The organism is Buttiauxella sp. AC142 (genome assembly GCF_979253435.1).
Map to the genome: position 1 here is coordinate 4,656,884 of NZ_CEEDCH010000001.1, position 115,343 is coordinate 4,772,226.

The 115,343-nt window shown below is 51.0% G+C and carries 97 protein-coding genes, 8 tRNA genes, 3 rRNA genes and 1 riboswitch (2 of these 109 running past the window's edge); of the genes, 70 read left to right on the forward strand and 38 right to left on the reverse strand.

Translation table 11 applies throughout. From position 1 onward, the window contains the following. Window positions 1-330 carry the 5' portion of an MIP/aquaporin family protein gene (locus AC0IWZ_RS21740; protein ID WP_034500050.1) on the reverse strand. 522 nt of this gene lie to the left of the window's left edge, so 330 of the gene's 852 nt are visible here — the first part of the coding sequence; its start codon is at window positions 328-330; its stop codon lies beyond the left edge, outside the window. A gap of 569 nt (window positions 331-899) precedes the next feature. On the opposite strand from AC0IWZ_RS21740, the gene zapB reads away from it, so the two are divergent. Beyond that, entirely contained in the window at window positions 900-1,139 is a 240-nt protein-coding gene (gene zapB / locus AC0IWZ_RS21745) for a septal ring assembly protein ZapB (protein WP_034461423.1), read from the forward strand. 58 nt (window positions 1,140-1,197) lie between these two features. On the opposite strand, the gene rraA is transcribed toward zapB, so the two are convergent. From rraA to priA, 7 genes are all read right to left on the reverse strand, one after another. After that, complete coding sequence (gene rraA, locus AC0IWZ_RS21750) at window positions 1,198-1,683, reverse strand: ribonuclease E activity regulator RraA (protein ID WP_034500052.1); 486 nt, start codon at window positions 1,681-1,683, stop codon at window positions 1,198-1,200. Window positions 1,684-1,775: 92 nt separating this feature from the next. After that, a complete protein-coding gene (gene menA / locus AC0IWZ_RS21755) occupies window positions 1,776-2,705 on the reverse strand; it encodes a 1,4-dihydroxy-2-naphthoate polyprenyltransferase (RefSeq protein WP_471678493.1) in 930 nt (309 codons plus the stop codon). A 76-nt stretch (window positions 2,706-2,781) separates the two neighbouring features. After that, window positions 2,782-4,116 carry an HslU--HslV peptidase ATPase subunit gene (hslU, locus tag AC0IWZ_RS21760; RefSeq protein WP_034461420.1) on the reverse strand — a complete coding sequence of 445 codons (1,335 nt, stop codon included), beginning with the start codon at window positions 4,114-4,116 and terminating at the stop codon, window positions 2,782-2,784. 9 nt (window positions 4,117-4,125) lie between these two features. After that, a complete protein-coding gene (gene hslV, locus AC0IWZ_RS21765) occupies window positions 4,126-4,656 on the reverse strand; it encodes an ATP-dependent protease subunit HslV (RefSeq protein ID WP_034461419.1) in 531 nt (176 codons plus the stop codon). 90 nt (window positions 4,657-4,746) lie between these two features. Then, a complete protein-coding gene (ftsN, locus tag AC0IWZ_RS21770; RefSeq protein ID WP_072011230.1) occupies window positions 4,747-5,742 on the reverse strand; it encodes a cell division protein FtsN in 996 nt (331 codons plus the stop codon). Window positions 5,743-5,831: 89 nt separating this feature from the next. Beyond that, window positions 5,832-6,866: a DNA-binding transcriptional regulator CytR gene (gene cytR, locus AC0IWZ_RS21775; protein ID WP_115631648.1), complete on the reverse strand. Its 1,035-nt coding sequence runs from the start codon at window positions 6,864-6,866 to the stop codon at window positions 5,832-5,834. 165 nt (window positions 6,867-7,031) lie between these two features. Next, window positions 7,032-9,227 carry a primosomal protein N' gene (gene priA / locus AC0IWZ_RS21780; RefSeq protein WP_471680523.1) on the reverse strand — a complete coding sequence of 732 codons (2,196 nt, stop codon included), beginning with the start codon at window positions 9,225-9,227 and terminating at the stop codon, window positions 7,032-7,034. 208 nt (window positions 9,228-9,435) lie between these two features. Between priA and rpmE the strand changes: the two genes are divergently transcribed. Next, window positions 9,436-9,651, forward strand: coding sequence for a 50S ribosomal protein L31 (gene rpmE, locus AC0IWZ_RS21785; RefSeq protein WP_034500060.1), 216 nt, complete (start codon window positions 9,436-9,438; stop codon window positions 9,649-9,651). Between the two features lie 72 nt (window positions 9,652-9,723). On the opposite strand, the gene metJ is transcribed toward rpmE, so the two are convergent. Beyond that, window positions 9,724-10,041: a met regulon transcriptional regulator MetJ gene (metJ, locus tag AC0IWZ_RS21790; protein ID WP_034461414.1), complete on the reverse strand. Its 318-nt coding sequence runs from the start codon at window positions 10,039-10,041 to the stop codon at window positions 9,724-9,726. Between the two features lie 262 nt (window positions 10,042-10,303). Here metJ and metB point away from each other — a divergent pair, with 262 nt between their 5' ends. The 4 genes from metB to katG all read left to right on the forward strand — a co-directional run bounded on the left by metB (window position 10,304) and on the right by katG (window position 17,442). Then, window positions 10,304-11,464, forward strand: coding sequence for a cystathionine gamma-synthase (gene metB, locus AC0IWZ_RS21795; protein WP_034500061.1), 1,161 nt, complete (start codon window positions 10,304-10,306; stop codon window positions 11,462-11,464). A 2-nt stretch (window positions 11,465-11,466) separates the two neighbouring features. Beyond that, window positions 11,467-13,899, forward strand: a complete 2,433-nt coding sequence (locus tag AC0IWZ_RS21800) for a bifunctional aspartate kinase/homoserine dehydrogenase II (RefSeq protein WP_259268529.1) — start codon at window positions 11,467-11,469, stop codon at window positions 13,897-13,899. Window positions 13,900-14,120: 221 nt separating this feature from the next. Further along, a complete protein-coding gene (gene metF, locus AC0IWZ_RS21805) occupies window positions 14,121-15,011 on the forward strand; it encodes a methylenetetrahydrofolate reductase (protein WP_034500064.1) in 891 nt (296 codons plus the stop codon). 244 nt (window positions 15,012-15,255) lie between these two features. Beyond that, complete coding sequence (gene katG / locus AC0IWZ_RS21810; RefSeq protein WP_471678491.1) at window positions 15,256-17,442, forward strand: catalase/peroxidase HPI; 2,187 nt, start codon at window positions 15,256-15,258, stop codon at window positions 17,440-17,442. A 53-nt stretch (window positions 17,443-17,495) separates the two neighbouring features. Here katG and gldA read toward each other — a convergent pair whose 3' ends face one another. From gldA to ptsP, 3 genes are read right to left on the reverse strand one after another with little or no spacing between them, the layout of a single operon-like run. Beyond that, window positions 17,496-18,599, reverse strand: coding sequence for a bifunctional L-1,2-propanediol dehydrogenase/glycerol dehydrogenase (gene gldA / locus AC0IWZ_RS21815; protein ID WP_172895967.1), 1,104 nt, complete (start codon window positions 18,597-18,599; stop codon window positions 17,496-17,498). Window positions 18,600-18,611: 12 nt separating this feature from the next. Then, window positions 18,612-19,274, reverse strand: coding sequence for a fructose-6-phosphate aldolase (gene fsa / locus AC0IWZ_RS21820; protein ID WP_034500071.1), 663 nt, complete (start codon window positions 19,272-19,274; stop codon window positions 18,612-18,614). 11 nt (window positions 19,275-19,285) lie between these two features. Next, complete coding sequence (ptsP, locus tag AC0IWZ_RS21825; RefSeq protein WP_471678490.1) at window positions 19,286-21,787, reverse strand: phosphoenolpyruvate--protein phosphotransferase; 2,502 nt, start codon at window positions 21,785-21,787, stop codon at window positions 19,286-19,288. Between the two features lie 308 nt (window positions 21,788-22,095). On the opposite strand from ptsP, the gene AC0IWZ_RS21830 reads away from it, so the two are divergent. From AC0IWZ_RS21830 to AC0IWZ_RS21850, 5 genes are read left to right on the forward strand one after another with little or no spacing between them, the layout of a single operon-like run. Further along, a complete protein-coding gene (locus tag AC0IWZ_RS21830) occupies window positions 22,096-23,178 on the forward strand; it encodes a PTS fructose transporter subunit EIIC (RefSeq protein ID WP_471678489.1) in 1,083 nt (360 codons plus the stop codon). Window positions 23,179-23,198: 20 nt separating this feature from the next. Next, the gene (locus AC0IWZ_RS21835; protein WP_034500074.1) at window positions 23,199-23,519 is read left to right on the forward strand and encodes a PTS fructose-like transporter subunit IIB; all 321 of its coding nucleotides are present in this window, start codon (window positions 23,199-23,201) and stop codon (window positions 23,517-23,519) included. Between the two features lie 29 nt (window positions 23,520-23,548). Next, a complete protein-coding gene (locus tag AC0IWZ_RS21840; RefSeq protein WP_410374147.1) occupies window positions 23,549-25,846 on the forward strand; it encodes a formate C-acetyltransferase in 2,298 nt (765 codons plus the stop codon). Then, window positions 25,812-26,687, forward strand: coding sequence for a [formate-C-acetyltransferase]-activating enzyme (locus AC0IWZ_RS21845; RefSeq protein ID WP_471678488.1), 876 nt, complete (start codon window positions 25,812-25,814; stop codon window positions 26,685-26,687). The genes AC0IWZ_RS21840 and AC0IWZ_RS21845 overlap by 35 nt, the downstream gene beginning before the upstream one ends. A gap of 21 nt (window positions 26,688-26,708) precedes the next feature. Further along, the gene (locus tag AC0IWZ_RS21850) at window positions 26,709-27,053 is read left to right on the forward strand and encodes a PTS fructose-like transporter subunit IIB (RefSeq protein ID WP_034500077.1); all 345 of its coding nucleotides are present in this window, start codon (window positions 26,709-26,711) and stop codon (window positions 27,051-27,053) included. Here the strand turns inward: AC0IWZ_RS21850 and AC0IWZ_RS21855 are convergent. The 4 genes from AC0IWZ_RS21855 to argE form a co-directional block, all read right to left on the reverse strand. Continuing rightward, window positions 27,040-27,900: a helix-turn-helix transcriptional regulator gene (locus tag AC0IWZ_RS21855; protein ID WP_172895960.1), complete on the reverse strand. Its 861-nt coding sequence runs from the start codon at window positions 27,898-27,900 to the stop codon at window positions 27,040-27,042. The genes AC0IWZ_RS21850 and AC0IWZ_RS21855 overlap by 14 nt on opposite strands. Window positions 27,901-27,977: 77 nt before the next feature. Beyond that, window positions 27,978-29,708, reverse strand: a complete 1,731-nt coding sequence (locus AC0IWZ_RS21860) for a phosphoethanolamine transferase CptA (protein ID WP_471678487.1) — start codon at window positions 29,706-29,708, stop codon at window positions 27,978-27,980. 211 nt (window positions 29,709-29,919) lie between these two features. Beyond that, the gene (gene ppc / locus AC0IWZ_RS21865) at window positions 29,920-32,571 is read right to left on the reverse strand and encodes a phosphoenolpyruvate carboxylase (protein ID WP_034500080.1); all 2,652 of its coding nucleotides are present in this window, start codon (window positions 32,569-32,571) and stop codon (window positions 29,920-29,922) included. A 241-nt stretch (window positions 32,572-32,812) separates the two neighbouring features. Beyond that, window positions 32,813-33,964, reverse strand: a complete 1,152-nt coding sequence (gene argE / locus AC0IWZ_RS21870) for an acetylornithine deacetylase (RefSeq protein ID WP_471678486.1) — start codon at window positions 33,962-33,964, stop codon at window positions 32,813-32,815. Between the two features lie 184 nt (window positions 33,965-34,148). Here argE and argC point away from each other — a divergent pair, with 184 nt between their 5' ends. From argC to oxyR, 5 genes are all read left to right on the forward strand, one after another. Continuing rightward, the gene (gene argC / locus AC0IWZ_RS21875; protein ID WP_471678485.1) at window positions 34,149-35,153 is read left to right on the forward strand and encodes an N-acetyl-gamma-glutamyl-phosphate reductase; all 1,005 of its coding nucleotides are present in this window, start codon (window positions 34,149-34,151) and stop codon (window positions 35,151-35,153) included. A gap of 15 nt (window positions 35,154-35,168) precedes the next feature. Continuing rightward, complete coding sequence (gene argB / locus AC0IWZ_RS21880) at window positions 35,169-35,945, forward strand: acetylglutamate kinase (protein ID WP_115631631.1); 777 nt, start codon at window positions 35,169-35,171, stop codon at window positions 35,943-35,945. A 30-nt stretch (window positions 35,946-35,975) separates the two neighbouring features. After that, window positions 35,976-37,193 carry an argininosuccinate synthase gene (locus AC0IWZ_RS21885; protein WP_034500087.1) on the forward strand — a complete coding sequence of 406 codons (1,218 nt, stop codon included), beginning with the start codon at window positions 35,976-35,978 and terminating at the stop codon, window positions 37,191-37,193. 127 nt (window positions 37,194-37,320) lie between these two features. Beyond that, the gene (gene argH / locus AC0IWZ_RS21890) at window positions 37,321-38,694 is read left to right on the forward strand and encodes an argininosuccinate lyase (RefSeq protein ID WP_471678484.1); all 1,374 of its coding nucleotides are present in this window, start codon (window positions 37,321-37,323) and stop codon (window positions 38,692-38,694) included. Between the two features lie 167 nt (window positions 38,695-38,861). Next, window positions 38,862-39,788 carry a DNA-binding transcriptional regulator OxyR gene (oxyR, locus tag AC0IWZ_RS21895; protein ID WP_034500089.1) on the forward strand — a complete coding sequence of 309 codons (927 nt, stop codon included), beginning with the start codon at window positions 38,862-38,864 and terminating at the stop codon, window positions 39,786-39,788. Here oxyR and sthA read toward each other — a convergent pair. Continuing rightward, window positions 39,762-41,162, reverse strand: a complete 1,401-nt coding sequence (gene sthA, locus AC0IWZ_RS21900; RefSeq protein WP_034500091.1) for a Si-specific NAD(P)(+) transhydrogenase — start codon at window positions 41,160-41,162, stop codon at window positions 39,762-39,764. The two genes, oxyR and sthA, sit on opposite strands and share 27 nt — an antisense overlap. A 193-nt stretch (window positions 41,163-41,355) precedes the next feature. Between sthA and fabR the strand changes: the two genes are divergently transcribed. Together fabR and AC0IWZ_RS21910 are read left to right on the forward strand one after the other, a co-directional pair. Next, window positions 41,356-42,000, forward strand: coding sequence for an HTH-type transcriptional repressor FabR (gene fabR, locus AC0IWZ_RS21905; protein WP_115631628.1), 645 nt, complete (start codon window positions 41,356-41,358; stop codon window positions 41,998-42,000). A 15-nt stretch (window positions 42,001-42,015) separates the two neighbouring features. Further along, window positions 42,016-42,372: a YijD family membrane protein gene (locus AC0IWZ_RS21910; RefSeq protein ID WP_034500093.1), complete on the forward strand. Its 357-nt coding sequence runs from the start codon at window positions 42,016-42,018 to the stop codon at window positions 42,370-42,372. A 45-nt stretch (window positions 42,373-42,417) separates the two neighbouring features. Here the strand turns inward: AC0IWZ_RS21910 and trmA are convergent, their stop codons facing one another. After that, window positions 42,418-43,518 carry a tRNA (uridine(54)-C5)-methyltransferase TrmA gene (trmA, locus tag AC0IWZ_RS21915; protein WP_410374142.1) on the reverse strand — a complete coding sequence of 367 codons (1,101 nt, stop codon included), beginning with the start codon at window positions 43,516-43,518 and terminating at the stop codon, window positions 42,418-42,420. Between the two features lie 110 nt (window positions 43,519-43,628). Continuing rightward, window positions 43,629-43,816, forward strand: a riboswitch (cobalamin riboswitch). A gap of 67 nt (window positions 43,817-43,883) precedes the next feature. Between trmA and btuB the strand changes: the two genes are divergently transcribed. The 9 genes from btuB to AC0IWZ_RS21960 all read left to right on the forward strand — a co-directional run bounded on the left by btuB (window position 43,884) and on the right by AC0IWZ_RS21960 (window position 52,437). Beyond that, window positions 43,884-45,752 (forward strand): TonB-dependent vitamin B12 receptor BtuB, encoded by a 1,869-nt coding sequence (gene btuB / locus AC0IWZ_RS21920; protein WP_471678483.1) that lies wholly within the window; start codon window positions 43,884-43,886, stop codon window positions 45,750-45,752. Beyond that, window positions 45,697-46,563, forward strand: a complete 867-nt coding sequence (murI, locus tag AC0IWZ_RS21925; protein WP_172895950.1) for a glutamate racemase — start codon at window positions 45,697-45,699, stop codon at window positions 46,561-46,563. The genes btuB and murI overlap by 56 nt, the downstream gene beginning before the upstream one ends. A gap of 384 nt (window positions 46,564-46,947) precedes the next feature. Then, window positions 46,948-48,487 (forward strand): 16S ribosomal RNA (locus AC0IWZ_RS21930). A 69-nt stretch (window positions 48,488-48,556) separates the two neighbouring features. Next, window positions 48,557-48,633 (forward strand) — tRNA-Ile (locus AC0IWZ_RS21935). Window positions 48,634-48,746: 113 nt separating this feature from the next. Further along, a tRNA-Ala gene (locus AC0IWZ_RS21940) sits at window positions 48,747-48,822 on the forward strand. Window positions 48,823-49,028: 206 nt separating this feature from the next. Continuing rightward, a 23S ribosomal RNA gene (locus tag AC0IWZ_RS21945) occupies window positions 49,029-51,937 on the forward strand. Between the two features lie 113 nt (window positions 51,938-52,050). Then, a 5S ribosomal RNA gene (gene rrf, locus AC0IWZ_RS21950) occupies window positions 52,051-52,166 on the forward strand. The 16S, 23S and 5S rRNA genes sit together here with 4 tRNA genes alongside, the layout of an rRNA operon. 63 nt (window positions 52,167-52,229) lie before the next feature. Beyond that, window positions 52,230-52,306, forward strand: a tRNA-Asp gene (locus tag AC0IWZ_RS21955). Between the two features lie 55 nt (window positions 52,307-52,361). Beyond that, a tRNA-Trp gene (locus AC0IWZ_RS21960) sits at window positions 52,362-52,437 on the forward strand. A gap of 79 nt (window positions 52,438-52,516) precedes the next feature. Here the strand turns inward: AC0IWZ_RS21960 and hdfR are convergent. Then, entirely contained in the window at window positions 52,517-53,341 is an 825-nt protein-coding gene (gene hdfR / locus AC0IWZ_RS21965; protein WP_471678482.1) for an HTH-type transcriptional regulator HdfR, read from the reverse strand. Window positions 53,342-53,460: 119 nt separating this feature from the next. On the opposite strand from hdfR, the gene AC0IWZ_RS21970 reads away from it, so the two are divergent. Continuing rightward, window positions 53,461-53,799, forward strand: a complete 339-nt coding sequence (locus AC0IWZ_RS21970) for a MaoP family protein (RefSeq protein WP_034492261.1) — start codon at window positions 53,461-53,463, stop codon at window positions 53,797-53,799. A 27-nt stretch (window positions 53,800-53,826) separates the two neighbouring features. Here AC0IWZ_RS21970 and AC0IWZ_RS21975 read toward each other — a convergent pair whose 3' ends face one another. Beyond that, window positions 53,827-55,347 (reverse strand): YifB family Mg chelatase-like AAA ATPase, encoded by a 1,521-nt coding sequence (locus AC0IWZ_RS21975; protein ID WP_034492258.1) that lies wholly within the window; start codon window positions 55,345-55,347, stop codon window positions 53,827-53,829. Window positions 55,348-55,702: 355 nt separating this feature from the next. Between AC0IWZ_RS21975 and ilvL the strand changes: the two genes are divergently transcribed. The 6 genes from ilvL (at window position 55,703) to ilvA (ending at window position 62,251) form a co-directional block, all read left to right on the forward strand. Next, entirely contained in the window at window positions 55,703-55,801 is a 99-nt protein-coding gene (ilvL, locus tag AC0IWZ_RS21980; protein ID WP_072009493.1) for an ilv operon leader peptide, read from the forward strand. Window positions 55,802-55,939: 138 nt separating this feature from the next. Next, window positions 55,940-57,586 carry an acetolactate synthase 2 catalytic subunit gene (gene ilvG, locus AC0IWZ_RS21985; protein ID WP_471678480.1) on the forward strand — a complete coding sequence of 549 codons (1,647 nt, stop codon included), beginning with the start codon at window positions 55,940-55,942 and terminating at the stop codon, window positions 57,584-57,586. Then, the gene (ilvM, locus tag AC0IWZ_RS21990; RefSeq protein WP_034492255.1) at window positions 57,583-57,840 is read left to right on the forward strand and encodes an acetolactate synthase 2 small subunit; all 258 of its coding nucleotides are present in this window, start codon (window positions 57,583-57,585) and stop codon (window positions 57,838-57,840) included. The genes ilvG and ilvM overlap by 4 nt, the downstream gene beginning before the upstream one ends. A gap of 19 nt (window positions 57,841-57,859) precedes the next feature. Continuing rightward, window positions 57,860-58,792 (forward strand): branched-chain amino acid transaminase, encoded by a 933-nt coding sequence (locus AC0IWZ_RS21995; protein ID WP_034461730.1) that lies wholly within the window; start codon window positions 57,860-57,862, stop codon window positions 58,790-58,792. 61 nt (window positions 58,793-58,853) lie between these two features. After that, complete coding sequence (gene ilvD, locus AC0IWZ_RS22000; RefSeq protein WP_471678479.1) at window positions 58,854-60,704, forward strand: dihydroxy-acid dehydratase; 1,851 nt, start codon at window positions 58,854-58,856, stop codon at window positions 60,702-60,704. Window positions 60,705-60,706: 2 nt separating this feature from the next. Next, entirely contained in the window at window positions 60,707-62,251 is a 1,545-nt protein-coding gene (gene ilvA, locus AC0IWZ_RS22005; protein WP_156104836.1) for a threonine ammonia-lyase, biosynthetic, read from the forward strand. Here the strand turns inward: ilvA and ilvY are convergent. Further along, entirely contained in the window at window positions 62,248-63,141 is an 894-nt protein-coding gene (gene ilvY, locus AC0IWZ_RS22010) for an HTH-type transcriptional activator IlvY (protein WP_471680529.1), read from the reverse strand. The two genes, ilvA and ilvY, sit on opposite strands and share 4 nt — an antisense overlap. A 166-nt stretch (window positions 63,142-63,307) precedes the next feature. On the opposite strand from ilvY, the gene ilvC reads away from it, so the two are divergent. Next, a complete protein-coding gene (gene ilvC, locus AC0IWZ_RS22015; protein WP_034492245.1) occupies window positions 63,308-64,783 on the forward strand; it encodes a ketol-acid reductoisomerase in 1,476 nt (491 codons plus the stop codon). A 48-nt stretch (window positions 64,784-64,831) separates the two neighbouring features. Here ilvC and ppiC read toward each other — a convergent pair whose 3' ends face one another. After that, entirely contained in the window at window positions 64,832-65,113 is a 282-nt protein-coding gene (gene ppiC, locus AC0IWZ_RS22020) for a peptidylprolyl isomerase PpiC (RefSeq protein WP_034492243.1), read from the reverse strand. A gap of 82 nt (window positions 65,114-65,195) precedes the next feature. Here ppiC and rep point away from each other — a divergent pair, with 82 nt between their 5' ends. Beyond that, window positions 65,196-67,217, forward strand: coding sequence for a DNA helicase Rep (gene rep, locus AC0IWZ_RS22025; protein WP_471678478.1), 2,022 nt, complete (start codon window positions 65,196-65,198; stop codon window positions 67,215-67,217). A gap of 1 nt (window position 67,218) precedes the next feature. On the opposite strand, the gene gppA is transcribed toward rep, so the two are convergent. Together gppA and rhlB are read right to left on the reverse strand one after the other, a co-directional pair. Beyond that, complete coding sequence (gppA, locus tag AC0IWZ_RS22030; RefSeq protein ID WP_471680524.1) at window positions 67,219-68,703, reverse strand: guanosine-5'-triphosphate,3'-diphosphate diphosphatase; 1,485 nt, start codon at window positions 68,701-68,703, stop codon at window positions 67,219-67,221. Window positions 68,704-68,708: 5 nt separating this feature from the next. Continuing rightward, entirely contained in the window at window positions 68,709-69,980 is a 1,272-nt protein-coding gene (gene rhlB / locus AC0IWZ_RS22035; protein ID WP_115631616.1) for an ATP-dependent RNA helicase RhlB, read from the reverse strand. A gap of 131 nt (window positions 69,981-70,111) precedes the next feature. Between rhlB and trxA the strand changes: the two genes are divergently transcribed. The 16 genes from trxA (at window position 70,112) to AC0IWZ_RS22115 (ending at window position 83,817) form a co-directional block, all read left to right on the forward strand. Continuing rightward, the gene (trxA, locus tag AC0IWZ_RS22040) at window positions 70,112-70,441 is read left to right on the forward strand and encodes a thioredoxin TrxA (protein WP_034461718.1); all 330 of its coding nucleotides are present in this window, start codon (window positions 70,112-70,114) and stop codon (window positions 70,439-70,441) included. Window positions 70,442-70,799: 358 nt separating this feature from the next. Beyond that, window positions 70,800-72,059: a transcription termination factor Rho gene (gene rho / locus AC0IWZ_RS22045; protein WP_034492237.1), complete on the forward strand. Its 1,260-nt coding sequence runs from the start codon at window positions 70,800-70,802 to the stop codon at window positions 72,057-72,059. Between the two features lie 252 nt (window positions 72,060-72,311). Next, entirely contained in the window at window positions 72,312-73,403 is a 1,092-nt protein-coding gene (gene wecA / locus AC0IWZ_RS22050) for a UDP-N-acetylglucosamine--undecaprenyl-phosphate N-acetylglucosaminephosphotransferase (RefSeq protein WP_034492234.1), read from the forward strand. Window positions 73,404-73,426: 23 nt separating this feature from the next. Then, complete coding sequence (gene wzzE, locus AC0IWZ_RS22055; RefSeq protein WP_034492231.1) at window positions 73,427-74,476, forward strand: ECA polysaccharide chain length modulation protein; 1,050 nt, start codon at window positions 73,427-73,429, stop codon at window positions 74,474-74,476. A 62-nt stretch (window positions 74,477-74,538) separates the two neighbouring features. Next, entirely contained in the window at window positions 74,539-75,672 is a 1,134-nt protein-coding gene (wecB, locus tag AC0IWZ_RS22060; RefSeq protein ID WP_034492228.1) for a non-hydrolyzing UDP-N-acetylglucosamine 2-epimerase, read from the forward strand. Next, window positions 75,669-76,931 carry a UDP-N-acetyl-D-mannosamine dehydrogenase gene (gene wecC / locus AC0IWZ_RS22065; RefSeq protein WP_471678476.1) on the forward strand — a complete coding sequence of 421 codons (1,263 nt, stop codon included), beginning with the start codon at window positions 75,669-75,671 and terminating at the stop codon, window positions 76,929-76,931. Before wecB ends, wecC begins: the two co-directional genes overlap by 4 nt. Before the next feature lie 25 nt (window positions 76,932-76,956). Next, the gene (rffC, locus tag AC0IWZ_RS22070) at window positions 76,957-77,646 is read left to right on the forward strand and encodes a dTDP-4-amino-4,6-dideoxy-D-galactose acyltransferase (protein ID WP_471678475.1); all 690 of its coding nucleotides are present in this window, start codon (window positions 76,957-76,959) and stop codon (window positions 77,644-77,646) included. Window positions 77,647-77,650: 4 nt separating this feature from the next. Continuing rightward, window positions 77,651-78,781, forward strand: a complete 1,131-nt coding sequence (rffA, locus tag AC0IWZ_RS22075) for a dTDP-4-amino-4,6-dideoxygalactose transaminase (protein ID WP_471678474.1) — start codon at window positions 77,651-77,653, stop codon at window positions 78,779-78,781. A 1-nt stretch (window position 78,782) separates the two neighbouring features. Beyond that, on the forward strand, window positions 78,783-80,033 hold the full coding sequence (gene wzxE / locus AC0IWZ_RS22080; RefSeq protein ID WP_115631610.1) for a lipid III flippase WzxE: 1,251 nt from the start codon (window positions 78,783-78,785) through the stop codon (window positions 80,031-80,033). Then, window positions 80,030-81,109: a TDP-N-acetylfucosamine:lipid II N-acetylfucosaminyltransferase gene (locus AC0IWZ_RS22085; protein WP_471678473.1), complete on the forward strand. Its 1,080-nt coding sequence runs from the start codon at window positions 80,030-80,032 to the stop codon at window positions 81,107-81,109. The genes wzxE and AC0IWZ_RS22085 overlap by 4 nt, the downstream gene beginning before the upstream one ends. Then, entirely contained in the window at window positions 81,106-82,482 is a 1,377-nt protein-coding gene (gene wzyE / locus AC0IWZ_RS22090; protein WP_034492214.1) for an ECA oligosaccharide polymerase, read from the forward strand. Before AC0IWZ_RS22085 ends, wzyE begins: the two co-directional genes overlap by 4 nt. Beyond that, window positions 82,479-83,219, forward strand: a complete 741-nt coding sequence (wecG, locus tag AC0IWZ_RS22095; protein WP_115631607.1) for a lipopolysaccharide N-acetylmannosaminouronosyltransferase — start codon at window positions 82,479-82,481, stop codon at window positions 83,217-83,219. Before wzyE ends, wecG begins: the two co-directional genes overlap by 4 nt. A 156-nt stretch (window positions 83,220-83,375) precedes the next feature. Continuing rightward, window positions 83,376-83,452: transfer RNA gene (locus AC0IWZ_RS22100), tRNA-Arg, on the forward strand. A 73-nt stretch (window positions 83,453-83,525) separates the two neighbouring features. Then, window positions 83,526-83,601 (forward strand) — tRNA-His (locus AC0IWZ_RS22105). Window positions 83,602-83,617: 16 nt separating this feature from the next. Then, window positions 83,618-83,704 (forward strand) — tRNA-Leu (locus tag AC0IWZ_RS22110). 36 nt (window positions 83,705-83,740) lie between these two features. After that, window positions 83,741-83,817 (forward strand) — tRNA-Pro (locus AC0IWZ_RS22115). A 628-nt stretch (window positions 83,818-84,445) separates the two neighbouring features. Here AC0IWZ_RS22115 and hemY read toward each other — a convergent pair. From hemY to hemC, 4 genes are all read right to left on the reverse strand, one after another. Continuing rightward, window positions 84,446-85,642, reverse strand: a complete 1,197-nt coding sequence (gene hemY, locus AC0IWZ_RS22120; protein WP_471678472.1) for a protoheme IX biogenesis protein HemY — start codon at window positions 85,640-85,642, stop codon at window positions 84,446-84,448. Between the two features lie 2 nt (window positions 85,643-85,644). Continuing rightward, window positions 85,645-86,820 (reverse strand): uroporphyrinogen-III C-methyltransferase, encoded by a 1,176-nt coding sequence (gene hemX / locus AC0IWZ_RS22125; protein WP_410374319.1) that lies wholly within the window; start codon window positions 86,818-86,820, stop codon window positions 85,645-85,647. A gap of 74 nt (window positions 86,821-86,894) precedes the next feature. Continuing rightward, a complete protein-coding gene (hemD, locus tag AC0IWZ_RS22130; RefSeq protein ID WP_471678471.1) occupies window positions 86,895-87,635 on the reverse strand; it encodes a uroporphyrinogen-III synthase in 741 nt (246 codons plus the stop codon). Then, window positions 87,632-88,573 (reverse strand): hydroxymethylbilane synthase, encoded by a 942-nt coding sequence (gene hemC, locus AC0IWZ_RS22135; RefSeq protein ID WP_471678470.1) that lies wholly within the window; start codon window positions 88,571-88,573, stop codon window positions 87,632-87,634. Before hemC ends, hemD begins: the two co-directional genes overlap by 4 nt. 281 nt (window positions 88,574-88,854) lie before the next feature. On the opposite strand from hemC, the gene cyaA reads away from it, so the two are divergent. Then, window positions 88,855-91,410, forward strand: a complete 2,556-nt coding sequence (cyaA, locus tag AC0IWZ_RS22140) for a class I adenylate cyclase (RefSeq protein ID WP_471678469.1) — start codon at window positions 88,855-88,857, stop codon at window positions 91,408-91,410. On the opposite strand, the gene cyaY is transcribed toward cyaA, so the two are convergent. After that, entirely contained in the window at window positions 91,407-91,727 is a 321-nt protein-coding gene (cyaY, locus tag AC0IWZ_RS22145) for an iron donor protein CyaY (protein WP_034492197.1), read from the reverse strand. The two genes, cyaA and cyaY, sit on opposite strands and share 4 nt — an antisense overlap. A gap of 128 nt (window positions 91,728-91,855) precedes the next feature. Between cyaY and lptM the strand changes: the two genes are divergently transcribed. From lptM to corA, 8 genes are all read left to right on the forward strand, one after another. Next, complete coding sequence (lptM, locus tag AC0IWZ_RS22150) at window positions 91,856-92,062, forward strand: LPS translocon maturation chaperone LptM (protein ID WP_034492195.1); 207 nt, start codon at window positions 91,856-91,858, stop codon at window positions 92,060-92,062. A gap of 38 nt (window positions 92,063-92,100) precedes the next feature. Next, window positions 92,101-92,925 carry a diaminopimelate epimerase gene (gene dapF, locus AC0IWZ_RS22155; RefSeq protein ID WP_115631600.1) on the forward strand — a complete coding sequence of 275 codons (825 nt, stop codon included), beginning with the start codon at window positions 92,101-92,103 and terminating at the stop codon, window positions 92,923-92,925. After that, window positions 92,922-93,626 (forward strand): DUF484 domain-containing protein, encoded by a 705-nt coding sequence (locus AC0IWZ_RS22160; protein ID WP_034492189.1) that lies wholly within the window; start codon window positions 92,922-92,924, stop codon window positions 93,624-93,626. The genes dapF and AC0IWZ_RS22160 overlap by 4 nt, the downstream gene beginning before the upstream one ends. Further along, entirely contained in the window at window positions 93,623-94,528 is a 906-nt protein-coding gene (gene xerC / locus AC0IWZ_RS22165) for a tyrosine recombinase XerC (protein ID WP_471678468.1), read from the forward strand. Before AC0IWZ_RS22160 ends, xerC begins: the two co-directional genes overlap by 4 nt. Beyond that, complete coding sequence (gene yigB, locus AC0IWZ_RS22170; RefSeq protein ID WP_034492184.1) at window positions 94,528-95,244, forward strand: 5-amino-6-(5-phospho-D-ribitylamino)uracil phosphatase YigB; 717 nt, start codon at window positions 94,528-94,530, stop codon at window positions 95,242-95,244. Before xerC ends, yigB begins: the two co-directional genes overlap by 1 nt. Window positions 95,245-95,301: 57 nt before the next feature. Next, on the forward strand, window positions 95,302-97,464 hold the full coding sequence (gene uvrD, locus AC0IWZ_RS22175) for a DNA helicase II (RefSeq protein ID WP_410374315.1): 2,163 nt from the start codon (window positions 95,302-95,304) through the stop codon (window positions 97,462-97,464). 148 nt (window positions 97,465-97,612) lie between these two features. After that, window positions 97,613-97,669 (forward strand): YsgD/CorL family protein, encoded by a 57-nt coding sequence (gene ysgD, locus AC0IWZ_RS22180; protein WP_370451543.1) that lies wholly within the window; start codon window positions 97,613-97,615, stop codon window positions 97,667-97,669. A 163-nt stretch (window positions 97,670-97,832) separates the two neighbouring features. Then, on the forward strand, window positions 97,833-98,783 hold the full coding sequence (gene corA / locus AC0IWZ_RS22185) for a magnesium/cobalt transporter CorA (RefSeq protein ID WP_034492179.1): 951 nt from the start codon (window positions 97,833-97,835) through the stop codon (window positions 98,781-98,783). Window positions 98,784-98,819: 36 nt separating this feature from the next. Here corA and rarD read toward each other — a convergent pair whose 3' ends face one another. Continuing rightward, on the reverse strand, window positions 98,820-99,725 hold the full coding sequence (gene rarD / locus AC0IWZ_RS22190) for an EamA family transporter RarD (RefSeq protein WP_471678467.1): 906 nt from the start codon (window positions 99,723-99,725) through the stop codon (window positions 98,820-98,822). Window positions 99,726-99,776: 51 nt separating this feature from the next. After that, window positions 99,777-100,247 carry an acyl-CoA thioesterase YigI gene (gene yigI / locus AC0IWZ_RS22195; RefSeq protein ID WP_034492175.1) on the reverse strand — a complete coding sequence of 157 codons (471 nt, stop codon included), beginning with the start codon at window positions 100,245-100,247 and terminating at the stop codon, window positions 99,777-99,779. A 173-nt stretch (window positions 100,248-100,420) separates the two neighbouring features. Here yigI and pldA point away from each other — a divergent pair, with 173 nt between their 5' ends. From pldA to rhtC, 3 genes are all read left to right on the forward strand, one after another. Next, window positions 100,421-101,290: a phospholipase A gene (gene pldA, locus AC0IWZ_RS22200; RefSeq protein WP_034492172.1), complete on the forward strand. Its 870-nt coding sequence runs from the start codon at window positions 100,421-100,423 to the stop codon at window positions 101,288-101,290. Window positions 101,291-101,320: 30 nt separating this feature from the next. After that, window positions 101,321-103,147: an ATP-dependent DNA helicase RecQ gene (gene recQ, locus AC0IWZ_RS22205; protein WP_471678466.1), complete on the forward strand. Its 1,827-nt coding sequence runs from the start codon at window positions 101,321-101,323 to the stop codon at window positions 103,145-103,147. A gap of 67 nt (window positions 103,148-103,214) precedes the next feature. Continuing rightward, a complete protein-coding gene (gene rhtC / locus AC0IWZ_RS22210) occupies window positions 103,215-103,838 on the forward strand; it encodes a threonine export protein RhtC (RefSeq protein WP_034492268.1) in 624 nt (207 codons plus the stop codon). Here the strand turns inward: rhtC and rhtB are convergent, their stop codons facing one another. Further along, a complete protein-coding gene (rhtB, locus tag AC0IWZ_RS22215; RefSeq protein WP_034492168.1) occupies window positions 103,839-104,459 on the reverse strand; it encodes a homoserine/homoserine lactone efflux protein in 621 nt (206 codons plus the stop codon). 79 nt (window positions 104,460-104,538) lie between these two features. Here rhtB and pldB point away from each other — a divergent pair, with 79 nt between their 5' ends. The 3 genes from pldB (at window position 104,539) to AC0IWZ_RS22230 (ending at window position 107,382) form a co-directional block, all read left to right on the forward strand. After that, the gene (gene pldB / locus AC0IWZ_RS22220; RefSeq protein ID WP_034492167.1) at window positions 104,539-105,531 is read left to right on the forward strand and encodes a lysophospholipase L2; all 993 of its coding nucleotides are present in this window, start codon (window positions 104,539-104,541) and stop codon (window positions 105,529-105,531) included. Between the two features lie 33 nt (window positions 105,532-105,564). Beyond that, entirely contained in the window at window positions 105,565-106,371 is an 807-nt protein-coding gene (gene yigL, locus AC0IWZ_RS22225) for a sugar/pyridoxal phosphate phosphatase YigL (RefSeq protein ID WP_034492166.1), read from the forward strand. 111 nt (window positions 106,372-106,482) lie between these two features. Next, window positions 106,483-107,382 (forward strand): carboxylate/amino acid/amine transporter, encoded by a 900-nt coding sequence (locus AC0IWZ_RS22230; RefSeq protein ID WP_410374311.1) that lies wholly within the window; start codon window positions 106,483-106,485, stop codon window positions 107,380-107,382. Here the strand turns inward: AC0IWZ_RS22230 and metR are convergent. Further along, window positions 107,270-108,223, reverse strand: coding sequence for an HTH-type transcriptional regulator MetR (gene metR / locus AC0IWZ_RS22235; protein ID WP_034492162.1), 954 nt, complete (start codon window positions 108,221-108,223; stop codon window positions 107,270-107,272). The two genes, AC0IWZ_RS22230 and metR, sit on opposite strands and share 113 nt — an antisense overlap. 116 nt (window positions 108,224-108,339) lie before the next feature. On the opposite strand from metR, the gene metE reads away from it, so the two are divergent. Then, window positions 108,340-110,601 (forward strand): 5-methyltetrahydropteroyltriglutamate--homocysteine S-methyltransferase, encoded by a 2,262-nt coding sequence (metE, locus tag AC0IWZ_RS22240; protein WP_471678465.1) that lies wholly within the window; start codon window positions 108,340-108,342, stop codon window positions 110,599-110,601. An 82-nt stretch (window positions 110,602-110,683) separates the two neighbouring features. On the opposite strand, the gene AC0IWZ_RS22245 is transcribed toward metE, so the two are convergent. The 5 genes from AC0IWZ_RS22245 to AC0IWZ_RS22265 form a co-directional block, all read right to left on the reverse strand. Further along, window positions 110,684-111,148 carry a hypothetical protein gene (locus AC0IWZ_RS22245; protein WP_471678464.1) on the reverse strand — a complete coding sequence of 155 codons (465 nt, stop codon included), beginning with the start codon at window positions 111,146-111,148 and terminating at the stop codon, window positions 110,684-110,686. Next, window positions 111,141-111,605: a DUF1240 domain-containing protein gene (locus AC0IWZ_RS22250; protein ID WP_471678463.1), complete on the reverse strand. Its 465-nt coding sequence runs from the start codon at window positions 111,603-111,605 to the stop codon at window positions 111,141-111,143. The genes AC0IWZ_RS22245 and AC0IWZ_RS22250 overlap by 8 nt, the downstream gene beginning before the upstream one ends. Then, window positions 111,598-112,062, reverse strand: coding sequence for a DUF1240 domain-containing protein (locus AC0IWZ_RS22255; RefSeq protein ID WP_471679461.1), 465 nt, complete (start codon window positions 112,060-112,062; stop codon window positions 111,598-111,600). The genes AC0IWZ_RS22250 and AC0IWZ_RS22255 overlap by 8 nt, the downstream gene beginning before the upstream one ends. A 2-nt stretch (window positions 112,063-112,064) precedes the next feature. Next, window positions 112,065-112,931 carry a hypothetical protein gene (locus AC0IWZ_RS22260; RefSeq protein ID WP_471678462.1) on the reverse strand — a complete coding sequence of 289 codons (867 nt, stop codon included), beginning with the start codon at window positions 112,929-112,931 and terminating at the stop codon, window positions 112,065-112,067. A gap of 362 nt (window positions 112,932-113,293) precedes the next feature. Beyond that, on the reverse strand, window positions 113,294-114,121 hold the full coding sequence (locus AC0IWZ_RS22265) for a dienelactone hydrolase family protein (RefSeq protein ID WP_471678461.1): 828 nt from the start codon (window positions 114,119-114,121) through the stop codon (window positions 113,294-113,296). Window positions 114,122-114,388: 267 nt separating this feature from the next. Between AC0IWZ_RS22265 and udp the strand changes: the two genes are divergently transcribed. Together udp and rmuC are read left to right on the forward strand one after the other, a co-directional pair. Then, the gene (gene udp, locus AC0IWZ_RS22270; RefSeq protein WP_034492150.1) at window positions 114,389-115,150 is read left to right on the forward strand and encodes a uridine phosphorylase; all 762 of its coding nucleotides are present in this window, start codon (window positions 114,389-114,391) and stop codon (window positions 115,148-115,150) included. A 134-nt stretch (window positions 115,151-115,284) separates the two neighbouring features. Further along, window positions 115,285-115,343, forward strand: partial view of a DNA recombination protein RmuC gene (gene rmuC / locus AC0IWZ_RS22275; RefSeq protein ID WP_471678460.1) — the beginning only. It continues 1,375 nt past the right edge of the window; only the first 59 of its 1,434 coding nucleotides appear in the window; its start codon is at window positions 115,285-115,287; the stop codon falls past the right edge of the window.

The window sequence follows — 115,343 nt, forward strand, 5'->3', positions numbered from 1 at the left end:
ATACAGGCCATACACCAAAGCTGCGGCGCAGAACGCACCTGCGACTTGTGAAACAATAAACGGAACCACTTTGCGTTTATCGAAGCAGGCGAACAGGCACAATGCGATGGTGACTGCCGGGTTGAGGTGCGCACCGGATACCCCTGCGGTCAGGTAGATAGCCATCGCTACCCCCAGCCCCCAGATGATACTAATTTCCCATTGCCCGAAGCTTGCGCCTGCCACTTTTAAGGCGGCAACGCATCCGACACCAAAGAAAATCAACAATGCTGTACCCATGAACTCGGCGATGCACTGACCTTTCAAGGTTGATGGAGCTGTCTGACTCATAATAGGGTCCTGAAGGCAAAATTAATGATTATTGTTTGTTCGGGCACTCCCTGCCGCGCAGGTGCCATGTAGGCGTAGTGTTAATTTATCGTTAACGAACATAAACGAGAAATATCGAACCTTAAAATTGTGTGGCTCGTCATAAAAATGAGCGATTTCGCGTCATTATGTGCGCATTATCACCCAAAAAAGACAACGCAAACGCGCACGTTAATCTTCAGCGCATTAACAAATAGTGATTTTAAGTCGCCCTGTCGTTCGGTATATGCCGAAAAACGTTATGTTACGCAAAGAGCGCTTGAACTCGCTGGACACGGGTACTCACGCTACTTACAATCGAGACACGCTGCGTGGTGCGCATATATTCATAAGGTGTCTTCGGGGAATATCCGGAACGGGGATTTATACCCATCATCCTTCAAGCTGCAGGGACGTTGGCTGCGCTCACTTACCCGAATCACTTACTGAAGTAAGTGATTCGGGATAAGCTCCCTGGCCGCCTACCTGCAACTCGAATGCTAACGGGTATAGACATCCATCAACGCCTTGCAATTCAGGAGAGGTTCGAAATGTCATTTGAAGTGTTTGAGAAACTGGAAGCAAAAGTACAGCAGGCGATTGATACCATTACCCTGCTGCAAATGGAAATCGAAGAACTGAAAGAGACGAACAACAATCTGTCTCAGCAAGTTCAGCAATCTCAGAGCAATCATGAAGAATTAGTACGCGAAAACAATTCTCTGAAAGAGCAACAGCACGTCTGGCAGGATCGTCTGCACGCCCTGCTGGGTAAAATGGAAGAAGTGTAAGACCACAGCTTCAATAAAAACGGGCGCCCCAGGGCGCCCGTTTTGTTATTCGATTTTGTTACTCAATATCGAGGGGATCTTCGGAAAGGATAATGCCGGTGTTATCCGCATACAGATGGTCGCCGGAGAAGAATGTCACGCCGCCAAAGTTAACGCGCACGTCACTTTCGCCAACGCCAACACCCGCAGAGCCAACAGGAATGGCGGCAATTGCCTGAATACCAATATCCAGTTCTTCCAGGTCATCGACCTGGCGCACGGCACCGTATACCACAATGCCTTCCCACTCGTTTTGAGTCGCCAGACGGGCAAGTTCTGCGTCAATCAACGCGCGGCGAACTGAGCCACCGCCATCAATCACCAGCACTCGGCCACGGCCATTTTGTTCGAGCAGATCATACAACAATCCGTTGTCCTCGAAACATTTCACCGTGATGATTTGCCCGCCAAAGGACGACCGCCCACCGAAATTGGAAAACAGCGGTTCAACGACGTTGACATCTTCCTGGTAGATGTCGCAAAGCTCGGAAGTATCATATTTCATAGGATTAAGATTCTGTTGCTGCACGAGTTGTCAGTATATCGCTTAATGTTAACTGTTGGCAAAATCATCAATTGTTAATTGATATTTGTCAGCTAAAACGACACCGTACTGAGCACAACTCCTATCGCAAACAATAGGTTAGTCAGTAACGCGGCTTTTACCGTGCGCTCGAGCATGGGACGCATCGCGAGCGGATCCCTTTCGCGCAGCACAAACAGGGTTTGCTTAATCAGAAGCGGTGCTGCCAGCACAAACAGCCAACCCCACAGACTTTGTAGCCACACCAGATTAAACACGGCCAGGCAGACCAGAGCGCCCATCAGCAGGCAGGCGTGATAACGACGAGCCTGCACTGGCCCCAGACGCACCGCCAGCGTGTTTTTACCGTTTTCCCGGTCGCTGTCGATATCGCGCAAATTATTAATATTAAGCACTGCAGTCGCTAATAACCCGCACGCGGTTGCAGGTAAAATGACTAAAGGCGCGAGAGAGTGCGCTTGTAGATACCAGGTTCCTGCCACGCTCAGCCAGCCGAAAAACACCAGCACCGAAATATCACCAAGCCCCATGTAACCATACGGACGCGTGCCGACGGTGTAGGTGATGGCCGCGATGATTGCCAGTAAACCTAAAGCCAGGAAGCCGAGGAAATCTGCCAGCGTACGGCAGGCAACGGCCACCAGCGCCAGGCCAGAAAGACAAATCAGTACCACGGTGATCATCAGCGCCTTTTTCATTTGCGCTTGAGTAATCACCCCTTTTTGCATCCCGCGCAGCGGCCCGATACGGTCTTCTTTGTCGCTACCTTTTACCGCATCGCCGTAATCATTCGCCAGATTTGAGAGGATTTGCAGTAACCCCGCAGTCAACAATGCCAACAATGCGATTGCAGGGTTAAACACACCTTGCCAGAAAGCCAACGCCGAACCACAAACAATTGAGGCAAATGCCAGAGGTAACGTGCGTGGGCGCAGGCTTTCAAGCCAGGCCTGAGTGGTGCTTACAGAGTGCGATTCGCTCATAGTTCTCTCTGTTAGATATAAAAAAATGGAGGGCATAAGCCCTCCATTTCAAATGAAGAAAATACGTTGAGCGGGATTATAGGATAAAACGGCTCAAGTCTTCATCTGCTACTAACTCATCCAGATGTTTACTGACATATTCGCCATCGATCAGGATGGATTGGCCGTTCATCTCGCTGGCATCATAAGAGATATCTTCAACCAGACGTTCCAGCACAGTGTGCAGACGACGCGCACCGATGTTTTCAGTCGATTCGTTCACTTGCCATGCGGCTTGAGCAATACGACGAATACCATCTTCGGTGAAGTCGATATTTACGCCTTCGGTGCCCAACAGCGCCTTGTACTGCACAGTGATCGACGCATTTGGCTCAGTCAGAATACGCTCGAAATCTTCTACGGTCAGCGCCTGTAATTCCACACGAATTGGCAGACGACCCTGCAATTCAGGAATCAAATCAGACGGGCTTGCCACCTGGAATGCGCCGGATGCGATAAACAGAATGTGGTCAGTTTTGACCATACCGTGTTTAGTCGAAACGGTGCAGCCTTCAACCAGCGGCAGCAAATCACGCTGCACACCTTCACGAGACACATCCGGGCCGGAGCTGTTGCCACCGCGCTTACAGATTTTATCGATCTCATCGATAAACACGATGCCATGTTGCTCAACGGCATCAATCGCGTCTTGCTTAAGCTCTTCCGGGTTCACCAGTTTCGCGGCTTCTTCTTCAATCAGAAGTTTCATCGCGTCTTTGATTTTCAGCTTGCGAGGTTTTTGCTTCTGACCGCCGAGATTCTGGAACATGGACTGCAACTGGCTGGTCATTTCTTCCATGCCAGGAGGAGCCATGATTTCAACACCCATCGGTGCCGCAGCCAGATCGATTTCAATTTCTTTATCGTCCAGTTGGCCTTCACGCAATTTCTTACGGAAAGACTGGCGAGCCGCAGATGGCTCAGGTGCAGTTTCGTTTTGACCCCAGTTGTTTTTAGCTGGCGGGATCAGCACATCAAGAATGCGCTCTTCTGCCATTTCTTCAGCACGATAGCGGTTTTTCTCGATGGATTGCAGACGCACCATTTTCATCGCGGAATCAGTCAGATCGCGGATGATAGAATCCACTTCTTTACCCACATAGCCGACTTCGGTGAATTTGGTTGCTTCAACTTTAATGAACGGCGCGTTAGCCAGTTTTGCCAGACGGCGGGCAATTTCGGTTTTACCTACGCCAGTTGGGCCGATCATCAGAATGTTTTTTGGCGTAACTTCATGACGCAGCTCTTCATCAAGCTGCATACGGCGCCAGCGGTTACGCAGCGCAATCGCCACGGAACGCTTGGCATTGTCCTGGCCAATGATGTGTTTGTTCAGTTCGCTGACAATTTCGCGTGGAGTCATTTCAGACATGGGGATTCCTTACGCCTTAGACGCTAATTCTTCAATAGTATGGAAATGGTTGGTGTAGATGCAGATATCACCGGCGATCCCCAGCGATTTCTCTACGATGTCACGAGCACCTAGTTCAGTATTTTCAAGAAGCGCACGTGCCGCAGCTTGGGCATAAGGGCCGCCTGAACCAATGGCAATCAGGTCATCTTCTGGTTGGATAACATCACCATTACCGGTGATGATAAGAGAGGCGTTTTCGTCAGCGACTGCAAGCAGAGCTTCTAGTTTGCGCAGCATACGGTCAGTACGCCAGTCTTTTGCCAGTTCAACCGCAGCTTTCACCAGGTGGCCCTGGTGCATTTCAAGCTTGCGTTCAAACAATTCGAATAGGGTGAAGGCATCCGCAGTGCCGCCAGCAAAGCCAGCAATCACTTTGTCGTTATACAAACGACGCACTTTTTTGACGTTGCCTTTCATTACAGTATTGCCGAGCGTGGCCTGACCATCACCACCGATTACGACATGGCCATTGCGGCGCACACTTACTATTGTTGTCACGAGCAGACCCCTTATTGCATCAGCTAAATAAGTACCCCGACATTTTATCGGGGCTGAATGCAATTATAGATGGGGGGGATTTTGGGGGTTTCAACCCCCAGTGCCAAGACGAATACAGTTAGAGTGACCCGCCATCTTCAGACGGTTGATCGTTCCATCAGCATTGTCTTTGCCTTTGATTGGGCCAATGACGACGCGGTTCCAACCATTGTTGGTGGTAATCCGGGAATCAAAGCCTTCAAACGCAAGCTGCGCACGAACGGTTTCCGCCTGCTCGCTGCCTTTAAACGAGCCGCACTGAACCATCCAGCGTTTCTCGTCCTTTGGCTTCTCCTGAGCTGCCGGAGCTTGTTTCGCTACTTCCTCACGGGTAATCGGAGCCGCCTTCGGCTGCGCGGATTCACGCGGTTGTGTCACCGGCTGTGCGGCACGCTGCTGAGTGTTATGTGGCGGCGTTTGCAACAAATCCTGGTACGGCTGTTGTGCCGTTGTTGTGGTGCGCGGCTGTTGCTGAACAGTACGTGGCTGTTGCGCGGCAGGTTGAGACTGTGGCTGTACCGTACGCGTCTGCGGCGCAACTTGTTGAGCAGTGAATTGCTGTTGCTGCTGAATCACTTTCTGGCGCTGAAGTGTGTTCTGACGCTGCTCTGGCGTCTGTTCATTCCAGGGGACTTCATTGAGCTGCGTCGGTTGCTGGCGCATATCTGCCTGCATTTGCTCCAGCAACTGGCGCTGTTCACTGGTGAGCTGATCTTTATTTTGCACTTCACCACCGGCAGAAGGCTCGGTAGGGGCGCGCACACCCGTCTGACGGTTTTCCAGTTCTTTGATATAACGCCAGCGTTCTTCGGGTTTAGGCGGCAGGCCGTTACCTGTGACTTTATGCCCAGGCAGGGCTTCGCTTTCATCTTTTTTGTGATGAGTAATGAAGTACAGGGCACCAATAAAGGTCACCAGAACGGCTGCCGCGATAGCGACCATCGTCGGCGAAACGGATGGCATGCTGCGTTGCTTGCTACGGGTGTTACTTTTCTTACGCCGCGTACCTGCCGATTGCCCGCGGCGTACATAATCTCGTTGTGCCACTATTGATTCGCTATATTTTTTTCGTTTATCAGCCCGCCATGTTACTTAATGGGCATCCCTTTGACCAGAATCCAGTGTCCTAAAGCGGGTCATTTTCTATTGCCAGGTGCGCTGGTAGAGCCTCGTTCAATCAGCTCGCAATCCAGTAAACGCGAGCCACTACTTACGGCGTGACCGTTTAGCTGATCCAAAAGCAGTAGCATAGCCTCCCGCCCGATATCGAAACGGGGTTGGGCGACGGTAGTCAGCGGTGGGTCACAGAACTGTGAAAGTGCAATGTCATCAAAGCCCATAATTGATAAATCTTCTGGCACGCGCAAGCCGCTACGTTTGGCTTGAGACAACGCGCCAAGCGCCATGACGTCGCTATGGCAGAATACTGCAGTCGGCGGATTAGGCAGCGCCAGGAGTTGCGCCAAAGCTGCCGCACCGGCTTCGTAAGTAAAGTTACCGCGCGCAATATAATGCGGATCGACCACCGCTCCCGTACGGCGCAATGCCTGCACGTATCCTTGTAAGCGATAATGGCAAAGTGGCATTTCTTCCGGGCCAGCGATACAGGCTATTTTCTGATGTCCGAGCTGCTGCAAATAATAAACAGCATTGAACGCAGCGGTCAGGTTATCAATATGAACCGTTGGTAGCTCGAGTTCGGGAGCAAATTCGTTCGCCATGACCATTGGCGGTAAATTGCGTTGTTCTTCAATGCTGGCATCAAAGGGCAACCGTGAACCGAGCAGCAACATGCCATCAATCTGCTTCGTGATGATCAGGTTGATGAAGGTTTTTTCCTGCTGATTTTGATGAGCGCAATCGCCAATCAACACCAGGTAGCCTTGCTCGGCTGCGGTCACTTCAATTCCGCGAATAATTTCGCTAAAGAAGGGATCACAAATATCCGGGACAATAACCAGAATGGTGCGAGACTCATTACGCTTTAAATTTCGCCCCAGGGAATGGGGTAAATAGCCAACGGCAATTGCCGCTTGTTCCACACGATTTCGAGTGCTTTGCGATACTTTGTCCGGGTTCATTAACGCTCTGGACACGGTTGCCGTTGAGACTTTCGCCTGCACAGCAACATCTTTCATGGTTGCATTGGCAACCTGATTCTTCGGCTTCAACTTCTTCTCCTCGCGTGCACTTTACAGGTGCTGACAACGTCCCTGGTGTCTGACCATGTCCACATTCTTAGCAGAAATTGATGCCGGTTAGTTACAGTTATTTCATTAAAAGTGTGATGGTTGTTGAATTTTTCGATCTGCTTCGCATATCCACAGGGCTTTGTGCTAGCCGTCTGTCGGATCAACATCCAGCATCCACTTCACTTTACGTGATTCCGGTAACGTATTGACCAGTTTCAATGAATGGCTAACGAGGCGCTGTAGGCGAGCACGGGAAGGATGTTGCAGGAGTATTTGCCAGCGAAAACGGCCGCCGCGTTTAGGTTGCAAACACGGCACCGGCCCCATTATCCACAACTGATCATCTCTTAACGGGCTGGATTCCAGCAGGTTCCGTAACTGCTGCAAAAAGAGCGGAGCCTGATGGTTATTCTGATCTTCTGCACGGAACATGATGTGGCTGGTAAATGGCGGCAAGAAGACTGTTTTGCGTTCCGTGAGCGCCTGGCTTGCGAAATTGTCGTAGCCTTTTGCGAGCAACGTTTGTAATAAAGGATGCTCAGGGTGGTGAGTTTGCAGCAGAACTTCACCTTGTTTACCGGCTCGCCCGGCACGGCCTGATACCTGAATATAAAGCTGCGCAAAACGTTCCGCTGCCCGGAAGTCAGCTGAAAATAGCGCACCGTCGACATCCAACAACGCAACCAGTGTCACATCCGGGAAGTGATGGCCTTTCGCCAGCATTTGCGTACCAATCAAAATGCGTGCGCCGCCACGATGGACTTCTGCCAACTGTTGCTCAAGTGCGCCTTTGCGGCTGGTGGTGTCGCGGTCGATGCGTGAAATTGGTACGCCCGGAAACTCAGGCTCAAGACTGTGCTCAAGCTGCTCCGTTCCCATACCAACCGGAACCAGGTTGGTAGAACCACAATGCGGGCATTGCTGGGGAATTGCTCTTTGGCTATCACAATGGTGGCAGCGTAAATGGCGCTGGCCCTGATGGTAAGTGTAATAGTGATCGCAGCGTGGACATTCTGCTATCCAGCCGCATTCATGGCACAGCAAAGCTGGGGCAAATCCTCGGCGGTTCAGGAACAGAATTACCTGATTATCGGCTTTCAGGTGCTGGCCAATTTTTTTGATGAGTGCTGGCGCAAGCCCTGATTTTAGCGGCTGACCTTTTAAATCCACCACTTGCTGCGTGGCCGGGCGTGCATTCCCGGCGCGTTTTGTCAGCCGTAACTGGCGATATTTTCCGACCTGAACGTTATGCAGGGTTTCCAGCGCGGGTGTTGCCGAGCCAAGAATAATCGGAATATCTTCTGCGTGAGCGCGATACACGGCTAAATCACGTGCGTGATAGCGCCAGCCTTCTTGCTGCTTATAAGAGCTATCATGTTCTTCATCAATCACGATCACACCGAGACGGCAAAACGGGGTGAAAAGTGATGAACGCGTGCCAATCACAATCGCCGCTTCGCCGCTACGTGCTTTCAGCCATACCGCGAGGCGTTCGCTATCGTTAAGCCCGGAGTGCAAAACTTCGACCGGCGCGTTAAAACGCTCGCGAAAACGGGCGATAGTTTGCGGTGTTAAACCAATTTCTGGCACCAGAACCAGGGCTTGCTTACCCTGCGCCAGCACGTTTTCCAGCACACTGAGATAAACTTCGGTTTTGCCTGATCCGGTGATGCCTGCCAGCAACCAGACGGCAAAATGGTCGGCGGAGCTATGAATGGCGCCGATGGCGGTGGCCTGCTCGGTGTTGAGCCGTAAACGCTCACCTTCTACCGAATAGCTATCGCGCCAGTCTGCGGCCGACGGCGCAGCACTTTTCAGGTCGCATAAACCTTTGGCTCGCAGAGCTTGTAGCCCGGCCTCGCTGATTTCCAGCTCGCTAACCTGATGACGCCAGATGATTTTTTGCCGTACCGCTGCCAGAGCTTGCTGCTGTTTAGGCGCACGTTTCAGGCTATTAAGGTCTACGGCTTTGCCTTCTTCAGTGGCGAACCAGTACCACAACGGCGCGTGGTGGGCGGGTTTCCCCTGGCGCAGCAAACCCGGTAGTGCGTGGAAGAGCACGTCGCCTAGCGGATGGTGGTAATACTCGGCCGCCCACAGCAGTACGCGCCAGAGCGAATCCGGAAACAACGAAGCGCCATCCAGAACTTCAGCAACAGGTTTTAGCTCATTGAGAGGCAATTCACTGTGCTCGCTAACAGAAACAACGATCCCGACAGCCTGGCGTTTACCAAACGGCACCATGACGCGACAGCCTGACGCCACCTGCATTCCAGCAGGAATGAAGTAGTCAAAAGTACGGGCGAGAGGAACCGGTAAAGCGACGTGGGCGACAGGCATTAATACATCCAGGCTGATAAAAATGACGAGATAGTGTACACTGTGTGTTCCAGAAAATGCGGATCAGTTTGCATCCACTCGCGGGGTTCTGTATGATTCGCCGCCTTTGATGCGCAGTTTTTGGTGTCAAAAAACCTAATTTATCAACTTCGCGCGGTGTCTGGCGTTAGGGCTGGAAGAGCGGCGCGGCCTTATACAGAGGTTTTCCATGAAAAAGAATATTCACCCGAACTACGCAGAAATTACTGCAAACTGTTCTTGCGGTAATTCTATCAAGATTCGCTCTACCGTGGGTCATGATCTGAACCTGGACGTATGTGGCGAATGCCACCCGTTCTACACTGGCAAGCAGCGTGATGTTGCTACCGGTGGCCGCGTTGACCGCTTCAACAAGCGTTTCAGCGTTCCAGGCGCGAAGAAGTAATTCTTTGCTCTACGGTAGTAAGAAAAAGGCGCCTAACGGCGCCTTTTTTGTTTCTGTCGATCCCGTAAAACCTTAATATTCCCAGGTCTCTGGATCAATCCCCAGCTCGCGCATAATCACTTTTGCCGCTTCAGGAATTTCATCGCTACGCTCTTTGCGCAGGTCTGCATCGTTTGGCAACGGTTGGCCGGTAAACGCGTGCAGGAATGCTTCGCACAGCAACTCACTGTTTGTTGCGTGACGCAGGTTATTCACCTGGCGACGGGTACGCTCATCGGTGAGGATTTTTAACACCTTCAGAGGAATGGAAACCGTAATTTTCTTTACTTGCTCACTCTTCTTCCCGTGCTCAGCGTAAGGGCTGATATATTCGCCGCTCCATTCAGCCATGAGATACTTAATCCTCTTATCAATGTATTTAGGCCTCCACCGGTCACATGCGCGGCAAAAGCGATTATCTGGTCGTAGTGTAAGCGTTTATTGATCCGCGGTCTGCGGCGCTATCACCCTAAAGCATATAATTTTAACGGCTATTTCGCGTTTGCTCAATCTATACGCAAAGAAGTTTAGATGTCCAGATGTATTGACGTCTAACTCGGCAGTGTTTACTCTGGTGCCTGACCTTTATTCGACCAGCAAGGATTCGAGAGCCATGACGCGCAAACAGGCAACTATCGCAGTACGTAGCGGTTTGAACGATGACGAGCAATACGGCTGCGTTGTCCCACCTATCCACCTTTCCAGCACTTATAATTTCACCGGATTTAACGAACCTCGTGCGCATGACTATTCGCGCCGTGGGAATCCTACGCGTGATGTCGTACAGCGCGCGCTGGCAGAACTGGAAGGCGGAGCTGGCGCGGTGCTGACGAATACCGGCATGTCAGCCATCCATCTGGTCACGACCGTTTTTCTGAAACCTGGCGACCTGCTGGTGGCTCCTCATGACTGCTACGGTGGCAGCTATCGCCTGTTTGATAGTCTGGCAAAACGCGGCGCATATCGCGTTTTGTTTGTTGATCAAGGTGATGAAGCTGCATTAAATGCAGCACTGGCCGAAAAACCGAAGCTGGTGCTGGTCGAAAGCCCAAGTAATCCCTTGTTACGCGTGGTAGATATTGCGAAAATCTGCGCCGCAGCGCGTGAAGCTGGGGCAATCAGCGTGGTGGATAACACTTTCCTGAGCCCGGCTCTGCAAAATCCGCTGGCCCTGGGTGCGGATTTAGTTCTGCATTCTTGTACTAAATACCTGAATGGCCACTCAGACGTGGTCGCAGGTGTTGTAATTGCGAAAGACGCTGAAACCGTGACTGAGCTTGCCTGGTGGGCAAACAACATTGGTGTAACCGGCAGCGCTTTCGATAGCTACTTGCTGCTGCGTGGCCTGCGTACACTCTCACCTCGTATGGAAGTGGCACAACGCAACGCCCAGGCGATTGTTGATTTCCTGCAAACGCAACCGCTGGTGAAAAAGCTGTATCATCCTTCGCTGCCTGAAAACCAGGGCCATGAAATTGCGGCTCGTCAGCAAAAAGGTTTTGGCGCGATGCTGAGTTTTGAATTTAATGGCGACGAGCAAACATTGCGTCGTTTCCTGAGTAGCCTGACTCTCTTCACGTTAGCGGAATCGCTGGGTGGAGTAGAAAGTTTGATTTCACACGCGGCGACGATGACCCATGCGGGCATGGCTCCAGAAGCGCGTGCGGCAGCGGGGATTTCAGAAACCTTGTTGCGTATTTCTACTGGCATTGAAGATAGCGAAGATTTAATTGCTGACCTGGAAAATGCCTTCCGGGTTGCAGCCGAGGGGTAAGCATGAGTGTTTCAGCACCAACAGGGGCGTCGGGTCGTCAACTGCATAAATTTGGCGGCAGTAGTCTGGCAGATGTGAAGTGTTACCTGCGCGTTGCAGGGATCATGGCCGAGTATTCTAAACCTGGCGACATGATGGTGGTTTCTGCCGCCGGTAGCACAACTAACCAGTTGATTAACTGGCTAAAATTGAGCCAAAGCGATCGTCTTTCTGCTCATCAGGTTCAGCAGGCGCTACGTCGTTATCAAAGCGACCTGATTAGCGGCCTGGTGGCAGCTGATGTTGCTGATACTTTGATTGGCCAGTTTATTCACGATCTTGAGCGTCTGGCGGGTTTACTTGACGGCAAAATGACTGACGCTGTGTATGCCGAAGTCGTGGGTCATGGTGAAATTTGGTCTGCACGCCTGATGTCTGCGGTGTTGAATCAATTAGGTCATCCAGCAGCCTGGCTTGATGCGCGTGAATTTATGCGCGCTGAACGCTCGGCGCAACCTCAAGTTAATGAAGGTTTATCCTGGCCGCTGCTGCAAGAATTAATGGCGCAGCATCCACACAAACGCCTCGTGGTTACCGGCTTTATCTGCCGTAACGATGCGGGTGAAACCGTCCTGCTGGGTCGTAACGGTTCTGACTATTCTGCAACGCAGATTGGTGCTCTGGCAGGGGTTTCCCGCGTGACCATCTGGAGTGACGTTGCCGGGGTTTATAGTGCCGACCCACGTAAAGTCAAAGATGCGTGTTTGCTCCCATTGCTACGCCTGGACGAAGCCAGTGAACTGGCGCGTCTTGCCGCTCCTGTGCTGCACGCCCGTACCTTGCAGCCCGTTTCAGGTAGCGACATCGATCTGCAATTACGTTGTAGCTATTCACCAGAGCAAGGCTCCACACGTATCGAGCGCGTGCTGGCTTCCGGCACTGGCGCACGCATTGTTACCAGCCACGATGATGTGTGCCTGATTGAACTGGAAGTTGCTCCGCAGCAAGATTTTAAACTGGCGCACAAAGAACTGGATACGCTGTTAAAGCGCGCTCAGATTCGCCCGTTGTCGATTGGTGTTCATCCTGACCGCAATCTGCTCCAGCTTTGCTATACCTCAGAAGTGGCTGGCAGCGTGCTGCAAACCCTTCAGGATGCTAATCTTCCTGGCGAATTACGCCTGCGAGAAGGTCTGGCGCTGGTCGCAATGGTAGGCGCGGGCGTTTGCCGTAATCCACTGCACAGCCACCGCTTCTGGCAGCAACTGAAAGATCAGCCTGTTGAGTTTATCTGGCAGTCAGAAGATGGCATCAGCCTGGTGGCGGTGTTGCGTGTTGGCCCAACCGAAAACCTCATCAAAGGCCTGCATAAATCTCTGTTCCGTGCTGAAAAACGTATTGGTCTGGTCCTGTTTGGGAAGGGCAATATCGGCTCGCGCTGGTTAGAACTTTTCTCTCGCGAACAAGAAACCCTTTCAGCTCGCACCGGCTTTGAATTTGTTCTGTCGGGTGTGGTTGATAGCCGCCGCAGCTTGCTGAATTACGAAGGTCTGGACGCCAGCCGTGCGCTCGCTTTCTTCAATGATGAAGCCGTAGAGCAAGATGAAGAGTCATTATTCCAGTGGATGCGTGCGCACCCATATGATGATTTAGTGGTGTTGGATGTGACGGCGAGCGAACAGCTGGCCGACCAATACCTTGATTTCGCCAGCCACGGTTTCCATGTTATCAGCGCCAATAAAGTCGCGGGTGCAAGTACCGGTCAGAAATACCGTGAAATTCGCAACGCGTTTACCAAAACGGGCCGCCACTGGTTGTACAACGCAACCGTAGGCGCGGGCCTGCCGGTGAACCATACCGTGCGTGACTTACGTGAAAGCGGCGATTCCATTCTGGCTATCAGCGGTATTTTCTCGGGTACGCTTTCCTGGCTGTTCCTGCAGTTCGACGGCACTGTTCCATTTACCGATTTAGTTGACCAGGCCTGGCAGCAAGGGCTGACTGAACCCGATCCGCGCGTCGATCTCTCCGGGAAAGATGTGATGCGCAAGCTGGTGATTCTGGCTCGTGAAGCGGGTTATGACATCGAGCCCGATCAGGTGCGTGTTGAGTCGCTGGTCACAAGCGGAAGTGAAACGGGTTCCATCGACCATTTCTTCGAAAATGGTGATGAGATCAATGAGCAAATGCTTCAGCGCTTTGAAGCCGCTCAGGAAATGGGGCTGCTTCTGCGCTATGTGGCGCGTTTCGACGCTAACGGTAAAGCGCGTGTTGGTGTGGAAGCGGTACGCCCTGAGCATCCTCTGGCTTCACTGCTGCCGTGCGATAACGTATTTGCCATCGAAAGTCGCTGGTATCGCGATAACCCACTGGTGATTCGCGGGCCGGGTGCCGGGCGCGATGTGACAGCGGGTGCTATCCAGTCGGATCTCAACCGTCTGGCACAGTTGCTGTAACGATTGCGAAAAAAACCGAGGCCAGCTTTTGCTGGCCTTTTTTAATTATTCACGGCCATCGTGAATAAATTTCAACTTGATTGAGAATTCCTCATTTCTTGTGTTGAATTATCAGTTGACGGCGCCATGCTTTTCCTTCATCTTGCTATCTGGACGTCTAAACGTCTGGATGTAGTAAAACACAACACCACATAATAAAATGCGATTGATGAGGTAAGGGTATGAGCTTTTTTCACGCCAACCAGCGGGAAGCACTGAATCAGAGTCTGGCCGAAGTTGCCGGGCAAATTAACGTTTCCTTTGAGTTTTTCCCGCCGCGCACCAGTGAAATGGAACAAACCCTGTGGAGCTCAATTGACCGCCTCAGCAGCCTGAAACCGAAATTTGTCTCCGTAACTTACGGTGCAAACTCTGGCGAACGCGACCGTACCCATAGCATCATCAAAGGCATTAAAGACCGCACTGGCCTGGAAGCAGCCCCGCATTTGACCTGTATCGATGCCACCCGCGAAGAATTGCGCACTATCGCGCAGGATTACTGGAATAACGGCATTCGTCACATCGTCGCTCTGCGCGGCGATTTACCGCCAGGCGGCGGCAAGCCGGATATGTACGCTTCAGATCTGGTCACATTGCTCAAAGACGTCGGTGATTTTGATATCTCCGTCGCCGCCTATCCGGAAGTTCATCCAGAAGCGAAAAGCGCACAGGCTGATTTGATCAACCTGAAGCGTAAAATTGACGCAGGCGCAAACCGCGCAATTACTCAGTTCTTCTTCGATGTGGAAAGCTATCTGCGCTTTCGCGATCGATGCGCCGCAGCGGGTATCGACGTCGAAATCGTGCCTGGCATTTTGCCGGTGAGTAACTACAAGCAGGCCCATAAATTCGCCACCATGACCAACGTGCGTGTCCCGCACTGGATGGCGCAAATGTTTGAAGGGCTGGATAACGACGCTGAAACGCGCAAAATGGTCGGTGCCAATATTGCGATGGATATGGTGAAAATCCTCAGCCGTGAGGGCGTGAAAGACTTCCATTTCTACACGCTTAACCGTGCAGAAATGAGCTACGCAATTTGCCACACCCTGGGTGTTCGCCCGGCAGTATAATTCAGACAATGGCCCGCAAGGGCCATGACTTTCCGCAGTAAATCCATTCCCCCTCTCAATACCCCTTTCATTTCTAATGTTAAGTTTTGAAAGTTTATGTTGCTGTCGACGTTTCTTCGAATCAGTTTTGCTATGTTGCTCATTAGCCAACAGGAAATATCTATCAAATCTGTAGTTTTTTTCATCTATAACTTATCTGCAGAGCCGTATATCCTGGTATTAAAATAGCGAAGGGAGCAGGAAGATGAGCACAAACGAAAACGATCATAATAAGTTGTCGACAGACGCAGGGAAGTGCCCGTTTCATCAGAGCGGAAATGATGAAAGCGCGGGAGCAGGAACAAGCACTCGTGACTGGTGGCCAAAACAACTCCGCGTAGACCTTCTTAATCAGCACTCCAACCGTTCAAATCCTCTTGGCGAAGATTTTGATTACCGCAAAGAATTCAGCAAGCTGGATTATTCTGCGCTGAAAGGCGACCTCAAAGCATTATTAACCGACTCTCAACCCTGGTGGCCTGCTGACTGGGGTAGCTACGCAGGGCTGTTTATTCGTATGGCCTGGCACGGCGCGGGTACTTATCGCGCAGTAGACGGACGCGGCGGTGCCGGTCGTGGGCAACAGCGCTTTGCCCCGCTGAACTCCTGGCCGGACAACGTAAGTCTTGATAAAGCTCGTCGCCTGCTGTGGCCTATCAAAAAGAAATATGGCCAGAAAATCTCCTGGGCTGACCTTTATGTGCTGGCAGGTAACGTGGCGCTGGAAAACTCCGGCTTCCGTACCTTTGGTTTTGGCGCCGGGCGTGAAGATGTCTGGGAACCTGATCTTGATGTGAACTGGGGTAATGAAAAAGCCTGGCTGGAACATCGTGACCCAGAAGCACTCGCAAAACGCCCATTAGCAGCGACCGAAATGGGGCTGATCTACGTTAACCCTGAAGGGCCAAACGCCAGCGGTGAACCGCTCTCTGCGGCCGCCGCTATTCGTGCCACTTTCGGCAATATGGGAATGAATGATGAAGAAACGGTTGCGCTCATCGCCGGTGGTCATACCTTAGGCAAAACCCATGGCGCGGCAGAAGCGACCCATGTGGGCGTCGACCCGGAAACAGCACCGATTGAATCTCAAGGCCTGGGTTGGACCAGCAGCCACGGGAGTGGTGCAGGTGCGGATGCGATTACTTCTGGCCTGGAAGTTGTCTGGTCACAAACCCCAACGCAGTGGAGCAACTACTTCTTCGAGAACCTGTTCAAATTCGAATGGGTGCAAACACGCAGCCCTGCTGGTGCCATTCAGTTTGAAGCGGTCGATGCACCTGAAATTATTCCTGATCCATTTGATCCATCGAAAAAACGTAAACCGACAATGTTGGTCACCGACCTGACGCTGCGTTTCGACCCTGAATTTGAGAAGATCTCACGTCGCTTCCTCAATGATCCACAAGCTTTCAATGAAGCTTTTGCCCGCGCATGGTTCAAATTGACGCACCGTGATATGGGGCCAATTGCGCGTTACATCGGACCGGAAGTGCCAAAAGAAGAGCTAATTTGGCAAGATCCGCTGCCAAAAGCAGTATTCAGCCCGACTCCGGCAGATATCGATCACCTGAAAGCAGCTATCTCACATTCTGGTTTGTCAGTTGGTGAACTCGTCTCTGTAGCCTGGGCATCAGCGTCCACTTTCCGTGGTGGTGATAAACGTGGTGGTGCCAATGGTGCGCGCCTGGCGCTGGCTCCACAGCGGAGTTGGGATGTGAATGCCATCGCGGCTCGCGTTCTGCCAACGTTGGAAGCGATTCAGAAAGAGGCTGGCAAAGCTTCGCTGGCCGATATCATTGTGCTGGCGGGCGTGGTAGGCGTTGAACAAGCGGCGGAGGCTGCGGGTGTCAGCGTGCGTGTTCCGTTTATTCCTGGGCGTGCGGATGCCAGCCAGGATCAAACCGATATCGAGATGTTCAACCTGCTTGAGCCAGCGGCAGATGGGTTCCGTAACTACCGTGCTCGTGTGGATGCGGCAACAACGGAATCTCTGCTGATTGATAAAGCGCAGCAACTGACGCTGACTGCTCCAGAACTCACCGTTCTGGTCGGCGGCTTGCGTGGGCTGGGTGCGAATTTCGACGGCGGTAAGCAAGGCGTGTTCACCGATCGTGTAGGTGTTCTCAGCAACGATTTCTTTGTCAATCTGCTGGATATGGGCACCGAATGGAAAGCCACTGATGACTCTTCTGAATTGTTTGAAGGGCGTTGCCGTCAAACGGGTGAAGTGAAACATCTGGCAAGCCGCGCAGACCTGGTCTTTGGCTCAAACTCTGTTTTGCGCGCACTGGCAGAAGTTTATGCCAGCGGTGATGCGAAAGAGAAGTTTGTGAAGGACTTCGTTGCTGCCTGGGTGAAAGTGATGAATCTGGATCGCTTTGACCTGAAGTAAGCCGCTATCTGAAGTGAGAATCCCCGCTTGTGAGCGGGGATTTTTTTATGGACTTATTCCCATTCTTGCAGGAAACGTTGCCCATATTGGTCAGCAACCAGTAGAGCGGCATACACCTGATCCGGAGTCGCCCCACCAGGCATGTTATGAATGGTTTCACCTTCTGCACAAGATGCCTGCGCAACACGGCGCATTTTTGCCTCAACATCCTGCTTGATATCCAGTTGTGCCAGCGTTATTGGCAGACCAACGGAGTGGCAGAGTGCTGCGACAGTTTCTATCTCTTCGACCGAGGCATTCTCAAGCACTAGCTGCGTCAGCGTTCCGAAAGCGACTTTTTCACCATGATAGTAATGATGCGCATCTGGAATGGCTGTCAGGCCGTTATGCACAGCGTGAGCCGCTGCCAGACCGCCACTTTCAAAGCCGACGCCGCTCAGATAAGTATTGGCTTCTATTACGCGCTCAAGAGCCGGGGTCACGACATGCAACTCGGCAGCAAGCATCGCTTTTTCACCTTCTTCGAGCAGTGTGTTATAGCAAAGTTCAGCGAGCGCTAATGCCGCCTGAGTGCACTTGCCGCCGGCCATTGTGGTTGCGCCGCTGCGTGAGCAGGCTCGCGCTTCGAACCAGGTTGCCATTGCATCACCAATCCCGGCTGCCAGCATTCGCGCGGGTGCATTCGCCACGATTTGGGTATCAACAATCACCATATTAGGGTTGTTTGGTAGCATCAGATAACGGTCAAACTCACCGGTATCGGTATAGATAACGGAAAGTGCGCTGCAAGGCGCATCGGTGGAGGCAATAGTCGGTGCAATGGCAACCGGCACGCCCATAAAGTGAGCCAAAGCTTTGGCGGTGTCGAGAGTCTTTCCACCCCCGATGCCGAGTACCGCGCTGCACTGTGCTTTTTGCGCAACGCCACGCAAACGGTCGATTTCATTTTGCGAACATTCGCCGCCAAATGGGGCTATTTCCAGCATCAGCCCGGCATCTTTAAAGCTTTTTTCCAGCGTAGATTCGGCAAATCCTAAGACAAATTTGTCTCCAACGACCAGCCAACGTTCAGCCAGCGGTTTGAGATATTCTCCAATACGCGTGATGGCATCAGCGCCCTGGATGTATTTACCTGGTGATTGAATAATGCGATCCATACTCTATTTCCCTCACAAGTTGATATGACCAAATGCGTTAGCCCAGTCTTGCTCAAACTGAGCTATAGCTGACTCTACCGCAGGGGTATTGAGCATTTGTTGCGCTACATCTAACGGAAGGGTGATTGCTTCGCAGCCTGCCAGTAAGCAGTCCAGCGCCTGGCGTGGTGTTTTGAAACTGGCTGCCAGCACTTTGCTTTCGGGCGCGTGAAGATTCAGTAGCATCTGTAATTCCTGAACCATGCGAATGCCATCGCCTCCCTGCGCATCAACGCGGTTTACATACGGCGCGACGTATTTCGCTCCCGCCAGTGCTGCCAGCAAGCCTTGCGACGCGCTGTAAACGGCCGTTCCCAGCGTAGCGATTCCCTCCTTTTTCAGCAGCTTTATTGCAGCCAGCCCCTCTGAGGTGACAGGGATTTTCACCACGATACCCGGAACAGCAGAGCGCAGGCGTTTGGCCTCGTTCACCATGCCCTGAGCATCACGGCTCATGGTCTGGGCAAACAGAATGCCGCCTGCACCGATGGCCTTTTGTAGTCGTGGCAGGACATCCCAGATGGGTTCTTTACTGGCGGCAATAATGCTCGGGTTCGTGGTGACACCTGCTATTGGGAAGACTCGGGCCAGGCGTTCGACTTCTGCTACGTTTGCGGTATCCAGATACAGTTCCATATTTCGTCCTCTTAGAGTTCTAATTCGTGTTGTAGCAGGCTGGCGATAGCCTCTTCCGAAACGGCGTGAACCAGTGCATGACGAAATTCCTCATGCATGATGCGGCGCGCCAGGCGGGAGAAAATACGCATATGCTGATCGCCTGCGGCGTGTTTATTGAGCGTCAGCATAATGATGAACTGGGCTTCGTCATCACCCCATTTCACTGGGGCCGGAAGCCGTGCCACGCTAATTGTTGATTGTTCGATATGTTCAGATTTGCTGTGTGGTATCGCGAAGCTAAAACCTAAGCCCGTTGAGAACACGGCTTCCCGCGCCCACAGGTCGGCTTCTAGTTTGCGTGGATAGCGGCAACGCCCGGCAATCAACAGGTTATCTGTCATGCCTTTAATCACCTCTTCTTTGCTGCGCCAGTCGTTGGTCAGCGAGATGCATTGTGGGATGATCAGGGGGGCATCTTGCTGAATCATGCGGAACTGGGCCAGCAGATGTTCGACCTCGAGGGAGGTACGGCAGGCCATCGCCTGGTTAAGCAACTGGCGGCAGGCTTTGCTGTCAAGCTGAGCCAGGCGTGCTTTCGTGGCCGGAATTGAAGGGGCGCTCATGCTGATTTCATCCAGCCCTAAGCCCACCAGCAACGGTAAAACTGAGCCTTTCGCACCCAACTCACCACATAGCCCAATCCATTTCCCCTGGCGATGAACCGCCTGTACTGCAAAATCCAGAGCGCGCAAAAATGCTGGATTTAAGCTGTTGTAATGACGCGTGACTTTCGCATTGTCACGGTCAACCGCCAGCAGATATTGCGTCAGGTCATTGCTGCCAATGCTAAAGAAATCAATCTCTTCACAGCACTGGTCGATGATGAACATCACCGAAGGCACTTCAAGCATGATGCCGAGCGGGATTTTTTCATCAAATGGGATGTGTTCGCTGCGTAGCGTCTGTTTTACTTCGGCGAGTTGATCTTTCACCCACAAGATCTCTTCCATTGAGGAGATCATGGGGATCATGATTTTTAATGATCCGTGTGCCGATGCGCGCAAAATGGAGCGTAACTGGCTATGGAAAAGCGACAGGTATTCTTGATAAATGCGCACGGCACGGTAGCCAAGGAACGGGTTGTTCTCCGCTGGAATATTCAAATACTCCACTGGCTTATCACCGCCGATATCTATCGTGCGTACAATTATGCTGCGCCCATTTGCCCCTTTCAGCGCCTGGCAGTAGATATTGTAAAGTTCATCTTCTGAAGGAGCATGCACGCGGTCCATATACAGCATTTCAGTGCGGAACAGACCAACAGCTTCTGCACCGTTATTAAACGCTGGAGCCGATTCAACACAATGCGCAATGTTGGCGGCCACTTCCAGGCGAAGACCATCCGCGGTGCGCCCTAACTGGTTGAGCCATTCTTTTTGCTGATCGCGCAGAACTTGCTGCACCCAGGCTTCTTGTTGGTAATAGCGTTTTACCGAATCGGTAAGATTGACGACGATGAGACCAAGATCGCCGTCGATTTGCACCGTTTGTTGCAACCAAGGGCGCAGTGCATCTGTATCCATTCCCACAAGTGTTGGGATATTAAATGAGCGAGCCAGAATAACCGTGTGGGAGGTCGTTCCGCCGCTACGCAGCACAAGCCCTTTGAGCAGGGTCTTATCCAATTCCAGAAACTGACTGGGTGTAATTTCATCTGCTACACAGATGGCTTCCTGCTGTAACTTGCCGGGCGTTGGGAAGCGCGTTTCACCATAAATATGCTGTAACAGCTGGAAGCAGACATCCCGGACATCAAGTACACGCTCTTGCAGGTACACACTTTCTGACTGGGAAAACTGAGCGCAAAAGTATGCTGCTGTTTTCACTACTGCTGCCGCGCAACTTGCACCTGCGTGTATCTGTTCCAGAAGCTGCGTGCGTAATGAAATATCACTCGCAAGGGAGCGATGTGCTTCAAGAATAGCGCTAGCCGTACCGTCGCTGGCGAGCTGACGGAGATTGATAGCTCTTAGCAATTGCTCAAGCCCGCTCTCCAGTGCCGTTTGTTCCACGTCAATGCTTCGTGCCGCAGGCAAATCCCCTAGTTTGTTCAAATCAAGTGAAGCGAGCGGAATGAGTATTCCGCTGGCACTTCCGCCACACACCGGATTTGCACGGAAGAAGGAGGGGTTCAGGCGTGAGAGGGATTCTGGAACAGGAGCTATTTCGCTGTTTTGTGCTTCCGGTAGTGGTGCGTCACAGTGAGGAAACTCATCTTTTATGAAGGTGGAAAGCGTGGCGAAAGCATGATCTTCATCGTTACCTGCGACCCGAATTTGGCAGTCGTCCCCTTTTAATGTCCCTGTTCCGATAAGCGACAATGCACTTTTTGCATCACCATGACGATCGGTGCGCAAGTTATGCCATTCAATTGTTGAGGAAAACTGATTGCACAGTGTTTCAACAAGACTGGCGGGGCGGGCATGTACTCCGTTTGGTAAATCACAGCGGAAATGAATAACCAGTGCCATAGAAGTTCTCCTGAACCCACTCAAAACAATGACTACAGAATAAGTGGCCTTTGTCATGAGTCGCCATGAGACAAAACTGTCAAAAACTGGATAAATGTATGGTGTGTGGGTATTTGCGAGATTCCTCACAAAACCTGATTAATTAAGTAATGAAACCAGTAATGTTAAGTTTTGAGGCTGATCGCATTTCTATTTTCGTATTACAAAAATCCAGTAAATGACGTTTTTATCCACTGTCTGTCGCTGCCCGGATTGCCTATTGTGTCCCCAATATTTTGGACATACGCCGCTAAGGCCGGGAGTGCTTTATGAAAGAGTTGGTCCAGATCCTCAAAAACACGCGACAGCATTTAATGACCGGCGTGTCGCATATGATTCCCTTCGTGGTGGCAGGCGGTATTTTGCTGGCTGTTTCCGTCATGCTCTATGGCAAAGGTGCTGTGCCAGATGCTTTGAGCGACCCCAATCTGAAAAAACTGTTTGATATAGGCGTTGCAGGTTTAACGCTGATGGTTCCGTTCCTCGCGGCCAACATCGGCTATTCAATTGCAGAGCGTTCTGCGCTTGCCCCTTGTGCAATAGGTGCCTGGGTGGGGAACAGTTTTGGGGCCGGGTTCTTTGGCGCAATCATCGCCGGGATCATCGGCGGCATTGTTGTCTTCTATATCAAGAAAATCCCGGTGCCCAAAATACTGCGCTCGGTGATGCCCATTTTTGTCATTCCTATTGTCGGCACCTTTATTACTGCGGGCATCATGATGTGGGGTTTAGGAGAACCTGTCGGTGCGCTGACCGGTAATCTGACTCATTGGCTGCAAGGAATGCAGCAAGGCAGCATTGTGGTTCTGGCGGTGATCATGGGTCTGATGCTGGCCTTTGATATGGGTGGGCCGGTTAACAAAGTGGCTTACGCCTTTATGCTGATATGCGTCGCACAAGGCGTGTATAGCGTGGTGGCTATTGCTGCTGTTGGAATCGCTGTTCCGCCATTAGGGCTTGGCCTCGCAACGCTGATGAACCGCAAGAATTTTAGTAGTGAAGAGCGTGAAGCAGGCAAGGCGTCATTGGTCATGGGATGTGTTGGCGTGACTGAAGGAGCGATTCCGTTTGCGGCTGCCGATCCGTTACGCGTTATACCTTCCATCATGCTCGGGTCTGCATGTGGGGCGACCACTGCCGCACTCATGGGAACGCAATGCTATGCAGGCTGGGGCGGATTAATTGTGCTGCCGGTTGTTGAAGGTAAGTTTGGCTTTGTTCTGGCGTTGTTGGTGGGGGCAGTCGTCACCGCAGTCTGCGTGAATCTTTTGAAAACGTATGCCCGTAAAAAGCAGACTGATACGCCCGCGAAAGCTGAAGACGATCTGGACCTGGATTTTGAAATTAACTGATTGATAAAAAGGAATTAACCATGACGAAGATTATTGCTGTTACTGCTTGCCCATCAGGTGTTGCTCATACCTACATGGCGGCTGAAGCACTCGAAAGTGCCGCTAAAGCAAAAGGCTGGGAAGTGAAAGTGGAAACTCAAGGCTCAATCGGGCTTGAAAATGAACTCACCGCTGAGGATGTCGCCAGTGCGGATATGGTGATTCTGACCAAGGATATCGGCATCAAAATGGAAGAGCGCTTTGCCGGTAAAACGATTGTGCGCGTCAATATTAGTGATGCCGTGAAACGTGCCGACGCCATCATGAGCAAGATTGAAGCCCATCTGACACAAACAGCCTGAGCCTTTGACTGACCAGTAAGGAGCACATCATGACTCATCGTATCGAACGTTTGAAATCAGCATTGTTTGCCCAACCGCGAGAAATTTCTCTGGAGCGCGCGGTGCTTTACACCGCCAGCCACCGCACAACGGAAGGTGAACATGTGCTGTTACGCCGGGCTAAAGCAACAGCGTACATTCTGGATAACGTGCAAATAGCGATTCGAGAGGATGAGTTGATTGCGGGTAATCGAACCGTAAAACCGCGCGCCGGGATTATGTCGCCGGAGATGGACCCTTATTGGTTGCTCAAAGAATTGGATCAATTCCCGACTCGCCCGCAAGACAGGTTTGAAATTAGCGAGCAGGATAAAGAGTTATACCGCGAACAGCTTTACCCCTATTGGGAAAAGCGTTCGATGAAAGATTTCATCAATAGCCAAATGACTGATGACGTCAAAGAGGCGGTAAAAACGCAAATTTTTAGCGTCAACCAAACTGATAAAGGGCAGGGGCATATCATTATTGATTACCCGCGCCTGTTACAAAACGGTTTGGGTAAGCTGGTGGAGGAATTGCGTGAGCACTGCCGTAAATCACCCGATAACCATTTCTATCAGTCAGCATTAATTCTGTTGGAAGCCTCACAGCGGCATATCCTGCGTTACGCTGAATTGGCCGAGAACATGGCGGCTGAATGCGAAGATGTCGAGCGCCAGGGTGAGTTATTGAAAATTGCTTATATCTCTCGCCACAATGCCGAATCACGCCCAAAAGATTTCTGGGAGGCGTGCCAGCTGTTCTGGTACATGAACATTATTCTCCAGTATGAATCGAACGCAAGTTCGCTGTCGTTGGGGCGCTTCGATCAATACATGCTGCCGTTTTACCAGACCTCGTTGAATCAGGGGGAAAGCCCTGAGTTTTTGCGCGAGCTGCTGGAGTCGCTGTGGGTAAAATGTAATGACATCGTTTTACTGCGATCCACCAGCAGTGCTCGTTATTTTGCTGGTTTCCCAACCGGCTACACCATTTTACTGGGCGGATTGACTGAAAACGGGCGTAGCGCTGTGAACGTGCTTTCTTTCCTGTGTCTTGATGCCTACCAGAGTATCCAATTGCCGCAGCCGAACCTTGGGGTGCGGGTAAATGAACTGATTGACCGCCCCTTCCTGCTAAAAACAGCTGAAACCGTGCGCCTCGGAACGGGTATTCCGCAAATCTTCAATGATGAAGTTGTTGTGCCTGCATTCCTGAACCGGGGCGTGTCGCTGGAAGATGCACGCGATTACGCCGTTGTAGGATGCGTAGAGCTATCCATTCCCGGGCGAACTTACGGCCTGCATGACATCGCCATGTTTAATCTCTTGAAGGTGATGGAAATTGTTTTGCTGGAAAACGAAGGCAACAGCGCTTTGGACTATCAGAACCTGTTGCAGCAAATCCGCGACAAAATTTGCCACTACATCAAACTGATGGTTGAAGGCAGCAACATTTGCGATATCGGGCATCGTGATTGGGCGCCAGTACCGCTGCTTTCATCGTTTATTGATGATTGCCTGGAAAACGGTAGAGACATTACAGAAGGGGGCGCCCGCTATAACTTCTCTGGTGTGCAGGGAATAGGCATCGCCAATCTTAGCGACTCATTGCATGCGCTCAACGGTATGGTGTTTGAGCAGCAGCGGTTAAGTTTTGATGAACTTCTGGCGGTGCTGAAAGATAACTTTGAAAGCACGGAAGGGAAGCAAATACGTGCGCGTTTAATTAATCGCTTTGAAAAATATGGCAATGATATCGACGAAGTGGACAACATCAGCGCCGATCTGTTGCGCTTTTACTGCAAAGAGGTCGAAAAATACCGTAATCCACGCGGCGGTAGCTTCACGCCAGGCTCATACACGGTGTCGGCGCATGTGCCGCTTGGCGCAGTCGTTGGTGCAACTCCTGACGGGCGTTATGCTAGCGAACAGCTTGCTGATGGTGGATTGTCTCCCATGTTGGGGCAGGACTGTCAGGGGCCAACTGCGGTACTAAAATCGGTTAGCAAGCTGGATAACTATTTGCTCTCCAATGGCACATTGTTGAACGTGAAATTTACCCCCAGCACGCTGGAAGGGGACGCTGGACTTCATAAACTGGCAGATTTCCTCGGAGCGTTTACTAAGCTTAAATTGCAGCATATTCAATTCAATGTGGTGAATGCCGAAACGCTACGTGATGCGCAAAGTCGGCCGCAAGATTATGCCGGGCTGGTAGTACGAGTTGCCGGGTACAGCGCTTTCTTTGTGGAGCTGTCGAAGGAGATTCAGGATGACATTATCCGCCGTACCGCGCATCAGTTGTGAGGTTATCGAAGAAGGGGAGGTAAAAGCGCGAATCTTCAATATCCAGCGCTACTCCCTGAATGATGGCAATGGCATCAGGACAGTAGTTTTTTTCAAAGGCTGCCCACATTACTGCCCGTGGTGCGCAAACCCGGAGTCAATCTCCGGTAGGATTGAAACTGTGCGGCGTTTATCAAAATGCCTGCACTGTCCGACTTGTCAGAATGATGTGGATGAATGCCCTTCTGGGGCAATGGAAAGTATTGGCCGTGATTATGCGCTAGCCGAACTCGAAAAAGAGGTTCTGAAAGACGACGTCTTCTTCAGGTCATCAAAAGGTGGCGTTACGCTTTCAGGAGGCGAGGTATTGATGCAGACAGATTTTGCGACTCGTTTTCTCAAGCGTCTGAAAGCGCTAGGAATCCATACTGCTATTGAAACCGCTGGCGATGCGGCATCTGAAAAAGTGCTTACTTTGGCGCGGCAGTGCGACGAAGTCCTGTTCGATTTGAAAATCATGGATACCGATAAAGCCAAATCCGTACTGAATATGAATCAACCCAGAGTCCTGGCAAATCTTAAATTGCTGGTCGAGTCGGGAATTCGCGTCATCCCCCGCGTGCCTTTGATTCCGGGGTATACCCTCGAGCAGGGTAATATGGCTGCGATACTTCAATTCCTTGCCCCCTTAAAACTGACCGAAATCCACCTGCTGCCTTTCCATCAATATGGTGAGGCAAAATATCAATTGTTGGGGCGAACCCGGACTATGAAGGGGATAGTGCCACCTCATGCTTCAGAAATCGCACCATTGCGGCAGATGGCAGAAAGTGCAGGATATCATGTAACCATTGGTGGTTAGTTTTCATAGAGGGGAGCGGAGATGACTCGACATTTAGTCGCAGTAACTGCATGTGTTAGTGGTGTCGCTCATACCTATATGGCGGCGGAACGGCTCGAAAAGCTCTGCCAGCAAGAAAAGTGGACCGTAAAAATAGAAACTCAAGGTGCACTAGGAATTGAGAATGAGTTGTCGCAAACGGATATCGAACAAGCCGATGTGGTATTGCTGATTACCGATATTGAGCTGGTGGGGGCGGCGCGTTTCGTACATTGCCGCTGTGTGCAATCCGGCATTAATGCATTCCTGCGCGAGCCGCAAAAGGCGATGTCGGCGGTGCGACGAATTTTTGGCACTCCGCAAGACACTCGCATCATTCTCGATTAATTGTTCTTTCCGTCAACTGACTATGGTACTGGCGCCGATATTCCGATGGCGATCGCTCGGTATTCTTCCTGAATAAACGGCAAAAATAGTTACTGTCGACAAAACCGCAGGCATGAGCCACCTCTTTGACCTTCAATTCGTAGCGTTTCAGTAATGTTTTGGCATGCTCCAGGCGGGTGTGGTTAAGATATTCGTTAAAGCCCACCGTACCGGTTTTCTGAAATAGATGTGAAAGGTAGTTCGGTGAGATGTGAAATACCTGAGCAACAGATTCTCGGGTTAAAGGGTCAGCATAATTTTCATCAATGTATTCCCGCACGGCTTCGAAAAGTGCCTGACTACGTGAAGCCGTCTGGATTTGGCTATCAAGCAAATCAGTACAATGACTCAGAATACTGCTGACAATAAACCGCGCTGTTTGCTGATCGTGTGGTTGCATGACCAGTTCGTTGAGAGCCTGCAGCAGAAACGAGCCGATTCGTGGCCCACGGCGAGCAACGTTCTGTTTACCCAATGTTTTAAACGTCGTTCCATCCCATTGCAGAATACTGAATCCAAGTTGCTGTTTGCCAAATAAAATACTTAGCGTCGTTACGGGTGAATTCCATTGCGGGTTGTTCCAGCATTTTGCTGGAACGTAGAGCACGTCATGCTGCTCAAGTCTGGCAGGCATTCCCGCATCGCAGGCATCCATTAAAACGCCATCTAATACGACTTCGATTCGCGGAAAATCAACCTGATAAGCAAGTTCGGATGGGGCGGTTTGGTTGTCTGCTAGCCAGATACGCTGAATGCCTGACGGACTATTGAGCAGATGAGAAATAATTTGGCTCACGTCGTAGTTCATAACGCCCCGCAGTGGGTCAGAAGGATGAGAGAGTAATCACCAGGCCACCTCATTTTTGAGATGGCCTGGTAAGCAACTTACTGATTACCCTTCCGATCACCGAAAGGCAAGGTGTCATAGTCGATCAGTGCATTTTTCTTATACGGATTGCCAATCCAGCGAGTTGTTTCCTTAAACTCCGGGCTGGTTATTGAGCGGGTCGGATCGAATCCGTCGTAACTCAGTCCTGCCAGATCAGACCAGGTATGTATCAGCTCTGAACTGCTGTATTTGCGATTAACATCCGCTGAGAAATCACGTGGATGTTCCGCCTGCCATTTTTCGGAAGTCCAAAGAATAAATGGCACCGTATACATGTGACGGGTTGGGTTTTCCTCGTTACGGCCCTGCATTTGATGCGGTGGCGTATCGTAAACTTCTTCACCATGGTCTGAGAAATAGAGCAGGAAACCATTCGGATCGGTGGCCTTGTAATCCTTAATCAGGCTTGAGACAACGTGATCGTTATACAGGTTAGCGTTGTCATAATCGTTCCAGGCTTCCTTTTGATCATCGCTTAACCCGGCAGGGATTCCGGTCGTTTGATTATCAAATTTGCCCCAGTTTTCTGGGTAACGGTACTTGTATTTAATGTGTGTTCCGAGCAGATGCACAATGATGAATTTCTTCGGTGCAGGGTCGGCCAGAACGTCTTTAAACGGTGCCAGTACATTACTGTCGTACTCACGTGCACTTTGCGTACGCTGCTGATTCATATAGAACTGTTTATCAGTCTGGCGCGAGAATACCGTCAGCATGGTGTTACGTTCGGTCATTGTCTGCTGATTGGTAATCCAGAAGGTTTTATATCCCGCCTGTTTCATCATATTCATCAGCGTCGGCTTGCTCAGATAAAGATCTGGGTTCTTCTCGTTGGCGAATGTTAAAGCTTGCTGGAGAATTTCGATGGTGTAAGGACGTGATGTCACTACGTCGTTAAATACCGTCATCCCTTTATCTGATTTAGACAACGTATCCAGTTCCGGCGTTGTCTCTCTTGAGTAGCCATACAGGCTCATGCGACCGCGTTGGGTAGACTCCCCAATAACCAGCACTAAAGTGCGCGGTGTATTGGCGTTTTCATCTTTAAGATTTGCCAGCGGAGGCAGAGCATTGTTTTCGTTAAGCAGGCTATTCAGGCTGTCCAGTTGTTGGCGGTATTGATAGTAGCCAGAAATAAACTGCCACGGTGCCGCGGGTTCCATGCGTGAAGAAAGACCGGAAACGGTTTTGCTCAACGGTTGATGGTTTATCGCATTGCGGACCAGTGGATGCAGAATTAAGGCATAAAGGATAATCAGCGATACCAACCAGCGCCATGGTTTAGGGATATACACAGGGCGTAGACGGGACCACAGGAATAGGCATATCGCAGTGTAGATAAGCGCTGTCAGGACAATCTTCAGGCTAAAGTACTGGCTTAAATATTCACCGGCTTCGCCAGCATTGGATTCGAACATCACAAACAGGACGCTTTGTGAAAACTCCTGCCCGTAAATAACGAAATAACAGATTGCCGCTAATGATGTTGCCCAAAGCACTACGCCAATGACTGCGGCGATGATCCGCGTCCGTGCAGGGAACAAGAATACAGGGATAAGCCAAAGGGAGCTGTATAACAGGGAGTCACGTAAGCCGTTAGTGCCGCTGTATCCGCTGATGAATATTTTGGCTTGTAATGCCGTGGAGAAAAACCAAAAAAAGAGTAATGCCCATCCCAGAGCTATCCAGCTAAACTTTTGTTTAGCTTGGTTTTTTATAGAAAACATAAACTGTGCCTGTCGACAAAAAGTATCGCCTAGTTTGGCGATTAAATCTTAATCAAACCTTAATCAAGGTGAAAAAGGCCATATGCTCGTTCGTGGTATGAGTTTTGAACGAAAAATTTGCAGGCGGAAATATATGGAATGTGAATGAATTAAGACAGTTGAATTTAACAATCCCCCGTTTTTTTCACGGGGGATTGTTAAAGGGTTTAACTTAGCCTGTGTTACGCATACCTGCCGCAACACCAGCGATTGTCACCATTAGCGCTTGTTCAACTTGCGCATCTGGCTCTTCGCCTTTCTCTTCAGACTGACGCGAACGATGCAGCAATTCAGCCTGTAATACGTTCAGCGGGTCGGTGTAGATATTACGCAGCTGAATAGATTCGGCGATCCATGGCAGGTCTGCCATCAGATGTGAATCGTTGGCGATATCCAGCACCACTTTGATGTCGGCTTCCAGTTGGTCGCGCAGTTGTTTACCAAGCGCCCACAGCTCTGGTTTCACCAGTCGCTGATCGTAATATTCCGCAAGCCACAGGTCGGCTTTCGCAAAGACCATTTCCAGCATGCCGAGGCGCGTTGAGAAGAATGGCCAGTCGCGACACATGGTTTCCAGCACGTCCTGTTTGCCGTCTTCCACGACTTTTTGTAGCGCAGCACCGGCACCCAGCCAGGCTGGCAACATCAGGCGGTTCTGCGTCCAGGCGAAGATCCACGGAATGGCACGCAGGGACTCAACGCCACCGTTAGGTTTACGCTTCGCAGGACGTGAACCCAGCGGCAGTTTACCCAGCTCCAGCTCTGGTGTTGCCGAACGGAAGTACGGCACGAAGTCTTCGTTTTCGCGGATGTACCCACGATACATATCACATGAGGTTACAGACAGATCCTCCATGATATGTTTCCACTCTTTCTTCGGTTCTGGCGGCGGCAGAAGGTTGGCTTCGAGAATCGCGCTGGTGTAGAGCGACAGGCTGCTGATGGTGATTTCTGGCAGACCGTATTTAAAGCGAATCATCTCGCCTTGCTCGGTCACGCGCAGGCCGCCTTTCAGGCTTCCCGGTGGTTGAGAAAGCAGAGCGGCGTGAGCTGGTGCGCCGCCACGGCCAATTGAACCGCCGCGTCCGTGGAAGAGCGTCAGTGTAATTCCGGCTTTCTCGCAGGTTTTGATCAGCGCGTCCTGAGCCTGGTACTGCGCCCATGATGCCGCCATGACACCTGCATCTTTTGCCGAGTCAGAATAGCCAATCATGACCATTTGTTTGCCCTGAATAAAGCCGCGATACCAGTCGATATTCAGCAACTGAGTCATCACGTCGTCGGCGTTGTTCAAGTCGTCGAGTGTTTCAAACAGTGGCGCAACAGGCAGTGCGAAGGTGCAACCGGCTTCTTTCAGCAGCAAGTGTACTGCCAGCACGTCAGATGGCGTTTTCGCCATGGAAATAACATAAGCGGCAATGGAACCACGCGGGGCTTCGGCAACCACTTTGCAGGTTTCCAGCACTTCGCGGGTATCGTCGCTTGGCTCCCACTGGCGTGGCAGAAGCGGGCGCTTAGAATTCAGTTCACGGATCAGGAAGGCTTGTTTGTCTGCTTCAGACCAGCTTTCGTAATCACCAATGCCCAGGTAGCGCGTCATCTCGCCCAGTGCTTCGGTGTGACGAGTGCTTTCCTGGCGGACATCAATACGCACTAGCGGAACGCCAAAACTCTTCACGCGGCGCAGGGTATCAAGCAGTTGGCCGTTAGCGATGATGCCCATGCCACACGCTTGCAGCGACTGGTAACATGCATAAAGCGGATCCCAAAGCTGTTCGTTTTGAGTCAGTAAACCTTCTGGTTTTGGCAGGCGCTGGCCTTTCAGGCGAGCTTCCAGCCAGGCTTGAGTCGACAGCAACTGCTGACGAATGCCTTTCATGATGCAGCGATACGGTTCTTGCGCAGCGTCAGGGCCAGCCAGTTCGCTCAGCTCAGGTGTGCATTCCACCATTGAAAGCTCAGAAATCAGCACCTGAATATCGCGCAGGAATAGATCGGTGGCTTTCCAGCGGCTTAACAGCAGGACGTGGCGAGTAATATCAGCGGTCACGTTCGGGTTGCCGTCACGGTCGCCGCCCATCCATGAAGTGAAACGTACCGGCACAAAATCGACCGGCAGTTTGTAATTCAGGTTGTCTTCAAGCTGTTCGTTCAGCTCACGCAGGTAGTTTGGAACTCCTTCCCACAGGCTGTTTTCTACTACCGCAAAGCCCCATTTTGCTTCATCTACTGGGGAAGGGCGGTGCTTACGAATTTCATCGGTGTGCCAGGCCTGAGCGACGAGTTGGCGCAGGCGGCGCATAATTTGGTTGCGTTCGTAATCGGCGATGTCGCTGTGGTCGAGTTGCTTCAGGCAACTATTTACTTCAACCAGTTTGTGAATCAGGGTGCGACGGGTAATTTCGGTCGGGTGCGCGGTCAGCACTAATTCCAGTGATAATGACTCAACAGCATTACGAATGGCGTCTTCGCTAAGATCGGGCTGATTTTTTAATTTTTGGAGTGTCTTAGCAATAACTTCAGGATTGCTGGCAGCTTCGCCATTGGCGGAAATGCTGTGGTATTGCTCGGCGGTGTTGGCCAGGTTCAGGAATTGGCTGAATGCACGGGCTACAGGAAGTAGTTCGTCGTTAGACAGGTTCTGTAACGTGGTTAGCAGCTCCTGGCGGTTGGCTTCATTGCCAGCCCGTGAGGACTTAGACAATTTGCGGATTGTTTCTACGCGGTCAAGAATGTTTTCACCTAACGCATCCTTGATGGTATCCCCGAGCAACTTGCCGAGCATACTGACATTACTTCGCAAAGCGGAATACTGTTCGTTCATATGACCCCAGACACCCTATCCAATCTAATATGTAATTTAATTTCACCCGTGAAGGTTCAACACCGTCTTTATAAAGCCACGTAAGTCTACTTTCGTCAATTGCTACGAAATCGTTTCAGCAAACGAATAAATTGCGCTAATTCATGAAATTTAATTACTAACTTCGTGGATAAGCATTTCTTATGAGGATCCGCTAAAAAGTCGTTCAAAAAGGGGGCAAAACCCCCATAAACGCTATTTTTCAATGCCAGCAAAAATGATGCACTACCTGTGTGATCAGTTTGCGAGTTGGCTCGATAAAACGTGTTTCGATGTATTCGTCCGGCTGGTGCGCCTGGTTTATAGAACCCGGGCCCAGAACCAGCGTTGGGCAAAGCGTCTGAATAAATGGTGCTTCGGTGCAGTAATTCACCACTTCTGTTTGCGCGCCGAGCAATTTCTCAACCACTTGCACTAACTGGTGATCTTTGGCGCATTCATAGCCAGGAATTGGCGGATGCAGTTCGGAAATCGTCAGGCGGCCAGGCCATTTTTGGCTAACCGGTTCCAGCGCTTCATTAAGCAAACCGTTCAAATCGTTTAATGTCAGCCCCGGAAGCGGGCGGATATCCATATGCAGTTCGCAGCAGGCACAAATACGGTTGGCGGCATCGCCACCGCTAATATGGCCAAGATTTAGCGTTGGATACGGCACCGTGAAAGCGTCATGGTGATAACGGTCTTTCAGCGTGTTTTTCAGCGACATAATGTGACCGATAGCGTCATGCATCAGCTCGATAGCATTGACACCGCGAGCCGGATCGCTGGAGTGACCGGACTGGCCGAGAATGCGAATCGCATTCGAGATATGGCCCTTATGCGCACGCACTGGCTGCAAAGAGGTCGGTTCGCCGATGATGGCGCAATCCGGGCGTAGGCTGGTGGTTTCAGAGAAATAACGCGCACCTGCCATCGTCGTTTCTTCATCGGCAGTCGCCAGAATATAAAGTGGTTTTTTAAGCGTCGTGACATCGACATCGCGCAGCGCATCAAGAATAAAGGCAAAGAAGCCTTTCATGTCGGCTGTGCCGAGGCCGTAGAGTTTATTTTCGTGCTCGGTCAGCGTGAAGGGGTCGCGTGTCCAGCGGCCATCATCAAACGGCACGGTATCGGTATGACCCGCCAGCAACAACCCGCCCGCGCCGCTTCCGGTGCTCGCCAGCATATTGAATTTATTGCGTGTTCCCGGCACCGCCTGGATTTCGACATTAAATCCAAGATCGCGGAACCATCCCGCCAGTAAATTGATTAAAGACTCATTACTCTGATCCAACGCGCTGTCGGTGGCGCTGATAGAAGGAGTCGCGATCAACGCGCGGTAAATCTCGATAAAAGGAGGTAATTTCATCTTCACTGTTGACAGGCCTTAGCTCGGGTTGGTATACATAATCATGCAGTTATATTGAATAAAAATACAATATTCACTGCCATAAGGGAACCCCTGGTTCCGGTGGATTTAACCACGTAAATGTACGTTGGGTGATGGCTTACCAGCTGACACCTTTAGCAGACACAACCTAAGAAGGTGTACAGCCGAGATGTTGAATACGCTGATTGTTGGTGCCAGCGGTTATGCGGGCGCAGAACTTGTGACCTATTTGAATCGCCATCCTAATATGAACATAACCGCATTGACGGTTTCAGCGCAAAGTAATGACGCAGGAAAGTTGATATCTGATTTGCATCCGCAACTAAAAGGTATCGTCGACTTGCCGTTACAGCCAATGTCAGATATCAGCGAATTTACTGACGGCGTAGACGTGGTGTTCCTCGCAACAGCCCATGAAGTGAGCCATGACCTGGCGCCGCAATTTCTGGCGAAAGGCTGTGTCGTCATCGATCTTTCCGGTGCATTCCGCGTTAACGATGCTAAGTTTTATCAACTCTATTATGGCTTTACGCATCAGCATCCTGAGCTGCTTGAGCAAGCGGTTTATGGCCTGGCGGAATGGGAAAGCGACAAACTGAAAGAAACCAGTTTGATCTCCGTTCCTGGCTGTTACCCAACGGCTTCGCAACTGGCGTTAAAACCTCTGATTGAGGGCGGTCTGCTGGATTTGAACCAGTGGCCGGTGATCAATGCGACCAGTGGTGTGAGCGGTGCAGGGCGTAAGGCAGCGATATCCAACAGTTTCTGCGAAGTGAGCCTGCAACCGTATGGCATTTTTAACCATCGCCATCATCCAGAAATTGTCACGCATTTGGGTACGCCGGTCATTTTTACTCCGCACCTGGGCAATTTCCCGCGTGGGATTCTGGCGACCATTACTTGCCGCCTGAAAGAAGGCGTGACGCAGCAGCAAGTCGCTGACGCTTTTAAGCAGGCCTATCAAGATAAACCGTTAGTGCGCCTGTACGACAAAGGCGTGCCAGCGCTAAAAAATGTTGTTGGCCTGCCGTTTTGCGATATCGGCTTTGCCGTGCAGGGCGAGCATGTGATTGTTGTCGCCACCGAAGACAATTTGCTGAAAGGTGCATCTGCTCAAGCCGTGCAGTGCCTGAATATTCGTTTTGGCTTTGCCGAAACACAGTCTCTTATTTAATTAACGCCGGGTGACATGATGAATCCATTAATTATCAAATTAGGTGGCGTGCTGCTGGATAGCGAAGAAGCGCTGGAGCGTCTGTTTACCGCGCTGGTCAATTACCGCGAATCCCATCAACGCCCGCTGGTTATTGTGCACGGCGGTGGATGCCTGGTAGATGAGTTAATGAAAAAACTCTCTCTGCCAGTGACCAAGAAAAACGGCCTGCGTGTGACGCCTGCTGACCAGATTGACATTATTACCGGTGCGCTGGCGGGAACGGCGAACAAAACCTTGTTGGCGTGGGCGAAAAAGCATGGCATCAATGGTGTCGGTCTTTGCCTCGGTGATGGCGACAGCGTCACCGTGACCAAACTTGATGAAGCGTTGGGTCATGTGGGACTTGCGAAACCGGGTTCGGCAAAGCTGATTACTACGCTTTTAGATTCTGGCTTCCTGCCGATTGTCAGCTCTATTGGTGTGACAGCTGAAGGCGAGTTGATGAACGTGAATGCTGACCAGGCGGCTACGGCGCTGGCGGCAACGCTTGGCGCTGACCTGATTCTGCTGTCCGATGTGAGCGGGATTCTGGATGGCAAAGGGCAACGTATTGCAGAAATGACGGCGGCGAAAGCGGAGCAGTTAATCGCTCAGGGCATTATTACCGACGGCATGATAGTGAAAGTTAACGCGGCGCTGGATGCAGCACGCACGCTGGGTCGCCCGGTGGATATTGCATCCTGGCGTCATGCAGAGCAGTTACCTTCTTTGTTTAACGGCGTTGCCATCGGCACCCGTATTCTGGCCTAGTTTAAAATTAAGTTTTTGAAGGATAAGACAATGCAAAATCACGGAATCAAAAAAATCGTTCTCGCATACTCTGGCGGCCTGGATACTTCTGCCATCATTCCATGGCTGAAAGAAAACTACGGCGGCTGTGAAGTGGTCGCGTGCGTAGTGGATATCGGCCAGGATCGCGAAGACCTGCAAGGCGTTGAGCAAAAAGCACTGCGTTCTGGCGCAACCGAGTGTTACGTCGTTGATGCGCGCGAAGAGTTCATCAGCGATTATGTTTACCCGGTATTGCAGACCGGCGCACTGTACGAAGGCACCTACTTGCTGGGGACTTCTATGGCGCGTCCGCTTATCGCTAAAGCGCTGGTTGATGTGGCAAACAAAGTGGGCGCAGATGCGCTGTGCCACGGTGCGACCGGCAAAGGAAACGACCAGGTGCGTTTCGAGTCCGCATGGGCGGCACTGGCTCCGCATTTGAAAGTGGTTGCGCCATGGCGTGAGTGGAATCTGCGTTCCCGTGAAGCGCTGCTGGATTACCTGAAAGAGCGTGATATTCCGACTACCGCTTCGCTTGAGAAAATCTACAGCCGTGACGAAAACGCATGGCACATTTCTACCGAAGGCGGCGTGTTGGAAAGCCCGTGGAATGCACCGAACAAAGATTGCTGGGTCTGGACTGTTGATCCTAAAGAAGCGCCAGATCAGGCTGAAGAAGTTACTGTTACCGTTAAAAAAGGCAAAGTCGTTGCCGTAAACGGCGAAGCGATGACGCCATTCCAGTGCCTGGAAACATTGAACAAGATGGGTTCTAAGCACGGTATCGGTCGTATTGATATCGTAGAAAACCGTCTGGTAGGGATTAAATCCCGTGGCTGCTACGAAACTCCAGGGGGCACCATCATGATGGCTGCACTGCGTGGCGTTGAGCAACTGGTTCTGGACCGCGATAGCTTCAAATGGCGTGAGCAACTGGGCCTGGAAATGTCCTACGTGGTTTACGATGGCCGTTGGTTCGCTCCGCTGCGTAAATCTTTGCAGGCCTCTGCGGAATCACTGGCGGAAGAAGTTAACGGTGAAGTGGTGCTGGAGCTGTATAAAGGCCATGTCACTGCGAAGCAGAAAAAATCTCCGAACAGCCTGTATAGCGAAGAGTTCGCAACGTTCGGTGAAGACGAAGTGTATGACCACAGCCACGCGGGCGGCTTTATCCGTCTGTTCTCGTTGTCGTCACGTATTCGTGCACTGAACGAACTGAAAAAGTAATAGTTTAAATAATTACCCTCACCCTAACCCTCTCCCTGAGGGAGAGGGGATTGTCCGGTTTTCTCCCTCTCCTTAGGGAGAGGGTCGGGGTGAGTGGATCAAGATGAAAATTTAATGGAGCATCAATATGGCACTTTGGGGTGGACGTTTTACTCAGGCAGCAGACCAGCGGTTCAAATCGTTTAATGATTCATTACGCTTTGATTACCGACTGGCTGAGCAAGATATTGTGGGTTCTGTCGCCTGGTCCAAAGCGCTGGTTACCGTTGGTGTTCTGACTGTTGCTGAGCAGCAGGAGCTTGAGCAGGCATTGAATTTCCTGCTGGAAGAAGTGCAGGCCAATCCGCAGGCGATTCTTGAGAGCGATGCGGAAGACATTCACAGCTGGGTGGAAGGCAAGCTCATCGATAAAGTCGGTGCGCTGGGTAAGAAACTCCACACTGGCCGTAGCCGTAATGACCAGGTCGCCACCGATCTTAAACTGTGGTGCAAAATTCAGATCAGTGAACTGCTGGGGGCCACTCGCCAACTGCAGCATGCACTGGTTGAAACCGCAGAAAACAATCAAGACGCTGTGATGCCGGGTTATACCCACTTGCAACGTGCACAGCCGGTGACTTTTGCACACTGGTGTCTGGCTTATGTTGAAATGCTGGCGCGTGATGAAAGCCGTTTGCAAAGTACACTTGAGCGTCTCGACGTTAGCCCGCTGGGCAGCGGCGCGTTAGCTGGCACGGCTTATGAAATCGACCGTGAACAACTGGCGGGTTGGTTAGGCTTTGCGTCGGCAACGCGTAACAGCCTGGATAGCGTGTCCGATCGTGACCACGTGCTGGAACTGCTTTCTGACGCGTCCATCGGCATGGTTCACCTGTCGCGTTTTGCAGAAGATTTGATTTTCTTCAATACCGGCGAAGCAGGGTTTGTTGAGTTGTCTGACCGCGTGACATCAGGATCTTCCCTCATGCCACAGAAGAAAAACCCGGATGCGCTGGAGCTTATCCGTGGCAAATGTGGCCGTGTGCAAGGTGCGCTGACGGGCATGATGATGACCCTCAAAGGCCTGCCGCTGGCGTATAACAAAGATATGCAGGAAGACAAAGAAGGCCTGTTCGACGCGCTCGATACCTGGATGGATTGCTTGCATATGTCGGTGCTGGTACTGGATGGTATTCAGGTTAAACGCCCGCGTTGTAAAGAAGCCGCCGAGCAAGGTTATGCCAACGCAACTGAACTGGCTGATTACCTGGTAGCGAAAGGTGTGCCGTTCCGTGAAGCGCACCATATTGTGGGTGAAGCGGTAGTCGAAGCGATTCGCCAGGGCAAAGCGCTGGAAGCATTATCCCTCGCCGATTTGCAGAAATTCAGCGCAACGATTGGTGATGATGTTTATCCGATTCTGTCTTTGCAATCCTGCCTTGATAAGCGCGCAGCAAAAGGCGGCGTTTCTCCTCAGCAGGTAGCACTGGCGATTAGCGACGCGAAGCAGCGACTAATTTAAAATTATTGCGCTACAAAATGAGCCTGGCCTTGTGCCGGGCTTTTTTGTTTGTGATGGATGGTTTGTGCTGTTGCTGGCTATTATTCAATATCAATGGTTGATAGGGATAATCGTTCGTTGCTATGATTTCTATCGCCATGGGCTATCATGGCGACGGAGGATAGAGAATGAATATTCGTGATCTAGAATACCTGGTGGCGCTGGCTGAACATCGTCACTTTCGTCGGGCAGCGGATGCCTGCCATGTCAGTCAGCCAACGCTGAGCGGCCAGATTCGTAAACTTGAAGATGAACTCGGCGTGATGTTGCTTGAACGTACCAGCCGTAAAGTCTTGTTCACTCAGGCGGGTTTGCTACTGGTGGACCAGGCGCGTACGGTGTTGCGCGAAGTTAAAGTGCTCAAAGAGATGGCAAGTCAGCAGGGCGAGGCGATGTCCGGGCCGCTGCACATTGGCTTGATTCCAACCGTTGGGCCTTATCTGCTGCCGCAGATTATCCCGATGCTGCATAAAACTTTCCCCAAACTAGAAATGTACCTTCACGAGGCACAGACCCATCAGCTGTTAGCGCAGCTTGATAGCGGCAAACTCGATTGTGCGATTCTGGCATTGGTGAAAGAGAGCGAAGCGTTTATTGAAGTGCCGCTGTTTGATGAGCCAATGATGCTGGCGATTTATCAGGACCACCCGTGGGCAGATCGAGACCGCGTGCCGTTGTCAGATTTGGCGGGCGAGAAGCTTTTGATGCTGGAAGACGGGCACTGTCTGCGCGATCAGGCGCTGGGTTTCTGTTTTGAAGCAGGTGCTGAAGAAGATACCCATTTCCGTGCAACCAGCCTTGAAACGCTGCGCAACATGGTCGCCGCCGGAAGCGGGATAACATTGTTACCTGCGCTGGCTGTGCCGAACGAGCGTTGCCGCGATGGCGTGGTTTATTTGCCATGTTATAAACCAGAGCCGCGTCGTACTATCGGCCTGGTTTATCGTCCGGGTTCTCCGCTGCGTGGTCGCTATGAGCAACTCGCAGAGGCCATCCGTACCCATATGGATGGCCATTTTGAGCCAGCGTTAAAACAAGCGGTTCAAGCCGTTTAACGCCGCTACCCGATAGGCTTCCGCCATGGTCGGGTAGTTGAAGGTGGTGTTAACAAAGTACTCAATGGTGTTGCCGCCACCTTTCTGCTCCATAATCGCCTGGCCGATATGAATAATCTCGGCCGCGCGCTCACCAAAGCAGTGAATCCCTAAAATCTCTTTCGTCTCACGATGGAAGAGAATTTTTAGTGTACCCACGTTCATACCGACAATTTGTGCGCGAGCAAGGTGTTTGAACTGCGCCCGACCCACTTCGTACGGCACTTTCATCGATGTTAACTGCTGTTCGGTTTTCCCGACTGAGCTGATTTCCGGAATGGTATAAATACCGGTCGGAATATCTTCAATCAGATGCGCCGTCGCTTCACCTTTGACCATCGCTTGTGCAGCGATTCGGCCCTGATCGTAAGCCGCTGAGGCCAGACTTGGATAACCAATCACATCGCCAACGGCATAAATGTGCGGCTGTGCGGTCTGGTACATGCTGTTGACCTTCAACAGACCACGACCATCGGCTTCCAGCCCCACGTTTTCCAGTGACAGCGAATCGGTATTACCGGTGCGCCCGTTCGCATAAAGCAGGCAATCCGCTTTCACTTTTTTGCCGGATTTAAGCGAAACAATCACGCCATCTTCCACGCCCTCAATATTCTCGAACTCTTCGTTGTGACGAATAACCACGCCGCTGTTCCAGAAGTGGTAAGAGAGCGAATCAGACATCTCCTGATCGAGAAACGCCAGCAGACGGTCGCGGGTGTTGATCAAATCAACTTTGACGTTCATGCCCCGGAAAATCGACGCATACTCGCAACCAATCACCCCTGCGCCATAAATAATGACGTGGCGCGGTTCGTGGTGCAGGTTGAGAATGGAATCGCTGTCGTACACGCGTGGATGCGAGAAATCGACTTCTGGTGGACGATACGGGCGCGAGCCGCAGGCTATCAGGAACTTCTCGGCGGTAATCATCTCCACCGAACCATCGTGACATTCCAGCGAAATAGTATGCGCATCGACAAAACGTGCATCGCCTTGCAGCATCTCGCAGCGGTTGCGCTCATAGAAGCTCTGGCGCATACGAGTTTGTTGGTTAATTACGCTGTCGGCATGATTGAGAATGTCGGCGAAGGAAGAACGGAGTAGATGGGTGTGGTCGCTGTATAAAGGGTTTTGATTAAATTCGATAATGCGGCTGACGGCGTGGCGGAGGGCTTTCGAGGGGATGGTTCCCCAGTGGGTACAGCCGCCACCCACGTTATGGTAGCGCTCAACAACAGCTACCCTTGCTCCAAGTTTCACCAGCCCCATTGCAGCGCCTTCGCCGCCTGGGCCGGAACCAATTACTACTGCGTCATAATCGTAGGTGTGTGACATGGTAAGGCTTACCTGTTCTTATACATAAAAGCAACACGATGGTAACATTAACGCCGGGATAACCCAATTGTCGTTGTGCTTTTTGCTGCGTAACGCGAGCAAGCTCGCGTAAACAATCATTCACAAACCTGTATAAAACCAGTTAAGTTATTCTCTGGTATAGTGCGACGTCGATTTAAGAGATTCAGGCAACATGATGGGTGTAAGAGCGCAACAAAAAGAAAGAACCAGGCGTTCTCTGGTCGAAGCCGCGTTTAGTCAATTAAGTGCTGAACGGAGTTTTGCCAGCCTGAGTTTGCGCGAGGTCGCCCGTGAGGCAGGAATTGCGCCAACATCGTTTTATCGCCATTTCCGTGATGTTGATGAACTGGGTCTGACTATGGTCGATGAGAGCGGCCTAATGTTGCGCCAGTTAATGCGCCAGGCTCGCCAACGAATTGCCAAAGGCGGGAGCGTAATTCGAACTTCTGTCTCAACATTTATGGAATTTATCGGTAATAATCCCAATGCATTCCGCTTGCTGTTGCGTGAACGGTCTGGAACGTCTGCCGCGTTCCGTGCCGCTGTCGCGCGTGAAATTCAGCATTTTATTGCGGAACTTGCGGACTATCTGGAACTCGAAAATCGCATGCCGCGCAGTTTTACTGAAGCGCAGGCTGAAGCGATGGTGACGATTGTCTTTAGTGCTGGTGCCGAAGCGTTGGACGTTGATGCCGATCAGCGTCGTCAGCTTGAAGAGCGACTGGTGCTTCAGTTACGTATGATTTCAAAAGGTGCGTATTACTGGTATCGCCGGGAGCAAGAGAAAGTGGCATTAGCTCAAATATCAGAAGAGTGATTGAAAGGAAGAGCAATGAAACAGTTACAAGAGAGAGGTACGCTCGGGTTAGCGTTTATCGCTGGCCTTGCGATTAACGGAACGTTTGCCGCGTTGTTTAGCTCGGTTGTGCCGTTTTCCATTTTCCCTATTATTACGCTGGTGCTGACGGTGTACTGTTTGCATCATCGCTACCAAAACCGCACGATGCCGGTTGGCCTGCCAAGTATTGCAGCGGCTTGTTTTGTGCTGGGAGTGTTGTTGTACAGCGCCGTTGTGCGGGCTGAATATCCGTCAATGGGTTCTAACTTCCTGCCAGCGGTACTTTCAGTCGCATTATTGTTCTGGATTGGCTTTAAAGTCCGGGCGCTTAGAACGCAAGTCACTGAATAACATCCTGAGCTAAAAACAAAAACGGACGCCGAAGCGTCCGTTTTGCTATTTGCGTGTTAACCACACGCCGCATTCCATATGGTGCGTGTAAGGGAACTGGTCAAATAGCGCCAGGCGCGACACGTTATGCGTTTCGCACAATGTTTCCAGATTCTCGCACAGGGTTTGCGGATTGCAGGAAATGTAGAGAATGCGCGGGTACGCCTGCACCATCTTCACGGTATCTTTATCCAGGCCACTGCGCGGTGGATCGACAAAAATCGTTTCGCACTGGTAGCTTTTCAGGTCGATGCCTTTCAGGCGGTTAAACTCACGCACGCCATTCATTGCCTGGGTAAAATCTTCAGCTGCCATACGAATGATTTGCACGTTTTCAATTTCATTCGCTTCAATATTGTATTGCGCGGCAGCAACAGACGGCTTGGCGATTTCAGTTGCCAGCACGCGGTTAAAGTTACGCGCCAGTGCCAACGAGAAGTTACCGTTGCCACAATATAGTTCCAGCAAGTCGCCGCTTGAGTCTTGAGTCGCGTCCAGCGCCCATTCCAGCATATGAACATTCATCGCCGCGTTGGGTTGCGTGAAACTGTTTTCAACCTGGCGATAAATCATCTCTTTGCCCGCTACGGTCAAACGCTCGTCGATGAAATCCTGATCCAGCTCGATTTTGGTTTTGGTGGCGCGGCCAATTAAGTGAACGTTGAAACCCTGAGCACGTAGTTTATCGCGCAGCGCCTGGGCGTGTTCTTGCCATTCTTCACCCAGTTTGCGGTGATATAGCAGTGAAACAACCGCCTGGTTGCTCATTGTCGTCAGATAATCAATCTGGAAGAGCTTATGGCGCAGGGCGGGAATATCACGCACGCCGTCGAGCATTGCAGGCATCAACGCGTTGATAAGCGAGCTGGCTGCCGGGAAGGTGTTAACCCTAATGCGCTGCTTCGTCTCTTGGTCAAACATGATGTGGTACAGATCATCTTCATCATGCCAGATGCGGAATTCAGCACGCATCCGGTAATGGCTGACAGGCGAACGGAACACCTCCGGCGCAGGCGCTGCAAAAGGGGCCATCATGCTTTGCAAGCGGGCGACTTTTTCGGCCAGTTGCGCGTCGTACTGTTCAATTGGGAGATGTTCGGGGGTCATGAGCTGATACCTGTTAATAGAGTCAAACTACGCGGCGAATTGTAGGGAATAGGTTCCTGATGTCCAGTGCTGTTGCACTTTGATGTTTATAGACAAACTTATTAACAAAATCGTAGCATAGCGTTTCCGGCCTTTTTATAAGTTAAAAGGGAACCCAGTGCAATTCTGGGGCTGACGCGCAGCGGTAAGGAAGAGCGGGATGAGTGCCATGTGCAGACACTGCTTATATAAGTGGGAAGTCATCATCCATTAACAAACGCCTCCAAGCCCGAAGACCTGCCGGTATACGTCGCAATTTGTCATAACTATCGCGTGCTATCGGTTATGTCTGCGGCATCCTTTTTGGAAAGCGGATGCTTATATAAATGAAGTTAAAAAAACTTTCGCTGTTTACGGCGTTGTCCGTAACGGCTTTTTCAGGCTGGGCGCAAGACAGCAATTCTGATAATAGCCTGGTAGTAACGGCTAACCGTTTTCAGCAGCCGGTAAATACTGTTCTGGCTCCAACCGATGTTGTAACCCGGGAAGATATCGACCAGTGGCAGGCAAAATCGCTTAACGATGTGATGCGTCGTTTGCCAGGCGTGGATATCGCGCAGTACGGCGGCATTGGGCAAGGTTCTTCTATGTTTATTCGCGGAACCAATGCAAGCCATGTGTTAGTGCTGGTGGATGGTATTCCTATCGCTCGCCCAGGAATCTCTAACACTGCTGATATCAATCAGATCCCCCTCTCATTAGTGCAACGCGTGGAATATATTCGCGGCCCTCGTTCAGCGGTTTATGGGTCGGGTGCAATTGGCGGTGTGGTGAATATCATCACGCAGACCGATGAAGAGAAATCGCAAATCAATGCGGGTGTCGGCTCGAACGGCTATCAGCAATACGACGGGGCTTTGCGTCATCGTTTTGGTGACACCGTGGCGACGGTCGCGGGTTCGTATGAAATGACCAAAGGCTTCAACGTCCTGCCGGATTCACCTTATAGCGGCGATAGTGACCGCGATGGTTATCGCAGCAAATCTTTCTGGGGCGGGCTGGAGCATAAGTTCAGTGACGAGTTTGATGGTTTCTTCCGTGGTTACGGATATACCAACAATACCGATTATGACCAGGGCTCGTATGGGTATGCCGGTGGCGGCGATGAAGAGCAACTTTACAACCAGACATTCGATGCAGGCATGCGTTTCCACTCTGGCCTTTACTCTTCTCAATTGTTGGCTAGCTATCAAAAAGTAAAAGACTACAACTATAGCAGCGTGAATGGCCGCTATAACGACGGTACCACTCTCGACAATATGACCCAGCGTAACATTCAATGGGGTAATAACTTTGTTGTAGGAAATGGCTCAGTCAGTGCAGGCGTTGATTGGCAGCAGCAGCGCTTAACGTCTTCAGATACGGCAATGTCTGATACCTATAAGCGCGATAACACAGGTGTTTACCTCAGTGGTCAGCAGCAGTTTGGCGATGTGACGCTGGAAGCCTCTGGTCGTGAAGACAATGACGAACAATTTGGCTGGCATGGCACATGGCAGACGGCGGCTGGTTGGGAGTTTGTTGAAGGGTATCGTGCCACGGTTTCTTACGGCACCGGATTCCTTGCACCCTCGCTTGGGCAGCAGTTTGGTTCGACACGCTTTGGTATCGACTCAAATCCAAACCTGAAGCCAGAAGAGTCTAAACAATGGGAAGCCGGACTTGAAGGATTAACAGGGCCAGTAGATTGGCGCTTGTCGGCTTATCATTACCAGATAGAAAACCTCATTACTTACTATTCTGCTCCGGGATCTTTCGAAGGCAATTACGACAACATCAAGTCCGCGACCATCAAAGGGTTGGAATGGACGGGGAGTGTTGATACTGGCATCTTCACCCATAAAGTGACGCTTCAGTATATGGACCCGCGTGATGACCAGACGGATGAAGTGCTGGCCCGTCGTGCTAAGCGTCAGGCTAAGTATCAGCTCGACTGGAGTATGTTTAATGTTGATATGGATGTTGCTTGGCAGTATTACGGCAAACGCTACGACAACAACACTTCTTCGTATAGCCCGACTCAGCAGGTTTTGCCGAGTTATAGCACTGTTGATGTTTCCGCATCATATCCGGTCACCTCACAGCTAACCGTTCGTGGTAGAATTGCCAACCTGTTCGATAAAGATTACGAGACGGTTTATGGCTATCAAACCCCAGGACGGGAATACTACCTCACTGGCAGCTATACCTTCTAATACACGTCCCACCGTACTGGTTTTTGACTCCGGTGTCGGTGGGCTCTCTGTGTATGATGAAGTCCGGCAGCTTTTGCCTGACCTGCACTATATATATGCTTTCGATAACGTAGCATTTCCCTACGGCGAGAAAAGCGAGGAGTTCATTGTTGAACGCGTGGTAGAAATTGTGACTGCGGTTCAGGAACGCTACCCGCTCGCACTCGCCATCATTGCCTGTAATACGGCGAGTACCGTTTCACTTCCTGCGCTTCGCGAAAAGTTCGCATTCCCTGTTGTCGGCGTTGTACCCGCTATCAAGCCAGCTGCGCGCTTGACGACTAATGGTGTTGTAGGGTTGCTGGCGACTCGCGGCACAGTTCGCCGTCCTTATACTCACGAACTGGTCGCGCGCTTTGCGTCAGAATGCAAAATCGAAATGCTCGGTTCGGCGGAACTGGTGGAGTTAGCTGAGGCCAAGCTGCATGGCCAGCCAGTTGATCTTGAGGAACTGCGTAAAATCCTGCGTCCGTGGCTGAGAATGAAAGAGCCGCCAGATACCGTAGTATTGGGTTGCACCCATTTCCCTCTATTAGAAGAAGAGTTGCTGGAAGTCCTGCCGGAAGGAACTCGGTTGATAGATTCAGGCGCTGCGATTGCTCGTCGTACGGTATGGCTTTTAGAACATGAATCTCCGAATGCATTATCTGCGGATGAGAATATTGCGTTCTGTATGGGGCTCACGCCAGAGATTGCTCAATTAGCACCCGTTTTGCAGCGTTATGGCTTCCCAAGGCTTGAAAAACTGGCAGTTCGCAGCAATTTTGAATAAAAAAACGACGGTTGAAATAAAAATTGAAATTAGGGGTTGTCAGCCTCCGGAAAATCCCTATACTGCGCCTCCACTGACACGGCACAACGGCTTACAAACCGGCCCGTCAGCCAGATGAAAAGCGAAAATAAATGCTTGACTCTGAAAGAGGAAAGCGTAATATACGCCACCTCGAGTTAGCAAGCGAAAGCGCGTAACTCACTGCTCTTTAACAATTTATCAGACAATCTGTGTGGGCACTCGCAGGATTGATATCTCAGATACCTTCGGGTATCAAAAAAATATCAAGTCTTGAAGAGTGACCAAGCAGTAATTCATTTAGTTGAATTATTACGAAAGTTAATTTTTGAGCATCGCTTCACGAGTTGAAGCAAATCAAGCTTTTAATTGAAGAGTTTGATCATGGCTCAGATTGAACGCTGGCGGCAGGCCTAACACATGCAAGTCGAGCGGTAGCACAGGGAGCTTGCTCCCGGGTGACGAGCGGCGGACGGGTGAGTAATGTCTGGGAAACTGCCTGATGGAGGGGGATAACTACTGGAAACGGTAGCTAATACCGCATAACGTCTTCGGACCAAAGAGGGGGACCTTCGGGCCTCTTGCCATCAGATGTGCCCAGATGGGATTAGCTAGTAGGTGAGGTAATGGCTCACCTAGGCGACGATCCCTAGCTGGTCTGAGAGGATGACCAGCCACACTGGAACTGAGACACGGTCCAGACTCCTACGGGAGGCAGCAGTGGGGAATATTGCACAATGGGCGCAAGCCTGATGCAGCCATGCCGCGTGTATGAAGAAGGCCTTCGGGTTGTAAAGTACTTTCAGCGAGGAGGAAGGCATTGTGGTTAATAACCACAGTGATTGACGTTACTCGCAGAAGAAGCACCGGCTAACTCCGTGCCAGCAGCCGCGGTAATACGGAGGGTGCAAGCGTTAATCGGAATTACTGGGCGTAAAGCGCACGCAGGCGGTCTGTCAAGTCGGATGTGAAATCCCCGGGCTCAACCTGGGAACTGCATTCGAAACTGGCAGGCTAGAGTCTTGTAGAGGGGGGTAGAATTCCAGGTGTAGCGGTGAAATGCGTAGAGATCTGGAGGAATACCGGTGGCGAAGGCGGCCCCCTGGACAAAGACTGACGCTCAGGTGCGAAAGCGTGGGGAGCAAACAGGATTAGATACCCTGGTAGTCCACGCCGTAAACGATGTCGACTTGGAGGTTGTTCCCTTGAGGAGTGGCTTCCGGAGCTAACGCGTTAAGTCGACCGCCTGGGGAGTACGGCCGCAAGGTTAAAACTCAAATGAATTGACGGGGGCCCGCACAAGCGGTGGAGCATGTGGTTTAATTCGATGCAACGCGAAGAACCTTACCTACTCTTGACATCCACGGAATTCGGCAGAGATGCCTTAGTGCCTTCGGGAACCGTGAGACAGGTGCTGCATGGCTGTCGTCAGCTCGTGTTGTGAAATGTTGGGTTAAGTCCCGCAACGAGCGCAACCCTTATCCTTTGTTGCCAGCGGTTCGGCCGGGAACTCAAAGGAGACTGCCAGTGATAAACTGGAGGAAGGTGGGGATGACGTCAAGTCATCATGGCCCTTACGAGTAGGGCTACACACGTGCTACAATGGCGCATACAAAGAGAAGCGACCTCGCGAGAGCAAGCGGACCTCATAAAGTGCGTCGTAGTCCGGATCGGAGTCTGCAACTCGACTCCGTGAAGTCGGAATCGCTAGTAATCGTAGATCAGAATGCTACGGTGAATACGTTCCCGGGCCTTGTACACACCGCCCGTCACACCATGGGAGTGGGTTGCAAAAGAAGTAGGTAGCTTAACCTTCGGGAGGGCGCTTACCACTTTGTGATTCATGACTGGGGTGAAGTCGTAACAAGGTAACCGTAGGGGAACCTGCGGTTGGATCACCTCCTTACCTGAAAGATACGAACTTGCGTAGTGCTCACACAGATTGTCTGATAGAAAACGAGCAGTAAAACCTTATAGGCTTGTAGCTCAGGTGGTTAGAGCGCACCCCTGATAAGGGTGAGGTCGGTGGTTCAAGTCCACTCAGGCCTACCAGATTCTCCGCTATCCTGCGTTACAGCATCACTCGCATATTTCAATATGCTTCGTGACGCTGCGCCTTGACTAGCGAATAATTCACGGTAAATCAAAGGTTTTACGAAATCGATGGGGCTATAGCTCAGCTGGGAGAGCGCCTGCCTTGCACGCAGGAGGTCAGCGGTTCGATCCCGCTTAGCTCCACCATCATTTCATGCTCACCCAATACTTCTAAGTGTACTGTTTAACAGTGTGCTGAGAAGTATTTGCTCTTTAAAAATCCGGAACAAGCTGAAAATTGAAACGACATGTCGTCTCATTCCTCCGTAATAAGGAATGGGAATACGATATGTTCGAGTCTCTCAAATTTTCACAACATCGATTGTGTCTCACGAGACACCTTCGGGTTGTGAGGTTAAGCGACTAAGCGTACACGGTGGATGCCCTGGCAGTCAGAGGCGATGAAGGACGTGCTAATCTGCGATAAGCGTCGGTAAGGTGATATGAACCGTTATAACCGACAATTTCCGAATGGGGAAACCCAGTGCAATTCGTTGCACTATCGTTAAGTGAATACATAGCTTAACGAAGCGAACCGGGGGAACTGAAACATCTAAGTACCCCGAGGAAAAGAAATCAACCGAGATTCCCCCAGTAGCGGCGAGCGAACGGGGAGCAGCCCAGAGTCTGAATCAGTTTGTGTATTAGTGGAAGCGTCTGGAAAGTCGCAGGGTACAGGGTGATACTCCCGTACACAAAAATGCACATGCTGTGAACTCGAAGAGTAGGGCGGGACACGTGGTATCCTGTCTGAATATGGGGGGACCATCCTCCAAGGCTAAATACTCCTGACTGACCGATAGTGAACCAGTACCGTGAGGGAAAGGCGAAAAGAACCCCGGCGAGGGGAGTGAAACAGAACCTGAAACCGTGTACGTACAAGCAGTGGGAGCCTCTTTTATGGGGTGACTGCGTACCTTTTGTATAATGGGTCAGCGACTTATATTCTGTAGCAAGGTTAACCGTATAGGGGAGCCGCAGGGAAACCGAGTCTTAACTGGGCGTTAAGTTGCAGGGTATAGACCCGAAACCCGGTGATCTAGCCATGGGCAGGTTGAAGGTTGGGTAACACTAACTGGAGGACCGAACCGACTAATGTTGAAAAATTAGCGGATGACTTGTGGCTGGGGGTGAAAGGCCAATCAAACCGGGAGATAGCTGGTTCTCCCCGAAAGCTATTTAGGTAGCGCCTCGTGAACTCATCTTCGGGGGTAGAGCACTGTTTCGGCTAGGGGGCCATCCCGGCTTACCAACCCGATGCAAACTACGAATACCGAAGAATGTTATCACGGGAGACACACGGCGGGTGCTAACGTCCGTCGTGAAGAGGGAAACAACCCAGACCGCCAGCTAAGGTCCCAAAGTCATGGTTAAGTGGGAAACGATGTGGGAAGGCACAGACAGCCAGGATGTTGGCTTAGAAGCAGCCATCATTTAAAGAAAGCGTAATAGCTCACTGGTCGAGTCGGCCTGCGCGGAAGATGTAACGGGGCTAAACCATGCACCGAAGCTGCGGCAGCGACGCTTATGCGTTGTTGGGTAGGGGAGCGTTCTGTAAGCCGTTGAAGCTGGACTGTGAGGTCTGGTGGAGGTATCAGAAGTGCGAATGCTGACATAAGTAACGATAAAGCGGGTGAAAAACCCGCTCGCCGGAAGACCAAGGGTTCCTGTCCAACGTTAATCGGGGCAGGGTGAGTCGACCCCTAAGGCGAGGCCGAAAGGCGTAGTCGATGGGAAACAGGTTAATATTCCTGTACTCGGTGTTACTGCGAAGGGGGGACGGAGAGGGCTATGTTAGCCGGGCGACGGTTGTCCCGGTTTAAGCATGTAGGCGGAGAGTTTAGGTAAATCCGGACTCTTATCTAACGCTGAGGTGTGATGACGAGGCACTACGGTGCTGAAGTAACAAATGCCGCACTTCCAGGAAAAGCCTCTAAGCATCAGGTAACAACGAATCGTACCCCAAACCGACACAGGTGGTCAGGTAGAGAATACCAAGGCGCTTGAGAGAACTCGGGTGAAGGAACTAGGCAAAATGGTGCCGTAACTTCGGGAGAAGGCACGCTGTCGGTAGGTGAAGTCCCTCGCGGATGGAGCTGAAGGCAGTCGAAGATACCAGCTGGCTGCAACTGTTTATTAAAAACACAGCACTGTGCAAACACGAAAGTGGACGTATACGGTGTGACGCCTGCCCGGTGCCGGAAGGTTAATTGATGGGGTTAAGCGCAAGCTGAAGCTCTTGATCGAAGCCCCGGTAAACGGCGGCCGTAACTATAACGGTCCTAAGGTAGCGAAATTCCTTGTCGGGTAAGTTCCGACCTGCACGAATGGCGTAATGATGGCCAGGCTGTCTCCACCCGAGACTCAGTGAAATTGAAATCGCTGTGAAGATGCAGTGTACCCGCGGCAAGACGGAAAGACCCCGTGAACCTTTACTATAGCTTGACACTGAACATTGAGCCTTGATGTGTAGGATAGGTGGGAGGCTTTGAAGTGTGGACGCCAGTCTGCATGGAGCCAACCTTGAAATACCACCCTTTAATGTTTGATGTTCTAACGTAGACCCGTGATCCGGGTTGCGGACAGTGTCTGGTGGGTAGTTTGACTGGGGCGGTCTCCTCCTAAAGCGTAACGGAGGAGCACGAAGGTTAGCTAATCACGGTCGGACATCGTGAGGTTAGTGCAAAGGCATAAGCTAGCTTGACTGCGAGAGTGACGGCTCGAGCAGGTGCGAAAGCAGGTCTTAGTGATCCGGTGGTTCTGAATGGAAGGGCCATCGCTCAACGGATAAAAGGTACTCCGGGGATAACAGGCTGATACCGCCCAAGAGTTCATATCGACGGCGGTGTTTGGCACCTCGATGTCGGCTCATCACATCCTGGGGCTGAAGTAGGTCCCAAGGGTATGGCTGTTCGCCATTTAAAGTGGTACGCGAGCTGGGTTTAGAACGTCGTGAGACAGTTCGGTCCCTATCTGCCGTGGGCGCTGGAGAATTGAGGGGGGCTGCTCCTAGTACGAGAGGACCGGAGTGGACGCATCACTGGTGTTCGGGTTGTCATGCCAATGGCATTGCCCGGTAGCTAAATGCGGAAAAGATAAGCGCTGAAAGCATCTAAGCGCGAAACTTGCCCCGAGATGAGTTCTCCCTGACCCTTTAAGGGTCCTGAAGGAACGTTGAAGACTACGACGTTGATAGGCTGGGTGTGTAAGCGTAGCGATACGTTGAGCTAACCAGTACTAATGATCCGTGAGGCTTAACCTTACAACACCGAAGGTGTTTTGGTTGAGAGACTAGAATATTTGATTTTCAGCTTGAACCGAGATTTTAAGTCGATGGTTGTGTGAACAGCATGACGGTTGATGAAACAGAATATGCCTGGCGGCAGTAGCGCGGTGGTCCCACCTGACCCCATGCCGAACTCAGAAGTGAAACGCCGTAGCGCCGATGGTAGTGTGGGGTCTCCCCATGCGAGAGTAGGGAACTGCCAGGCTCTAAATTCAAAGCAGTAAAAGCCAGAATGTGACATCTGGTGGTAGTAAGAAAGAAATTCGGTGGAGCGGTAGTTCAGTCGGTTAGAATACCTGCCTGTCACGCAGGGGGTCGCGGGTTCGAGTCCCGTCCGTTCCGCCACTTATTAAAAAAATTATGCCTGCTAAATTAGCGGGCATAATACTAAGCGTTATCTAGGGGCGTAGCTCAGTTGGTAGAGCACCGGTCTCCAAAACCGGGTGTCGCGAGTTCGAGTCTCTCCGCCCCTGCCATATATAATCCTTTGCTTCGGCAAAGGATTTTTTTTGCCTAAAATTCCCCTAAAATATCCCGCCGAACGACAAAAGCGCATTACTGCGCTATAAGTGGTGTCTTGAATAATTCTTTGATTGTGCTCTGTTTATCGCTATTTTGTAACCAAATTGCATACAAAGGGCGTGAAAGCGTAGTGCTATCAGGCACAAGATAAATACCTTCTCGTTTCTTGGCCCACTCCACGGGTAAAAATGAACATCCATTGAGCTGTTGTAATAGTTTGTAGGCGATTTGAGCTGAACTGGTTGTCAGAACCGGAACACCATCATTACTAATCAGACCCGTTTCATGCTGCTGAAAATCAGGCCCCCATTCCAGACGTAAATACTTTAACTCTGCTTTGGTTGTTTTCTGAGCAGCAGAAAAAAGTGCCAGGTCAAAATGTCCCAGTAATTGACTGGAAAACTCATCCATCTTAGGTGATTCAGTCGTGATCAGCAGATCAAGTTGTCGTTCGTGCAATTGCTTAACTAACGACTTTCGTTGGGATATACGAGCTTCAAATTGCAGGTCTTTATGTTGTTGATAAAGTGCCACAAGCCACTCTGAAAGCATGCATTCCCAAAGTGATGAGCTGGCACCAATCGTTAATTCATTGTGTTGGGAGGTGTGAGAAACCTCTTTTTTAGCCGTCAGCCAAATACTCATAAGATTTTCTGCATACGGCAGTAAACGCTCGCCAGCTGTCGTTAGCCGAATATTATTGCGATGGCGAGTAAAAAGATTTACACCGAGTTGGTTCTCTAATTGGCGAATACGGAAGCTAACGGCTGATTGCGTTAGATAAAGTGCCTCCGCAGCCCTCCCAAAATGTCGCGTTCGACTCACTTCGAGGAACGTTTTTAGTAATTCAGTATCCACGACCCACTCCCAAAAAAAATTTGTCGTTATGATTTAAATGTTTTGTTTGACGCTCTGTCAAGCGTAACTAATACTCCGCGCCATAAATAGCTCGACCAAGAGAATTAGGAGCGTGCAGGATGGCGGAAAGCTTTACGACGACTAATCGGTTTTTCGACAATAAACATTATCCGCGCGGGTTTGCTCGCCATGGTGATTTCACCATCAAAGAGGCCCAGCTGTTAGAGCGCCATGGTTATGCGTTCAATGAGCTGGATCTCGGCAAGCGTGAACCTGGTACTGAAGAAGAAGTACTGTTTGTTGCGGTTTGCCGTGGCGAGCGTGAGCCAGTAACTGATGCCGAACGTGTATGGAGCAAGTATATGACGCGAATCAAGCGTCCTAAGCGTTTCCACACACTCTCCGGTGGCAAGCCACAGGCAGATGCGGTTGAAGACTACACCGAAAGCGATGATTAATAGAAATGGGGCGAAAGCCCCATTTTTTTATCCTGCTAACTGCTGTAAATGAATCAATAAACGGTCGATTGCACGGTAGCTGAGTGCTTCCAGAAGATGTTCCCGCCCTATCTGTTCACTTTTCTGGATATCTGCAATGGTTCGAGCAACCTTTAATAAACGGTGCCAGGCTCGTATCGATAATCCTAGTTTCACCAGCGTCTCTTCCAGCCAGATCGCATCATTGTGCTCAATAGAACAATGCAGCTTGATTTCGTGGTTATCCAGCCTTGCATTGAGCTTTTGTTGGCGTTCATATTGTCGCCGCTGCGTGTCTATCACACGCGCCCTCACATCAACGCTGCTTTCAACGTTCAAACCCGGATTGCTTAAAATCCCTGGTGGAGGAAGAGGGACCTCGACGGATAAATCAAAACGATCCAAAAATGGCCCTGAAAGCCTGCTGAGGTAGCGAAGTGTCTGCTCAGGCGTGCAACGGTTATGCTTACCCTGATAATGCCCTGTCGGGCTAGGATTCATGGCAGCAAGTAGTTGGAATTTTGCTGGGTAACTAATTTTGGCTCGTGTTCGGGATATATGAATTTCACCCGATTCTATAGGCTCACGTAATGCATCCAGAACCCGGCGTTCAAATTCAGGAAGCTCATCGAGGAACAGCACGCCATTGTGCGCCAGTGATATTTCTCCGGGCCTTGGAATCGTTCCTCCTCCTACCATAGCAGTCAACGAAGCACTGTGATGAGGCGCTCTGAACGGGCGCTGACGCCATTGTTGTTGTAATGAGTGTGGATTGACCAGGCTTATGATCGCCGCACTCTCCAGCGCTTCACCATCGTTCAATGGGGGGAGCAATGTATTGAGGCGGCTGACTAGCATGGTTTTGCCCGTGCCGGGTGGCCCAATAAGCAGAAGGTTATGCCCACCAGCTGCCGTTATCTCCAGCGCTCGTTTCCCTTGCGATTGCCCAAAAATCTCATTGAGATCTTGTCCATATTCAACCGCTGGCTGCGGCAGCTTTTCTGGCGCGAATAACTCACCTTTTCCTTCAAGGAATGCGCAGACTTGAGTGAGGTGGTTTGCAATAAGGCAGCCGGGCTGCTCAATCAAACCGAGTTCTTCGGCATTTTCATCTGCAATAATGATCTTCTTTCCAGCTTTTAATGCCTCCATTGCTGATGAAATTGCACCTGGAACGCCGCGTAGTGCTCCCGTAAGCGCAAGTTCACCCACGAACTCGTATTGCTCCAGTTTATCAATTGAAAGCTGCTCTGAAGCCGCCAGCAAGGCCAGAGCGATGGGTAGGTCATATCGTCCGCCTTCTTTGGGAAGATCCGCGGGTGCAAGATTTATCGTGATTTTGCGGGCTGGAAAGATATATCCACTGTTGATAATGGCGCTTCGCACCCGGTCCCGTGCTTCTCGTACTGTGGTTTCCGGCAAACCAACGAGGGTTAAGCCCGGCAACCCCTGGCTGATATGGACCTCAACGGTGACCAATGGAGCTGCAATGCCTAATGCCGCCCTTGTGTTTACAACTGCCAGTGACATAGTTCGCTCCTTCGGAATGAGCTTTATCCTGTCAGTTTGATAATGTGGACTAAAGAATCAAACGAGAGTTCTTCGAAATGCTTTCCAGACTTTTCGCTGGGATTTCTTTTCGCAGCAATTTTTCTGCGACACGCCCCGCAAAAAAATTATTTTTTCGCTAAGACTGGGTGAGAACAATAAGAATTGGCTCTTTATGAAATATTTTCACTATCTTGTTATCTACTGAAAATAAAACCCTTTTATCAGATTTTATTTTTATTCACTCAAATCCTTCATAAAAAATTCTTGTGCTTTGATTACACACTGTGATAACTCTGTAGGCATTACTTCGAACAAGTAGACAGAATAAACAAACATGAAAGCCCTTCTACAAGTGATTAGCCTGGTCGTGATTAGCGTGGTGGTGATTATTATCCCACCGTGCGGGGCTGCACTTGGAGAAAGAAAGGCTTAAAAATCAAGCCTGAATCGAAAAGAACCCCCGCACCGAAAGGTCCGGGGGTTTTTTGTTGGGTAAAAAATTTGGAGAGGAACAGATAATGCGTTACAGAATAAAATTCTGTTTCTCCAGTAGTGAGGCGGGGAACTAACTATGAATGGTGCACAGTGGGTGGTACATGCGTTGCGAGCGCAGGGTGTTAAGACAGTTTTCGGCTATCCGGGTGGCGCAATCATGCCGGTCTACGATGCTTTATACGACGGCGGGGTCGAACATTTGCTCTGCCGGCATGAGCAAGGCGCCGCAATGGCCGCCATTGGCTATGCACGTTCTACTGGAAAAACAGGGGTTTGCATCGCCACTTCTGGACCTGGCGCAACAAATCTAATCACTGGCCTTGCCGATGCGCTGTTAGACTCCGTTCCCGTCGTTGCCATCACAGGTCAGGTCGCGGCCCCATTCATTGGTACCGATGCGTTCCAGGAAGTGGATGTTTTAGGATTATCCCTCGCGTGCACTAAACATAGTTTCCTCGTTGAATCTTTTGAAGATTTACCTCGCGTGCTCGCTGAAGCATTTGAAATCGCAAATTCTGGCCGTCCCGGCCCGGTATTAGTCGACATCCCTAAAGACATTCAGTTAGCGCAAGGGGATCTGGAGCGGTGGTTGTCGACGGTTGAAGATGATTTCGCAATGCCACATGCCGAGCTGCAACAGGCTCATGAAATGATAGCGAACGCTCGCAAACCTATGTTGTATGTCGGTGGTGGTGTCGGTATGGCACAGGCAGTTCCGGCGCTGCGCGAATTTATCGCCGTCACTAATATGCCTTCCACCGTCACGCTGAAAGGCCTGGGTGCGGTTCCGGCGGACAATCCGTTTTATACCGGTATGTTGGGCATGCACGGCACCAAAGCGGCGAACCTTGCGGTGCAAGAGTGCGACTTGCTGATTGCCGTCGGCGCACGCTTTGATGACCGCGTTACTGGCAAGCTGAATACCTTTGCCCCGCACGCGAAAGTGATCCATATGGACATCGACCCGGCTGAATTAAGCAAATTGCGCCAGGCACACGTTGGGTTGCAGGGGGATTTGGTCCAGTTATTACAGGCGTTGCAGCAACCTCTGGATATCGCTGACTGGCAGCAAGATGTTGCCACTTTGCGCGCTGAAAACCCATGGCGTTACGATCATCCCGGCGAAGCCATTTTTGCTCCGTTATTACTAAAACAAATCTCTGACCGCAAGCCACAGGAATGCGTGGTGACTACCGATGTGGGCCAGCATCAGATGTGGACCGCTCAGCATATGTCCTTCACGCGCCCGGAGAACTTCATCACCTCCAGCGGTCTGGGGACGATGGGCTTCGGTTTGCCAGCCGCTGTAGGTGCGCAAGTGGCTCGACCGAACGATACGGTTATCTGTATCTCGGGTGACGGCTCCTTCATGATGAACGTTCAGGAGCTGGGCACCGTAAAACGAAAACAGCTGCCGTTGAAAATCGTTTTACTGGATAACCAGCGTTTAGGAATGGTTCGCCAGTGGCAGCAAATGTTTTTCTCCGAACGTTATAGTGAAACCAACCTCTCCGATAACCCTGATTTCCTCATGCTGGCCAGCGCCTTTGGTATCCCAGGCCAACACATTACTCGTAAAGACCAGGTAGAAGCTGCCATCGAAACGATGCTGAACAGCGATGGCCCATACATGCTTCACGTCTCAATTGATGAGTACGAAAACGTCTGGCCGTTGGTACCACCCGGTGCCAGTAACTCACAAATGCTGGAGAAATTATCATGATGCAACATCAGCTCGCAGTAACGGCCCGTTTTCGTCCAGAAACCCTGGAGCGCGTGTTACGCGTCGTGCGCCATCGCGGTTTTCAGGTGTGTTCTATGAACATGGTCACGCTGGGGAATACTGACGATATTAATATTGAATTGACCGTTGCCAGCCTGCGCCCAGTCGAATTACTGTTTAGTCAATTAAGCAAACTGGTGGACGTTGGTCGCGTCGAAATCCAGCAACAAACAACACAACAAATCCGCGCCTGAGCGCAGAAGGAAGAGAACAATGACGACGAAGAAAGCTGATTACATCTGGTTCAATGGTGAGATGACGCCGTGGGGCGAGGCAAAGGTCCATGTAATGTCCCATGCGCTGCATTACGGCACATCGGTATTTGAAGGTATCCGTTGCTACGAATCTCACATTGGCCCAGTGGTGTTCCGCCATCGTGAACACATGCAGCGTTTGCGTGACTCCGCAAAAATCTATCGTTTCCCTGTATCACAAAGTGTTGATGAGCTGATGGAGGCCTGCCGTAGCGTTATTCGTAAAAATAACCTGACCAGCGCGTATATCCGCCCATTAGTGTTTGTTGGTGATGTCGGTATGGGCGTGAACCCGCCAGACGGTTACACCACGGATGTGATCATCGCAGCCTTCCCATGGGGTGCATATCTCGGCGCAGAAGCGCTGGATCAAGGGATCGACGCGATGGTTTCCTCCTGGAACCGTGTAGCACCAAATACCATTCCAACTGCGGCGAAAGCGGGTGGTAACTATCTTTCTTCCTTGCTGGTTGGCAGCGAAGCTCGTCGCCATGGTTATCAAGAAGGCATCGCGCTGGACGTGAACGGCTACCTGTCAGAAGGCGCAGGTGAAAACCTGTTTGAAGTGAAAGACGGCATCCTGTTTACCCCGCCATTTACCTCTTCCGCATTACCAGGCATTACCCGTGACGCGATTATCACACTGGCAAAAGATCTGGGTATCGAAGTGCGTGAGCAAGTGTTGTCTCGCGAATCTCTGTACCTGGCAGACGAAGTGTTCATGTCAGGCACTGCTGCGGAAATCACGCCAGTTCGTAGCGTAGACCGCATTCAAGTGGGTGAAGGCCGTTGTGGCCCGGTCACTAAACGCATTCAACAGGCATTCTTTGGTCTGTTCACTGGCGAAACAGAAGATAAATGGGGCTGGTTAGATCAGGTCAACCCTAAGTAAAAATATAACTAAGCGGATGGTGATTACCGTCCGCTCGACAGACAGACTGGAGTAAATAAGCATGCCTAAGTACCGTTCAGCCACCACCACCCACGGCCGTAATATGGCGGGTGCCCGCGCATTGTGGCGCGCAACCGGGATGACCGATGACGATTTCGGCAAGCCAATTATTGCGGTTGTGAACTCCTTTACTCAATTCGTACCAGGACACGTTCACCTGCGCGATTTGGGTAAGTTGGTTGCAGAGCAAATCGAAGCCTCCGGTGGCGTAGCTAAAGAATTCAACACCATTGCCGTTGATGACGGTATCGCCATGGGCCACGGCGGCATGCTTTATTCTCTGCCGTCGCGCGAGCTTATCGCCGACTCCGTGGAGTACATGGTCAACGCACACTGCGCCGATGCCATGGTGTGTATCTCCAACTGCGACAAAATCACCCCTGGGATGTTGATGGCCTCTTTGCGCCTGAACATTCCGGTCATCTTCGTTTCCGGCGGCCCGATGGAAGCCGGGAAAACCAAACTGTCTGACCAAATCATCAAGCTCGACCTGGTTGATGCGATGATCCAGGGCGCTGACCCGAAAGTGAGCGACGAGCAAAGCGAGCAGGTAGAACGCTCTGCATGCCCAACTTGTGGCTCCTGTTCCGGTATGTTCACGGCTAACTCCATGAACTGCCTGACAGAAGCGCTGGGCCTGTCTCAGCCGGGTAACGGTTCTCTGCTGGCAACGCACTCCGATCGTAAAGAGTTGTTCCTGAATGCCGGTAAACGCATCGTCGCGCTGACCAAACGTTATTACGAGCAGGATGATGAAAGTGCATTGCCACGTAGCATCGCCAGCAAAGAAGCGTTTGAGAACGCCATGACGCTGGATGTTGCGATGGGCGGCTCAACGAATACCGTTCTGCACTTACTGGCGGCCGCTCAGGAAGCAGAACTCGATTTCACCATGACGGATATCGACCAGCTTTCTCGCAAAGTGCCTCAGCTGTGTAAAGTCGCGCCGAGCACCCAGAAATACCATATGGAAGACGTGCACCGTGCGGGTGGCGTAATCGGTATTTTGGGCGAACTGGATCGTGGTGGCTTACTGCATCGCAATGTGAAAAACGTTCTGGGTCTGACCCTGACGCAAACGCTGGAACAGTACGATGTCATGCTGACCAAAGACGAAAGCGTGAAAAGCATGTTCTCCGCAGGTCCGGCGGGCATTCGTACCACAAAAGCTTTCTCACAGTCCTGCCGCTGGGATTCTCTGGATGTTGACCGCCAAAACGGTTGTATCCGTTCCAAAGAAAATGCCTATAGCCAGGAAGGTGGTTTGGCGGTGCTTTACGGCAACTTTGCCGAAAATGGCTGCATTGTTAAAACAGCGGGTGTGGACGACGAAAGCCTGGTATTCCGTGGCCCTGCAAAAGTTTACGAAAGCCAGGATGATGCGGTTGAGGCAATCCTTGGTGGCAAAGTGGTAGCGGGTGATGTTGTTGTTATTCGTTACGAAGGGCCAAAAGGCGGGCCGGGCATGCAAGAAATGCTCTACCCAACAACCTTCCTGAAATCTATGGGGCTGGGCAGGGCCTGTGCGCTGGTCACTGATGGGCGCTTCTCCGGCGGGACTTCCGGCCTTTCTATCGGCCACGTTTCTCCGGAAGCAGCAAGCGGTGGCAATATCGCGCTGATTGAAGATGGCGACATGATTGCCATCGACATCCCAAACCGTGGCATCCAACTGGAATTGAACGAACAGCAAATGGCTGCACGTCGTGAAGCGCAAGAAGCTCGCGGTGCGCAAGCCTGGACTCCACGTGCGCGTGAACGCCAGGTTTCCTTCGCTCTGCGCGCTTACGCAATGCTTGCCACCAGTGCCGATAAGGGCGCGGTGCGCGATAAAAGTAAGCTTGGAGGCTAATGATGGCCGAGTCACAACCGCTACCTGACGCCCCTTGTGGGGCGGAGTATCTGCGAGCTGTGCTGCGCGCTCCGGTTTACGAAGTCGCGCAGGTCACACCGTTACAGAAGATGGAAAAGCTCTCCTCACGGCTGGATAACGTCATTCTGGTGAAGCGTGAAGACCGCCAGCCCGTGCACAGTTTCAAACTGCGCGGCGCATACGCCATGATTGCCGGGCTTAACAGCGAACAAAAAGCCAGTGGCGTGATTACCGCTTCAGCGGGCAATCACGCTCAAGGTGTTGCGCTTTCTTCAACACGTTTAGGTATCAAGTCTTTGATAGTGATGCCGGTTTCGACAGCGGATATCAAAGTCGATGCCGTCCGCGCATTTGGCGGTGAAGTTCTGCTACACGGTGCCAACTTTGATGAAGCGAAAGCTCGAGCCATCGAACTTTCTCAGCAGCAAGGTTTCACTTACGTTCCTCCGTTTGACCACCCGGCAGTCATTGCCGGGCAGGGCACTCTGGCGCTGGAACTGCTGCAACAAGATGCACATATCGACCGCATCTTTGTTCCGGTTGGCGGCGGCGGTCTGGCAGCGGGTGTGGCGGTGTTGATTAAACAGCTAATGCCACAAATCAAAGTGATTGCCGTTGAAGCGGAAGATTCAGCCTGCCTGAAAGCGGCACTCGATGCGGGCAAGCCCGTTGATTTGGCGCGCGTCGGTTTGTTTGCTGAAGGCGTCGCGGTTAAGCGCATCGGCGATGAAACGTTCCGTCTGTGCCAGGAATACCTCGACGACATCATCACGGTGGATAGCGATGCTATCTGCGCTGCGATGAAAGATCTGTTCGAAGATGTTCGTGCTGTTGCTGAGCCGTCTGGCGCGCTGGCGCTGGCGGGGATGAAAAAGTACATCCAGCAGCATCAGATCCGTGGTGAACGCCTCGCTCACGTATTATCCGGGGCAAACGTTAACTTCCACGGCCTGCGTTACGTTTCTGAACGTTGCGAGCTGGGTGAACAGCGTGAGGCATTGCTGGCGGTCACCATTCCTGAGCAGCAAGGCAGTTTCCTGAAATTCTGCCAGGTGCTGGGTGGTCGACCGGTCACTGAGTTTAACTATCGCTATTCGAATTCGTCAGAAGCCTGCATTTTCGTCGGTGTTCGGTTGACGCGTGGCGTGGAAGAACGACATGAAATTATCGAACTATTGAATGCTGGCGGCTATGGCGTTGTCGATTTGTCTGATGACGAAATGGCGAAACTGCACGTGCGCTACATGGTGGGCGGGCGTCCGTCTAAGCCACTGCGCGAGCGGTTGTACAGTTTCGAATTCCCTGAGTCGCCAGGCGCTTTGCTGAAATTCCTGCAAACGCTCGGCACACACTGGAATATTTCCCTGTTCCACTACCGCAGCCATGGCACCGACTATGGCCGTGTTTTGGCGGCGTTTGAACTGGGTGAAAACGAACCGGATTTTGAAACCCGTCTCAATGAGTTGGGTTACGATTGCCATGACGAAACCAACAACCCGGCATTCCGCTTCTTCCTCGCGGGTTAGTGGTTACCGGGCAGTAATTTCCAGAACGCATGCACAAGCGGCTCATTGAGCCGCTTTTTTTGTACGCAAACGCCCAGCTCAAACGGCGTGGTTTCATCGTTTCGTTCCAGAACCTGCACGCGGTTGCGCACCGGTTCGGGACTATTTTCCAGCACGATTTCTGGAATCAGCGCCACGCCACAACCCAGCGCTACCATTGAAACCATCGCCTCATGGCCCGCAACCGTCGCATAAATAAACGGATTACTGATTTTTTGGCGGCGGAACCACAGCTCAATTCGACGACGCACTGGACCTTGATCCGGCAAAATAAACGGCACTTTCGCCCAATCAGGATCGGGCTGATTAACCTGAGCACGCACCGGGCAGGCCAGTGCGGGTGCGATAAGTGCCACGGATAAGTTATCCAGAATCGAGAAAGCAACGCCGGGCGGTAACGTTTCTGGCTTACCGGCAATCGCAAGATCCGCTTCATCTGAATCCACTTTTTCTACCGCATCGGCGGCATCGCCGGTGGTTAGTTTGATCTCCACATTGGGATGCTCAGCACGGAATCTGTCGAGAATTGGCGGTAAATGACTGTACGCGGCGGTGACGGAGCAAAAAAGATGTAGCTCGCCGGTGAGTGATGGTCCTTCTTGCCCGATGGTGTGGCGCATTTGCTGATATTGCAAAAGCGTATGTTGAGCGAACTGTTTGAGTTGTTCTCCGGCCTCAGTCAGCGTAACGGTGCGGTTATCGCGTAAAAACAAAGGCTGGCCTAAATTGTCTTCCAGGCGCTGGATTTGACGCGAAAGCGTGGATGGGCTGACGTGCATAGCCCTGGCGCTTCTGCCGAAATGGCGGCTTTCTGCGAGGTGAAGAAACGTTTTCAGGTCGCGTAAATCCATGGTCATCAGCCCTCGTCTTTACGTTGCATAAATTGCAACGTCACGTTGTTAATATATCAATTTAAGCAACGCATTTCCTGTCATATAGTGAGTTCATTATCGCAAGCAAGACACGGCTGGCGAACCTTATAAAAGCACAACACAACGACTACGGAGTACCACCACGATGGCTAATTATTTCAACACTTTGAACCTGCGTCAGCAGTTGGCGCAACTGGGTAAATGTCGTTTCATGGCGCGTGCAGAATTCGCCGATGAAGCAAGCTACCTCAAAGGCAAAAAAGTCGTCATCGTCGGCTGTGGCGCACAAGGCCTGAACCAGGGGCTGAACATGCGCGACTCCGGTCTGGATGTTGCTTACGCTCTGCGCGCAGAAGCTATCGCTGAAAAACGCGCTTCATGGCGTAAAGCGACCGAAAACGGTTTTAAAGTTGGCACCTACGAAGAACTGATCCCGCAAGCGGATCTGGTTGTTAACCTGACGCCAGACAAGCAGCACTCTGCGGTTGTTAAGGCTGTTCAGCCGATGATGAAAGATGGTGCAGCATTGGGTTACTCCCACGGTTTTAACGTGGTTGAAGTGGGCGAGCAAATCCGTAAGGACATCACCGTGGTGATGGTTGCGCCAAAATGCCCGGGTACTGAAGTTCGTGAAGAATACAAACGTGGTTTCGGTGTTCCGACTCTGATTGCGGTTCACCCAGAAAACGATCCGAAAGGCGAAGGCATGGCTATCGCTAAAGCCTGGGCTGCTGCAACTGGCGGTCATCGTGCTGGTGTTCTGGAATCTTCTTTTGTTGCAGAAGTTAAATCTGACCTGATGGGTGAGCAAACTATTCTGTGCGGCATGCTGCAAGCGGGTTCCCTGCTGTGCTTCGACAAGCTGGTGGAAGAAGGCACCGACCCAACGTATGCAGAAAAACTGATTCAGTTCGGCTGGGAAACCATCACCGAAGCGCTGAAACAAGGCGGCATTACGCTGATGATGGACCGCTTGTCCAACCCGGCAAAAATCCGTGCTTATGCGCTGTCAGAGCAACTGAAAACAATTATGGCTCCGCTGTTCCAGAAACATATGGACGACATCATCTCCGGCGAATTCTCTTCCGGCATGATGGCTGACTGGGCAAATGACGATAAGAACCTGCTGACCTGGCGTGAAGAGACCGGTAAAACTGCTTTCGAAACCGCTGCACAGTTTGACGGTAAAATTTCCGAACAGGAATACTTCGATAAAGGTGTTCTGATGATCGCAATGGTGAAAGCGGGCGTTGAGCTGGCATTCGAAACCATGGTTGATGCGGGCATCATCGAAGAATCAGCTTACTACGAATCTCTGCACGAGCTGCCGCTGATTGCGAACACCATCGCCCGTAAGCGCCTGTATGAAATGAACGTGGTTATCTCTGATACCGCTGAGTACGGCAACTACCTGTTCTCTTACGCGGCAGTGCCATTGCTGAAAGAGTTCATGACCACGCTGCAGGCAGGTGATCTGGGTAAAGAAATCCCAGCCGGTGCGGTTGATAACGCACAACTGCGTGATGTTAACGAAGCGATTCGTAACCATGAAATCGAAACCGTTGGTAAGAAACTGCGCGGTTATATGAAAGATATGAAACGTATTGCTGTCGCGGGTTAATCGCGAAGCCAGAAAATAAAAAGGCCGGGGAATTCCCCGGCCTTTCTGTTAATTACGGTATAACACTTTGATGATGTGGTAACCGAACTGCGTATGCAGTGGGCCGTATGGCTCCAGCAGCGGGCAGGAGAACACCACTTTATCGAACGCCGGAACCATCTGGCCCTGGCGGAACTCACCTAAGTGACCACCTTTTTTGCCTGACGGGCAGGTGGAATGCTTTTTAGCTAGCTTTTCGAAATCGCCGCCATTCTGAAGCTGAGTCAGAATTTCCTGGGCCAGTTTTTCTTCCTTAACAAGGATATGCAATGCTGCCGCGGTTTTTGCCATGATAGTGCCTTGGTGGTATGGATTATGGTGGATATAATACCATGTACTTTTTCTCCCCTCCTGACTTTCACTGAGTGACCCTATGCGTTTAAACCCTGGCCAACAACAAGCCGTCGAATTTGTTACTGGACCCTGCCTGGTCCTGGCGGGCGCTGGCTCGGGCAAAACACGTGTTATCACCAATAAAATGGCGTATTTGATCCGCGAATGCGGTTATCAGGCTCGCCATATCGCTGCCGTGACTTTTACCAATAAAGCGGCGCGTGAGATGAAAGAACGCGTGGCGCAAACGCTGGGGCGCAAAGAAGCGCGCGGCTTATTGATTTCCACTTTCCATACCTTAGGCCTTGAGATCATTAAACGTGAGTACGCGGCACTGGGGATGAAGTCTAACTTCTCGTTATTCGACGACACCGACCAGACGGCGTTGTTGAAAGATCTGACAGAAGGGTTGCTTGAAGACGATAAGACATTATTGCAGCAACTGATCTCGACGATCTCAAACTGGAAAAACGATCTGATGTCGCCGTCGCAGGCCGCTGCGCAGGCCAAAGGCGAGCGTGACCGAATCTTTGCTCATTGCTACGGCCTGTATGATACGCATTTGAAATCCTGCAATGTGCTGGATTTTGACGATCTGATTTTGCTGCCGACGCTGCTTTTACAACGTAATGAAGAAGTCCGTGAACGCTGGCAAAATCGCATTCGCTATTTGCTGGTGGATGAATATCAGGATACCAACACCAGCCAGTACGAACTGGTGAAATTACTGGTCGGTGCGCGGGCAAGGTTCACCGTGGTAGGTGATGACGACCAGTCGATTTACTCCTGGCGCGGTGCCAGACCACAAAACCTGGTGCTGTTGAGCCAGGATTTCCCCGCATTGCAGGTCATTAAGCTTGAGCAGAATTACCGTTCTTCCGGACGTATTCTGAAGGCGGCAAACATTCTTATTGCCAACAACCCGCACGTTTTTGAAAAGCGCCTTTTTTCTGAGCTGGGATACGGCGCCGAGCTAAAAGTGGTGACGGCAAATAGTGAAGATCATGAAGCCGAGCGGGTGGCTGGCGAGCTGATTGCTCATCACTTTATCAATAAAACCAACTACAAAGACTACGCCATACTTTATCGCGGGAATTTCCAGTCGCGCGTGTTTGAAAAGATGCTGATGCAGAATCGCATTCCTTATCGCATTTCTGGTGGCACTTCGTTCTTCTCGCGCCCGGAAATCAAAGATCTGTTGGCTTATCTTCGCGTGCTGACTAATCCGGATGACGACAGTGCATTCATGCGGATTGTGAATACGCCAAAACGTGAAATTGGCTCTGCGACGTTGCAAAAACTAGGTGCCTGGGCGATGCAACGTAATAAAGGTTTGTTTCTCTCCAGTTTCGATATGGGCCTGAGTCAGACGTTAAGCGGGCGGGGCCTTGAGTCGCTCCAGCGTTTTACTCACTGGCTTCGCGAAGTGGCCACTTTGGCTGAGCGTGAGCCCATTGCAGCGGTTCGCGATTTGATTCACGGTATTGATTACGAAAGCTGGCTGTACGAAACATCTCCCAGCCAGAAAGCTGCCGAAATGCGCATGAAAAACGTCAACACACTGTTTAGCTGGATGACGGAGATGCTTGAGGGTTCAGAAATCGACGAACCGATGACGTTAACTCAGGTGGTCACTCGTTTTACGCTGCGCGATATGATGGAACGTGGTGAAAGTGACGAAGAAGCGGATCAGGTTCAACTGATGACTCTTCATGCCTCGAAAGGGCTGGAATTCCCCTATGTATTTTTAGTGGGAATGGAGGAAGGGCTTCTTCCGCATCAGAGCAGCATTGATGAAGACAATATCGAAGAAGAGCGCCGTCTCGCGTACGTAGGAATTACCCGTGCACAGAAAGAGCTGACTTTTACGCTGTGCAAAGAGCGCCGACAATATGGTGAATTAATTCGCCCGGAACCGAGTCGTTTCTTGCTTGAATTACCGCAAGATGATTTGCAATGGGAAACGGAACGGAAGGTGGTTTCGCCAGAAGAGCGGATGAATAAAGGTCAGAGTAATGTTGCCAACATCCGTGAAATGCTGGCAAAAGCGCGTAAAAGCTAAGTTACTTAATCGTCAAAGGCCAGTGGACATAGCTTTGCCACAGGCTTTCTTGCGCAAGCAATTCTGCACCGAGAGGGTGGCATTCGAGCCACTTTTCAGGCAGCCCCAGCTGCAGGTTTTCGCCTTCAACGCTCAGAGTGATTTCTGGCAAAATATTGTCGCGACGACGGCTGGCAAAGATAATAGCCAGTCGCAATAGGCGGCAAATATTTTCGGCAATGCGTGGTGGCACGGCGTTTTGCTGGTGGAGAGAAGAGAGATCGACCGGGTTGGTTTGGTTCAGCATGAGAGTCGCCAGCAGTTTTTTCTGTGCTGGCGTATAACCGGGTAAATCGAGGTTTTTCACCAGATACGCAGCATGCTGCGGCGCTAGTTTGAAATCTACACTCAGGCCAATTTCATGAAGCAAAGCGGCGCTGTTAAGCATTTCTATGCTGAGTGGCGTCAGGTTCCATACATCTGCAACCTGTTTTGCAAGAGCCTGAGCGAGCTGTTGGACGCGTTCCGCCTGGCCTGTATCCACCATAAAACGACGTTGGATATTGCGCACCGTGCGGCTTCTGATTTCCTGATTCACGGTCAAATGAAGCATTCCGTAAACAAGCCCTTCACGTAAAGCACCGCCGGCAAGCGTCATGCAATCTATTGATAACTCTTCAAAGATAGCGATTAAAATCGCAAGGCCGCTTGGAAATACCAACGCTCTTTCCAGCGTTAAACCTTCAATTTCCAGCTCTTCAAGACGCCCGCACTGAATTGCTCTTTGCTTCAACTGCTGGAGTTTAGCCAGAGTAATTCGCTCGTCCATTCCCTGCGCCATCATGATCTCTTGCAGTGCTTGCACAGTACCCGACGCACCGACGCACACTTTCCAGCCATGATGTTTTAATGAGTCGCATACCGGGCGCAGAACCTCTTTTGCGGCGGCTTCGGCGGCATCAAAGTTCTCTTTCGCTAAGTTTCGGTCGCTAAAGAACCCCTCAAGCCAGGTTACGCAGCCCATCGATAAACTAAATAGAGCTGTAGTTTGCGCACCTGTTCCGGTCACAAGCTCAGTGCTTGCTCCGCCGATATCAACGACTAAGCGTTGATCGGCACCACCGGTAGTATGGGCAACACCTTGATAAATCAGACGTGCTTCTTCTTCGCCTTGAATAATTTGCACCGGGCAGCCAAGAATTTTTTCAGCCTGGTCAATGAATTCCTGAGCATTGGTGGCAAGGCGGAGAGTTGCGGTGGCGACCACACGAATTTGTGTTTGGGGGATATCCTGAAGGCGCTCAGCAAACAAGCGCAGGCATTGCCACCCGCGCTCCATTGCTTCACGTGAAAGCGTATTATCTTTGCTTAAACCCGCAGCCAGGCGGACTTTTCGCTTAATCCGGGCAAGGGTTTGTATACTCCCTGCCACCTCACGTACCACCAACATATGAAAGCTATTAGAGCCTAAATCAATTGCAGCATACAGTGAGGTGGAGCTGAGCATAAATTTTAACCTGTGCGACGGCGATTACCACGGGAAGCGCCACCATTACGACGAGGACCGTTACCCGGGCGGGAACGAGTCAGGCGTTTCGGTGGAGGAAGTTCGCTTAACAGTGCTTCAGTTTTGTACTTGCTGACCGGGATTGAGTGACCGATGTAGGTTTCAATAGCGGACAGGTTCAGCGCGTAGTCTTCACATGCCAGGCTAATGGAATGACCGCTTTCGCCAGCACGGCCAGTACGGCCAATACGGTGAACGTAGTCTTCGCAATCGTCCGGCAGATCGTAGTTGAACACATGTGTGACTAAAGGAATATGCAAGCCACGTGCTGCTACGTCGGTTGCGACCAGAATATCGAGATCGCCGCGAGTGAATTCTTCAAGAATGCGCAGGCGTTTTTTCTGTGCAACATCGCCAGTTAACAGACCAACACGATGTCCATCAGCGGCGAGGTGGCCCCAGATATCTTCACAACGGTGTTTGGTGTTAGCAAAGATAATTGCGCGGTCTGGCCACTCTTCTTCGATGAGTGTCTGCAACAGGCGCATTTTCTCTTCATTAGAAGGGTAGAACAGCTCTTCCTGAATGCGATGACCGGTTTTTTGCTCTGGTTCAACTTCAACGTATTCCGCGTTGTTCATTTGCTCAAACGCCAACTCACGCACACGATAAGATAATGTAGCGGAGAACAGCATGTTCAGGCGTTGAGTGACGGGTGGCATACGACGGAACAACCAGCGAATATCTTTTATAAAGCCCAGATCGTACATACGATCGGCTTCATCGAGCACCACAACCTGAATTGCGCCTAAGTTAATGTGGTTTTGTTTTGCGTAATCGATCAAACGACCCGTTGTGCCGATAAGAATATCAACACCACTTTCCAGCACTTTAAGCTGTTTGTCGTAGCCATCACCACCATATGCCAGGCCGAGTTTGAGGCCAGTTGATTGCGCTAGTGGCTCTGCATCTGAGTGAATTTGCACTGCCAGTTCACGAGTCGGTGCCATAATTAAAGCACGCGGCTGGTTCACCTGGCGATTCTCTGGAACCGGGTGAGAGAGTAAATAATGGAACGTTGACGTTAAAAACGCCATCGTTTTGCCAGTACCGGTTTGCGCCTGCCCTGCAACGTCACGATTCGCTAGTGTCAGCGGTAGTGCCAGTGCCTGAATTGGGGTGCAGTTATGGAACCCTTTATTTTCAAGGGCTTCAATCACCTTAGGGTGCAGGGCGAAGTCGGAAAACTTCTGTTCGGTCAAATGTGTTTTGCTCATAGTGTGGTAGAATATCAGTTTACTATTGCTTTACGAAAGCACATCCGTTGAAATAAACGGGGTGAAATAAAGTCACCCCAAGTTGGTTGAGGCTACACCAACAAGGTAGACACAATCCTGCGGAGTAGAACATGAGCGATAAAATTATTCACCTGACTGACGACAGTTTCGACACGGACGTGCTAAAAGCTGATGGGTTGATTCTGGTTGATTTCTGGGCGGAGTGGTGTGGTCCATGCAAGATGATCGCCCCGATTCTTGATGAAATCGCTGATGAATATCAGGGCAATCTGACCGTTGCTAAACTGAACATCGATCAGAACCCGGGCACGGCGCCAAAATATGGTATCCGTGGTATCCCAACTCTGTTGCTGTTCAAAAACGGTGAAGTGGCTGCGACCAAAGTTGGTGCGCTGTCTAAAGGCCAGTTAAAAGAGTTCCTCGACGCTAATCTGGCATAACGGAATCTCAGCCGGTGCGTGCGCGGTTTGCAATTTTTTGTGAGCTGCTGGACGCCCGGCGTCAGTCATGCTAAGTTACTTTTACTGCATTTTGAACTTGTCTTGTAGTTTGAATCTTTGTAATACCCAATGCTTCCCGTTAAATTTCACTAAGACGCTGTTTTACAGTGAACATCAGGTCGCATAATCGATTTCGGGCATATCACCCATTCCGTCGTGTCGTTTCAGTTCTGCGTTTTTCCTATGACCAGGCAGCGATAAGACATGTGGTGGTGGCCATTAAACAGGCATGGATGATCCTGCCATACCATTCACGATACATGTTCGAGATTTACCCCGAGTTTAAGAACCCACCATTATGAATCTTACCGAATTAAAGAATACGCCGGTTTCTGAGCTGATTACTCTCGGCGAAAATATGGGGCTGGAAAACCAAGCCCGTATGCGCAAGCAGGACATTATTTTCTCCATCCTGAAGCAACACGCGAAGAGTGGCGAAGATATCTTTGGTGACGGTGTGCTGGAGATATTGCAGGACGGATTTGGTTTCCTCCGCTCTGCAGACAGCTCCTACCTCGCCGGTCCTGATGACATCTACGTTTCTCCCAGCCAAATCCGCCGTTTCAACCTCCGCACAGGGGATACCATCTCCGGTAAGATTCGTCCGCCGAAAGAAGGTGAACGTTACTTTGCGCTGCTGAAAGTTAACGAAGTTAACTACGACAAACCAGAAAATGCGCGTAGCAAAATCCTGTTTGAAAACTTAACCCCGCTGCATGCAAATTCTCGTTTACGCATGGAACGTGGTAATGGCTCTACCGAAGACTTAACCGCTCGTGTACTGGATCTGGCATCGCCAATCGGTCGCGGCCAGCGTGGCCTGATTGTGGCTCCGCCTAAAGCCGGTAAAACCATGCTGCTGCAAAACATTGCAACCAGCATTGCATATAACCACCCAGACTGCGTGCTGATGGTTCTGCTGATCGACGAACGTCCGGAAGAAGTGACTGAGATGCAGCGTCTGGTGAAAGGCGAAGTTATCGCGTCCACCTTTGACGAACCTGCATCTCGCCACGTTCAGGTTGCTGAAATGGTCATCGAGAAGGCGAAGCGTCTTGTTGAACATAAGAAAGACGTCATTATTCTTCTCGACTCCATTACTCGTCTGGCTCGTGCTTACAACACCGTTGTACCTGCATCAGGCAAAGTACTGACGGGTGGTGTGGATGCGAACGCCCTGCATCGTCCAAAACGTTTCTTTGGTGCTGCACGTAACGTGGAAGAGGGTGGTAGTTTGACTATCATCGCAACGGCTCTGGTTGATACCGGTTCTAAAATGGATGAAGTTATCTACGAAGAATTTAAAGGTACCGGCAACATGGAATTGCATCTGGCGCGTAAAATCGCTGAGAAACGCGTATTCCCTGCTATCGACTATAATCGTTCAGGTACACGTAAAGAAGAGCTGCTGACTACCCAGGAAGAACTGCAGAAAATGTGGATCTTACGCAAAATCATCCATCCAATGGGTGAGATTGATGCAATGGAATTCCTCATCAACAAATTGGCGATGACGAAAACCAACGAAGACTTCTTCGATATGATGAAGCGCTCGTAAGCAACAAAAACTCGGGGAACGCCACGCTTAGACGTGGCGTTTTTCTTTAGTGGTATATACGATATAGAATTAACGATCGCAGTTAAGCACCCACTGTGGCAACGGATGCCATATTGTTATTAGTATCAACACTCGGACAGTGTTGTTTAAATAATAAGCAGGATGTTCAGGGATTAGATGTATATAACCATTGGACGGGGCATACTTTGAATGAGATTGCCTTGACCTTTTATTTTGCAGAGAGCTTGCACTGTGAATTTAATCACCGCTGGAACTGACCTGATAAGTATTTTTTTATTTACTACCGTATTTCTTTTTTTTGCGCGCAAGGCAGCAAAAAGAATCGGTCTGGTCGATAAACCTAACTTCCGCAAACGCCACCAGGGGCTAATTCCTTTGGTCGGAGGCATATCTGTTTATGCCGGTATCTGTTTTACCTTCCTGATTGCTAATTATTACATCCCGCATGCGTGGCTTTATTTAACCTGCGCAGGGGTACTGGTGCTGGTCGGTGCTCTGGATGACCGCTTTGATATCAGCGTAAAAATTAGAGCGTCTGTACAGGCATTAATCGGCCTTGTGATGATGTTTGTCGGTAAATTATACCTGGTAAGTCTTGGGTATATTTTCGGCTCGTGGGAAATGGTGCTTGGCCCATTCGGTTATTTTTTAACCTTATTTGCGGTCTGGGCTGCAATAAATGCTTTCAACATGGTTGATGGTATTGACGGCCTGTTAGGTGGGCTTTCTTGCGTCTCCTTTGCGGCAATGGGAATCATCCTTTATTTCGACGGGCAATTGAGTCTGGCGATGTGGTGCTTCGCAATGATAGCTGCCATCTTGCCTTATATTCTTTTAAACCTCGGGGTGCTGGGTCGTCGCTATAAAGTATTTATGGGTGATGCAGGCAGTACTCTTATTGGTTTTACCGTTATCTGGATCTTGCTGGAAACCACGCAAGGGCAAACGCATCCTATTAGCCCGGTGACCGCGCTGTGGATTATCGCCATCCCACTCATGGATATGATTGCCATTATGTACCGCCGGTTACGTAAGGGGATGAGTCCATTCTCTCCAGACCGCCAGCATATTCACCATTTAATCATGCGCGCGGGCTTTACATCCCGTCAGGCCTTTGTGCTTATCACCGCTGCCGCAGCGTTACTCGCAAGCATTGGTGTAGCAGCAGAATACATACATTTCATACCTGAATGGGTGATGTTGGCATTATTCTTGCTAGCATTTGTCCTATATGATTATTGCATCAAACGAGCCTGGAAAGTGGCGCGTTTCATAAGACGTCATAAGCGTCGGCAACGCAGAAACAGCAGCAACATTTCTTAATTCTGAAAGTAATTGGGGAAGTGATGAAACAAAACGTGCCAGGAAATAACCCGGGGATGGTAGACAACGAGTTGGACATTCGTGGTTTATTCCGGACACTGTGGCAAGGGAAGTTGTGGATTATGGGTATCGCAGTCTTGTTTGCTGCCATTGCGTTAATCTACACATTCTTTGCCAGGCAAGAATGGAGCGCTAACGCGATAACCGATCGCCCGACGGTCAATATGTTGGGTGGATATTATTCGCAGCAGCAGTTCCTGCGTAATCTCGACCTCAGAGCCAACATGCTGCCGGTTGATCAACCTTCGGTGATGGATGAAGCGTACAAAGAATTCATCATGCAGCTGTCTGCCTACGATACACGCCGTGATTTTTGGTTACAGACTGACTATTACAAGCAGCGTCAGGTTGGCAACAGTAAAGTTGATGCCGCACTGTTAGATGAACTTGTTGATAATATTCAATTTACAGCCGGTGACATCGCTCGTAATACCAGCGACAGTGTGAAATTAATCGCTGAGACTGCGGCTGATGCCAATAACTTGCTGCGTCAGTATGTGGCTTTTGCCAGCCAGCGTGCGGCGAGCCATCTGAACGAAGAGCTGACGGGTGCCTGGTCTGCTCGCACTGTACAGATGAAGGCGCAAGTTAAACGCCAGGAAGAAGTCGCTAAGTCTATTTACGACCGCAAAGTTCATAGCGTTGAGCAAGCGCTGAAGATTGCGCAGCAGCAAAATATTGCTAAAAGTGAAACCGAAGTTCCTGCCGACGAGTTACCCGATTCCGAAATGTTCATGTTAGGACGTCCAATGTTGCAAGCACGGCTTGAAAGCTTGCAGGCAGTAGGGCCAAACTATGACATCGACTATGACCAGAATCGTGCCATGTTGTCGACGCTGAACGTGGGGCCAACGCTCGACGCTCGCTTCCAAACCTACCGCTATTTACGTACCCCTGAAGAACCTGTGAAGCGCGATAGCCCGCGCCGGGCATTCTTGCTGATTATGTGGGGTATGGTTGGGGCCCTGATTGGCGCTGGTGTGGCATTAGCCCGCCGTCCAAAATTGTTATAACGCCCTTACCCGGTGAAGGCTCGATGGACGGCCTTCACCTTTTTTAACAAAAGAGAATTGCTGTGAAAGTGTTAACTGTTTTTGGCACGCGTCCGGAGGCTATTAAAATGGCTCCTCTGGTTGAAGCGTTGGCAAAAGACGCGTTTTTTGACGCAAAAGTCTGCGTGACAGCACAGCATCGCGAGATGTTGGATCAAGTGCTGAATCTATTTTCTATCGAGCCGGATTATGATTTGAACATCATGAAGCCGGGGCAAGGGCTGACAGAAATTACCTGCCGCATTCTCGAGGGATTAAAGCCGATACTTGAGTCATTTAAACCCGATGTAGTGCTGGTTCATGGCGATACGACAACCACAGTTGCCACTAGTCTGGCTGCTTTTTATCAGCGTATTCCTGTCGGGCATGTTGAAGCGGGTTTGCGTACTGGGGATCTCTATTCTCCATGGCCTGAAGAGGCGAACAGAACGATTACCGGGCATCTGGCGATGTACCATTTTGCGCCTACTGAGAACTCCCGACAGAACCTGCTACGTGAAAATATCAGCGACAATAAAATCTTCGTGACTGGTAATACTGTCATTGATGCGCTGATTTCTGTTCGTGACCGTGTCTATGCCGATAACAACTTGCGCCTTTCCCTGGCGGAGTGCCATCCGTTCCTGGACAGCAGCAAAAAACTGATTCTGGTTACCGGCCACCGCCGCGAAAGCTTTGGCGATGGTTTTGAACGAATTTGTCACGCGTTAGCTGAAATTGCCAAAGAAAACAGTGATGTCCAGATTGTTTATCCAGTGCATTTGAATCCGAATGTCAGCGAGCCTGTGACTCGTATTCTTGGCGATGTCAAAAATGTGGTGCTGATTGACCCACAGGAATATTTACCGTTTGTCTATTTGATGAACCAGGCTTACCTGATCCTCACTGATTCAGGCGGCATCCAGGAAGAAGCACCGTCACTGGGTAAACCCGTGCTGGTTATGCGTGATACCACTGAACGTCCTGAAGCTGTCGATGCAGGTACTGTGCGTTTGGTCGGGACGGATACTCGAGAAATTGTCCGCCAGGTGACACGTTTGCTGAAAGACGAAAATGAATATCAAATCATGAGCCGGGCACATAACCCTTACGGAAATGGCAAAGCTTGTGAACAAATTTTGGCTGCATTGAAGAATAATCAGGTGACACAACAATGAGTTTTGCAACCATCTCTGTTATTGGTCTTGGCTATATCGGATTACCGACCGCAGCTGCTTTTGCTTCAAAACAGCAAAACGTCGTCGGTATAGATATCAACCAGCATGCGGTAGACACCATTAATCGTGGTGCTATTCATATTGTTGAGCCGGATCTGGATAAGGTGGTTAAAACGGCGGTGGAAGGCGGTTTTTTACGTGCCAGTACCCAACCCGTTGCAGCAGATGCTTATTTGATTGCTGTGCCGACTCCTTTCAAAGGCGACCATGAGCCAGATATGGTTTTTGTTAAAGCTGCGGCTGAGTCTATCGCTCCAGTTTTAAAGAAAGGTGCATTGGTCATTCTCGAATCCACTTCTCCCGTGGGTTCAACCGAACAAATGGCGCAGTGGTTAGCCGAGCTGCGTCCTGACCTGACGTTCCCACATCATGCAGGTGAAGCGGCAGATATCAACGTCGCATACTGCCCTGAGCGCGTGCTGCCAGGCCAGGTGATGGTCGAGCTTATCAAGAACGACCGTGTCATTGGCGGTATGACGCCAGTGTGTTCTGCTCGTGCGAGCGAATTGTACAAAATCTTCCTGGAAGGCGAGTGCGTAGTAACGAACTCCCGCACGGCAGAAATGTGCAAGCTCACCGAAAACAGTTTTCGGGACGTGAATATTGCCTTTGCCAACGAGCTTTCACTTATTTGTGCTGATCAAGGGATCAACGTCTGGGAATTGATTCGCCTGGCGAATCGACATCCGCGCGTTAATATTTTGCAGCCAGGCCCTGGGGTCGGCGGGCACTGTATTGCGGTTGATCCGTGGTTTATCGTGGCGCAGAATCCGGAACAGGCACAACTGATTCGTACCGCGCGTGAAGTCAACGACGGTAAGCCGCACTGGGTCATCAACCAGGTGAAAGCGGCCGTTGCTGATTGCCTCGCAGAAACAGGCAAACGGGCCAGTGAAATTACGATTGCCTGCTTCGGTCTGGCCTTTAAACCCAATATTGACGACCTGCGTGAAAGCCCTGCCATGGAAATTGCTGAGATGCTCAGCGCCTGGCATAGCGGTAAAACGCTGGCTGTTGAGCCAAACATCCACCAGTTGCCGAAAAAACTGGTCGGGCATTGTGAATTAGCCACTACCGATGAAGCCCTCGCGCAGGCTGATGTGCTGGTGATGTTAGTTGATCACCAGGCATTCAAAGCCATTCCGGCCGAGCAAGTTCAGCAACGCTGGATTGTTGATACCAAAGGAGTCTGGCGCTAAACCACGCCAGGCACTGAAAAAGCCCATGACGCTTTTATCTCTTCCTGTTTACGCAAGAATTGAATCTCTTGACTGGGAGAATCAATTCTTTGCCGTGAACAGCGCAATTCTGCGTTTTGCAGAAGACGCCCCGCTGCTGACTTCACAAGATCTTGACGCGTTTTCCCGCGTGCAGGCGAAAATCGCTACCCATCAAACCGCGCTGTTGGATGGTTTACAGCAACTTGGTTTTCAACTGGTTGAAGGGGAAGTCGATTTTGCACTCACCGTTGGCACGCAAAATGCTGCACTTGCAATGCCGCGTGCGACCCACGCTGACATCCCTACTTTGCGGGATTTGGCTGCCCAAATATTCAAACAAAGCCGTTTTCGCGCACCCTGGTATCATCCTGCTGATAGTGGTCGATTTTACGCCCAGTGGATTGAGAATGCCGTGCTCGGCACCTTCGACCATGAATGCCTGGTGCTAAAAAGTGGCGAAGCGGTACGTGGTTTTGTGAGCATGCGCCAGCTCAGTGACACTGAAGCGCGTATAGGATTACTCGCTGGACGCGGAGTGGGTGGACAGTTAATGGATGTCGCCCGTTCATGGTGCCAGCAACGCGGTTTACACACGCTGCGAGTGGCTACGCAAACCAGCAATACTGCTGCTCTGCGACGTTATATTCAAAGCGGTGCCAATATTGAAAGCACCGCCTTCTGGTTATACAGGTGAAAAAATGATCCCATTTAATGCTCCTCCAGTAGTAGGTACCGAAATCGAATACATGCAGGCTGCGATGGGTAGCGGCAAGCTCTGTGGCGATGGCGGTTTCACTCGCCGTTGCCAACAGTGGATGGAGCATCGTTTTGGCAGCAAAAAAGTGCTGCTGACGCCATCCTGCACCGCCTCGCTGGAAATGGCGGCACTCCTGTTGAATATCCAGGCCGGCGATGAAGTGATCATGCCTAGCTATACCTTTGTTTCGACTGCCAATGCGTTTGTATTGCGCGGGGCTAAAATTGTGTTTGTTGATGTTCGTCCGGACACCATGAACATCGACGAGAAGTTGATTGAAGCGGCTATCACCGAGAAAACGCGTGCAATTGTTCCGGTTCATTACGCGGGGGTTGCCTGCGAAATGGACACCATTATGGCGATTGCGACTAAACACAAACTCTTTGTGGTGGAAGATGCCGCACAGGGTGTGATGTCGACCTATAAAGGCCGCGCCTTAGGAACAATTGGCCACATTGGCTGTTTCAGCTTCCATGAAACCAAAAACTACACCGCAGGCGGTGAAGGTGGGGCGACGCTGATAAACGACGCATCGCTTATCGAGCGTGCGGAAATTATTCGCGAGAAAGGCACCAACCGCAGCCAATTCTTCCGTGGGCAGGTGGACAAATACACCTGGCGCGATATTGGTTCAAGCTACCTGATGGCTGACCTCCAGGCGGCATATTTATGGGCGCAACTGGAAGCCGCCGAAAAGATTAACCAACAGCGTCTGAAACTGTGGCATGCATACTACGACGCGCTGGCACCTCTGGCTAAAGCCGGGCGCATTGAACTGCCATCGATTCCAAAAGACTGTGTGCAGAACGCGCACATGTTTTATATCAAGCTGCGGGATATCGAAGACCGCAGCGCGCTGATTGCCTATCTCAAAGAGGCAGAAATTATGGCGGTGTTCCATTACATCCCATTACATGATTGCCCGGCTGGCGAGAAGTTTGGTTACTTCCACGGCGAAGACCGTTTCACGTCTAAAGAAAGCGAGCGCCTGCTGCGCTTGCCACTGTTCTATAACCTGTCTCCAGCGAACCAGCGTACTGTTATCAATACGTTGTTAAGCTTCTTCTCCTGATATGTCACTCGCGAAAGCCTCAGTGTGGACCGCAGGGTCCACGCTGGTAAAAATTGCTGCTGGTTTGCTGGTGGTGAAACTGCTGGCAGTGGCATACGGCCCAAGTGGTGTTGGGCAGGCTGGAAACTTCCGCCAGATGGTCACCGTTTTAGGTGTGCTTGCCGGGGCGGGGATCTTCAATGGCGTGACGAAATATGTCGCGCAGTACCACGACCAACCCGAGCAGCTGCGCAAAGTTATCGGTACGTCATCAGCCATGGTGTTGGGCTTCTCGACGCTTTTAGCCATTATTTTTGTGGTGGCGGCAAAGCCCATTAGCCTTGGATTATTCGGGCATGAAAACTACCAGGGATTAGTGCGTCTGGTTGCGCTCGTGCAAATGGGTATTGCCTGGGCGAACTTGTCGCTGGCTATCATGAAGGGCTTTCGTGATGCGGCGGGCAATGCGCTGGCACTGATTGGCGGCAGTCTGATTGGCGTATTGGCTTATTACCTTTGCTACCGCCTGGGTGGTTATCAGGGAGCGCTGTTGGGACTGGCGTTGGTGCCTGCGCTGGTGCTGATTCCTGCTGGCATTATGCTGGTTCGCCGCGAACACGTACCGCTCGGTTATCTCAAACCTCAGTGGGATAAAGTCTACGCCAGCAGTCTTGGCAAGTTCACAATCATGGCGTTGATCACCTCGGTAACGTTGCCGGTGGCATACGTGATGATGCGAAATCTACTTGCCGCGCATTACAGCTGGGATGATGTCGGAATCTGGCAAGGTGTTAGCAGTATTTCGGATGCGTATCTGCAATTCATTACCGCTTCGTTTAGCGTGTATTTGCTGCCAACGCTTTCCCGCCTGACCAGCAAACATGACATCAGCCGCGAGATTCTTCGCTCACTGAAATTTGTGCTGCCCGCTGTAGCTCTGGCGAGTTTTACCGTCTGGCTATTGCGTGATTTCGCCATCTGGCTGCTTTTCTCGCATAAGTTTATTGCGATGCGCGATCTTTTCGCCTGGCAACTGGTGGGTGACGTACTGAAAGTGGGCTCCTACGTATTTGGTTATCTGGTGATAGCCAAAGCCTCGCTTCGCTTCTATATTTTGACTGAAATCAGCCAGTTTGCATTATTGACCGGTTTTTCGCATTGGCTTATACCTGCGCATGGTGCGCTCGGCGCGGCGCAGGCATATATGGCAACGTATATCATTTACTTCACGCTCTGTTGCAGCGTTTTTCTTATTTATCGTAGACGAGCATGACGACACTGATTCACGTTTTGGGATCGGATATCCCGCATCATAATCAAACGGTACTGCGTTTCTTTAATGACGCACTGGCTACCGCGAATCCGCACGCCCGCCAGTTTATGGTGGTGTCACAGGACGACTCGCTGCTGTCGGCTTTTCCGACGCTTGCTGTCATGCTTTATCCAACCAAAAAAGCGCTGGCACAGGCCGTCATTGAAAAGGCTCGAGCTAATCGGAAACAACGCTTTTTCTTCCATGGTCAATTTAATAGTGCGTTGTGGATTGCCCTGCTGACGGGCGGTTTGAAACCTGTTCAGATGAACTGGCACATCTGGGGTGCCGATCTTTACGAAGCCTCCAGTAGTCTCAAGTTTCGGTTGTTTTACCTGCTGCGTCGCATCGCGCAGGGCCGAGTAGGACGCGTGTTTGCAACCCGTGGCGACCTGAATTATTTTCATGAACGCCACCCACGCGTGCCGGGGGAACTGATTTATTTCCCGACGCGTATGGACCCATCGCTCAACACGCTTGCCAACAGTGAACCTAAAACAGGAAAAATGACGGTGCTGGTCGGCAATTCGGGCGACCTGAGCAACCAGCATATTGCCGCACTGAAAGCTGTTCACGATCAGTTTGGCGATACGGTTCGCGTGGTCGTGCCAATGGGTTATCCGGCCAACAATAATACTTATATCAATGAAGTGCGGCAGGCTGGGCGAGCGTTTTTCAGCGAAGAAAATCTGCAAATTTTGACCGAAAAAATGGAATTTGATGATTACCTGGCGATGTTGCGTCAGTGTGACCTCGGCTATTTCATTTTCGATCGCCAACAAGGAATCGGCACCCTTTGTCTGCTGATTCAGGCGGGGATACCCTGCGTTTTGAGCCGCAAAAACCCTTTCTGGCAGGATATGACGGAGCAGCACATTCCGGTGCTATTCGCCTGCGACCCGCTTGATGAGCCGATTGTGCGCGAAGCGCAGCGTCAGCTACGCTTACTGGATAAACAGCAAATTGCCTTCTTTAACCCTAATTACATTGATGGGTGGATTCGGGCACTGGACATTGCATCAGGAGAAACCGCATGAGTTTGCTGCAATTTGGCGGTTTGTTTGTGGTCTGGTTTGTCTCGGTAATGTTCATTGGCATTTTAACGTACCAGGAATTCCGCCGGGTACGTTTTAATTTCAATGTCTTCTTCTCGCTATTGTATTTACTGACGTTTTTCTTCGGCTTTCCGTTTACCTGCACATTAGTCTTCCGCTTTGGGGTGTCAGTCGTTCCAGCAGACGTTCTATTGCAAGCGCAGCTAGCAGCCGCGTGCTTTTATGGCATCTATTATGTTGCCTACAAAACACGCTTGCGGGAGAAACGAAGCAACGCGGTTCGGCAGCCTGTGTTTACGATGAATCGCGTTGAAACGCATTTGACGTGGGTGATGCTGGCCGTAGTGGCATTGGTGAGCGTCGGCATCTTCTTTATGCATAACGGTTTCTTGCTGTTTAAACTGCATTCGTACAGCCAGATATTCTCCAGCGAAGTCTCAGGCGTTGCGTTAAAACGCTTCTTCTACTTCTTTATTCCCGCGATGTTGGTGGTCTATTTTCTCAAGCAGGATGGCCGTTCCTGGATGTTTTTCCTGGTCAGCACCGTCGCGTTTGGTTTGTTGACTTATATGATTGTCGGTGGGACTCGCGCGAATATTATCATTGCGTTCGCCATCTTCTTGTTCATCGGTATTATTCGCGGCTGGATTTCGTTGTGGATGCTGGCGGCAGCGGGGATATTCGGCATTGTCGGCATGTTCTGGTTGGCGCTAAAGCGCTACGGTATGGACGTGAGCGGCGACGAAGCGTTTTATACCTTCTTGTATCTGACGCGCGATACTTTCTCGCCGTGGGAAAATCTCGCGTTACTGCTGCAAAATTACGACAAAATTGAGTTCCAGGGCCTGGCACCGATTGTCCGTGATTTCTATGTCTTTATCCCCACCTGGTTATGGCCGAGTCGTCCGGGCATCGTGCTGAATAGCGCGAACTACTTTACCTGGGAAATCCTCAACAACCATTCAGGGCTGGCGATTTCACCGACGTTAATTGGATCGCTGGTGGTTATGGGCGGCGTGTGGTTTATCCCGCTGGGTGCCGTTGTGGTGGGTCTGATTATCAAATGGTTTGATTGGTTGTATGAACTGGGCAACCGGGAAACCAACAAGTATAAAGCTGCCATTTTGCATAGCTTCTGTTTCGGGGCCATCTTTAACATGATTGTGCTGGCGAGAGAGGGGCTTGATTCCTTTGTTTCCCGCGTGGTGTTTTTCATTGTGATTTTTGGTGCCTGCCTGTTGCTGGCAAAACTGCTTTACTGGTTATTTGATAGTGCGGGATTAGTTCATCAACGGCTACGTCGTTCGCCACGCGTGATGTCTGACTCCCAAAATGCATCACAAGGAATATCATGAACGAGCTAACTACCGCTCCGTCTTATGCGATTCGCGGCCTGGAGCTTTTGGGCTGGCGCGATATGCAACATGCTTTGGATTATCTCTACGCAGGCGGCTCGCTGCGTAGTGGGACGCTGGTGGCGATTAACGCTGAGAAAATCCTTGCTGCTGAACGCGAGCAAGAAGTGCGAACGTTAATCGAGAATGCAGAATACAAATACGCAGATGGCATCAGTGTTGTGCGCTCGATTCGTAAAAAGTTTCCGGGGGCCGTGGTGTCGCGTGTACCAGGAGCCGATCTCTGGGAAGCATTGATGCAGCGTGCCGGGCGGGAGGGGACACCTGTGTTTCTGATTGGCGGCAAACCGGAAATACTGGCGCAAACTGAAGCAAAGCTGCGTGGGCAGTGGCAGGTCAATATTGTCGGTAGTCAGGATGGCTACTTTAAACCCGAACAACAAGCCGCTTTATTCGAGCGTATTCGCGACAGCGGTGCGGCGATAATCACGGTCGCGATGGGATCTCCACGCCAGGAAATCTTCATGCGCGATTGCCGCAAGGTTTATCCTGATGCTTTGTATATGGGCGTGGGTGGCACCTACGATGTTTTCACCGGCCATGTGAAACGAGCGCCAAAGGTCTGGCAAAACCTGGGTCTGGAGTGGTTATATCGATTATTGTCGCAACCGAGCCGCATTACGCGTCAAATTAAGTTGCTGCGTTATCTGGGCTGGCATTACACAGGACGGCTTTAAGCGGCAGTGTTTGTAGAGATAAAGCGAGTTTAGCGGGTGTTTTTGGCTGTATAATCATCAGAATGTGCAAAGCGTAACCAAATGCGCATTTTATTGAAATAAGCACTAGACAGGTGGGCATGAAGGCCGTAATATCCGACCCCGCAACGGCGCTATGCGCCCGTAGCTCAGCTGGATAGAGCGCTGCCCTCCGGAGGCAGAGGTCTCAGGTTCGAATCCTGTCGGGCGCACCATTATTTGAATGGCGCTGGAGCTGCGGCGGCTCAACTTTCTTAGAAAGAAGACCGCGCGAAAAGATTTACAGTGGTGGCTATAGCTCAGTTGGTAGAGCCCTGGATTGTGATTCCAGTTGTCGTGGGTTCGAGTCCCATTAGCCACCCCATTAATTTAGTGATATTGCGAAGGTGGCGGAATTGGTAGACGCGCTAGCTTCAGGTGTTAGTGTTCTTACGGACGTGAGGGTTCAAGTCCCTCTCTTCGCACCATCTCTAAGTTAAGCAATAAGAAGTGAAGCAGTATTTCGGCGAGTAGCGCAGCTTGGTAGCGCAACTGGTTTGGGACCAGTGGGTCGGAGGTTCGAATCCTCTCTCGCCGACCAAATTCAAGAAAACCCAATCGAAAGATTGGGTTTTTTTACGTCTGTAGTTTACCGTTTCGTAGGTCGTATCAGCGCAGCGTCATCCGACACCCTTGCGAAAACAGTCCATCTCAATCCCAGTCTCTTATTTGCGACATTCCTGCTTTTGTTGTCGCCGTTTGGTGACTCATAACTCATTGATATAAATGACTAGTTTTGATTTCCTGTTTATCTGTCTCTAAATGGAGACATTTATGCTATCCAACCAGGGTCCTTGAACAGCCAGCGCTGCGCCAACAATGAATCGCATAACATACTGATCAAAAAGAAATTACATTGTCATATTAATTTCGAATACAAACCTGGCATGCATCATGCAATAATATATGTGTAGATGCTCATTCCACTTCTTATGTTTGCTTAGGCTTCATAAACCCAGGAATGACGCAGAGCCGATTACGGTGCTTATCGTCCACCGACAGATGTCGTCTTTCAGACCTCATCCAACACCATGGACACAACGTTGAGTGAAGCACCACTTAGTTGTCATACAGACCTGTTTTAACACCTGCCTATTGGCAGGTGTTTTTTTTTGCATACGGAGAGGGAATTCGAGAAAGGAAAAGGGCGAAGAGATCGCCCTTGGGTGTTACGAACCCGTGTTGTTTTGCAGAGTGAGCAGCAGACCGTCACGGCGCATCAGAGCCGCTTCTTCCGGGTTATGCAGCTTATCCAGGCAATCAGCCAGCCATGCGTAATCAAAAGCGTCTGGGCGCTGTTTAATTGCCTGACGGAAAGCCTCGGATGCCTGCTGCCATTCACCGTGTTTCATCAGCAACTGGCCGAGCGTGCTGTATAACAACGGACGATCGCCCTGCGTTTTGATCTGCTGGCGCAGAGCTTTCTCAAGCTGCTCCGGATTGCCAGATTTCAGGCGCGGCATCAGTAATATCAAACGTTCGTCATAATGACGTTTCAGGCCATCAAGAATGATTTCCTGCGCGGCGTCATGATCGTCACATTCAATAAGATGCTCTGCCATCGCGACTTGCAGCACGGTTTCGTGGCGAGTCTTACGGCTTTGATTCTTCCACCAGGTTTTCAGACCATCGTTGCCTTGCTCCGCCATTGCCTGATCCATCAAGCCAATCCAGGCTTGCTGTTGCAATGCGAGGCGATGAGTTTCGTCACCAATCTGTACTTTGTCCATCGCTGGCAAAATATCGAGTAACGAACCCCACGCACCGGTGCGGACATATGCCATTTCTGCAAGACGCAGAACCTCAGGATGGCGCGGAGAAATCTCCAGCAGCTTATCGGCACCATGACGCGCGGCATGATTTTCATTGCGGGCTAACTGCAAACGAACACGGGTAATCTCGACCGGTAATTGATCGTTATCTGCCAGTTCGGAAGCTCGTTCAAGATGCTGATTGGCACGAATTTCATCCCCGCGTTGCTGTGCAGCTTCGGCCGCCATAAGGTAGTTCACCACAGGTTGCTCGGCATGATCGGCATTTTTCAGCATCAGCTTTTCAACTTGTTGGTGATCACCTTCAGCCAGTTTCAGCAATGCAGCTTTTGTTTGCTTACGTGCGCGACTGCTCTTGCGCCCAACAAACCAACCACGAGTACGAGCACCGGTGCGGAATACGCGGCGCAGCACCCATTCAATGGCGAAGAGCACTACCATGGTCAGGATCAGAATGATCACCAGACCCGTGACGCTGGTTTCGACGTTGTAGTTGTCAGTCTGAATCAGAACGTAACCCTGGTGCCCGGCTAACATTGGCCCAAGTACGATCCCGGCGATCAGCAGCAGAAAGAGTAATAAGACTTTAATCATGCTTATTCTCCTTGAGCGGGTGCGGGAGCCTGTTCAGGCGCGGGTTCTGCTGGAGCACTGGCATTTGCAGCGGGTTGAGCGAGCAAATTACGCACCCGAGTCTGCATCAGCTTTTCCAGCAGCGGCTGGCTTTCCAGAGTTTGCGGGACATCCATATTGATGGTTTGCTGGCTGAGAGAGTCCAGATCATCAAGGAAAGATTTTGTCACGCTGTCGCTGGTGTCGTAATAAGCACGCACCCAGGTCGAAACATTTTCCAGCGATTGCTTGTAGGTTTCTTCCTGATGGCGTGGCACCGCTTGCGCTGCAACCAGCAAGCGCGAACGGATGTTCTCACGCAGATAAACATCCTGGTTCGGAGCCAAAAGCGGAACGGCCGTTTCGTCACGGCGGCGGATAGTAATGAAGCTATCCATAAAGTTGTGCCAGCTTTTGGTCAGATTTTGACGCCATTCAGTCACGGTAGAAGAAAGTTCACTACCATCGGAATCCATCGGCGTATCGTCAGTATCGTTATCCGCCAGACGCAGGTTATCAACTTGATTAGAAAGCTGATTGAGCTTGAGAATTATCCCGTCGTAATCAACCTGAGTAATCGCAGACAGCGTTGATATGTCGTCTGTTAGCGCACGACGAACGGGAAGCAGGCTTGGGTCATTCATATCTGCCAGGCTGGCATCGGCGCTTTTCAATAATGCGGCGGCGGTCGTGACGTCCTGATCGCTCCACAGTTTGCGGCCTGCCAATTTCACCAGGAAGTCGGATTGTGCCAGCAGCCATGTTTTCGCATCGCTGCCAGAAATAGTAGCGACTTTTTGTTGTACTTCATTCAGTTCACGCGCCAGATTTGCCTGTTGGCGATTCGACTCATCAAGCGCAGTGGCCTGCTGCTTAATGGTGGCCTCCAGAGCTGATTGCTGCTGCTCTTGCTGCTTTTGGATAGCGGTCAGTTGCGTTGCCAGAGCATCGCTGGTGGTGTTTTGTGCCGCCACCTCATGCTTACCGTAGCTGTACAGACCTGCACCCAGCGCCAGAGCAATTGCAATGGCGATAGCGCCCAGCGCAATGCCTGCAATACCACTACGATTTTTTTGTGGTGGTTGTTCTGGAAGCGGTTTGTTTTCTACCGCAGGTGTGGTCTCTTCAACCATGGCGGAGGTGTTCTGTTGTTCCGTCATTGTGGCATCCCATATTATTTACCCTTCATGCTTCAAGCCGCCTTCCTGGAACTCGAATTATTTTGGGTCAAGGTTTATTGTAATGCGCGAAGCAGCGCATCATTGTCAGCGTTATCGGCGACCCGAATATCTTGCCAGCCCAATTCCTGGGCAAGGCCTGCCAGACGCTCACTGACGACGATAAGCCGGCAGTGGAGTAACCAATTTGTTCGATACCATTCGGGAATGAGTGCATAAAGTTGTTGTAGCATTTCACCGCTCGTTACGACCAGCGTTGAAACTCCACGTTCGTGCCAGCGAAAGGCTTCTTCCGTTCCATCATAAATCCTGGCATTTCTTTGGTAGCATTCGCAGAAAGTGACTTCTGCGCCGCGTTCTGCCAGCGTTTCGCCCAACAGTTCACGACCACCATTCCCACGCAAAATGAGCGCCCGTTTCCCGGCAACATTTTGTAATTCAGGTAATTGTAGCAACACTTCCGTCGTTTCTCTGTCTTGCGGATAACGAACCGGCAAATGGCTCACAGTGTGAAAAGCTAACGCAGTTGTACGTCCAATAGCAAACCAGGCAAGACTTGCAGGCCATGACATAGCGTTCTGCTTTAATTGCGGATGAGCAAAATGTATGACGTGCTGCGATAAAAGGAATACCAGGTCACCTTCGGAAAGGCTCGCCAGCATGGAAGGCAATTTATCCAACTGCCGCCCCGGGGAAAACTCGATGAGAGGGAAGCTATACGCCACCTGCCCCAGTGCGCGCAGTCTGCTCACTAATTCATCCCCTGCGGGGGAAGGGCGGGTGACCAGTATCGTCATGCCGGAGCATCTCCGTCATAAACGGCGGCAAGAATTTCGCGCGCGCCTTTATCGAGAAGCTCTTCCGCCAGCGAAACGCCCATGACTTCGGCGTCTTCTGGCTTACCGCGGCGTTCACCACGAACCAGAACAGAGCCGTCAGGTGCGCCCACTAATGCTCGTAGCCATAGCTCGCCGTCTTTCAATTCTGCATAACTGCCAATCGGCACCTGGCATCCACCTTCAAGGCGCATGTTCATGGCGCGTTCAGCACGGACGCGAGTTGCAGTCTCTTCATGGTTAAGTGAAGCGAGCAGTGCTTGAGCGTGCTCATCATCAAGACGGCATTCAATCCCCACCGCGCCCTGACCTACAGCGGGCAGAGACACTTCCGCTGGCAATGCGTAACGGATACGTGATTGCAGACCAAGACGGTTCAGCCCGGCTACTGCCAGAATAATCGCGTCATAATCACCGTTGTCGAGTTTACCCAGACGGGTGCCAACGTTGCCGCGCAATGAACGAATCACCAGGTCCGGGCGGCGTTCGGCAATCTGACACTGGCGGCGTAGGCTTGAAGTACCCACGATGCTGCCTGCGGGTAAATCATCCAGACTGGCGAAATTATTCGAGACAAAGGCATCGCGAGGATCGTCGCGTTCGCAAATGGTCACTAAACCTAAACCTTCAGGAAATTCGACCGGCACATCTTTCATTGAATGCACGGCAATATCTGCCCGGCCTTCAAGCAGTGCGAGTTCCAACTCTTTGACAAACAATCCCTTGCCGCCTACTTTTGCCAGCGGTGTATCAAGAATGATGTCGCCACGCGTAACCATAGGCACCAGTTCAACCGTGAGCTGGGGATGGCACGCTTCGAGGCGTTGTTTGACATATTGTGCTTGCCAAAGTGCTAATGGGCTTTGGCGAGTGGCAATTCTTAATACATTGTCTAACATTGCTTGTTACCGTAATTATCGTCCCTGACCATCCTACCACTCTTCAAGGAAGGCTGTCAGTTTCAACGGGTTTGCGGAAAAGAGGGACATATTTCGTATTATGGAAGATAAAGCGGGTAGACGGTAAGGAACTTGGCGAGTAGCGCATCTTTCTTTACGGTCAACCAGCAAGGTGTTAAATTGATCACGTTTCCAGCAATTCTTTGCCTTGTCGTTTATAATAGAGGCAATAACCGGGAAACGGGTTTTTTCGTAATACTGAAACCATCAGGCGATATGTCTTGTACCTCTATATTGAGACTCTTAAACAGAGACTGGATGCCATTAACCAACTGCGTGTAGATCGCGCACTTGCTGCCATGGGGCCTGCTTTCCAACAGGTCTACAGTCTTCTGCCAACATTGTTACATTATCATCACCCGCTGATGCCAGGTTACCTTGAGGGTAACGTTCCACATGGCATATGCATCTACACGCCTGATGAAACCCAACGTCACTACCTCAACGAACTCGAATTGATGCGCGGCATGCCGCCGCAGACAACAGAATCGGGTGAATTGCCTATCACTGGCCTTTATTCAATGGGCAGTACCTCGTCCGTTGGGCAGAGCTGTTCATCCGATCTGGATATTTGGGTTTGTCACCAGTCATGGCTCGATAACGACGAGCGCCAGTTGCTGCAACGTAAATGTAGCGTGCTGGAAAGCTGGGCCGCTTCGCTAGGTGTTGAGGTCAGCTTCTTCCTGATTGATGAAAACCGCTTCCGCCACAACGAAAGCGGCAGTCTGGGCGGCGAAGACTGTGGTTCTACCCAACACATCTTGTTGCTCGATGAATTCTACCGCACCGCAGTACGCCTGGCGGGTAAACGTATTCTGTGGAGTATGGTGCCGGGCGACGAAGAAGATCATTACGATGATTACGTGATGAGCCTCTACTCGCAGGGCGTGCTCACGCCAAACGAATGGCTGGATCTCGGTGGTTTAAGCACGCTGTCGGCGGAAGAATACTTTGGTGCCAGCTTGTGGCAGCTCTATAAGAGTATCGATTCACCTTATAAAGCGGTGCTCAAAACGCTGCTGCTGGAAGCCTATTCCTGGGAATACCCGAATACTCGTTTACTGGCAAAAGACATTAAGCAGCGCTTGCATGATGGCGAGATAGTCTCCTTTGGGCTTGATCCGTACTGCATGATGCTGGAGCGTGTGACCCATTACCTCACGCAAATCGAAGACACTGCGCGTCTGGATTTAGTGCGTCGTTGTTTCTATCTGAAAGTGTGCGAAAAACTGTCTCGTGAGCGTGCCTGTGTAGGCTGGCGTCGTGAAGTTTTAAGCCAACTGGTCAAAGAGTGGGGCTGGGACGAACCGCGTCTGGCGATGCTCGATAACCGCGCTAACTGGAAAATCGACCAGGTTCGCGATGCGCACAACGAACTTCTGGATGCGATGATGCAAAGCTATCGCAACCTGATTCGTTTCGCTCGTCGTAACAACCTCAGCGTCAGTGCCAGCCCGCAAGATATCGGTGTATTGACCCGTAAACTGTACGCAGCGTTTGAAGCGCTACCGGGTAAAGTCACGCTGGTTAACCCGCAGATTTCTCCTGATTTGTCAGAACCGAACCTGACCTTTATCCATGTTCCGCCGGGTCGTGCTAACCGTTCAGGTTGGTATCTCTACAACCGTGCGCCAAACATGGATTCGATCATCAGCCATCAACCGCTGGAATATAACCGTTATCTTAATAAGCTGGTGGCATGGGCCTACTTCAACGGCCTGCTGACCTCGCGCACCCGCCTGTTTATTAAGGGCAACGGCATTTGTGATTTGCCAAAATTGCAGGAAATGGTGGCTGACGTTTCGCACCACTTCCCGCTGCGTTTGCCTGCGCCAACCGCCAAAGCGTTGTATAGCCCATGTGAAATTCGCCATCTGGCGATTATCGTTAACCTCGAATACGACCCGACGGCGGCATTCCGCAATCAGGTGGTTCATTTCGATTTCCGTAAACTGGATGTGTTCAGTTTCGGGCAGCAGCAACAGTGCCTGGTGGGAAGCGTTGACCTGCTTTACCGCAACTCCTGGAATGAAGTGCGTACCCTGCACTTCAACGGCGAACAGTCGATGATTGAGGCGCTGAAAACCATTCTGGGCAAAATGCACCAGGATGCCGCGCCACCGGATAGCGTTGAAGTGTTCTGCTATAGCCAGCATCTGCGTGGGCTTATCCGCACCCGCGTTCAGCAATTGGTTTCTGAATGTATCGACTTCCGTTTATCGAGCACACGTCAGGAGCCGGGCCGCTTTAAAGCGCTGCGTATTTCTGGCCAAACGTGGGGGCTGTTCTTTGAACGCCTGAGCGTATCGGTGCAAAAACTGGAGAATGCGGTCGAGTTCTACGGCGCGATTTCCCATAACAAACTGCATGGCTTGTCGGTGCAGGTTGAAACTAACCAGCAGGTTCAGTTGCCGCCGGTGGTAGATGGTTTTGCCAGTGAAGGGATCATTCAGTTCTTCTTTGAAGAATCGAATGAGGACCAGGGATTTAATATCTATATTCTGGATGAGACTAACCGGGCAGAGGTTTATCACCACTGTGAAGGAAGCAAAGAAGATTTAGTGCGTGACGTCAGCCGCTTCTACTCGTCTTCACACGACCGCTTTACCTATGGCTCAAGTTTTATCAACTTCAACTTGCCACAGTTCTATCAGATTGTGAAAGTAGATGGGCGCTCGCAGGTGATTCCATTCCGCACCCAAGCCATTACAGCAGCGACGCCGGCTAATCATGACGATAGCTCAACCCCGCTGCTTCAGCAGTACAGCAATAGCTAGTTAAAGCTAACTGGCTCTCCAGCTTGCTGTGTGCAGGCTTCTTCCAGCAACTGCCAAAACTCTGCGCCGCTGCGGTCGCAAATCCACTTATCGTCTTTCAGATTAAAATGGTAACCCCCACTTTTGGTGGCAAGCCACACCTGATGTAAAGGCTCCTGGCGGTTGATAATAATCTTGCTGCGATTCTCAAAACTTAGCGTCAACACGCCACCATTGATTTCGCAGTCGATATCACTGTCACCATCCCAGTCATCCAGGCGTTCTTCGATTGTTGACCACAGGCCGTCGGCCAGGCGATGAAATTCACTGTCGTTCATATGTTTTTCTCAGTTGTTCGTCTTTACGGCAGTATAAAAGCAACGCCCGCCAATAGAAAAGAGTATTGCTTTTCAGGGATCACCTGCGATGATAGAAGACAGAATATTGGATTACAGGCATCTCAATAATGAAGAAAATTTTCTGCCCACTGGCACTCTTGCTGGCACTTTCCAGTCTTTCTGGCTGCGGTCTTAAGGGGCCTCTGTATTTTCCGCCCGCTGATGGCAAAACCAAGCCTACGAGCCAGGTAACACCGGATAAACAAACACAATCTACCGCGCCGGAACGTAACGACCGTGGGACTGATAACGCACCGACTCAGGTTATCTACTAGAAAACATTTAAAAAGTAGCCGCGTATATGGAGCAGAAGATGCAGTTCTCAAAGATGCATGGCCTTGGCAATGACTTTATGGTCGTCGACGCGGTGACTCAAAACGTCTATTTCTCCCCTGAGTTGATTCGTCGCCTGGCCGACCGACATTTAGGTGTGGGTTTCGATCAGTTGCTGGTGGTTGAACCGCCGTACGATCCTGACCTCGATTTCCATTACCGCATTTTCAATGCCGACGGCAGCGAAGTCTCACAATGTGGCAACGGCGCACGCTGTTTCGCTCGTTTTGTGCGCCTGAAAGGGCTGACCAACAAACGCGATATTCGTGTCAGCACCGCCAATGGCCGCATGGTTCTGAGCGTGACGGAAGATGAACTGGTGCGTGTGAATATGGGCGAGCCGAATTTCGAGCCATCCGCCGTGCCGTTCCGCGCCAACAAAGCGGAAAAGACCTATATTATGCGTGCCGCCGAACAGACCATTATGTGCGGCGTCGTGTCGATGGGTAATCCGCACTGCGTTATTCAGGTTGACGAAGTGACGACCGCCGCCGTAGAGACTCTGGGGCCGGTGATGGAAAACCACGAACGCTTTCCTGAGCGGGCGAACATCGGCTTTATGCAAGTCGTGACCAAAGAACATATCCGCCTGCGTGTTTATGAACGTGGTGCCGGAGAAACACAAGCTTGTGGCAGTGGCGCTTGCGGCGCAGTCGCCGTGGGCATTTTGCAAGGAATACTTGCGGAACAGGTTCGCGTGGAGCTGCCTGGTGGCCGTCTTGATATCGCCTGGAAAGGGCCGGGAACCCCGTTGTTTATGACCGGCCCGGCGGCCCACGTCTATGATGGATTTATACATCTATGAAGAATGCCGAGGAACAGCAAGAAGCCGTACTGGAACTGGATGACCGCATGGTGGCGGAATATCTGCTGCGTCATCCCGATTTCTTTATTCGTAACGCCCAGCATGTAGAACAGATGCAAGTGCCGCATCCGGTACGCGGCACGGTTTCGTTGGTTGAATGGCATATGGCGCGTAGCCGTAACCACATCAATTTTCTTGAAGAAAACATGACCTTGCTGATGGAGCAGGCGAGTGCCAATGAAGGTTTGTTCTACCGCTTACTGAAGCTGCAAGGCCGTCTGGCTTCTGCCACCAGCTTGCAGGACATGCTGAACCGCTTGCATCGTTGGGCGCGTGAAATGGGTCTGGCGGGCGCGAATGTGCGTCTTTTTGCAGACCGTTGGCGGATTGGTGCTCCTTCTGATTTCACCCATCTGGCATTGAATCGCCAGGCTTTTGAGCCGCTGCGTATTCAACGTCTGGGCGACAGGCAGCATTATCTTGGGTCATTAAATGGCCCTGAATTACTGGTCGTTTTGCCTCAGGCGAAAGCGATTGGCTCGGTGGCGCTTTCTCTGATGGGCAGCGATGCGGATTTAGGCGTACTGGTATTCAGTAGCCGTGATCCCCAGCATTACCAGGAAGGGCAAGGTACACAATTACTGCATGAACTGGCGCTAATGTTGCCAGATTTGCTGGAGCGTTGGGTCGAGCGAGTATGACCGACTCCCCGCTGCAAACCGCTGTTGACGGCTTTCTGCGCTACCTGAAAGTGGAGCGCCAGTTAAGCCCGCTTACTCTACTCAATTATGGTCGCCAGCTCACCGCGATAATCGGCCTGGCAAGCGAGATGAAGCTGAGTACCTGGCAACAGTGCGATGCCGCCGCGGTTCGCTCAATCACTGTTCGCAGCCGCAAAGCGGGGCTTGGGCCATCAAGCCTGGCGTTATGCCTTTCTGCATTACGCAGCTTTTTCGACTGGTGTGTTAGCCAGGGCCAACTCAAAGCCAATCCCGCAAAAGGGATTTCCACGCCGAAAGCGGGTCGCCACCTACCAAAAAATATCGACGTCGATGACGTGAGCCGCCTGCTGGATATCGACATTAACGATCCGCTCGCGGTACGCGACCGTGCGATGCTTGAAGTGATGTACGGCGCGGGGTTGCGTCTTTCCGAACTGGTGAATATGGACTGTCGCCACATCGATCTGGCGACGGGTGAAGTGTGGGTGATGGGGAAAGGCAGCAAAGAGCGTCGGGTGCCGGTGGGGAAATCTGCGGTCACCTGGATTGAGCACTGGCTGGATCTGCGTGAGCTTTTTGGCCCGGACGGCGATGCGTTATTTCTCTCAAAGCAGGGGAAACGTATCTCGGCACGCAACGTTCAAAAACGCTTTAGCGAGTGGGGGATAAAACAGGGGCTAAACAGCCATGTGCATCCACATAAACTGCGCCATTCATTTGCCACGCATATGCTGGAGTCGAGCGGAGATCTGCGCGGCGTGCAGGAATTATTAGGCCACGCCAACCTTTCTACTACACAAATCTATACCCATCTCGACTTCCAACACTTAGCCTCAGTGTATGATGCCGCGCATCCACGCGCTAAACGAGGGAAATCGTAATGCACTTTTATCGTCCACTTGGGCCTATTGCCGCGCTCACTTTCGATCTCGACGACACCCTGTACGACAACCGCGAAGTGATTACGCGTACCGAACGTGAATCAATGAGCTTCGTGCAAAATTATCATCCGAAGCTTAACCATCTGCAACGTCAAGATTTTCTGCATATTCGGCATGCGCTGCGCCTCGCAGAACCGGATATTTACCACGATGTGACCGAATGGCGTCGCCGTGCCGTTGAACAAGCGATGCTGGATGCGGGTTTGTCAGCAGATGAAGCAGCCGCTGGCGCACTGGCTTGTATGGCGAATTTCGCCCACTGGCGCAGCCAAATCGACGTGCCGCAAGAAACGCACGACACATTAGCAAAGCTTGGTGAGAAATGGCCGCTGGTGGCGATTACCAACGGTAACGCCGAGCCGCACCTTTTCGGCCTCGATAAGTACTTCAAGTTTGTACTGCGCGCCGGCCCTCACGGTCGCTCTAAGCCATTCAACGACATGTATCACCTGGCGGCTGAAAAGCTCGATGTGCCGCTCGGCCACATTCTGCATGTGGGTGATGACCTGACGACAGACGTCGCCGGAGCCGTCCGCTGTGGGATGCAGGCGTGCTGGATAAACCTGCGTGATGGCGATCTGATGCAGATTAATGACAGCCGTTTATTGCCACATCTGGAAATTTCGCAGTTGGCATCCCTCACCGCGCTGATATAATCTGATTAATTCTGTATAAAACCACAGTATATTTTTATCTCCTCAACGGCGGTGCCAATGGACGTTTCTTACCTGCTCGACAGCCTCAATGACAAACAGCGCGAAGCCGTCGCAGCCACGCGTAGCAACATGCTGGTGCTGGCAGGGGCGGGTAGTGGTAAGACGCGTGTATTAGTGCACCGCATTGCGTGGTTGATTAGCGTGGAAAACTGCTCGCCGTATTCTATTATGGCGGTGACGTTTACCAACAAAGCGGCGGCGGAAATGCGCCACCGTATCGGCCAGTTGATGGGAACCAGCCAGGGCGGTATGTGGGTGGGCACTTTCCATGGCCTTGCACATCGCTTGCTGCGTGCGCACCACATGGACGCTAACCTGCCGCAGGATTTCCAAATTCTGGACAGCGAAGATCAGCTGCGCTTGTTAAAACGCCTGATTAAAGCCATGAATCTCGATGATAAACAGTGGCCGGCACGCCAGGCAATGTGGTTTATCAACGGCAAAAAAGACGAAGGTTTACGTCCGCATCACATTGAAAGCTATGGCAACCCGGTCGAGCAAACCTGGCAGAAAGTGTATCAGGCCTACCAGGAAGCCTGTGACCGCGCAGGCCTGTTGGACTTTGCCGAGCTATTGCTGCGTGCGCATGAGTTGTGGCTGAACAAACCCCATATTCTTAACCACTACCGCGAACGCTTTACCAACATTCTGGTGGACGAATTCCAGGATACCAACAGCATTCAGTACGCGTGGATTCGCATGCTGGCGGGCGATACTGGCAAAGTGATGATCGTGGGTGACGATGATCAGTCAATCTACGGATGGCGCGGCGCGCAAGTTGAGAACATCCAACGCTTCCTGACCGATTTCCCCGGCGCACAAACCATTCGCCTTGAGCAAAACTACCGTTCCACCAACAACATTCTGAATGCCGCCAACGCCCTTATTGCGAACAACTCAGGTCGCTTAGGCAAAGAGCTGTGGACGGATGGTAGCGACGGCGAGCCTATCTCACTTTATTGCGCATTCAACGAATTAGATGAAGCGCGTTTTGTGGTTAACCGCATCAAAACGTGGCAGGAGGCAGGCGGAGCGCTTGAACACTGCGCGATTCTGTACCGCAGCAACGCCCAATCGCGCGTGCTCGAAGAAGCATTGTTGCAGGTCAGCATGCCATACCGCATTTACGGCGGGATGCGCTTCTTCGAACGTCAGGAAATCAAAGATGCACTCTCGTATCTGCGCCTGATTGCCAACCGCAATGACGATGCGGCGTTTGAGCGCGTGGTTAACACGCCAACGCGTGGCATCGGCGATCGTACATTAGACGTAGTGCGTCAGACCTCCCGCGATAAACAACTCACGTTGTGGCAAGCCTGCCGTTTGCTGCTGCAAGAAAAAGCGCTGGCGGGCCGTGCGGCCTCTGCGCTGCAACGCTTTATGGAACTTATTGACGCACTGGCACATGAAACTATCGATATGCCGCTGCACGTACAAACCGACCGGGTTATCAAGGACTCGGGCTTAATGATTATGTATGAGCAGGAAAAGGGCGAGAAAGGCCAGACGCGTATCGAAAACTTAGAAGAACTGGTCACGGCAACGCGCCAGTTCAGCTATCAGGATGAAGACGAAGACCTGATGCCGCTGCAAGCATTCTTGTCTCACGCGGCACTTGAAGCCGGTGAAGGGCAAGCCGATACCTGGCAAGACGCAGTGCAACTGATGACGCTGCACTCGGCGAAAGGGCTGGAGTTCCCGCAAGTATTCATCGTCGGTATGGAAGAGGGCATGTTCCCAAGCCAGATGTCGCTGGATGAAGGCGGACGCCTGGAGGAAGAACGCCGCCTGGCTTACGTTGGCGTGACGCGAGCGATGCAAAAACTCACGATTACCTATGCCGAAACCCGTCGTCTATACGGCAAAGAGGTGTACCACCGTCCTTCTCGATTCATTGGTGAGTTGCCTGAAAACTGTGTGGAAGAAGTTCGCCTACGCGCCAGTATCAGCCGCCCGGTTAGCCATCAACGTATGGGAACACCGATTTCCGAAAACGACACTGGCTACAAACTTGGGCAGCGTGTCCGTCATGCAAAATTTGGTGAAGGCACCATCGTTAACCTGGAAGGGAGCGGCGAACATAGCCGGGTTCAGGTGGCATTCCCAGGACAAGGAATTAAGTGGTTAGTTGCCGCTTATGCACATCTTGAAACCGTGTAAGTCAGCGGAATAACTCATAGTTTTTTACGCTTTTGCTACCCTTTAAACACCGAGGGTATTTATTCGCAAGCGGTGTCCCGTTGCGTGTTGACGCCATATTTGTGGTGGCGTAACATGCGCGCACGATTACGCTAAGAGGACACTCGCCTTGGACACACCCAGTAAATACTGGCTCAATTACCTGTCATCCAGGTACAACTTCTAAGGCTATCCTCGAATGCTGATAGCCTTAGTGGTTGTCGGCGACCCCATATCTCGTATATCCCGTCGCAATGAGTCAGACTTTTTAATGGTCTGAAACCTATATTGTTTCTGTCTGTGTGCCAACCGAACTGTCCCTGATATTTTTTGCATTGGGAGTACCGGTCATGCTGAGCGCATTTCAACTGGAAAACAATCGTCTGTCCCGTCTTGAATTAGATGAGGCCGATAACCTGAGCAATTCTGTTTGGGTTGATTTGGTCGAGCCTGAAGAGAGCGAGCGTCAGCGCGTGCAAACGGAACTTGGTCAAAGCCTGGCAACCCGCCCGGAACTGGAAGACATCGAAGCATCCGCGCGTTTCTTTGAAGACGAAGACGGTTTGCACATCCACTCATTTTTCTTTTATGAAGATGCAGACGATCACGCGGGCAACAGCACCGTGGCATTCACCATTCGTGAAGGCCGCCTGTTTACGCTGCGTGAGCGTGAACTACCTGCATTTCGCCTCTATCGTATGCGCGCTCGTAGCCAGAATATGGTTGACGGCAACGCCTATGAATTACTGCTCGATCTGTTTGAAACCAAAATCGAACAGCTGGCAGATGAAATCGAAAACATTTATAGCGATCTCGAAAAACTCAGTCGTGTAATCATGGAAGGGCACCAGGGTGATGAATATGACGCCGCGCTTTCTACGCTTGCTGAGCTTGAAGATATCGGCTGGAAAGTCCGTTTGTGTCTGATGGATACCCAACGCGCGCTCAACTTCCTGGTGCGTAAAGCACGTTTGCCGAGCGGTCAGCTTGAGCAGGCGCGTGAGATCCTGCGCGATATCGAATCCCTGTTGCCGCACAACGAATCCCTGTTCCAGAAGGTGAACTTCCTGATGCAGGCGGCGATGGGCTTTATCAACATCGAGCAGAACCGCATCATCAAGATCTTCTCGGTGGTATCGGTCGTATTCCTGCCACCGACGCTTGTTGCATCCAGCTACGGGATGAACTTTGAGTTTATGCCCGAGTTGAAACTGAGCTTCGGTTATCCGGCGGCGATTATCGTCATGATCCTCGCAGGCCTCGCGCCGTATCTCTACTTCAAGCGTAAAAACTGGTTGTGAGATGAAAATGAGAAGGGAGCCGATTGGCTCCCTTTTTTACTTCTGCGCGACCGCTATCCGCGAATTTCTCTGCGTATAAACCGCATCCAGGATAAACAACGCCAGCGCTGCCCAGATAAACCCAAAGGTCAGCAACTTATCTTTGCCCACCACTTCACCGTAGAACGTTACTGCCAGCAGGAACATCAGCGTTGGGCCAATATACTGGAAGAAACCCAGTGTCGAGAGGCGCAAACGCGTTGCCGCAGCGGTGAAACACAGCAATGGAATCGTTGTTACCACGCCCGCCGCAATCAGCATTAAGTTCAACGACATTGAGTTTTGCCCCATATGACTGGTTGAGCTATCAGCGATACCAAATAAGTAAATTGCGGCAATGGGCAACAGCCACAGCGTTTCCACCAACATGCCGGTTTGTGCATCCACGGCAATTTTCTTACGCACCAGGCCGTAAAACGCGAAGCTAAATGCAAGACCAAGAGCGATGACTGGCAGCGAGCCGAATGTCCAAAGCTGAACCAGAACCCCACAAGCAGCAAGGCCCACGGCTACCCACTGCATTGTGCGGAAACGTTCACCGAGGAAAATCATCCCCAGCAATACGTTAACCAGCGGGTTGATGAAATAACCCAGGCTGGCTTCCAGCATGTGATTGTTATTCACCGCCCAAATGAACAGTAGCCAGTTACCACCAATCAGCACCGCCGAGAGTGCCATGGCAAAAACCTTCTTACGGTTCTGGCAGGATTTTTTCACCTGTGGCCACTGGCGGCTCAGACTAATCAGCACCACCATAAAGAAGAATGACCAAATCACGCGATGCGTCAGGATTTCATCAGCCGGGACATAGTTAATTAACTTGAAATATGCAGGCGCGATACCCCACATAAAGTACGCCGCCAGCGCAAGTAACACGCCCTGGCGGGTTTGTTTCGCATCCATGAAAAGAACTCGTTGGTAAATAGTGTGCAAATAGTAACAGGATTTATCTTCTCACCCTACCATGTAGGTCGCCGTCGCACTGGCGATATGCAGCTGGTCTTCGTTGTGTAATTCCACACGCGCAACCGCGACTTTATTCCCGGCACGCAGCAGGCTGCTGCTGGCGGTAAAACGTTGCCCGCGCCCAGGTCGCAGGTAATCGACACGCAGGTCGATGGTGCCCATTTTCGACAGACGCTGGCGTAGTTCTTCTTCGCTAATGCTGTCGTGGCGAGTCAGCGTGCTGCCCACGCAAACCAGGCCAGCCGCGACGTCTAGCGAAGAGGCAATCACCCCGCCGTGCAAAATACTTTGTGCCCAGTTTCCTACCATCATCGGCTGGTTATTGAAGCAAAGCTCGGCGTAGTCTTTCTCGTAACGTATAAGTTCCAGACCCAGCGCCCGGTTAAAAGGCATGTGATAAACAAAAATCTCACCAACCAGTTGGAGGGCAGCTTCAGGGGTCAGAAATGGGGTAGACATGGATCATCCTCGATCAAAGCAAAAAACGTAATGTTAATTATTTGTTTATTTTATGCTTCGCAATCGTTGATTGCCACTTTAAGAAATGTAGACCGAGCGTGCACATTCATTCCTATGTAGAATGTGTCTCAGAAAATAATTTGAAACCTTTTTTATTCAGGAGAACATTGCCGATGCGCACGTTTCTGGGATGGTTAGTGGCTGCAAGCCTGTTGCCTCTGACTGCTTACGCACAGGAAGCAACGATCAAACAAGTGCATGACAAACCCGCCGTACGCGGTAGCATCATCGCCAATATGCTTCTGGAACACGATAATCCATTCACGCTCTATCCGTATGAAACTAACTATTTGATTTATACGGTGACAGACGACCTCAATAAAGAAGCGATCCGCAGTTACAACTGGTCTGATAATGCCAGAAAAGACGAAGTGAAATTCCAGCTGAGCCTCGCATTCCCTATCTGGCGTGGCATCGTCGGGCCAAATTCCGTCCTGGGCGCTTCTTATACTCAGAAATCCTGGTGGCAGTTGTCGAACAGCGGCGAATCTGCACCCTTCCGCGAAACCAACTATGAGCCGCAAGTTTTCCTGGGCTTCGCAACGGACGAGTCATTCGCGGGTTGGACATTGCGTGATGTTGAATTTGGTTATAATCACGACTCCAATGGTCGTTCCGACCCAACATCCCGTAGCTGGAACCGCCTCTACACGCGTCTGATGGCGGAAAACGGTAACTGGATGGTGGAAGCGAAGCCGTGGTATGTCATTGGCAGCACTGATGATAACCCGGACATCACGAAATACATGGGCTATTACCAGTTGCGTGTCGGCTACCAGTTTGGCGATGCCATTCTGAGTATGAAAGGCCAGTACAACTGGAATACCGGCTACGGCGGTGCGGAATTAGGCTTTAGTTATCCGGTGACTAAACACGTTCGCCTCTATACCCAACTTTATAGCGGCTACGGCGAGTCATTAATTGATTACAACTTTAACCAGACACGCTTCGGTGTCGGCGTTATGCTTAACGATCTGTTCTAAGAAATTGGCGGTTTTTGTGGTGGGGAAAGCGTGACACAGGCGGAAGTAATTAATCAGGCAGTGCTGGCCAGACAGGTTTTGCAAGATACCTTTGGCTATCAACAGTTCCGCCCGGGTCAGGAAACCATCATCGAAACGGTGCTGGAAGGGCGCGATTGCCTGGTTGTTATGCCAACCGGCGGTGGTAAATCCCTGTGCTATCAGATTCCGGCCTTGGTATTTGGCGGGCTGACGGTTGTCGTCTCCCCGCTGATTTCCCTGATGAAAGACCAGGTCGATCAGCTGCTGGCAAACGGTGTGGCGGCGGCCTGTCTTAACTCCACGCAAACTCGCGAACAGCAGCAAGAAGTGATGGCGGGTTGTCGCACCGGGCAAATCCGCCTGCTTTATATCGCACCAGAACGTTTGATGATGGATAACTTCATCGACCAAATCAGCCACTGGCATTTGTCGATGATCGCGGTTGACGAAGCGCACTGTATTTCTCAGTGGGGCCACGATTTCCGCCCGGAATACGCCGCATTAGGCCAATTGCGCCAACGCCTGCCGACGGTGCCATTTATTGCCCTCACCGCAACGGCTGATGACACCACGCGTGCTGATATCGTGCGTCTGCTTGGCCTGCACGATCCGCTAATTCAAATCAGTAGCTTTGACCGCCCGAATATTCGCTACATGCTGATGGAGAAGTTTAAACCTCTCGATCAATTGATGCGTTACGTACAAGACCAGCGCGGAAAATCCGGCATTATTTACTGCAATAGCCGCGCAAAAGTTGAAGACACCGCCGCGCGTCTGCAAAGCAAAGGGATCAGCGCTGGCGCTTATCACGCCGGGCTTGAACACCAGGTTCGCGCTGAAGTGCAGGAAAAATTCCAGCGCGACGATCTGCAAATTGTTGTCGCCACTGTGGCTTTTGGCATGGGTATCAACAAACCCAATGTGCGGTTTGTCGCGCACTTTGATATCCCACGTAACATCGAATCTTACTACCAGGAAACCGGTCGCGCCGGGCGTGACGGCCTGCCTGCGGAAGCGATGCTATTTTACGATCCGGCCGATATGGCGTGGTTGCGTAAATGCCTCGAAGAAAAGCCGGTCGGGCAATTGCAGGATATCGAGCGCCACAAACTCAACGCGATGGGCGCATTTGCCGAAGCGCAGACTTGTCGCCGCCTGGTGTTGTTGAATTACTTTGGAGAAGGCCGCCAGCAATCTTGCGGCAACTGCGATGTTTGCCTCGATCCGCCGCGTCGCTACGACGGGCTGGTGGACGCGCAAAAAGCACTGTCCTGTATTTATCGCGTCAATCAGCGCTTTGGTATGGGTTATGTCGTGGAAGTCCTGCGCGGTGCCAATAACCAACGTATTCGCGAGTTTCAGCACGATAAATTACCCGTTTATGGCATTGGCCGTGACCAGACCCACGAGCACTGGGTTAGCGTTATTCGCCAGCTGATTCACCTCGGCGTGGTGACGCAAAATATTGCCCAACACTCGGCGTTGCAACTTACCGCAGCGGCTCGCCCGTATTTACGTGGCGAAGAACCGTTAATGTTGGCGGTGCCGCGTATTGTGGCCATCAAATCGAAATCCAGCCCGAAAGTGTTCGGCGGCAATTACGATCGCAAACTGTTTGCCAAATTGCGCAAGCTGCGTAAAGCCATTGCGGATGAAGAAAATATCCCGCCCTATGTGGTGTTTAACGATGCCACGCTTATCGAAATGGCTGAACAAATGCCGCTCTCTCCGGGTGAAATGCTGGGCGTTAACGGTGTCGGTACTCGAAAACTGGAACGCTTTGGCCGCGAGTTTATGGCACTTATTCGTAGCCATGTCGACGGCGAAGATGAGTAGTAGCCAGTCCTGCACGAACGTGGCAGGATAACCTTTCATTGAATATTTTTTGCGCGAGTTATTTCCTATGTTGATGCTTTTCCTCACGGTGGCGGTTCTACATATCGTCGCATTGATTACCCCTGGCCCGGATTTCTTCTTTGTCTCGCAGACAGCCGTTAGCCGTTCACGTAAAGAAGCCATGATGGGTGTGCTGGGTATTACCTGCGGCGTCATGGTCTGGGCCGGTGTGGCGTTGCTCGGCCTTAACCTTATCCTTGAAAAAATGGCATGGTTACACAGTATTATTATGGTCGGCGGGGGCTTGTATCTGTGCTGGATGGGGTATCAGATGCTGCGCAGTGCATTGAAAAAAGAAACGGTTAAGCCGACAGAAGAAGTCAGTGTTGAGCTGGCTCGCAGCGGGCGTAGTTTCCTGAAAGGCTTGCTGACTAATCTCTCGAATCCTAAAGCTATCATTTACTTCGGCAGCGTGTTTTCACTGTTCGTCAGTAATGATGTTGGCAGCGCCGAGCGTTGGGGGTTATTCGTGATGATTGCCCTGGAAACCTTTGCCTGGTTCACCGTCGTTGCCAGCTTGTTCGCACTGCCGCAAATGCGCCGTGGTTATCAGCGCGTTGCGAAGTGGATTGATGGAGTTGCCGGTGCATTGTTTGCCGGATTCGGCATTCACCTGATCATCTCCCGTTAATTATGCCTGGCGTGCTCCGGCAAGGAGTGCGCCAACCAGCATAAACAGCGAACCAAATACGCGGTTCAACGCTTTCATCTGCTTTGGCCCTTTAATCCAGCCTGCAATTCGCGTCGCCAGCGTCGCATAGCCAATCATCACAATAATATCGACCACTACGGTGGTTACGCCGAGCACTAAATACTGCGCCGCCTGTGGCTCATGGGGTGCGATAAACTGCGGGAAAAGTGCAGCCAGAAACACAATGCTTTTGGGGTTGGTCAGGTTCACAAAAATTGCACGTTTAAACAGGCGGCTGCGTGGTTGGCTCGTGGCGAGAGTGTTCAAGTCAATGGCACCTGCGGCACGCCATTGCTGAATGCCAAGCCAGATAAGATAAGCAGCCCCCGCCCATTTCAGAATTTCAAATGCCAGCAGCGAACGTGAAAACAATGCGCCGAGGCCAATCCCAACTAATACGATGTGAATCGCCAGCCCGGTTTGCAGCCCGGCAATCGACGCCGCTGCTCCTCGATAGCCATGGCTAATGGCGGTAGTCATCGTATTTATCGCCCCGGAACCGGGTGAAAGACTCAGGATTATCGTGGTCAAAAGATAGGTTAACCACCACTCAACGCTCATGTGAAATTCCCTGGATGGACACTTTTATGCCACAATACGCTATTGTTGATGAGCGTGCTACGAATCACAAAAAAGCGATATGACTCAGCATAAAAATGGATGGTCAAACAGGGAAAACGCCTTTGCGGCTTTCACCACCGGTCCGTTGATGGACTTCTGGCGACAGCGCGAAGAGTGTGAATTTTCAGGCGTCGATGAAGTGCCGGTACGCTACGTACGGTTTCGCTCGCAGGATCATGACCGGGTGATTGTTGTTTGCCCTGGGCGCATCGAAAGCTACGTCAAATATGCTGAACTGGCTTATGACTTATTCCATTGTGGATTCGATGTTTTAATCATCGACCATCGTGGACAAGGCCGTTCAGGACGCATGCTATCGGATTCGCATCGTGGCCATGTCGCGAGATTTAGCGACTATGTCGACGATTTTGACCGCTTTTATCAGCATGAAGTTGCTAATGGCCCGTGGAGAAAACGCTACGCATTAGCGCATTCCATGGGCGGTGCCATCATCACTTTGTGGCTTGAAAAAAACTCACAATGTTTTGATGCGGTTGCACTTTGTGCGCCAATGTTTGGCATCGCGCTGCGCTGGCCGGACTGGATGGTGCGTCATATTCTTGACTGGGCCGAGGGACATCAGCGTTTTCGTGAAGGTTATGCAATCGGAACAGGCCGCTGGCGCGCTCTACCATTTGGCGTTAATGTCCTGACCCATAGCCGTGAACGTTACCGCCGCAACCTGCGTTTTTATGCTGACGAGCCAGCATTGCGGGTGGGCGGGCCAACGAATCATTGGGTAAGAGAAGGGATACTCGCAGGAGAACAGGTTTTAGCGGGAGCCACTGCTATCACCACGCCGATTTTTATCCTGCAGGCAGAAGAGGAACGTGTGGTGGACAACCGCGCCCATGACCAATTCTGTGAAATTCGAGCCGCGGCGGGCAACCCTTGTGAGGGGGAAACACCTTACGTCATAAACGGTGCGTATCATGAGATCCTGTTCGAAAAGGACGATATGCGGACCGAAGCGCTGAATGCCATCATCGCTTTTTTTGATAGGCATAACTAAATACCGACTTAAACACCAGAGGTTCCAAATCCTATGTACCATGTCGTTGCGTCTGACTTAGATGGCACGTTGCTGTCCCCCGATCACCTTCTTACTCCGTATGCAAAAGAAACGCTGAAACTGCTCACTGCTGAAGGAGTTAATTTCGTCTTCGCAACGGGTCGCCACCATATCGACGTGGGGCAAATTCGCGATAACCTCGAAATCAAAGCCTACATGATCACCTCTAACGGCGCGCGCGTGCATGATACTGACGGCAACCTGGTGTTCAGCCACGATCTCGACCATGACATCGCTCAGGATCTCTTTGGTGTCGTGCATACCAATCAAGATATCGTGACCAACGTCTATCGCGGCGATCAGTGGTTTATGAACCGCCATCGTCCTGAGGAGATGAAGTATTTTAAAGAAGCCGTGTTTAACTACAGCCTGTTTGAGCCAGGTTTGCTGGAAGCCGATGGCGTCAGCAAAGTGTTCTTCACCTGTGATTCTCACGAAAAATTGCTGCCGCTGGAGCAAGCGTTGCTCGCTCGCTGGGGCGATCGCGTGAACGTGAGTTTCTCGACGCTGACTTGCCTGGAAGTGATGGCAGGTGGCGTGTCAAAAGGCCATGCGCTGGAAGCAGTATCCAAAGCGATGGGCTACGGCCTGAAAGACTGCATTTCCTTTGGCGACGGCATGAACGACGCTGAAATGCTCAGCATGGCGGGCAAAGGCTGCATCATGGGCAACGCTCACCAGCGCCTGAAAGACTTGCTGCCAGAACTGGAAGTCATCGGCACCAACGCGGATAACGCGGTTCCACATTACCTGCGTAAGATGTTCCTCGGTAAAGATTGATTCGTGAAATAGAGTGGTGAATAAATCACCACTCGTCAACCAAATAGTTCAGCTCCGGTTCATACCCTTCGCTACAATGGTGAATAAATTGCCTGTAGTTGAGACTTCATCGTGCCGTTACTCATCATCACCACCATTCTGTGGGCCTTCTCTTTTAGCCTGATTGGCGAATACCTTGCCGGGCATGTCGACAGCTATTTTTCCGTGCTGATGCGCGTCGGACTTGCGGCATTAGTGTTCCTGCCGTTCCTGCGCTTCAAAGGCTACAGCGCGAAAACGCTGTTGCTGTACATGCTGGTGGGCGCGTTACAACTCGGTGTGATGTACCTGTTTAGCTTCCAGGCTTATCTCTACCTCACCGTTTCTGAATTCCTGCTGTTTACGGTAATGACGCCACTTTACGTCACGCTGATTTACGACCTGATCAGTGGCAACAAACTGCGCTGGGGCTATGCGTTAAGCGCCGGGTTGGCGGTGATTGGCGCGGCGATTATTCGGTACGACAAAGTCAGCGATCACTTCTGGATTGGACTGTTACTGGTGCAGGGCGCAAACATCTGTTTCGCCATCGGGATGGTGGGTTATAAACGCCTGATGGAAACGCGCCCGATGCCGCAACGTTGCGCATTTTCGTGGTTCTACCTCGGGGCGGCAGTCGTGGCTGTAACAGCCTGGTTTGCGCTTGGGAACCCGCAAAAACTGCCGACGACAAATCTGCAATGGGGCATTCTGGTGTGGCTTGGGGTTGTCGCGTCAGGATTGGGGTACTTCATGTGGAACTACGGTGCCACGCAGGTGGATGCGGGCACGCTCGGCATCATGAACAACGTGCATGTTCCGGCGGGGCTGCTGGTTAACCTCGCCATCTGGCAAGAGCAACCCCACTGGCCGAGTTTTATTATTGGTGGGTCGGTGATAATGGCTTCGCTATGGGTACATCGCCATTGGGTCGCTCCGCGTTCTTCACAAACGGCAGATGCTCGCAAGCGTGTGAACGCGTCGAGCGAATAAAGGCTTCCGTCACCGGTTGACGCTGCTCGCCATCGCGCACGGCTGCGTACAACCGGCTCCACAGTCCTTCACCCAGGGTTTTGGTCACAACCAGACCCTGGCGTTCAACATTCTCCACTACCCAATGCGGCAGCGCGGCAATTCCCATGCGTGCCGACACCATCTGAATCAACAACAACGTGTTATCGACACTTTTCAGCGACGGACTTACGCCCGCTGGTTGCAGGAAATGCCGCCAGATATCCAGACGTTGGCGCTGGACCGGGTAAATCAATAACGTTTCGCTGCTCAAATCTTCCGGCTCAATACGCGTTTTATTCGCCAGCGGGTGATCCGTGGCCAGCACCAGGCGCACTTCATAATCAAACATCGGCGAATAGTGCAGACCGCTGCGCGGCAGGATGTCAGACGTTAACACGATATCCAGCTCACTTTGTTGCAGAGCAGGCTGCGGGTCGAACGTCACGCCAGATTTGAAATCCAGATCCACCTGCGGCCAGGTTTTATGGAAGTTTTCCAGCGCGGGCGTCAGCCACTGAATACAGCTATGGCATTCGATTGCGATGCGAAGCCGGGTCTGGTGTGGTTCGTTACAGGCCTGTAGCGCGCGGCTTATCTGCGGTAACACTTGTTCAGCCAATTGCAGTAGCACCTCGCCCTGCGGCGTAAACCGTAGTGGCTGACTTTTACGGACAAACAGGCGGAACCCAAGCCGCTGCTCCAGATCGCTGAACTGATGAGAGAGCGCCGATTGGGTTTGATGCAACGCGGCGGCGGCGGCGGCTAAAGAGCCGCAATTTCGTAACGCCTGGAGCGTCCGCAGGTGTTTGATCTCGATCATGAAAGTCCTTCACTTCGGCATGAGCAAATTGCGCTTGAGGAATATACAGTACATTTGCAAGATGGCGGTGTAAACATCTGGATGGCTAAATACGAAAAATTCCTCAAGGGCATAACATGACAATACTTAATCACACCCTCGGCTTCCCACGTGTTGGCCTGCGTCGCGAACTGAAAAAAGCACAAGAAAGCTACTGGGCAGGCAACTCCACTCAGGAAGAATTGCTGGCGGTGGGCCGCGAACTGCGTGCTCGCCACTGGGAACAACAAAAAGAAGCTGGTGTGGAACTGCTGCCAGTGGGCGATTTCGCCTGGTACGATCACGTTCTGACCACCAGCTTGCTGCTTGGCAATGTGCCGGCTCGTCATCAGAACGCGGACGGCAGCGTCGATATCGACACTTTATTCCGTCTGGGCCGTGGCCGTGCACCCACTGGTGAGCCAGCCGCAGCCGCTGAAATGACCAAATGGTTCAACACTAACTACCACTACATGGTCCCGGAATTCACCAAAGGCCAGCAGTTCAAACTGACATGGACACAGCTGCTGGATGAAGTAGACGAAGCGCTGGCACTCGGCCATAACGTAAAACCTGTGCTGCTTGGCCCGGTCACTTATCTATGGCTGGGTAAAGTGAAAGGCGAGCCGTTTGACCGCCTGAGCTTGCTGAAAGATATTCTGCCGGTTTACCAACAGGTGCTGGCTGACCTGGCAAAACGCGGCATCGAATGGGTGCAAATCGACGAACCTGCATTGGTGCTGGAGTTACCGCAAAAGTGGCTGGATGCGTTCCAACCGGCTTACGATGCACTGGCGGGTAACGTTAAACTGCTCTTGACCACCTATTTTGAAGGCGTGACGCCCAATCTGAATACGATTACGGCGCTGCCCGTTCAGGGTTTGCACGTCGACTTCGTGCATGGCAAAGACGATATCAACGCGCTGCATCAGCAACTGCCAGCCAACTGGCTGCTATCGGCGGGTGTGATTAATGGCCGTAACGTCTGGCGTGCTGATTTAACGGAGAAATATGCGCAACTGCAGGGTCTGGTGGGCAAACGTGATCTTTGGGTTGCCTCTTCTTGCTCGCTGTTACATAGCCCAATCGACCTGAGCGTTGAAACCCGTCTGGATGCAGAAGTAAAAAGCTGGTTTGCCTTCGCGCTGCAAAAATGTGCCGAGTTGTCTTTGTTGACCGAAGCCCTGAACAGCGGCAACACTGAAAAACTAGTTGAGTGGAGTGCGCCAATTCAGGCTCGCCGCCATTCACAGCGTGTCCATAATGCGGCAGTTGGCAAACGTCTGGCGACCATTACGGCGCAAGACAGCCAACGCCAGAGTGACTACGCCGATCGTGCCGTGGCACAGCGCCAGCGCTTCAATCTCCCGACCTGGCCGACAACGACTATCGGTTCATTCCCGCAAACGACGGAAATTCGTGGCCTGCGCCTGGAGTTCAAAAAAGGTAACCTGGATGCGAATAACTATCGCACCGGTATCGCCGAACATATCAAACAAGCCGTTGCTGAACAGGAACGCTTAGGTCTGGACGTGCTGGTGCATGGTGAAGCGGAACGTAACGACATGGTGGAGTATTTCGGCGAGCATCTCGACGGTTTCGTATTTACGCAAAATGGTTGGGTGCAGAGTTACGGTTCCCGCTGTGTGAAACCACCGGTAGTGATTGGTGACATCAGCCGCCCGGAAGCGATTACCGTGGAATGGGCGAAATACGCGCAATCCCTGACCGACAAACCGGTAAAAGGCATGCTGACTGGTCCGGTGACCATTTTGTGCTGGTCGTTCCCGCGCGAAGATGTGAGCCGTGAAACTATCGCTAAGCAAATCGCATTAGCGCTGCGCGACGAAGTGGCAGATCTGGAAGCAGCAGGTATCGGCATCATTCAGATTGATGAACCGGCACTGCGCGAAGGTTTACCGCTGCGTCGTTCCGACTGGCAGGCGTATCTGGGATGGGGTGTGGAAGCCTTCCGCCTGAACGCTGCCGTGGTACGAGACGACACGCAAATCCACACGCATATGTGTTACTGCGAGTTCAATGACATCATGGATTCTATTGCAGCGCTGGATGCAGACGTGATCACCATCGAAACCTCGCGTTCCGATATGGACCTGCTGGAGTCATTTAAAGAGTTTGAATACCCGAATGAAATCGGGCCGGGCGTATATGACATTCACTCACCGAATGTGCCGAGCGTGGAATGGATTGAAGCTCTGCTAAGGAAAGCGGCAGAGTCTGTTCCGGCAGAACGTTTGTGGGTGAACCCGGACTGCGGTCTTAAAACCCGTGGCTGGACGGAAACTCGCCAGGCACTGGCAAACATGGTGAAAGCGGCACAGAATCTGCGTAACGCTTAAGTAAAACGGTGGATGACGCTGGCGCTTATCCACCCTACAAAATTTAAACGTGTATGCCGGATAAGCACAGCCTCATTCGGCATTATTGCTTTTTCTCTATCTTCCAGTTTCTGGGTTCGATGGTCTTACAGAGTTCTAAGTCAGTGACATAATAATTGCCGAGTTTTTCTTGCGGGCAATTACTATAAGGTGAAAACATTAATCCGATGGGGATTAGGAATGCGATAATGAAGCCTGAAAGGGTTACAAACGCAATGAATGGTGTAAGGATAATACCAATTGCTGTTTGGGTGGTGGGCGGCTTTATCCCTTTTGTGACAAGTACGCGAAGACCCAGGAATATACCGTAGACATAAACAGGAATTCCTGCTGCCCCAGCTATAGCTTTAGTATGGTAAACGATAATTTCGTCATGCATATATAATGAGTGAAGGTCATACATTGGTACGGAGAAGAAAATAAAATAAAGGATGACTGACATAATTGCTATCATGACGACAGCCGCACCACGATACAGTAGCCATTCTAAAATAGTTTCTCTATTCATGTCTTTCTATCTTCCAGTTTCTGGGTTCGATGGTCTTACAGAGTTCTAAATCAGTGACATAATAATTGCCGAGTTTTTCTTGCGGGCAACTGCTATAAGGTGAAAACGCCAAGCCGATGGGGATTAGGAATGCGATGATGAGACATACTATGCTGACAATTAAACTAAATGCTCCATAAATTCTTCCAATGAAGGTTTGGGTCGTTGGGGGTTTTATTCCTCTCATGAAAAGTACTCGAAGTGAAATTAATATAAAGTAAATATATATTGGGGTTCCTGCTGCTCCAGCGACAGCTTTAGTATGGTAAACGATAATTTCATCATGCATATATAATGAGTGAAGGTCATACATTGGTACGGAGAAGAAAATAAAATAAAGGATGACTGACATAATTGCTATCATGACGACAGCCGCACCACGATACAGTAGCCATTCTAAAATGGTTTCTCTATTCATGTCTTTCTATCTTCCAGTTTCTGGGTTCGATGGTCTTACAGAGTTCTAAGTCAGTGACATAATAATTGCCGAGTTTTTCTTGCGGGCAATTGCTATAAGGCGAAAACGCCAAACCGATAGGGATTAGGAATGCGATGATGAATGATAAGAAAGTTACAATGACACAAACGCCGCTACAGACTTTACCAATAGAGGTTTGTGTTGTAGGTGGTTTAACTCCTTTGGTAAAAAATACTCGAAGAGCAACGAATATAGAATAGATGCAAAGAGGTATGGCCCCTACACAAGCAACAGCTTTAGCATGATAAACGATGATCTCATTATGTAATAATAATGATCGGAGATCGTACATTGGTACGGAGTATAATATGAAATAAAGTAATGCGTACATTATGAGAATCAAAACGACAGCAGCGCCACGATACAGTAGCCATTCTAAAATAGTTTCTCTATGCATTTTTAGTCCGATGTATTCGCGAGTAAGTTTAGAAATGAAGAAGAGTGTTGCTGATTCCACTCGTTCATCCGTTGCTCTTCTGCCAGGGCAATACGTAATTTTTCTTTTAGGCTGGCAGATAAACCAAGCTGATCATCTAATGCATTTAATTCTATATTTAGAGCTATACCTGCGATGATAACTATAGATGCTGTAACAATTACTGGCGCTCCCAGTAAAACAAATACTCCACCCACAACCCCAAGCACCACACTTGACACAATAATCTTTGCGACATCCATCGTGACATCAACTAAAAAATCAACCAGATCATAATTCGATTTAAATATCAGTTCCACGGCTCGCCAGGCAAGTGAGCAACAAATACAAAATTTAGTGCCTTTAACAATTGAAGTACCGAGTCCACGTATTCCAATCCCCATTTCCAGTATTTGTGGATTGCGTAAACTATAACGTGTGCCATTCAGAATACGTCGTAATGCAGGGTAGCCAGTTAATTTAATATAATCCGTTCCGCCTATACGGCATTTTAGCGCTCTGATTCCCAGTGACTGGAATCTGATAACGAGTTTTCCAAATTCATTATGGTATGTCATCAATTTACTGGCAGTTCGAAACCCATCCAAACCGTCTTTAATGTTTCCTGGGCCAGCCCGGTAAGAAAACATGTAATCGACCTTGCCGAGAAGTTCATCCACAACATTCTGCGCTTCATCCAGCGTAAGCAACATGATGTAGCGGCTTTCTGTAATAAATGTACCGTTCATTACGGCCATATCACGTATTGCGGGGCTCATGCTGGGAAAGGAGCTAAAGGTATGCTCGTCTAACAAATAGTCTTTGGGTTTATGCGGCCTCAGTTCTGACATGATTTATTCCCTTTATCATGGTTTCTTAAGAAATATGTTTTAAACAGAAGGTTTTCAGATTCTGTTCTTAAGAATAAAGGGATGCAAATTATTTATAGAATCAATCCGGGTATTAACTATTTATATACTTAATACCCATCCTGTAAATTATTGATTAAATATATAAGCCAATAAAAATATGTAACAGGCTATAGAACTAAGTTCCCTCTACTTAAACCCACCTTCATTTTCGAATGTAATCAATAATCCATACACCAACGTGTTGTAAGGCGACAGGATTAAAAAAAGCAGACTCAAGAGTGTGAGCTAATACACTTATTATTGATAGGGTAAATGCCCCGGTAGTACCAGGGCGAAATCCGTTACTTCTTGGCCGCGTAACGCTCGAACCAGCGCAGCATGCGCTGCCAGCCATCTTTTGCTGATTCTTCATGGTAGCTCGGACGATAATCTGCATTGAAGGCATGACCTGCTTGGGGATAGACGATAATTTCTGCGTTAGCATTCGCTGCGCGTAACGCCTGGCGCATGGTTTCTACGGTATCCAGCGGTATTCCCGTATCTTGCCCGCCGTACAGTCCGAGTACCGGTGCATTAAGGTTGATAGCCACATCGACCGGGTGATGTGGAGAATTCAGCGATTTTTCTCCCACCAGTTTACCGTACCAGGCGACCGCCGCTTTCAGTTGTGGATTATGCGCGGCGTATAACCATGCGATACGTCCGCCCCAACAAAAACCAGTCACCATCAGGCGGTGTGCATCACCGCCATTTCTCGCTGCCCAGTTGGCTACGTGATCGAGATCTGCCAGAACTTGTGCATCGGGAACTTTAGAAACCAGCCCGCTAAACAGCGTCTGAATATCAGCAAAATCATTAGGATCGCCCTGGCGAAAGTAGAGTTCCGGCGCGACAGCGAGATAGCCTTCTAACGCCAGGCGACGGCAAACATCGCGAATATGTTCATGTACGCCGAAAATTTCCTGCACCACAATTACGATCGGTAAAGAGCCTTCAACACCTTTCGGCCTGGCGTGGTAAGCGGGCATGTTTTCGCCCTGAGTGGGTATAGAGGTTTCCCCTGCCAAAACTCCGTTGTCCGGGGTATGTAATACAGTGGAAGCAAGAGGGGAGGCCGCGGGTGCGAAATTTCCGCCCGGCGATTGACCTGATTGTTGTTCTTCTTTCATTGTCATTATCCTTTTTTAATAACGCACAGCGGTAACTATAGCCAACCCCGTGCAAATTGAATGAATTTGGGAGTGGTTCGGTGTCTGTTGTTTAGGTATAAGCGCAATGAATGAATACCTGCATAAATGTGATTTTCATCACTATTGCAGTTGAAAATAATGTAACTTGTTTCATTCAAAGTGAAATGCGTCACGAAATTCTTTACCGGGGTTCTGTACAGTACCTCTAAGCAATGCAAGCCAACCTATTAAACAGAGGAGTCTGTTATGTCCAAGTCTGATGTTTTTCACCTCGGCCTCACTAAAAGCGACCTGCAGGGGGCAACACTTGCCATCGTCCCGGGCGACCCTGAGCGAGTTGAAAAAATCGCTGTACTGATGGACAAGCCGGTCAAATTGGCTGCCCACCGTGAATTTACTACCTGGCGTGCTGAGTTAGACGGCAAGCCAGTGATCGTCTGCTCAACCGGTATCGGTGGCCCGTCTACTTCTATCGCTGTGGAAGAATTAGCGCAGTTGGGCATTCGTACCTTCTTGCGTATTGGCACGACCGGTGCGATTCAGCCACATATCAACGTCGGTGATGTTCTGGTGACTACGGCTTCTGTGCGCCTTGATGGTGCCAGCCTGCACTTTGCGCCAATGGAATTCCCAGCGGTTGCTGATTTTGCGTGTACCACCGCTCTGGTTGAAGCTGCGAAGTCTATCGGCGCGACCACGCACATTGGTGTGACGGCGTCCTCCGATACTTTCTACCCAGGCCAGGAGCGTTACGACACCTTCTCAGGCCGCGTAGTGAACCGCTACAAAGGCTCCATGGAAGAGTGGCAGCAGATGGGTGTGATGAACTATGAGATGGAATCCGCCACACTGTTGACCATGTGCGCAAGCCAGGGTCTGCGTGCCGGTATGGTTGCAGGCGTGATTGTAAACCGTACTCAGCAAGAAATTCCTAACGCTGAAACCATGAAGAAAACCGAAAGCCACGCGGTGAAAATTGTGGTCGAAGCTGCTCGTCGCTTAATCTAATCCCTTAAAGCCGGTGCAAGCCGGCTTATTTTTACGCTTTGCGTAACGCCTCGCAGTAAACTCCTTTTCATCTGGACATTTATACAGCACAATTTTATTTTGCTGATGCCTGGTATGGCTTTGTGGGAGTGACTGTGGATATTTCTATTTTATTCGGGCTCGGTATTGCGCTGGTTGGTGTTCTGACTGGCTG

What these genes read in the sequence shown, in the direction of transcription:
- zapB (WP_034461423.1), top strand. Translation starts at nt 900, where the DNA reads ATGTCATTTGAAGTGTTTGAGAAACTGGAAGCAAAAGTACAGCAGGCG.
- AC0IWZ_RS21835 (WP_034500074.1), top strand. Translation starts at nt 23,199, where the DNA reads ATGACGAAGATTATTGCTGTTACTGCTTGCCCATCAGGTGTTGCTCAT.
- cyaY (WP_034492197.1), bottom strand. Translation starts at nt 91,727, where the DNA reads ATGAACGACAGTGAATTTCATCGCCTGGCCGACGGCCTGTGGTCAACA.
- fsa (WP_034500071.1), bottom strand. Translation starts at nt 19,274, where the DNA reads ATGGAACTGTATCTGGATACCGCAAACGTAGCAGAAGTCGAACGCCTG.
- hslU (WP_034461420.1), bottom strand. Translation starts at nt 4,116, where the DNA reads ATGTCTGAAATGACTCCACGCGAAATTGTCAGCGAACTGAACAAACAC.
- AC0IWZ_RS21860 (WP_471678487.1), bottom strand. Translation starts at nt 29,708, where the DNA reads ATGTTTTCTATAAAAAACCAAGCTAAACAAAAGTTTAGCTGGATAGCT.
- ilvD (WP_471678479.1), top strand. Translation starts at nt 58,854, where the DNA reads ATGCCTAAGTACCGTTCAGCCACCACCACCCACGGCCGTAATATGGCG.
- hemX (WP_410374319.1), bottom strand. Translation starts at nt 86,820, where the DNA reads ATGACGGAACAACAGAACACCTCCGCCATGGTTGAAGAGACCACACCT.
- AC0IWZ_RS21885 (WP_034500087.1), top strand. Translation starts at nt 35,976, where the DNA reads ATGCAAAATCACGGAATCAAAAAAATCGTTCTCGCATACTCTGGCGGC.
- metE (WP_471678465.1), top strand. Translation starts at nt 108,340, where the DNA reads ATGACAATACTTAATCACACCCTCGGCTTCCCACGTGTTGGCCTGCGT.
- AC0IWZ_RS22260 (WP_471678462.1), bottom strand. Translation starts at nt 112,931, where the DNA reads ATGTCAGAACTGAGGCCGCATAAACCCAAAGACTATTTGTTAGACGAG.
- ptsP (WP_471678490.1), bottom strand. Translation starts at nt 21,787, where the DNA reads ATGGCACTGGTTATTCATTTCCGCTGTGATTTACCAAACGGAGTACAT.
- AC0IWZ_RS22160 (WP_034492189.1), top strand. Translation starts at nt 92,922, where the DNA reads ATGAAGAATGCCGAGGAACAGCAAGAAGCCGTACTGGAACTGGATGAC.
- wzyE (WP_034492214.1), top strand. Translation starts at nt 81,106, where the DNA reads ATGAGTTTGCTGCAATTTGGCGGTTTGTTTGTGGTCTGGTTTGTCTCG.
- ilvY (WP_471680529.1), bottom strand. Translation starts at nt 63,141, where the DNA reads ATGGATTTACGCGACCTGAAAACGTTTCTTCACCTCGCAGAAAGCCGC.
- ppc (WP_034500080.1), bottom strand. Translation starts at nt 32,571, where the DNA reads ATGAACGAACAGTATTCCGCTTTGCGAAGTAATGTCAGTATGCTCGGC.
- wecC (WP_471678476.1), top strand. Translation starts at nt 75,669, where the DNA reads ATGAGTTTTGCAACCATCTCTGTTATTGGTCTTGGCTATATCGGATTA.
- ilvG (WP_471678480.1), top strand. Translation starts at nt 55,940, where the DNA reads ATGAATGGTGCACAGTGGGTGGTACATGCGTTGCGAGCGCAGGGTGTT.
- oxyR (WP_034500089.1), top strand. Translation starts at nt 38,862, where the DNA reads ATGAATATTCGTGATCTAGAATACCTGGTGGCGCTGGCTGAACATCGT.
- AC0IWZ_RS21975 (WP_034492258.1), bottom strand. Translation starts at nt 55,347, where the DNA reads ATGTCACTGGCAGTTGTAAACACAAGGGCGGCATTAGGCATTGCAGCT.
- murI (WP_172895950.1), top strand. Translation starts at nt 45,697, where the DNA reads ATGGCTATCAAACCCCAGGACGGGAATACTACCTCACTGGCAGCTATA.
- AC0IWZ_RS22265 (WP_471678461.1), bottom strand. Translation starts at nt 114,121, where the DNA reads ATGAAAGAAGAACAACAATCAGGTCAATCGCCGGGCGGAAATTTCGCA.
- rraA (WP_034500052.1), bottom strand. Translation starts at nt 1,683, where the DNA reads ATGAAATATGATACTTCCGAGCTTTGCGACATCTACCAGGAAGATGTC.
- gldA (WP_172895967.1), bottom strand. Translation starts at nt 18,599, where the DNA reads ATGGATCGCATTATTCAATCACCAGGTAAATACATCCAGGGCGCTGAT.
- metR (WP_034492162.1), bottom strand. Translation starts at nt 108,223, where the DNA reads ATGATCGAGATCAAACACCTGCGGACGCTCCAGGCGTTACGAAATTGC.
- rarD (WP_471678467.1), bottom strand. Translation starts at nt 99,725, where the DNA reads ATGGATGCGAAACAAACCCGCCAGGGCGTGTTACTTGCGCTGGCGGCG.
- sthA (WP_034500091.1), bottom strand. Translation starts at nt 41,162, where the DNA reads ATGTCACACACCTACGATTATGACGCAGTAGTAATTGGTTCCGGCCCA.
- argB (WP_115631631.1), top strand. Translation starts at nt 35,169, where the DNA reads ATGATGAATCCATTAATTATCAAATTAGGTGGCGTGCTGCTGGATAGC.
- rhtC (WP_034492268.1), top strand. Translation starts at nt 103,215, where the DNA reads ATGTTGATGCTTTTCCTCACGGTGGCGGTTCTACATATCGTCGCATTG.
- AC0IWZ_RS21855 (WP_172895960.1), bottom strand. Translation starts at nt 27,900, where the DNA reads ATGAACTACGACGTGAGCCAAATTATTTCTCATCTGCTCAATAGTCCG.
- rffC (WP_471678475.1), top strand. Translation starts at nt 76,957, where the DNA reads ATGACGCTTTTATCTCTTCCTGTTTACGCAAGAATTGAATCTCTTGAC.
- fabR (WP_115631628.1), top strand. Translation starts at nt 41,356, where the DNA reads ATGATGGGTGTAAGAGCGCAACAAAAAGAAAGAACCAGGCGTTCTCTG.
- ilvC (WP_034492245.1), top strand. Translation starts at nt 63,308, where the DNA reads ATGGCTAATTATTTCAACACTTTGAACCTGCGTCAGCAGTTGGCGCAA.
- ilvL (WP_072009493.1), top strand. Translation starts at nt 55,703, where the DNA reads ATGAAAGCCCTTCTACAAGTGATTAGCCTGGTCGTGATTAGCGTGGTG.
- AC0IWZ_RS21840 (WP_410374147.1), top strand. Translation starts at nt 23,549, where the DNA reads ATGACTCATCGTATCGAACGTTTGAAATCAGCATTGTTTGCCCAACCG.
- AC0IWZ_RS21830 (WP_471678489.1), top strand. Translation starts at nt 22,096, where the DNA reads ATGAAAGAGTTGGTCCAGATCCTCAAAAACACGCGACAGCATTTAATG.
- priA (WP_471680523.1), bottom strand. Translation starts at nt 9,227, where the DNA reads ATGCCTGTCGCCCACGTCGCTTTACCGGTTCCTCTCGCCCGTACTTTT.
- gppA (WP_471680524.1), bottom strand. Translation starts at nt 68,703, where the DNA reads ATGCTCAGCTCCACCTCACTGTATGCTGCAATTGATTTAGGCTCTAAT.
- AC0IWZ_RS21995 (WP_034461730.1), top strand. Translation starts at nt 57,860, where the DNA reads ATGACGACGAAGAAAGCTGATTACATCTGGTTCAATGGTGAGATGACG.
- wzxE (WP_115631610.1), top strand. Translation starts at nt 78,783, where the DNA reads ATGTCACTCGCGAAAGCCTCAGTGTGGACCGCAGGGTCCACGCTGGTA.
- hemY (WP_471678472.1), bottom strand. Translation starts at nt 85,642, where the DNA reads ATGATTAAAGTCTTATTACTCTTTCTGCTGCTGATCGCCGGGATCGTA.
- xerC (WP_471678468.1), top strand. Translation starts at nt 93,623, where the DNA reads ATGACCGACTCCCCGCTGCAAACCGCTGTTGACGGCTTTCTGCGCTAC.
- AC0IWZ_RS22255 (WP_471679461.1), bottom strand. Translation starts at nt 112,062, where the DNA reads ATGCATAGAGAAACTATTTTAGAATGGCTACTGTATCGTGGCGCTGCT.
- rffA (WP_471678474.1), top strand. Translation starts at nt 77,651, where the DNA reads ATGATCCCATTTAATGCTCCTCCAGTAGTAGGTACCGAAATCGAATAC.
- AC0IWZ_RS21910 (WP_034500093.1), top strand. Translation starts at nt 42,016, where the DNA reads ATGAAACAGTTACAAGAGAGAGGTACGCTCGGGTTAGCGTTTATCGCT.
- dapF (WP_115631600.1), top strand. Translation starts at nt 92,101, where the DNA reads ATGCAGTTCTCAAAGATGCATGGCCTTGGCAATGACTTTATGGTCGTC.
- AC0IWZ_RS21800 (WP_259268529.1), top strand. Translation starts at nt 11,467, where the DNA reads ATGAGTGTTTCAGCACCAACAGGGGCGTCGGGTCGTCAACTGCATAAA.
- udp (WP_034492150.1), top strand. Translation starts at nt 114,389, where the DNA reads ATGTCCAAGTCTGATGTTTTTCACCTCGGCCTCACTAAAAGCGACCTG.
- metF (WP_034500064.1), top strand. Translation starts at nt 14,121, where the DNA reads ATGAGCTTTTTTCACGCCAACCAGCGGGAAGCACTGAATCAGAGTCTG.
- yigI (WP_034492175.1), bottom strand. Translation starts at nt 100,247, where the DNA reads ATGTCTACCCCATTTCTGACCCCTGAAGCTGCCCTCCAACTGGTTGGT.
- rhtB (WP_034492168.1), bottom strand. Translation starts at nt 104,459, where the DNA reads ATGAGCGTTGAGTGGTGGTTAACCTATCTTTTGACCACGATAATCCTG.
- wzzE (WP_034492231.1), top strand. Translation starts at nt 73,427, where the DNA reads ATGAAACAAAACGTGCCAGGAAATAACCCGGGGATGGTAGACAACGAG.
- menA (WP_471678493.1), bottom strand. Translation starts at nt 2,705, where the DNA reads ATGAGCGAATCGCACTCTGTAAGCACCACTCAGGCCTGGCTTGAAAGC.
- rho (WP_034492237.1), top strand. Translation starts at nt 70,800, where the DNA reads ATGAATCTTACCGAATTAAAGAATACGCCGGTTTCTGAGCTGATTACT.
- AC0IWZ_RS22245 (WP_471678464.1), bottom strand. Translation starts at nt 111,148, where the DNA reads ATGAATAGAGAAACTATTTTAGAATGGCTACTGTATCGTGGTGCGGCT.
- AC0IWZ_RS21970 (WP_034492261.1), top strand. Translation starts at nt 53,461, where the DNA reads ATGGCGGAAAGCTTTACGACGACTAATCGGTTTTTCGACAATAAACAT.
- yigB (WP_034492184.1), top strand. Translation starts at nt 94,528, where the DNA reads ATGCACTTTTATCGTCCACTTGGGCCTATTGCCGCGCTCACTTTCGAT.
- AC0IWZ_RS22250 (WP_471678463.1), bottom strand. Translation starts at nt 111,605, where the DNA reads ATGAATAGAGAAACCATTTTAGAATGGCTACTGTATCGTGGTGCGGCT.
- pldA (WP_034492172.1), top strand. Translation starts at nt 100,421, where the DNA reads ATGCGCACGTTTCTGGGATGGTTAGTGGCTGCAAGCCTGTTGCCTCTG.
- rhlB (WP_115631616.1), bottom strand. Translation starts at nt 69,980, where the DNA reads ATGAGCAAAACACATTTGACCGAACAGAAGTTTTCCGACTTCGCCCTG.
- metB (WP_034500061.1), top strand. Translation starts at nt 10,304, where the DNA reads ATGACGCGCAAACAGGCAACTATCGCAGTACGTAGCGGTTTGAACGAT.
- rpmE (WP_034500060.1), top strand. Translation starts at nt 9,436, where the DNA reads ATGAAAAAGAATATTCACCCGAACTACGCAGAAATTACTGCAAACTGT.
- metJ (WP_034461414.1), bottom strand. Translation starts at nt 10,041, where the DNA reads ATGGCTGAATGGAGCGGCGAATATATCAGCCCTTACGCTGAGCACGGG.
- katG (WP_471678491.1), top strand. Translation starts at nt 15,256, where the DNA reads ATGAGCACAAACGAAAACGATCATAATAAGTTGTCGACAGACGCAGGG.
- uvrD (WP_410374315.1), top strand. Translation starts at nt 95,302, where the DNA reads ATGGACGTTTCTTACCTGCTCGACAGCCTCAATGACAAACAGCGCGAA.
- ppiC (WP_034492243.1), bottom strand. Translation starts at nt 65,113, where the DNA reads ATGGCAAAAACCGCGGCAGCATTGCATATCCTTGTTAAGGAAGAAAAA.
- hemC (WP_471678470.1), bottom strand. Translation starts at nt 88,573, where the DNA reads ATGTTAGACAATGTATTAAGAATTGCCACTCGCCAAAGCCCATTAGCA.
- btuB (WP_471678483.1), top strand. Translation starts at nt 43,884, where the DNA reads ATGAAGTTAAAAAAACTTTCGCTGTTTACGGCGTTGTCCGTAACGGCT.
- lptM (WP_034492195.1), top strand. Translation starts at nt 91,856, where the DNA reads ATGAAGAAAATTTTCTGCCCACTGGCACTCTTGCTGGCACTTTCCAGT.
- AC0IWZ_RS21850 (WP_034500077.1), top strand. Translation starts at nt 26,709, where the DNA reads ATGACTCGACATTTAGTCGCAGTAACTGCATGTGTTAGTGGTGTCGCT.
- AC0IWZ_RS22085 (WP_471678473.1), top strand. Translation starts at nt 80,030, where the DNA reads ATGACGACACTGATTCACGTTTTGGGATCGGATATCCCGCATCATAAT.
- argH (WP_471678484.1), top strand. Translation starts at nt 37,321, where the DNA reads ATGGCACTTTGGGGTGGACGTTTTACTCAGGCAGCAGACCAGCGGTTC.
- pldB (WP_034492167.1), top strand. Translation starts at nt 104,539, where the DNA reads ATGACTCAGCATAAAAATGGATGGTCAAACAGGGAAAACGCCTTTGCG.
- wecG (WP_115631607.1), top strand. Translation starts at nt 82,479, where the DNA reads ATGAACGAGCTAACTACCGCTCCGTCTTATGCGATTCGCGGCCTGGAG.
- hemD (WP_471678471.1), bottom strand. Translation starts at nt 87,635, where the DNA reads ATGACGATACTGGTCACCCGCCCTTCCCCCGCAGGGGATGAATTAGTG.
- yigL (WP_034492166.1), top strand. Translation starts at nt 105,565, where the DNA reads ATGTACCATGTCGTTGCGTCTGACTTAGATGGCACGTTGCTGTCCCCC.
- argC (WP_471678485.1), top strand. Translation starts at nt 34,149, where the DNA reads ATGTTGAATACGCTGATTGTTGGTGCCAGCGGTTATGCGGGCGCAGAA.
- rep (WP_471678478.1), top strand. Translation starts at nt 65,196, where the DNA reads ATGCGTTTAAACCCTGGCCAACAACAAGCCGTCGAATTTGTTACTGGA.
- trxA (WP_034461718.1), top strand. Translation starts at nt 70,112, where the DNA reads ATGAGCGATAAAATTATTCACCTGACTGACGACAGTTTCGACACGGAC.
- trmA (WP_410374142.1), bottom strand. Translation starts at nt 43,518, where the DNA reads ATGACCCCCGAACATCTCCCAATTGAACAGTACGACGCGCAACTGGCC.
- corA (WP_034492179.1), top strand. Translation starts at nt 97,833, where the DNA reads ATGCTGAGCGCATTTCAACTGGAAAACAATCGTCTGTCCCGTCTTGAA.
- ilvM (WP_034492255.1), top strand. Translation starts at nt 57,583, where the DNA reads ATGATGCAACATCAGCTCGCAGTAACGGCCCGTTTTCGTCCAGAAACC.
- ilvA (WP_156104836.1), top strand. Translation starts at nt 60,707, where the DNA reads ATGGCCGAGTCACAACCGCTACCTGACGCCCCTTGTGGGGCGGAGTAT.
- AC0IWZ_RS21845 (WP_471678488.1), top strand. Translation starts at nt 25,812, where the DNA reads ATGACATTATCCGCCGTACCGCGCATCAGTTGTGAGGTTATCGAAGAA.